This window comes from Arenibacter aquaticus (assembly GCF_003957295.1).
In the GTDB taxonomy this organism is placed as follows: Bacteria; Bacteroidota; Bacteroidia; order Flavobacteriales; family Flavobacteriaceae; genus Arenibacter; species Arenibacter aquaticus.
In genome coordinates this window covers 288,358-403,700 of sequence record NZ_RQPJ01000001.1, presented here as the reverse complement: position 1 = coordinate 403,700, position 115,343 = coordinate 288,358, and the positions used below count along the sequence as shown (strand labels likewise).

Below are 115,343 nucleotides of genomic sequence, written 5' to 3'. Positions count from 1 at the left end.
TTTTACGGAAAAACAAATAAGAAAGCTAAATGTTTAGGGATACATTAATTATTTTAGGGTCTATTGTTTAAAAAATTAAAATTTTATTACTATAATTGCTTAATCGATAAAGCGATTGGGTTGTATAGCGTTTATTCTTAACATTATAGTAATCTAAAGATGCTTAATCGATAAAGCCTGTATAAGGTTAAAGACTTAATATTATAGCGGGAAATTTAGGCCTGTGAAGCTAATCATGTGTAATCCATTACATGGTTATTGCAACAGAAGGAACAACAGCCTACCCGAGTGCTTAAAATTACATGCTACTAAAACTATAAACTGAAAAACATATGAAATAAACCAAATGAACAGCAACACATTATAACAATTGGAAAATGCGCGAACACTTTTCAATTAAGAGTAACTAAATACCCATCAAATAATCAATTCTAAATTATGAAAACCCTTTTTAACGTTAGGAGTAGGCGGTCCTGCCTTCCTATCAACAATTTAAAAATCACACTGACTATCTCGCTGTTATACTGTGCCCTATTAAATGTTAGTGCACACGTTCATGAAGCTGCCGAGCCCACACTTTTTGGTACAGATATTATTAGTAACGAATTGGAAGAATTCGATATTGCTGCACAACAAATTGAAATATCCGGTACTGTAAAAGATGTTGATGGTGAGGTATTACCTGGAGCAAACATCGTTTTAAAAGGAACCTCCAAAGGGGTTGTTTCCGATTTTGACGGAAATTTCACTATTAGTGTTCCTAATGCACAGGCCGTTCTTGTTGTTTCCTACATTGGTATGGAAACCAAGGAAGTGGTTGTAGGCAATCAAACTTCCATAGAGGTGCTATTGGATTATGCCGCTGAAAAAATGGACGAGGTCGTGGTTACGGCCTTGGGTATGAAACGGGAAAAAAAGGCTTTGGGATATGCCGTAGCGGTAGTGGAAGCCGAAGCATTGAATCAACAGCCCAATACCAATGTGTTGAGTGGACTTTCCGGTAAAATGTCGGGCGTGCAAATAAACGAAATGGGGGGTGATATTAATGCTGAAATGAATGTGATTATTAGAGGTCAGACTTCTTTGACCAGTAACAACGAGCCCCTGCTTGTTATTGACGGTTCTCCTGTTGGTAATACGGCCGCGATGCGCGATATAAGCTCATTGGATGTAGCCAGTATTTCGGTTCTAAAAGGAGCAAGTGCTGCTGCCCTTTATGGTTCAAGGGCCGGTAACGGGGTAATTCTTATTACTACTAATTCTGGTGAGGGCGCTAAAAAAGGAATCGGGGTCTCATTCACACAGAGCACAACGCTGAGCGTACCCTATAATTATTTTGATTTACAAAATGATTTCACCACTGGTCAAAAGGGCCAGTTTAACGAATCGTCTTGGCAGTATTGGTATGGCCCAAGAGCAGGTGTTGAGGTAGTACAATGGAATACTGATGGGCAGCCCCAACCTCTAGTGATGTATGATAATAGTTTACAGGATTTCTTTCAAACAGGGCTATCCACCCAGACCGATGCCAGTGTAAGTGGCAATTATGATCGAGGTAGTTTTAACCTGTCCATTAATCACATGAAAAGTGATGGAATTACCCCTGGAATGGAGTTGAAAAGAATTGGGTTTTCGTTGGCTACTAGCTATAAGATAACCGACAAGGTAAAACTCACTGCCAATATTACTATTTCCAAACCTTCATCGGATAATTTGCCCTTAACGAACAACGGAAATGATGATATATATATGGATATTTTCGCCAACCCGCCGCATGTGAATATCAATGATCTTAAGGATTATTGGGAAGTAGAGGGTGCGCAACAAAGAAGAGCTGGGGCTCTTCCTAATAACCCATGGTTCTCTGCCTATGAAAGGGACAGAACCTTGGATCAGATCCGTGGCTTTGGAAATATGCGATTGGATATTGATATTTTACCTGGGTTAACAGCCATGGGTCGTGTAGCTTATAGCGCCAATAACGAGAAGATTGAGTCCATTTACCCTTGGTCTTATGACGGATTTGGTAGTTCTGCCGTAAAACCATTTGGGGCATACGAACAAACCAAGCTGGATGAAAGGGAGGCCAACATAGATTTCTTAATTTCTTATGATAAAAAAGTAGGTGATTTTAGAATCAACCCTTCTGTGGGTGGTAACTATTTAAATAGTAGAAATACAAGTCTTTATGGAGGAGGTGATGTTCTTACATTGCCAGGCCTATATACCCTGTCCAATGTGGCTAGGCCAGGGCTGGGTTATAACTCGGGCGTGTTTGAAAAGGAAATTTACAGTCTGTACGGATTGGCATCCTTAAGTTTCAAGGAAATGGTTTACCTGGATTTAACGGCCCGTAACGATTGGTCCAGTACCCTTCCAAAAGAAAATAGATCTTATTTCTATCCTTCGGCCTCCCTAAGTATGTTGGTTTCGGAAATGACCAAGATGCCCAGTTGGGTTTCCTTGGTAAAATTGCGGACCGGTTGGGCAGAAGTTGGAAAGGATACCGATCCGTATACAATAAATCCAATATTGAATCAAACATTTTGGGGTAATACCATTCAATATTCCGTACCTGGGAGTTTGCCCAACACTGAGCTTAAGCCAGAAATAGCCACTTCTTATGAAGTTGGGGCCGATCTAGGTTTCTTTGGCAATAGGGTTGTATTTGATGGTACTTGGTACAGGACACAAAATAGGAATCAAATTATTGGGGTAACAACATCACCTATGTCCGGTTTTAGTAGCGCAACAATTAATGCGGGCAACGTCCAAAACACTGGGATAGAATTGGCTTTGAATACGGTGCCGGTACGTATGGCTGATTTTGAATGGAATTTAGGGTTCAATTTTACCAAACAGGAAAGTAGATTGGTGGAATTGGTTGATGGTATTGATAGGATTAGTGTAGGTAACGCGGGAAGTTTAAAACAGCAGACCTTTGTTGGTGGTATTATTGGCGACCTATATTCTACCAGTGTGTTAAGGGTGGAAGAAGGTGAATACGAAGGCTGGCCCATATTAAACAATAATGGTGGTCTCACATTTCAAAAAGATGATGCACTTAAGCCAAAGGTGGGTAAGAGCACCAATGACTTCATCATGGGAATGAATACTTCTGTAAAGTATAAGAATTTAACCTTGTCCGCCAATATAGATTGGAGGCAAGGGGGGAATTTCTACTCCGAGACCATGAAGCGAACAGCACGTTCTGGTTGGATTGATAAATGGCAAGGTGATGCCGGTACCTATAGTGGAGTTTTGGGCTCCAATTCTTTTAACGGAGATAGAACTGCACTTGCGAATGAAATAAAGTCCAACCCTGAAATATATCAAGCCGATAACGTTTGGATAGGGGGTAGGGATGCACAAACTGGTGGTTTTGAGTACAACGGATTTAATAATGGATCTTTCTGGCCTGGAGTAATAGATAATGGTGATGGCACCTATACCGAAAACTTTGGTGCTCCTGGAACTGTGTTGTTCGATGCTTATAAAGTTGTGGAACCGGGTGGTGGCCTATGGGATGTGGGCTCTTCCTTTATGTATGACCTCTCTTTTATTAAGTTAAGGAATATTACGCTTACCTATGATTTGCCTAATTCATTTGCCTCTAAGATTTCGGCCCAAAGGGTTTCATTTTCAATTTTCACAAAGAATATCATGTTGTGGAATGCAGCTGATATTGGTATAGATCCTGAACTTGCTTATTATCAGAATAAGGGTTCTTACGATATAGGAAAAGAAAAATGGAACGCCCTCCCATGGGTGGCCCCCGTAGGATTTACAATTAATTTGACATTTTAAATAGAGAAAACAATGAAAAAGATATATAAAACTTTAAAATGGTCCATCCTTTCATTGGGTGTGCTGGCCGTGTGTTCTTGTAGTGATTCGCTGGACGAGACCAATATAAGCTCCAATACCCTTCCGGAGAATAAGATAGATATTAGCTTCGTTCTTACCAATGTCCTAACCTCAACAGCTAAAAATGATGCTAATACCAATTACAAAGGAAGAGAGGTAAGTGCTGGTAGCCAATACCTTCAACGTGATAATGTTGACTTCTATAGTTTTTATTTTGTTTGGGATACCAAAAATTTTAATAGTTTCTTCCCAATCCTAACCAATAGTCAATATATATATGACCGTGCGGAAACGGAGAAGGAAGGTGATGAAAAAAAGTATTATCAGGCGGTATCCCTCATTATGAAGTCGTATACCTATGGGTTTTTGACTTCAACATTTGGTGATATCCCATACTCGGAAGCCATTAATGGTGAGGAGAGGGGTGATGCCTTTGTACCGAAATACGATGCACAGGAAGATGTTTTCTTGGGCATATTATCTGATTTGTCAACGGCCAATGATATGTTAAAGGGTGTAGGTACCATAGGTGCTGCGTCTAGTGCAGACGTGGTTTTTCAAGGAGATGGTCAGAAGTGGCGTAAATTTGCCAATTCACTACGCTTGCGATATTGTATGCGTTTATCACAAAAAACACTTTCGGGCCTGGACCCGGCAGCGGAGATAGCGTCTATAGTCAACAATCCTACTGATAACCCTATTATGACCGCTGTTAGTGATAATGCTGCGGTAAAATGGATAGGTTCCGCTTCGGACAACAGCTTTCCTGGGGGACCGCTTTCGTATACTTTTAGATCAGAATTCTATCGTAGAAAACCTTCTGCTACCATTGTTAAGGATCTAATCGAATTAAAAGATCCAAGATTAACTACTTGGATAAGACCGGTAGATGTTCAGATTTTCCCTAGTTCCACTGACTATGTGGATATTGTTGATGGACGGGTAAGACGTTACACTACAGTGGATATTGCTACTAGAAATGCCGATTCAGATTTGACAAATGATGTTAATACTTCCTTGTTCGTTGGACTTGGGGTCGCCCTAAGCGCACCTAATGATTACAACATGGGAAATACGGTTACCGATGTACGCTCCGATATTTCCGCCTTGGATCCGGATATATATTTAGGGGATTCATCCAACCCTCATATCTCTTATTTGACCAATATATATTCCGAAAATGCCAATGAATTGTCGGCTACTATATTTATGAGTGCCGCCGAAACTCAATTTATTTTGGCGGAGGCAAGTGAACGGGGTTGGATTGGTGGCAATCCAATGGATTACTACCTTAGTGGAATTGAAAAGTCTTTTGACCGATGGCAAATTGCTGATGGTGCCAGCTCCGCCATATACGATGAAGACAGCAATTCTTTGGTTGCTTTTGATAAGGCTGCCTATATGGCCAATGCCGAATCAATTTACACCAATGCAGCAAATAAGATGGAACCTATAATGCATCAAAAATGGATTGCAGGGTGGTTGACAGCTGAAGCCTGGTTCGACTGGAGAAGGACAGGTTTGCCAGAATTGGAAAAGAATGTTATTGAGGGTGCTAATGGTCAAGATATACCTAAAAGACAAATCCTGTCCGACCCCTTTAATGAAGATAACCTAACAGAGGCGACTAGTAGATTGCAGCCTCCCGTGAATGATCAATGGTCGCTAATGTGGCTACTGAAATAATACAAAGTCAAGTCGTTCTAGATATTATTCCAGACTTGTATGCCCTGCGCGTACAGGTCTGGTTTTTTTAATAAATATTCTTGTGGATGGGAAGAACTATTGGTTAATATAGTAATTCTTGGTTCAGATGCATTCTAAGTGTAGGGTGCAATCTTCTTTTTAGACAGTAGGAGAAGTAGAATTGACCTAGGATTAAACCGATTTGACCATAGAGAAGAACATTAGGACCAATTTTTTAATTTTCACCTCTGCTCCTTTTCTAATTGCCTTATAAGCATGTGCAATTTGATATTCTACGGTTTTTATGGATACGTTTAGGTAGGTCGCTATTTCAACATTGGTAAGGCCGTCTCTCTTGCTCAATAAGAATACCTGCTTACATTTTGAAGGTAGATGCTCCACTTCCCTTTTTACCAAGTTAATTTTTTCTTCCAGCAATTGTTTATTGGCTTCATCTACAACGTTGTTCAAGCTGCTCCAATATAGTTCATCCAAAGGATAGGTGGGTTTGTTTTTGCGTACAGTATCTATAAATTCATTGTAAACTGCCCTGTGAAGAAGGCCGGAGAGCGACTGTTTCACCATTAGGTTCCCCCTTCGCTCCCATACCCTCAAGAATACGTTTTGAACAATATCCTGTGCTTGGGGATAATCACTGCAAAGGCTGTAGGCATAAACCAATAGTTTCTTGTAAAATAACCCTACCAACAACTCGTATGCCTCCTCATTTTCGGAGACGAGCTGATTAATTAAAGTATTGTGGTCAGGATTGGTATTGGTCATTTTAAGAAGTACTATTTACTTTATTAAGCGTACCGCAAGGAAATTAAAACCTGGGCTTTCATGGTTACTTCATTGTTAATAAAATGATATTTATAGGTAAAAAATGTAAATATCTTAGTTAAGATACTTACAATTATCGGTTTAGCAAAATATCTCTAAATAACATTTGTTTTCTTTTATGTTTTGCTTTACCGCTTGTTATGTATTTATCGACCCTTCTGGAATTTGCATGTGTGTTGGGAATTACCAGAGCGAAAATTGGGATAAATTCCTAAGTGGGAAACTTTTGGTTTAATTCCTTAAATACAGTGGTAGACAGAGGTAATATAGGTCACCTATTAAATATTTATCCTAGAACGGAAGGAAGGAATTCAAAAACTACTGAAAAGCGGGCAAACCGGTAATATCGGCACCGGTGATCAGCAGGTGTATGTCATGAGTGCCTTCATAGGTGATAACACTTTCCAGGTTCATCATATGGCGCATAATGCTATATTCCCCGCTAATGCCCATGCCGCCCAATACCTGTCTGGCTTCCCTAGCTATTTTAATGGCCATTTCCACGTTGTTGCGTTTGGCCATGGATATTTGGGCAGAGGTGGCCCTACCCTGGTTTTTAAGTTGCCCCAGTCTGAAGGCCAATAATTGTGCCTTGGTAATTTCGGTAATCATTTCGGCCAATTTTTTTTGTTGCAATTGGGTGGCAGCAATAGGTTTTCCAAATTGAATACGTTCCTTGGCATAGCGCAAGGCCGTGTCATAGCAATCCATAGCCGCTCCTATGGCACCCCAGGCTATACCGTAGCGGGCAGAATCCAAACAACCTAAGGGGGCACTAAGTCCATTTTTTCCGGGCAAGAGGTTTTCTTTTGGGACTTTTACGTTGTCAAAGATGAGTTCTCCGGTGGCTGAAGCCCGTAACGACCATTTGTTGTGGGTTTCAGGTGTGGAAAATCCCTCCATGCCCCGTTCCACGATTAGCCCGTGTATGCGCCCCTTTTCATTCTTGGCCCAAACAATAGCCAGGTCGGCAAAAGGGGAATTGGAGATCCACAATTTGGCCCCGTTTAAAAGATAATGGTCGCCCATGTCCTTAAACTTGGTTTCCATCCCACCGGGATTGGACCCGTGGTTGGGCTCCGTTAGTCCAAAGCAACCCATTAATTCTCCCGAGGCCAATTGGGGAAGGTATTTTTTGCGTTGGGATTCGTTCCCATAGGCGAAAATTGGGTACATGACCAGGGAAGACTGTACCGAGGCGGTAGATCGGACACCACTATCGCCACGTTCTATCTCCTGCATGATGAGTCCGTAGCTGATCTGATCTAAACCTGCACCCCCATATTCTACAGGAATATAAGGCCCCAATGCCCCAATTTCGGACAAACCCTTTATAATCTGTTTTGGAAACTCGGCCTTTTGGGCATACTCTTCAATGATGGGCGATATGTCCCGCTTTACCCATTGCCGGGCAGCATCGCGGACCAGTTTATGCTCTTCGGTCAATAAATCGTCTAAGTTGTAATAGTCGGGTGCTTCAAACAAATCTGGTCGCATACAAATAACTTTTGTAACAAAAATAAACAAATAGTCGATTTGTGAAAATTATAACACCAGAAAGTATAGATGTTACATTTTTAAATAATAGTCTTTGGTCAGATCAATATATTCCGGTGTGTAGCGATGTCTTCCCTCCTCAATAATAAGCTGATTTACCGCTGCCTCCGTTTCTCCAAACTGTAGCTCCAAAAGGCTTCGCTTTATATCGGATTGTAGATTTCCTTTTACCCTGGTGATACGTTTTGGAAACAGATTGCTCTGGCGGGCCAATTGTAAAAATGTATCTTCTTCCTTGTAGGGGATAATGGTAGAAAAGCTGCCATTTTCCGCCAATAGTTGGGAAACACCCAATATAAGTTCTTCAAAGGGCAAGGATCTATTCTGTCTTGCCATATCCCTGGAATCGTTGCCACTAGAAACTATTTCGGAATAGAAGGGAGGGTTGGAAACAATAAGGTCATATTGCTCCTCTATATCCTCTGTAAGTTCATCCAATCCCGCGTGGTAACAGAATAATCGATCTCCCCAAGGGGAGTTTTCAAAATTGTCCACACATTGTTCATAAGCAGCCTCGTCTATTTCTATGCCCTCAATGCTGCTGGCTCCACTTCGCTGGGCCAACATTAGGGCAATGACGCCGGTTCCGGCTCCAATGTCCAAAATAGAATCGGGCATGCCCTTTAGTGAGGTCCAGGCCCCCAGCAAGACCCCATCGGTGCCAATTTTCATAGCGCAATGATCTTGGTGTACGGTAAATTGTTTAAAAACGAATGGCTTGCTCATAATGCTTGGCATTTACTATTTATAGGGAATCCCTTGGCTTGCTGTTTATTTAGCAGATACCAATATTGTTTTAATGGTTTAATGTGCGTGGAACTTATGGGTCTTAATCTACCCTTCCCGGCTCTCTGTTGTTGGTGCCTTCCAAATCCAGCAGGGAATCGCCCAGTTCCTGTCGCATATTATTGGCCAGTACCTTGATCTTGTCCACTACTTCTGGGTATTCTTCTGCTACGTTTTTAGTCTCGCTAACATCCGTGCTTACGTCATAGAGTTCTATCTCCTCCATGTCTATCATTTTATATTGGCCGGGGAGTCCGTCCTTCCCGGGTTCTTGTCCTTCCATAGTCCTGTAGCGGTGCGGAAAGTACATTTTCCATTTTCCATAGCGCACACCCATAAGTTCATTTACCCTGTAGTAAAAGAAATAGGCCTCTTGGGGACTCTCATTGCTTTCACCCCTAAAAACAGGCCAGGCACTTTTGCCGTCTATGGTTAAATTGGGCAAGCGGGCACCGGTAACTTCGGCAATGGTAGGCAAAATATCTATTGCCATAACGGGTACGTCTATTGTTCTTCCAGCCTTTATTTCTTTAGGGTAGCGCAATACAAAAGGTTCCCGTTGTGCCCCTTCCCAAGCGGTTCCTTTTCCTTCCCTAAAAGGCAAAGCGCTTCCTGCATGGTTACCATAGGAAAGCCATGGTCCATTGTCCGAAGTAAAAATTACCAAGGTGTTTTCTTCAAGTCCGTTTGTTTTTAGGGCTTTGAGTATTTCTCCCACAGACCAGTCGATTTCCATAATTACGTCGCCGTACAGTCCTCTTTTGGATTTTCCCTTGAATTTGTCGGATACAAAAAGGGGAACATGTGGTTGTGGGTGGGGCACATACAAAAAGAAAGGGTTGTTTTTGTTTCTGTTGATAAAATCAACGCTTCTTTCGGTAATCTGGGTAGTAAGTTGTGTTTGGTCCGTTAGGGTATCCAGTACCTTTTCATTTTCATAAAGGGGCAAAGGGCCAAAGTTAAAAACTGTTCCCTGTTGGGGGTGGTAGGGCCACATATCGTTGGAGTATGGAATTCCGAAGAATTCATCAAATCCATGACGGGTAGGCAAAAACTTGGGGCTGTCGCCTAAATGCCATTTTCCAAAGATGGCAGTTTTATAGCCTGTGTTCTGTAGCATTTCGGCAATGGTCATCTCGGAGGCGTTTATGCCTATTGGGCTACCAGGCCCTAAGGCATTGTGTATGCCAATTCGGTTAGGGTAGCAACCTGTTAATATACCAGCTCTGGATGCAGAGCAAATAGGCTGTGCAGAATAAAAGCTGGTTAGTCTAATTCCTTCCTTTGCCATCTGGTCCAGATTGGGGGTCTCTATATTGGGCGAGCCGTTTGCCCCAATATCCTCATAACCTTGGTCATCCGTAAAAATAAGTATTACATTGGGAGGGGATTTTGCGTCTTTTTTTTCCTTCTTTTCGGCACAGGAAAACAAGGTGAGGGCAAGATAGACTAAGGGTAAAATTCTTAACATGGCATTGGGTATTTATCGTACAGATGTTGCACAGAAATTAAACGACTAAAATAGTATTTTGAAATGTTATCTGCCAAAAATCTTATGGGGACTATTTAAAAGTATAGTAAAGGGATTGGTAAAAGTGCAATTGTTGTACAACTACTTATTTAGATGCTCGGCACAGGGCATGGACGATAAGGGGAATGGAATTCAATGGTATGCTGCAAGCCGCAAAAGTGATACTTTAGGCTAAATAGAGGTCTACTAGACCCTCGGGGGTTTCCACAAAAATAGTTTTGTTGTCACGGTCTACCTTGGTGATAATTTGGTCGTTCACAGGGATGAGCAATTGTTTGTCCCCTTTTTCAACTTCAAAAAGAGCTTGTGAAGTAGTGTCGTTAACACTTTGTATGATGCCAATGTCGCCATGGACCTTGTCCTGTAAGGTAAAGCCAATAATTTCGTGGTAATAAAACTTATTGCCTTTTAATTTGGGTAGAAATGAAAGAGGTAGATATATTTCGGAGCCCATTACCTTATCCGCATCCGATTCATTGGAAACTTCCTCAAATTTTACCCGTAGTAAACTGGATTTGTGCAGTCTACTTTTTTCAATAAAAAATGGAACCAGATTGTTTCCCAGTGAAACAAATACTGATTCCATTTTCTCGTATAATTCGGGTTCATCGGTATCCAATTTTATTAGGACCTCCCCCTTAAAGCTGTGTTTGGAAACGATTTTACCGAGGTAGAAGCATTCTTCCTTTGTCATCGTTTCTAAATCGCTATTCTGTTTCTTTAGTCTCTTCCGTGGCTTCTGCAGCTTCGGTAGTTTCTTCAGCTGCTGCTTCTGGAGCGACTTCCTCTTCGGCAGGTGCCTCAGCTGCTGCTGCGGCTGCCTTACGTTTTTCGTTTATCTCTTTCTCTGCAGCAAGGGCTTTAGCCTTAGCATCGGCATCTGCTTTTGCCAAGCCTTCTACCTTAGAACTAACTAATTTGCCTTTTTCTTCCAACCAAGCGTTGAATTTTTCTTCAACCTGCTCTTCGGTCAAGGCGCCTTTACGTACACCGCCCAACAAGTGATGCTTTAAAAGTACTCCTTTGTAAGATAGGATTCTTTTGGCAGTATCGGTAGGTTGTGCTCCATTCTGTAACCATTTTACAGAACTGTCTAGATCCAATTCAATAGTTGCAGGGTTGGTGTTTGGGTTATAGGTACCTAGCTTTTCTAGAAATTTACCATCTCTTTTAGCGCGAGAATCCGCAGCTACTACCCAATAAAAGGGTTTTCCTTTTTTTCCGTGTCTTTGTAATCTAATTTTTACTGGCATATCACATTAATTTGTAGGGTGCCCGACCCTGGATTATTAATTCAATTTTTCTGCTAGGTTATTCCTAAGCGGGTGCAAATATAATATTTCTTTTTATGTGGTAATCAAATAATTGTACTAAAATTTAATTTTTGCCAAATATTCCTGCTCTCTTATCCATATAGTGATGTAAAACTGTGGTGTCTAGCGCTTATTGCGGGTCTGGATTTAAATACTGGCTACGTTGATAACTCCTGATAAATGCTCTTTTCCTCTAAGCTGTATTTCTTTATTTTTACAACTTTAAACCCCATCACTTAAAGCCGCGCTATGTACCTTATTTTTGATACGGAAACCACAGGATTGCCAAAACGTTGGGATGCCCCCTATACGGATACGGACAACTGGCCACGTTGCATTCAAATCGCCTGGCAGTTGCATGACGATATGGGAAGGGTGATAGAGAGTCAGGACTATTTGGTGCAGCCAGATGGTTTTAATATTCCCTATGATGCCGAACAGATTCACGGGATCTCTACCGAATTGGCACAGCAGGATGGGGTTCCCATAGGGGAGGTGTTGGAGAAATTCAATGCTGCCCTGTCCAAGACAAAATTTGTGGTGGGCCAAAATGTTGGTTTCGACCTTAATATAATGGGGGCGGAATTCCATCGATATGAGGTGGAAAATAGCCTGCAGGAGTTGCCGGTTCTGGATACCTGTACAGAGCATACGGCCCAATTGTGCCAGATTCCCGGAGGCCGGGGAGGTAAGTTTAAGTTGCCAACCTTAACGGAACTGCACCAATACCTGTTTGGGGAACCATTTGGGGAGGCGCACAATGCAACGGCAGATGTGGAGGCAACTACGCGTTGTTTCTTGGAACTGGTACGTAGAAAGGAGTATACTGCAGAACAGTTGGATGTTGGTCCGGATTACTTTAAAAACTTTTCCGAAGCCAATCCCCAGGAGATACAGCTGATCGGTTTAAAACATATCAACCTAAAAAAAGCCTCCAAAAAAATAGCCGATGCCCTTTGGGAGAAGGATACCGGAGGTATTTCCAAGGAAGAGATCAAGGAAAATTTGGCGACCCTGGAAACGGCGAATTTTGCCCACCTGCACAACCATACGCAGTTTTCCATTCTGCAGTCTACCATGAGTATCCCTGCCTTGATTTCGGCTACAGCTAAGGCTAAAATGCCGGCAGTTGCCATGACGGATCACGCCAATATGATGGGGGCCTTTCATTTTGTAAATGGGGTCATTAACCACAATAAAGGCGTGGTGGCCAGAAATGAGGAGAACCTAAAACGCTATGAGGCTACCAAAAATGGAACCCTGGAAGAAGGGCAGGAGCCTTTGGAGGAACTTCCCGAACCGGAGGTGGAGATTACTCCTATTATTGGTTGTGAATTTCAGGTGTGCGAGGATCACACCAATAAGTCCCAAAAAGACAATGGGTATCAAATAGTAATGTTGGCCAAGAACAAAAGAGGGTATCTAAACCTGGCCAAGATGTCCTCTATAGCCTTTGTGGACGGAAAATACTATGTTCCCCGGATCGATAAAAAGGTTATTGAGCAATACAAGGAAGATATTATTGTACTTACCGGCAACCTCTATGGTGAAGTGCCCAGTAAGGTGTTGAACGTTGGGGAAAATCAGGCAGAGGAAGCCCTGATTTGGTGGAAGGAGACTTTTGGCGATGATCTGTACATAGAGATCATGAGGCACGGCCAGGAAGATGAAGACCGCGTAAATCAGGTGTTGCTCAAGTTTGCCGAAAAACACAATGTAAAGTTGGTGGCTACCAACAATACTTATTACCAAGAAAAGGCAGATGCCCATGCACACGATATTTTGCTATGTGTTAAGGATGGGGAAAAACAGGCTACGCCAATTGGTCGTGGTCGTGGATACAGATATGGTTTGCCCAACCAGGAGTATTACTTTAAGTCCTCGGAGGAGATGAAGGAGCTCTTTAAAGATATTCCGGAGGCCATTACCAATATACAGGAGGTAATAGACAAGGTAGAAACCTTTACCTTGGCCCGTGATGTACTGTTGCCGGCCTTTGATATTCCAGAGGAATTCCGGTTTGAGGAGGATAAACTAGATGGCGGTAAACGAGGGGAAAATAAATACCTGCGCCATATTACCTATGAGGGCGCCAAAAAAAGATATGGTGAGATAACCCCGGAAATAGATGAGCGATTGGATTTTGAGCTCAAGGTAATAGAGAAGACAGGTTATCCTGGTTACTTTTTGATTGTGGAAGATTTTATTAGGGCGGCACGTGAAATGGATGTGTCCGTGGGCCCCGGTCGTGGGTCTGCTGCTGGTTCTGCCGTTGCCTATTGTTTATGGATAACCAATCTGGATCCCATTAAGTACGACCTCCTTTTTGAGCGTTTTTTAAATCCGGACCGGGTGTCCATGCCCGATATTGATATTGATTTTGACGATGAGGGTCGTGGGCGTGTGATGGACTATGTAATAGATAAATATGGCGCCAACCAGGTGGCCCAGATCATCACCTATGGAACCATGGCGGCAAAATCCTCTATCCGGGATACCGCAAGGGCATTGGATCTGCCATTGGGCGATGCGGATCGTATGGCAAAGCTGATTCCCAATATGTCCAAGCTTAAAAAAATTATTGGGGTCGATGAAAAAAAACTAAAGGAAAAATTCAATAGCGAGGAGATTGCGAAGATTAACGAGCTGTTGGCTATTTCTGAAGGGGACGATCTGGAATCGGAAACCCTTAACCAGGCCTATGTATTGGAGGGGTCGGTTAGGAATACGGGTATCCATGCCTGTGGGGTAATCATTACCCCCGATGATATTACCAAGTTTGTCCCGGTGGCCTTGGCCAAGGATTCCGATATGTACTGTACCCAGTTTGATAACTCGGTGGTGGAGAGTGCAGGTCTGCTAAAAATGGATTTCTTGGGCTTAAAAACCCTGACCCTTATCAAGGATACGGTAAAAATTGTAAAGGCCAAACACGGGGTGGAATTGGATCCGGAGAATTTTCCATTGGATGATCAAAAGACCTATGAGCTGTTCCAGCGTGGGGAAACGGTTGGGGTGTTCCAATATGAATCTCCGGGGATGCAGAAACATATGAGGTCCCTAAAGCCTACGGTTTTTGCCGATTTGATTGCCATGAACGCCTTGTATAGGCCTGGCCCCATGGAGTACATACCCAGTTTTATTGCCCGTAAACACGGTACGGAAGAGATTGTTTATGACCTGGAAGCCTGTGAAGAGTATTTGGCGGAAACCTACGGTATTACGGTTTACCAGGAGCAGGTGATGCTCCTGTCCCAAAAGCTGGCAGATTTTACAAAGGGTGAGGCCGATGTACTGCGTAAGGCAATGGGTAAAAAACAGAAGCATGTTCTGGATAAGATGAAGCCGAAGTTTATTGAACAGGCTTCCAAAAAAGGACATGCAGTAGATAAGTTAGAGAAGATCTGGAAGGATTGGGAGGCCTTTGCGGCCTACGCATTTAACAAGTCGCACTCTACCTGCTATGCGTGGATTGCCTACCAGACCGCTTATTGTAAGGCCCATTACCCAGCTGAATATATGGCTGCGGTACTGTCCAATAACATGAACGATATAAAACAGGTAACCTTCTTTATGGAGGAGTGTAAGCGGATGGGGTTGGACGTTTTGGGGCCAGATGTTAATGAATCCTATTACAAGTTTGCTGTTAACGATGCCGGTGCGGTACGTTTTGGCATGGGAGCCGTTAAAGGTGTAGGCCGAGGTGCCGTAGAAACCATTGTGGAGAATAGAAAGGAAGGTGGTCCTTTTAAATCTGTTTTTGACCTGGCCAAGCGAATAGACCTGAGGGCGGCCAATAAAAAGGCCTTTGAGAACTTGGCGGTAGCCGGTGGTTTCGATTCTTTTGGGGATACCCATAGGGCGCAATATTTTTATGAGGAAGGCGATGGAATAACATTCTTGGAAAAGGCCATGAAATACGGTGCCAAATTTCAAGAGAACGAAAACTCCTCACAAGTGAGTTTATTTGGGGAAGCCAGTGAAGTGCAGATACCAGAGCCGGTGGTGCCACCCTGTGAGGAATGGGGAACCATGGAGAAGCTACGCCGGGAAAAGGAAGTGGTGGGGATTTATATTTCCGGACATCCATTGGACGATTTTAATGCAGAAATAAAGGCCTTTTGTAATGCCAGTCTTTCCAATTTAAACGATCTGGAGGCAATAGTAAACAGGGAAGTTTCATTTGCTGGGGTAATTACCGATGTGCAGCATAGGGTTTCAAAAAATGGCAAGGGTTGGGCCATGTTCACCATGGAGGATTATACCGATTCTTTTGAGTTTAGAATGTTTGGGGAAGAGTATCTGAAATATCGTCATTTCCTAATGATCAATTCGTTCGCATATGTCAAGGTGTTTGTACGTGAAGGATGGGTAAATCGGGATACCGGTAAAAAGGGAGATCCAAGAATGCAGTTTAATATGATCATGATGCTGCAAGATGTTATGGAAACCTTTGCCAAAAAACTCACGATTAAGTTAGACATTGCCCAGTTAAGGGAAGAGAATATTCTGGAGTTGAAGGACACTTTGGTCTCACATCAAGGCAACCATCCTCTTAGCTTTGTGGTATATGAGATGGAGGAACAGATAAAGGTAAATATGACCAGTAGAAAGCAAAAGATCCATATATCCAGTGAATTGCTCCTAGAGCTGAATAAGCAAGACGTGCTATATAAGTTAAATTGACGGTTATGGGATGTTAAATAATATAAGGGCCATGACCCCGTTATTAAGGTAGAATAGGAATTGTCAATATTACCATAACTAAAACGAATACAACCATAGTAAGGAAAAGGCAAATTATTTGTCTAAATTTGTATAATATTTAAAAAAAATAGAACATGGCATTAGAAATAACAGATGCTACCTTTGATGAGGTAGTTTTAAAAAGTGATAAACCGGTAGTAGTGGATTTTTGGGCAGCTTGGTGTGGTCCTTGTAGAATGGTAGGTCCTATCATTGAAGAGGTGAGCAGCGAGTATGACGGTAAAGCCGTTGTTGGTAAGGTGGATGTAGACGCCAACCAAGAATTTGCCGCTAAATACGGTGTTAGAAATATCCCCACTGTTTTGGTTTTCAAGGATGGGGAAATAGTAAACAGACAGGTGGGTGTATCCCCTAAAAAGGTTTATACCGATGCTATAGATGCCCTGTTGTAGGCGTTTAACCATTGTCCAGTAAAATGGATAACACATAAAAAAATCCCGCGAAACAGGCGGGATTTTTTTATGCTCTGTTTTTAATAGGGGTAATTGCAGTTTGCCAGTGAACGGTTTTATACCTTCTGTTTATAATGCAGGCCATATCTTCGTTATCTTAGCAGTATGAACCTACAGTCAGAATTACATAAGGCAGCCTTGTTTCAAAACTTGGAACTTTTGGCGAATCAGGTGGTAGAGGGTTTTATCAGTGGAATCCACAAGAGTCCCTTTCACGGTTTTTCAGCTGAATTTGCAGAACATAAGATTTATAATAAGGGAGAGAGCACCAAACATATAGATTGGAAATTGTTTGCCAAGACCGATAAATTGTATACCAAGCGCTATGAGGAGGAGACCAATTTGCGCTGCCATATGATTTTGGATAATTCGGCTTCTATGTACTATCCGCAGGTGGGCGAGCTAAGCCTGGATAAGCTAAATAAAATTGGCTTTGGGGTGTTGGCCATTGCAGCGTTAATGAACATTCTTAAAAGGCAGCGGGATGCTGTGGGATTGAGTGTCTACTCGGATCAGTACCATTACTATACTTCCGAAAAAAGCAGTGAAAGGCACCATCAGATGTTATTGGCCAAATTAAATGAGATCAGTCTGGAAAAAAAACCTGCGCAGCAGACGGAGACCTATACCTATTTGCACCAGATTGCGGAGAAGATTAAACGAAGAAGTTTAATTGTCCTGTTTACGGATATGTTCCAGGCTTCTGAAGACGACGGGAAATTGTTTGATGCGCTCCAGCATTTAAAGTATAACAAGCACGAAGTAATCCTCTTTCATGTTATGGACAAGGAAACCGAATTCAACTTTAATTTTGAGAATACCCCAAAACGCTTTTTGGATGTTGAGACCGGTAAACATATAGATCTTTATGCCGATGCTGTTAAAGAAGCCTATGAAAAGGAAGTTGCAGATTACTTTAGTGCACTCAGATTAAAATGTGCCCAGTATAAAATTAAATATGTGGAGGTGGATGTAAAAGAGCGTTTTGCCTTGATAATGAACACCTTTATGGTAGAGCGACAAAAATTTATGTAAAAACTTGAATTTTTTTTGCAAAAAATGTTTGCGCAATTAAATAAGGAGTGTATATTTGCACTCGCTAAACGCCACGGTTCGGTAGTTCAGTTGGTTAGAATACCTGCCTGTCACGCAGGGGGTCGCGGGTTCGAGTCCCGTCCGGACCGCTAAAAGCCTTCAACGCAAGTTGAGGGCTTTTTTTGTGTGTGCCTAGCATGGGCGATATCTATAGGGTGCAAGTCCGGGATCATGACCAATTGTTGTGGGATCAAGTTCATTTTCTGGGTATTTGATTATTATATGACCGTAATGATTTAGGTCATTTGTCTCGTCGTTCTTCATCTTTAGCTTTGTTCTTGGATATTATTATAATTGAACAGCATTTAATAATTAAAAAGAACATTTATGTCTGGAGAAAATACATATTACAGATTGTGGAAATGGTCTAAATATCTGATGCTCTCCTTATGGTTGAGTGTTGCTGTGTCCCTAAGCAGTTGCAATGAGCAGGCACAAGGATTTGGTTTGCCAGAAGGTGATGTTGAAAGGGGAAAGACGACCTATAAGAGTTTGTCCTGCAATGAATGTCATAGCATTGCCGGAATTGAATGGGAAGGTGGTGCCGATACGCTCAAAATAGAACTGGGCGGTGTATCGACCAAGCAGAAATCATACGGGGAATTGGTTACCTCAGTAATTAACCCTACCCACAAGATTGCAAGACGCTATATGCGCAAAAATACCAATGAAACCACCAATTCGGGAATCTCAAAGATGAGGGTGTACAATGAAATTATGACAGTACAAGAGCTTATTGACCTGGTTACTTTTCTTCAATCCCAGTATAAGGTAAAGGCACCGCGCACGGAATACTATCCCTATCTTTACTAATGAATTTTTTTAGCGTGCATAAAGAGTTTAGGGGAGCCTAATATTGATAGGTTTTAGATAATTATTCAATAAGTAGTCTCGAGTCTCAATTTAAGAAATTGAAATATCGTAAATTCATGTCTTTATTCACTTTAATGGATAAAACGGTTTCGCTATTACTCCTTCATCACTAAACAAAGTACATTTATCATCATCTTGAAGTATATTTGAAATGAGGTCGACTTGATTGTTGATCAAGACACTGTCCTGTACCAAACGGATTCCGTGACTGTAATCGGCATACGTATCACTATGACCAGCATAGACTGGTTGGATAGGAGTGCCATTTTGGTAATGCCAGCCGTATATGACAACTGGTTTGGAGGAGTTTTCGTGGATTTTGTTAGAGATGATAACATCTTTTTTGTGTCCGGCCACCAAAGCTCCCAAAGGGGCTTGTTTAAGAGCTTTTTTTCTTTGCTCTTTTAATCTGGTATTATGTTCCCACATAACCGGAACAGTAGTCATTTTTGGACTGGGAGGAATAGGGGAGGGAGCCAGTTTTACCGAGGCGTTGCTCCAAATTTGATCTACCATTTTTTTTGTAGGAAGTGTAAAATGGATGGCGTTCGCAATTTTTTGTGCCATATTAGGGGTCATGGGGATGATAAAATAATCGGAGTCCGAACCAACGGCCAGATAATCGGGAATTACATGGTAGGTCACTGTATAGTTAACATTGTTGATGGAACTGGAAAAGGTAATGGGAACCAAGCCTCGTATAAAGGACGGTATATTGCCGTTGATTATTTGCTGGAATATTTCCTCTTCCCTTTCTTCTAGGCTGAGATTTTCAATCCTGTTCTTAAAAGCACTGCCCGAAATGGCATTTTTTCCTGGCAAAGGTAGCGGGAGCTTTTGGGCGTTTATTGTTCCCGAGGTGGTAAAGACAAAACAAATTAAGGACAAGGCAATTTTGTATATAGCCCCAAAAGGAATTCTATACATTTTTGTTAGATTTTTAAAGAAGGTCATGCACATGGGTAATTACTATCTTGGCCTTTGAGCCATGGTAAATAATGGCTATCGGACACCTATGTACACTTGTCTGCCTATTTATTGGTAAGCTCTGCTCAAAGTGTTGTGTGTCTGCCTATGCTTCTAATTTAGCAAAAAAACGTTTAAAGGGGGCAGTGTCCTATGGTTCATTTTAAGCTATGACGGGTTTTATATCTAAACCAGCCTTAGGGCCTAGTAGGTCTGTAGAAGGCTTTTTTGGGGTATTTTTTGTCATAGCGATGATTTGCTGTCAAATCCAGATTCGGTTTGGATGATGCTATGGATTTGGGCGATGTAAAAAAAAGGGAAAAGTACAAACTATGGGATAGTGTATTCCAATTATGAAATCCGCCTTACAAAATAAGTCCTTGGATCATGGCCTATATGATCATTGGCTTATTAAAGATTCAAAAAAATCTTCAAAATTTTCACTTTCCTTTATTTTTAATTTTTTTCGAAGCCTGTGCCGTGCCACTTTAACCGAACTCAATGAAATGCCAAAGAGCGTGGCAATGTGTTGGGATTTAAAGTTGAGCTTGATTAGAGCGCATAATCTAATTTCCCTATCGCTGAGCTGAGGGCAGTAATCTTTTAGACTCTTTATAAAGGTGGTGTGAATCTGATTAAAAAGGTGATAAAAGTTTTCCCAATCTTCATCCAGCATTAAACTGTCGTCTATAAGTCCGATAATCTTCTTTAAATTGCTTTTATTAGGATTGCTTGCTTTGGTCTCATTGAGCAAATTGTCCTTTATTTGGGTTAAAAGGTTGTTTTTGTGAACAGTTCTCAAGGTGTAATTGGTAAGTTCCTCCGTTTTAAAATTGAGCTCTTCCATCAGCTTCTTTTGGCTTAACTTCTGATGTTTCTTTTCTATCTTCAAAAGGGCAATTTCACTTTGGTAGGCCTTTTCCTCCTGGGCCTTTACTTCCTTGGTTTTTGAAGCTACCAGTAACTGTAATTGTTCCCGTTGTTTTTTTACGGATGATAAGCGCATCCTGATAAAAAGCAATACCAAGAGGAAACCCAATAAAACAACTAGTACCTTTACCCAGAATTTTTGCCAAAAGGATGGAAGTACAGTAATATGGATAGAAGCCAATGATTTGCTAGTTAAGGAAAAATTATCCGCATTGGTAACCTGTAGGGTGTAGTTGCCTGGGTTTAAATTGGAAAAAGTTAGTGCTTGTTGGCTTCCAATGGAATGCCATTCGTTGTTTAATCCCAGCAACTTATAGGCGTAATTGTTTTGTGGGCTCCAGTAATCCGAGCTTGAAAAATAGATAGATAAAAGATTGTCCTCTGGGTTTAAGGTTATGGTTTTATTTTTGTTGGAGGTAATGTTAATTTCTCTGCTTCCTTTTTTGCCTATAACATCTACTGAAGTGAAAAATACCTTATGGGTGTCAGGATTACTTTTTTTAAACCCGGATGGGTTAAAATAGGTGAGCCCTAGTCTTCCTCCCATTATTATGTAGTTGTCCTTGTTGATAATGGCACTCCCTCCACTATAGGCCTGGATTCCATGATGTATTCCAAAGTTATCTATGCTACCATCCTGAGATATCTTGCTAAGTCCTAAGTTGGTGCTGCACCATACGTTTTTGTCCTTATCCAGAAATATCCCACCAATAATACTGGCTTCCAATCCATCTTTCTTGCCAATCCTGGTAAATGCATCCTTGGTTCTGTGATACCTCATCAATCCATGGCCATAAGTACCAATAAGTACAGAGAGATCGTCGTCTTCAGTGATGGCTCTAATTCGGTTACTGCTAAGGGAGTTGGGATCGCTTTTATCGGAAATGTAAGAGAGCACGGTATCTTTCTTGAAAACGTTTAATCCTAAATTGGTGCCTACCCACATATCGCCCTTAATATCTTTGTATAAACTGGTAATGAAGTTAGAATTAAGATTGGGGGTATTATCTAAATTAAAATGGTTGATAATTTTTAAATTGGCATTGTATATTCTAATGCCGGTATTGCTGCCTACCCAGACATTTCCATACACATCTTGCTCCATGGCAAATATGGCCATGTTGTTAAATCGATCCTGGGCCTCTAAAAAGCTTTTCTTGTTGGGGTCATAGATATTTAACCCTCCATTGTTGGTCCCAATCCATATTCTACTGCGGTTATCCTGAAGCAGTGAGACCACGTTATTGCCGTTAAGGTCGTCTTGCAGGGATGGGTCGTCCTTAAAGACAGAGACTTTCCCGCTTTTTGGATTGTATCTTCGCAGTCCATTTCTGCCGGCCGATACCCATAGGTCGCCATTGTCTGCCTCTAAAATTTGAGAGCTTTGTTCATCTATCTGGTCAAATGCTAAATCGGGGCCTGGAATATGACTTACAGAGGCATAGTATTTAAAATAACTGGCCCCACCGTGTACCGTACCCACCCAAATTAGATTATCTATTCCTTGGTGGATGCTCAATATGGAATTGTCCGCAATAGGGTACTTGGTGTAGGGGCTTTGTTTAAAAGTAAAGAAACGGTTGTTCTTGGATTCATATAGGATTAGTCCGCCTCCATCCGTACCTATCCATATATTGTTGTCCCTGTCTACCATTACGTCAATAACATAATTATTTGATATGCGCTTGGCTATATCCCATTCCCGGGTGGAATAATGTTGGGTTGTTTGGGTTTTAGGATGGTAGCTAAATAGGCCATTGCCATTGGTTCCAATCCATAAGAGACCAGATTGGTCCATGGATAGTGAGTTGATGTGGGCATTATTACCTTGAAAATTTGCCTTGATGAATTTGGAATTCTTATAGGCGTATATACCACCATTACTGGTCCCTACCCAAATAATCCCGTTTTTATCCTGTAAAAGATCGGTAGTACTGATAGCAGCTTTGTCAACTGTCGCTTTGGGCATTTTGATTACCTCGTCGGCTTTCTCCTCGTACGGAAATAAGACGATGATTTCACTGTTGGTGGTAGAGCACCAAAGGGCACCGGAGTCCAATGCCAGTGCATTGGGAATGTACCCCTCCAAGATATTGTTAATGTAGGGATCCGAAGAGGTGTAGCGCTTAAATTGATCACATTCTATATTAAAATAAAACAAACCTCCAGTGGTCGTAACCCATATCCTACCTCGTTTGTCTTGAACTAATGAATTTACTTGGTTGTTTTCATTGGGAAGAAAATATGTTTTTACTTCTTGGCCATCATATTTATCAATACCTAACTGTGTGGATAACCACATAAAGCCCGCACTATCCTGTAAAATTGCACCAATCCTATTATCGGAAAGGCCATCCTTAAAAGAAATACTTTGGAAAGGGAGAATTCTTTCTTGGGCATATCCAAAAATTTGTATCCAGAGGAAAAAGAGAAACCCTGTTAACTTTAAATTGTTCATATGTTAACCATATTGAATGTGTGGCAAATAAATGAAATAATAGGCTATTGGCCTAGTAAATGGGATGTAATCATAATATTTCGTACTGTTCTTAGGGAAAATATGTAACCTATTTGTAACTCCTTGTAACCTAAATTTATACCCCTTTAAATTTAAGAAACATTTAACAATAGCTAATTTGGCAAACTGAAACTTGGCTTTTTATACACTTGTTTAAGAAGTTGAATTCATTTAACTAATTAATTAACCTAAACAATTCAAATGAAAAAAATTTTAATGTATTGCTGCTTATTTTTGGTGCAAGCGCACTTATTTGCACAGCAGTCAACGATTACCGTAAAGGGTACGGTAACCGATGCGGAAACAGGGGATCCCATTCCGGGTGCCAGTGTTGTAGAAAAAGGGACTACCAAGGGAGTGGTGAGTGATTTTGATGGGATCTTTGAGATTAAAGTGGATAAAAGTGCTTCTCTTGTGGTTAACTATTTGGGATATGCTACAACAGAGCTTGCCGTTAATGGAAGAACCCAATTAAACGTAAGCCTGGCTTCTCAGGCCGAGGAGCTTGGTGAGGTAGTTTTAGTAGGGTACGGAACCCAGAAAAAGGAGAATTTAACCGGTTCCGTTAGTACGGTTTCTGGGGAAACCTTGGAGAGCCGTCCGGTTAACAACGTAATGCAGGCCTTACAAGGAGCCGCTCCGGGACTTTCCTTGACCGTTGGTAACTCTGGTGGGGAACCAGGTGCTAATATGAATATTAGTATTCGTGGGGTAGGGAATCTTCAAGGTACCGGGGCTCCATTGGTTATAGTAGATGATATTCCGTTGGATAACCCCAATGATCTTAACAATATTAACCCCAATGATATAGAGGATATATCCGTTCTTAAAGATGCTGCCTCGTCTGCCATTTATGGATCTAGGGCCGCTTTTGGAGTTATAATCGTTAAGACTAAAAGTGGAGAAGCATTGGATGGTAATACTTTTACCTATTCCAATAACTTTATTTATTCTTCTCCGCTTAATACACCAGACATGATGAACTCCTTGGAATTTGCCAATTACTTTAATTTGGCTGCTACCAATGGTGGTAGTGGAGCTGTTTTTTCCGATGAAGTAATGGGTCGTATTCAAGACTATTTGGCAGATCCTGAAAACACGCCTGTAACGGTTCCCAACGCGGATGGGACCCGCTGGCAACAATATTCTGGGTCTAATGCCAATACTAATTGGTTTAAGGAGATGTACAAGGGTGTTGTTCACCGTCAGCAGCATAATATTAGTTTCTCAGGAAAGCAAAAAAGTGTTAATTACAACGTATCCGGGTCTATCTTGGATGCCCCTGGTATTATGAATTACGGGGACGATTCTTACCAACGTTATACCTTTAACTCTAAAGTGTCCAGTAAGGTGAACGATTGGTTGAGCTTTGCTGCCAATCTAAGATTGGCACGTGCAGAGACCGATAGGCCAAGTTATGACCGTGGGTTGTACTTGCACAACATAGCCAGAAGATGGCCGGTTAATGGCGTGGTTATGCCTAATGGTGATTATAGTGATGGTTCAGAAATTCCATTTTTATTGGATGGTGGTCGTTATACCGGAATTGATCAAAGTTTGGATGGATCTATTAATTTGATTATTGAGCCTATTAAGGATTTGAAAATAAAACCAAGTTTGCTGTACAGAACCAAGCACTTTAACAATAGCAATCATTCTGCCAGGGTATCTGTGATAGAACCCGATGGTAGAGAGCGTTTTATAAGAAACAATAATAGCTTTTCCAGATACTCTAGTGAAAGGACTTATTTGTCTCCCAACTTGGTGGTATCCTATGAAAAATCCGTGAATGAGGCGCATAATTTCTCGGGATTGGTAGGATATCAGCAAGAAGATACGGAGTTCACTAGTATTTACAGTGCTAAGAACGATCTTATTACAGATGGTGTGCCCTCTATTTCTACAGCAGTGGGTGAAGACCACGTGAATGACTCTGCAGGTTCTTTTGCAACCCAGGGGTACTTTGGTAGATTTGCCTATAACTATAAGGAAAAATATCTTTTTGAGGTTAATGGGCGTTATGATGCTTCCTCTCGTTTTGCTCCAGACAATAGATGGGATTTCTTCCCTTCTGTCTCCGCTGGATATAACATTGCCAAAGAGAACTTCTGGGGTATAGATCAGATTGGAATGTTTAAGTTGCGTTACTCCACTGGTAGTATCGGAAATCAAAACGTATCCAACTACTTGTACATTGGCCGTATGCCAGTAAGAACCAACCTATGGTGGTTGGGTAACAATGGAAGACCTAATTACACCCTGACACCTGGAATTATCAGTCCAGATATTACCTGGGAAACCGTTAGTACGGACAACTATGGGGTAGATATAGCGGCTTTCACAAACCGTTTGCAGTTATCTTTTGAGTATTTCGTAAGAACTACGGAAGATATGTTTGGACCTGCAGAGCGACTTCCTGCTGTATTGGGAACTTCTGCTCCACAGTCTAACAATGCCAACCTGGAAACCAAAGGATTCGACTTTAATGTTTCTTGGAGGGATATGATAGGTGAGGTTAATTATAATGTAGGATTAGTGCTTTCTGATGCGGTAACTACCGTAACCGAATACTCCAACCCAAACAACTTGCTTAATACCTATAGAGTTGGTCAGAAACTCGGAGAAATCTGGGGCTTTGAGACCGTAGGTTTATATCAGAGTCAAGATGAAATTGATAACGGTCCAGATCAAACGCCAATTTATGGAGGTGTTTGGTACCCTGGAGACGTTCAGTATAAGGATCAAAATGGAGACGGAAGTATAGATTACGGGGATTCTACTACCGATAATCCTGGTGACCGTAAGGTAATTGGAAACTCTACTCCTAGATATAGTTTTGGATTTAATGCAGGCTTGGATTATAAAGGATTCGATTTCTCTATGCTTTGGCAAGGGGTTGCCAAAAGGGATCTTTGGACAGGTGGTCCATATACCTTCGGTGCTGTTGGCAACCTATGGCAGTCTGCAGGTATGAAGGAGCATCTTGACTATTGGTCTGAAGATAATCCTGATGGTTTTTTCCCAAGACCTACTTTTAGGTCTACTTGGAGAAACCAGCAGACACAGACCAGGTATATGCAGAATGCAGCATATTTCCGCCTTAAGAATGTTAGCCTTGGGTATAACTTCCAATCCAATGTCCTTGAAAATCTTGGTTTAAAGAAGTTGAGAATTTTCATGACCGGGGAAAACTTGATTACCCTATCCGAAATTTCTGGAATTTTTGATCCTGAGGCTACCGGAGGATACTGGGGCAACGGGAAAATCTATCCTTTGCAGAAATCATACTCCGTGGGTCTGAACATACAATTTTAAATATTACAATACATATGAAAAACATAAGATACATTACATTTTTGCTGCTCGCGGTCTTTGCCGTATCCTGTAGCGATGACTTGTTGGATAAGCTTCCGGAAGACGAGATCTCTCCGGAGCAATATTGGAAAACACCTAATGATTTAGCGTTGTTCCTTAATCAGTTCTATACTACCTTTCCAGTACACAGCGGCTGGAACGGCGGAATCTTCGAATTTGATAACAATAGTGATAACCTAGCCCAAGTTAGTATCAATACCAGATTTGTTGGAAGCAATAATACGGCTCCAACTTCCGATGGTACCTGGAATACCAATTACGGTAGAATTAGAAGTGTAAATTACTATTTGGAAAATAGTGAAACGGCGGAAGGTCCTGAAGACGTTATTGAGGCCTATAATGGGGAGGCATACTTTTTTAGAGCAATGTTCTATTTTGAATTGTTGCAAAAATTTGGAGGGGTTCCCTATATCGATAAGGTGTTAAATACCGACTCACCAGAGTTGAAATCGCCAAGAGTTCCCAGGAACGAACTGGCTACCAAAATTATCGAGGACTTAGATAATGCCATAGCGAAACTGAAGCCTAAATCAGCTACAGAACCTTTTAGAGTGCATAGAGGAATCGCTCTAGCTTTAAAATCCAACGTAGCACTTTACGAGGGTACATGGGAGAAATACCACGAAGGGACTGCCTTTGCGGCTCCTTCCAATGAGAGTGCCAAATTTTTGCAAATGGCTGCGGACGCTGCCGAAACATTGATGGATGAAGGCAACTACTCCCTTTATAACAGCGGTGAGTTAGATACCTACTGGAGTCTTTTCACTAAGGTAGATTATTCCGGGGTTTCCGAAGTAATGTTCTGGAAAAAGTATGACACCTCCGAAGGGGTAGACCACAGGGTTGGTCACTATATTCCACAAAGTGGTGCTGGTACCGGAGTTACAAAGTCCTTGGTAGACTCCTACTTGAGTATCGACGGACAGCCAATAGCTGTTAGTCCACTTTACAGTCCAAGTCAGGAAAGTAGCCTTACTACTATTGTTGAAGATAGGGATCCTAGGTTGGCACAGACCATCGCAACGCCTGGGGACCTCATCACAGAAAGAGCTGGAAATCCAGATATTTTCTTTGAATACCCTACTTTTAGGGATAACAATGAGGTGGTTTCCACCACTGGATACCAAATTTACAAAGGTGGTAGTACCGATGAGGGGCAAAGAACAGAAAGTACAATTGGAGCAATTATTTACCGTTATGCGGAAGTACTTTTAAACTTTGCTGAAGCTAAGGCTGAATTGGGTACTTTAACGCAGGGCGATTTGGATAAATCCATCAATTTGCTGCGCGCTCGTGTTGGTATGCCACCACTAACCCTTGCCCCAGTTGCGGACCCAAATAAAGCATTCCCTGAGCTAAGCGACCTTATTAATGAGATTAGAAGGGAGCGAAGAGTAGAGTTGGCCTTGGAAGGTAAACGTTTTAACGATCTTATGCGTTGGAAAGCAGATCACCTGATCATTGGTAAAAGACTTCAAGGTTTTAAAATTATTGGTAGCGACATGGAAGATGAATTTGCCGATCTAATTGGAAGTTCTATCCTTGTAAATGAGGAAGGATATATTGATCCTTATATCAACGCTATCCCAGATGGATATGGATTTAACCCTAACAGGGATTATTTATCGGCTATACCAACAGAACAAATTGTTTTGACCGATGGAGCCGTTATACAAAACCCTGGCTGGGAATAAGTAATTTTTTTAAATGTCCTAGATAGTTGAAGGCGAACTAGGATATTGTGTCAACATTAGAGTTAGTTGTTAATTGGTATTTCCTGCTCGGCCTATATGGGTTGGGCAGGATTTATTTTTTGGATTTGGGCGATATTATTTTTATCTATTTGGTAGTTTGTTGAATAGTTTATGTTATTAAGGTAGGGCACTTTAATTATTTTTTTAATACCAACCTATTGACCCCTATAGTAATATTGGCATCGTTAAATACTTGGGTTAAACTTAGAAAAGATGATAAAATGAATCATGGATTTGCGAAACCCAGTTATGTGATTCTCTTGTCTTTATCTGGTTATTTCAGTTTTTATTTCTTAATTGAAATGTACTAAACCCCAACTTTAATTTCTAAAGCAAGGCTTGGTGGATGAATACTTTAAAGTAGGGTTTTCATAATATCCAGCTAGGAGCTAAATAATTTAATAGCTTACAATATAACGGTTCTTGATTTAAAGTATGGATAAGGGGCCATATCCCAATATTGAACAGTTGATCGGGGAGCTAGCGTTAGTGTATAGGTGGATATTCCTTTATCAAAGAACCATCCCTAATAAACTAATCACAACAACCTTTACTATGTAAATTCTAATTACAGAATTAATCTAATTAAAGAGTACAGTGGCATCTCTTTCTTCTGGCCTTAAAAGTTCTCCTTAAACATATTATAATAATATGTGGCGGCCGCCAAGTCTTCCAAGGCATGTCCTACCGACTTAAACATCGTAATTTCCGACTCACTTGTCCTGCCCGTTTTCTTTTGGGATGCGAGTTCAAACAAATCGGCATGAATATCAGTCTCCTTTAAAACCCCACTTTTTAAGGGAATAAGAATGTCCCCACTTTCTTTTAGGCCTCCTTGATAGGTGTCAACATACACCGCTGCTTTTTTAACTGTTTCATCATCTGCTTCCCGCATATCTTTTTTGTAGGCCCCAACTAAATCCACATGTTGACCGGGACGTAGATATTTCCCCAAAACAAGCGGCGTTTTGGATAAGGTGGCAGAGGAAATAATATCCACGTCCATAATCTTATCCTCAATCGCTTCAATGGGCTGTACTTGGAAAGGGGCATTCTTTAGTTCTTCACAGAGATTTTTGGCCTTGGTATAATCCCTGCCCCAAATATAAACCGTTTTTAAGGGGCGTACACTGGCATGGGCCATTATTAAATTGGGGGCAAGGGCTCCCGTACCTATCATTAATAGGGAACTGGAATCTTCCCTTGATAAATATTGTGATGCCAAAGCGGAGGCGGCGGCAGTTCTTTTTACCGTTAAACTTTTTGCCTCCAAAAGGCCAAGGATGCCACCCTTTAGTGCATCCAAATAAATATAGGTGCCCTGAATGGCCGGTAGATTAAACTGTCCGTTTTTAGGACTTACCGTTGCAATTTTTACCCCCGCCTGTTTTCCGGGCTTCCATGCCGGCATTAATAACAAGGTGGAATCTTCCTTTACCTCAGGATTGGGAAAATCGTGATGATGTCTCATGGGTACCAAGGTGTCCTGGTCCATAAATGCCTCCCTTAGCGCATTGATAAGGTTGGGGAAGTTGGTATTTTGCTCTATAAAACTAGCCGGGATCTGGGTTATATTTTCCATGCGGCCAAAGTTAAAAAAATAAAGAGATTGGAGGTCCTTTGGCAATGACTATCCCAACAGCTAAAAATTGTTGTCCAACTGTTGGGGGAAATCCAATTGGGCAGCCTACATCCGTTCACCAAACAGCCTTTTAGGTAAAAAACTATGATCTACAGCTTCTTAGGTGGTCGCCTAAATGCCCATAGCAATAAAAAGCTCATTATTTAAGGCCTAGCCTGCCAAATTGGTTGTTCCCCCGAATACCGTTTCAGCAAGCTGGCCAAAAAATCCTTTTATATCAAAGGAAGGCTTTCAATCCCAATTGTTATCTGCTTTTTTCGGCAAACCTAACCCTACAACTAGATTATACCTTACGGTTTTCCGCAATAGATAAATATTTTTTCTGAACGAAGCCTAATTTTTACCTCTTCTGGGCTGGTAGGTGAGGGAAGACCATCAAGAAAATTAGGGACCTCTCTTTATTGTGTCCTATTTATGATTCAAATTTGGTCTATCTAAGGAGGGTGATTTTTTATACGGTTAAAAAGGACTTGGTTCTGAGCACACATTTGTTAGTCTATAAAAGCGAAAAAAGAATACTCTTTTCGTATCTTGTTGGTAGATGAAAGAAATAGCTGGAATGCTTACTGGCAATTGATTTAGGGCAGTTAATATTATGCTTTTTTGTTTTTTCAATGGTTTGGGATTCCAATGAGAGGTAGCCTGATATCTGGCTATGGGCAACAAATGGTAGTTGAGTCAATAAGGTAATTCAATACACGTATAGATGCAGCAGAACTTTGTAAATAAAGAACAGACCTTTGGAACTGCCCCCGTTTTTTTTACGGCCATAGCCACCATTTTGGGGGCTATTATGTTTTTGCGATTTGGATTTGCTGTAGGGCAGGTGGGGTTCATGGGAGCTGTTGCCATTATTCTAATAGGCCATGCCGTTACCATACCCACTGCCATGGCCATAGCCGAAATTGCAACCAACCAAAAGGTGGAAGGTGGAGGGGAGTACTACATTATTTCCCGTTCCTTTGGTCTGGTAATTGGTTCTACCATTGGGATAGCCTTATACCTGTCCCAAGCCATAAGTGTGGCTTTCTACGTTATGGCCTTTTCAGAGGCCTTTACAATTTTCTTTGAAAGCCTCATTGTTTCCATGCCCATGCCCGATTGGTTGGTATGGTTGCTGAGACAGAAACAGACCATAGGCATTCCAGGTCTGCTATTATTAACCTATGTGATGCTCACCAAAGGTGCCGATCTGGGAGTGAAACTGCTTTATTCTGTAGTAACGGTTCTTGCCATTTCCCTATTTGCATTTTTTATTGGGACCACGGAATATAGTAAGACACAGCAATTTGATCCTTTTTTGAGTATAAGCGATGTTCGTGAGAATCCCGATGCTTTTAAAACGGATACATCGCCATTGGAGGACAGCAATGGAGAGGGGGCTACAGTCCAAAATGGGCAAGTCCCGGAAGAGGAACAACAAACTGACAATAAAGATGGGGGTGGGATTCCCGATGCTATAGCTTTCTTTATTGTTTTTTCTATAATATTTCCTGCTTTTACGGGTATGACTGCTGGGGTAGGCCTGTCTGGCGACCTTAAAGACCCCGGGAAATCTATCCCATTGGGAACCTTGGCCGCCACACTCTGTGGAATGCTGATGTATTTTTTAATTGCCTGGAAACTCACCGTATCGGCGCCACCCCATGAATTAGCAGATACTTCCGGTTTAATTATGGCAGACATTGCCTGGCAAGGCTGGTGGATTATTCCGCTTGGTTTGGCAGCGGCAACCATTTCTTCGGCATTGGGCAGCATTATGGTAGCACCACGGACCCTACAAGCCATTGCGAGGGACGGTATTTTTCCTACACCAAGATTCAACCAGTGGCTGTCTAAGGGTAAAGGGAAAAAAGATGAACCTTATAATGCTTCCGTGATCACTATAGTCATAGCGGGATTGTTCATTCTTATGGGTGCCTTGGATAGTGTGGCCCAGATTATTTCCATGTTTTTTATGGTAACCTATGGGTCGCTTTGCCTGATTTCCTTTTTGAACCATTTTGCTGCCGATCCTTCTTACAGGCCCAAATTTAAATCGCGTTGGTACGTCTCCCTATTTGGGGCACTTAGTTGCTTTGCCCTAATGTTTTTTATGAATGCCGTCTATGCCCTATTGGCCATTGTTTTAATATTGATCTTGTTCGTTTGGGTGGTGAGCAACAACCAGGACAAAAGAAACCTAGCGGTTATCTTTCAAGGGGTAATTTTCCAGCTCAGCAGACAGATGCAGGTTTTCCTTCAAAAGTCGGAAAAGGAGCAAACCCAGAGCTGGAGACCTTCCACCATCGCTATTTCGGAGGATAGTTTTACCAGATTTTCGGCATTTCAATTGTTACGGTGGATAGCCTATCGCCATGGGTTTGGGACCTATATCCACTACATAAAGGGCTATTTGTCCAAAGAATCCAACCTTGAAGCCGCCCGCTGTAAAAAGCAATTGATAGCCATGGCCGACGTTAGCCATAGCAATGTGTTTATAGATACCATGGTTTCCCCTTCCTTTACCTCTACCGTGGCACAGAGTATTCAGCTGCCCGGAATTGCCGGTAAGGAAAACAACTTGCTCTTGTTTGAGTTTCACAAAAACCACCCGGATAATTTGTTGGACATAGTAGATAACCTTGGGCTCATAAAATCTGTTGATTTCGACCTTATTATTCTGGCCAGTTCCGAGCGGGGATTTGGATTGAAAAGACAGATCCACCTCTGGATCTCCCCATATGACTTTGAAAATGCCAACCTTATGATTTTGCTTGCCTATATATTATTGGGGCACCCGGATTGGAAGGAGGCAACCATTAACATACATGCTATTTTTCCCGAAGATACCATTGAGGAGGAGCGGGAGCGGCTTTTTCTCCTTATCCAAACGGGACAATTGCCCATTTCACCAAAGAACATCGAATTTATTACCCAAAAATCGGCTATGAGTATTAAGAACATCATTAACCAAAAATCCAAGGATGCCGATTTAACAATAGTTGGTTTCATTGAAAAGACTGTTGAGCATTTGGGGGTACAGGCCTTTGAAGGTTATGGGGACATAGGGAATGTACTCTTTGTAAATGCCGCTGCTTCCAAGGAGATAAAATAGTTTAGTATCTGCTGGACAAAATGTCTGCGGGGTATTAATTCTATACTAAGGGGGTGAATCCTAATATGTTTCTTATCAGGTGTTTAGTGGTTTGTACGATATGGTAGGGTTACACCTGAGAATTAACCTCGTTTTTGGCGTATGTGCCAGACATGGCTTAACTTTAAGAACCAAACCAAGTAGCCACCAAAAATGAAAAATTTATTGCAATTTCTCATTATAGTGCCATTTTTATCATGGGGACAACACTTAGACCATTCGTACGAATCCTTGGATAATAAAAAAATAACCTATTCGGACAGGCCTTTTCATCAGGAATACCATGTGGGTTATCATATTTCGGATTCCAATGAGGATGCCAACAATGTTAGAGCCATATGTCCCACTTTAAGTGGTGAAGTTTGGATTGCCACCAAAAATGGTATCTATCAAAAAAGAGTTGGTTCCAGGGAATGGAAGATTGTAATTAGCGGTGACAATCAAGGTCCGGCTTATGATGTGGCGGTGCATTTGGGCCGGGATATATGGATGGCCACTTGGAACGGGGTGTACAGGAGTAGGTCTGGTGTCATTCAGAAAATGGAAGGCCTTAAGCCGCCCATAGCCAAATTGGTATTGTCTAAGGAGGGTGTTTATGCCATGGGTCCATATGGAATATGGCTTTATAAAGATAGTGCATGGCAGAAAATGAAATATAAAACGGCCAGAAGTATTCGCGCCGCACTCTCTGATAAAAATGGGGGTCTTTGGATAGGTACGGATGTGGGATTGTACCATTGTAATGCTGAAAGAACTACAGTATATCAAGGGAATAACGATTTGATAAGTGCTTATGTGTCCGGCTTGGATTTGGATCAAAGAGGCAATTTATGGATCGGAGGTTTGGGTGGGGTGTCCATTAGGGATCAAACAGGGAAAATAGGAGAGAAAAAACCTAGGGATGGTATACCCAATGCAAATGTAAATGCTGTGGCCAAAGGGCCCGATGGTAGGATGTGGATAGGCACCCAATACGGGTTAACAAGATTTACACCGGGAGAAACATCCTACTCTGTGAGATTGGGAAGGCGATGGTTGGTTTCGGATCAGGTGAGGGATATCGCTTTCGACACACAGGGTAATGCATGGATTGCTACGGCCAATGGCGTAAGCGCTATTAAGGTAAGGGAAATGACACTTGCGGATAAGGCCGATTATTTTTATGATAAATTGATACGAAGACATGTGCGGGAACCTTGGATCATAGCACGATCCAAACTAGTAGTGCCAGGGGACACCACAACAATACAACCGGATGACGATGATAATGATGGAGAGTATACCTCCAATTATTTGGCGATGGAATCTTTTAGATATGCGGCCACCCACGACCAGCAGGCAAAGGAGCGGGCCAAAAAGGCCTTCGAATTTTTACATTTTTTAAGGGAAGTGACCGGGGAGGATGGTTTTTTTGCAAGAACAATAATTCCTGTCTCCTGGGAACATTCCCATGATATGAACCGCACATATTCGGAGCGCGAATTGGCGGAGGAACTTATAGAAAACCCTAGGCATAAACCGGTGGAAAAACGCTGGCATGTTTCCAAGGATGGTAATTGGAAGTGGAAAGGTGATACCAGTAGCGATGAAATTTCTGGGCATCTATTTGGCTACTATTGCTATTATAATTTAGTAGCCGATGCTAAGGAAAAAGGTAGGATAGCAGATCACTTCAGTAAGATTATGGATCATTTGATCAGGAACAACTTTAATCTTGTAGATGTTGATGGCACGCCTACCAAATGGGGCGTTTGGTCTCCGGCCATCCTTAACCATGATCCAGATTGGGCGCCAGAAAAGGCCTTAAACTCTTTAGAGCTACTTGCTTTTCTAAAATTTGCCTATCAGATTACCAAAAAGGAAAAGTACCAAAGTGAATATTTGAAATTGATAAAGGAAGAAGGCTACCTGGAAAATGCAAAAATGTTGCATCATACCAACCCGGCGTGGGAGACTTATTTTGATATTTTCCTGTCCCTTTACATGTACCCGGTACTCATTAGTTATGAGGATGACCCCGTGTTGAAGAGGGAATATCAAGACCATATGGAGCAGTGGTTCAACAAGCATAAAAAAGCCAATAGCCCACTAGTCAATTTTACCTATAACTTTTTAAAAGGTGGATCCGATGAATTGGACAACTCAATTGCCTTTCTAAAGGATGCTCCTTTGGATTTGGTAGATTGGTATATAGATAATGGAAAGCGGGAAGATTTAAAAGTGGTTAGGCAGCCAATATTGGAGGAATTACAAACAACTTTGCGTCCGCCCAGTGAGTACCGAACTACCCGCTGGGATCAGAATCCTTATTTGGCCGTTAGTGGAGATCCTTCCCAGGAAAAAGAGCCTGTTTACTGGCTTTTACCCTATTGGATGGGACGCTATTTAAATTTGATAACGCCCTAATGGTGCCTTATACGATATAATAGGATCCTTTTGGAAAATGTGCAAACACCCTGATTGCCTTACATTAAGGCTTGTGTATACCACTAAAAAATGTTCTTTTTTACCAGATCAAAATACCTGGCACTAACGGGGATAATTTCTTTTTCAATGGTCAAATCTTTCCCCTTTAGGGCATTTACCTTGTTTTTGTTAACGATATAGGACCTGTGTACCCTCATAAAAATTGGGGCCGGCAGCTTTTTCTCTAAAGCCGTTAGGCTCTGATTGCTCATGATCTTTCCGTGTGTGGTGTGGTAGACCACGTATTCACTATCACTTTCAATAAAGAGTATATTGTCGTAGTTGAGTTTATGCAAGTCGTAACCAGACTTGACCACAATGGAATCTTCTACTTCTTCCTTATCGGTTTTTGTTTTTAGCTTGTTTACGGCCTGTAGGAACCGTTCAAAGGTTATAGGCTTTAAAAGGTAATCCAAGACGCTCAGTTCAAAGCCCTCCAAGGCATATTCAGAGTATGCCGTAGTAAAGATCACTTGTGTTTCGGCCGGAATCATTTTAGCAAAATCCGTACCCTTTATTTCGGGCATTTGGATGTCCAGTAGAAGGAGATCTATTTTTTGTTCTTTGAGCACTTTTATGGCGTCCAAGGGGTTTTCAAAATCGGCCACCAATTCCAAATAATTCACTTTGGCAACATAGGTTTTAAGGAGGCTGCGTGCTAGTTCCTCATCGTCCACAATTAAACATTTAATGGTTCCCATTGAGATCTATGTGTAGTTGAACTTTAAAAGTAGTTAAATCTTTATTGATTTTTAAGGTATGCCTTTTTGGATATAAAATTTCCAATCTCTTCTTAACGTTTTCCAGGCCTATTCCTCCTATTTTATCTTTCTCTACAGGCTCTTTGGGAATGCTGTTTTCTATTGCAAAATCGATTTTTTTGTCATCCGAAAAGATAGTTATTTTTAAAAAAGCTTCTGATATCTTTTCTAAATTACCGTGTTTTAGGGCATTTTCAACAAAGGGGATGAATAGCATGGGTGCTACCTGAACAGCCTCGTTTTTTATTTGAAATTCTGAGTGTATAGGATAGGTTTTACTGCTTTTTAAAACATACATGGCCAAATAGTCCTTTATATAATTTACCTCCTTTCCTATAGGTACATAAGCTTGTTCACACTCGTACAAAACATAGCGCAACATATTGGATAGGGTGCTGATACCCTGTTGGGTCTTGTCCGAATTGGTAACCGAAAGCGCATAAATATTGTTTAAGGAATTAAACAAAAAATGTGGGTTGATCTGGGACTTCAGTAGTTTTAGTTCGGTCTGTAAATTTTCATTTTTGTTTCTGATGGTTTCTTCTTCCTTCTTTTGGGCAAACAAAAATGTCTCAACAAAAGTTGCCAGTACATAGGCAATGGACAATATTAAAAAGTGGATCAAAAACTGGGGAGGCACCCTTGGTCTCATTGCGGGAGGTGGACCTCCAAGACGTGGTGGTTGGCCTGTAATTATACCCTTAAAAGGTTCAGAATTAATAGCTGCGAAGGTAACAATCACCACCAGGGAGATCATTATAAAGGAGGTATACTTTTTTTTGAATAAAAGTGCCGGTGCCGTGTAATAGATAAGAACGGCAATGACTACAATTTGTAATAGAAAAGTAGGTATATTTTTCCTTATAAATTGCACATCATCGGTCATTAGTAACCAGGCCATAAGCCAAACGGCTAGCCACAATGCAACGTGAAAAAGATATCGTTTTGTTCTGTCCATGGTACAAATTAAAGCAATTAATTTTCATGGGAATGCAAAAATGGGCCATCCGCACCCTCCTCAATTTGAAGTTCGCAGCTGTTACTGCCAGTTTGGCTTAAAACCTCCATTGGTTCGCTGAAAGTAGGCAATTGGTATTCAACCATACTCCATCTTTGTAGTCCAAATAATGAATTCTAAAAACAATAACAATGAAAAAAATGATCTTAAAATCAGCAGTATTAACAGCAGTTGTCACCGTATTTTTTGGCACTAATGTAAGCGCACAACAGCCTCAGGGCGGACAAGGACAAAAAGAGCCGCCATCCGTTGACGAAATTTTTGAGCAAATGGATAAGGACGAGGACGGTAAACTTTCTAAAAAGGAGATCAAAGGCCCCATAAAAAATGACTTCGACAAAATAGATGCGGATGAAGATGGCTTTATCACCAAGGAGGAATTGGAAAATGCTCCCAAGCCTAAAGGACGTAAAAGGGAATAACAGTTGGGTGTTGCAGATAAGTGCATCCCTTACCGCTTTTCAACAAGAGATACGGACTAATTTTGCCGAAACGCCTTATAAAACCCCTGAGGAGTTCCAACAAATGGTGTTAGAGCATTTAAAGAGCAACCTGCATGTTAGTTTTAATGGAGGGGAGGCTATTTCTTTAGAAAATGGGGCCGTGAAACTAGGTCATGAAACTAGGGTGTTATTCCAGGTCTCGGGCATTACCTCGGACATACACTCGGTCTTGGTTAAAAACAGCACATTTAAAGACATACATAGAAATAAGAGTACCCTTTTTTTGTTGAAGGAAGGGTATAAAAAAGAACACTTTGTTTTAAATAATGAGAATGACCATACCCTTTCACTGGCAGTCAACGGGAAGGAGTTTGTGGAAGTGGGCAAAAATGAGGCAGGTCTTGTTGCTTCCGGTGCGGGTATGGTATTATTGGGTGTTGTGGCTATATTGGTTTTGGGGCTGACTGTATTAGGGATTGGTTATTTAATTAATAAGCCCAATAAGTCTAAAAAAGAGCCTCTTACCATAGTCCGCTGATTTTAATTTTTGGGTATGACCAACGGGGATTTAGGGAATCTATCAATACTCGCCCTCGTCTATGTTTAAAAACAATAAAATGGCAGCCGATAACAGGAGATCCAATGAAAACCACTTAAGGTTTATGGCTGTGGCCTTTTTTTAATGGTTGCTAGATAGCTGCTATTAATACACCGGATTATAAAAAAAAATTAATCGAATTACAATCTAACAAAGAAATATAGCCAATGGAATTATGGAAAAATATATGGGACCAATTCAAGTTAACGGGTAATGAACCCAACCTCTGGTGGGCCTTTATTCTTTCATGTGTTGTAATAGTACTGGCAGTATTGGTTATTTATAAAATGATCAAACCCGTAAAATAGCCTAAAGCCATTGGGCTTAAAATTGGTTTACCGATCAATACCCATTATTGACTTAAAAGAGTGGGCAGTTCATGGATTTGAAGATTTTGTTATTAGTTGATTAACGAGTTTTGTTATGACATAAACACAGAAAAAAAATATAACATAATTACCCTAAATTAATAAAGATGAAAAATGAATTAAAAATCAAAAAAAGTATTGTCGCAATAGGTATGGGAGTGGCCTTGCTTTTGACCACGCTAATAGCCTGTAGTGCAGATAGTGCAAACGATGTTGAAGCCGAAGAAGAGGTTGTAACCGAATTGCATGCTGCTTTTTCGGCATTTAATTCCGATGCCACAACTATTTATCTAGACGGTTCCGAAGTGGTTATTGAAACCACCGGATTACCCAATCATGAAACGGTTTATTGGGGAGAGGGAAATGACCTGTATAAGGAGGAGCCCGATGTAGATCGTACCCCTAGTATAATGTCTAGTAACAACAATGCTACTACTATTAGGGTAGATGCCACGCCCAACTTAACAGGAATTACCGTAGCAACACAGCTAAATACGATAGGTATAGCCGTGAGCGGTTCCTCCATATTTAACGATCAGGAAGGAGGCGGAGCCTTGGACCAAGCAGCGGCAAGTTTGGATTGGACCGGTGCCCATATAGGCCCAGGGGTATACCATTATCACTTGGAACCCAAGGCGTTCACTGATGATGATTCCAATTTAGTAGGTATCTTGTTGGACGGGGTTTTTCTCTACGGAAGAAAGTGTACTTCCACCGGTACCTACCCAACAGATTTGGACGCTTCTGGCGGACACACCACGGCAACCCAATATACCGATGGAGAGGAAGAATATCACTACCACATTATTAACGAACTGTATTCAACCACCGGATCTTATATAGCTTTTGCCGGACCATATCAAGGATACTAAAAAGAAACTATGCGTGCATTACTCCTATTATTGGTGACGGCATTATTGCTGTTAAATTGTAAAGAAGCCACTGCTGTTAAAAGGGAGGTGAAAAAAGCAATTGTAATAGACAGTGTTGAGGTGCCCAAGCAGGATTTGATCCTTAACCAAAATGAAGGCAAATGGTATTACAAGAACCAGCCATACAATGGCTATTCCGTGAAATTCCACTCCAATGGTACCTTGGCTGAACGCTTGGGTTTTTTAAATGGAAAAAGGGAAGGTGTGGCAAGAAGATGGTCCGAAAAAGGGGTGCTTAGGATAGAATCTACCTATCATCAAAATAAATTGGTAGGGGTGTATAGAAGTTGGTGGGAAAATGGTGTGCTAGCGGAAGAATCCCATTACGTAAAGGGATTAAAAGATGGGGAGGAGAAACAATGGTATGCTACCGGACAATTGTCCAAAGTAAGGCAATTGGTAGCAGGGAAAGAGGAAGGATTGCAAAAGGCATGGTTGCCCAACGGAAAGTTATATGTTAATTATGAGGCCAAAAACGGACGCATTTTTGGAATGCTCAGGGCCAATTCATGTTATAAATTAGAAGATGAAGTTGTTATTAGGAGTTAGGAATATTGGATTGGTTTTAGGTGGATTGTTAATGACTCTGGCTAGTTGCAAGCAAAAGCTGAAGAAGGAGGATATTAAAGTGGAAGAGACAAGTAGGGTAGCGTATCTGCCCTACTACAGTGACGAATCCTTTACGCCACATTGGTTGACACCCAATACCAAGGAAGAGGAGGATTTTCATAAAATCACCGATTTTAATCTGGTGAATCAGCTGGGGGATAGCATAACCCAAAAGACTTTTGAGGACAAAATATATATAGCGGATTTCTTCTTTACCACCTGTCCAGGTATATGCTTAAAGATGACGGGGAATATGGTAAAGGTGCAAGAGGCATTTAAGGATGACCCCGAAGTGTTATTACTGTCACATTCCGTAACTCCTTCTATAGATTCTGTTCCCGTGCTTAAAAACTATGCCGTAAAAAACGGGGTAATGGATAATAAATGGCATTTGGTTACAGGGGATAGAACGGAAATTTACGATCTCGGAAGAAATCAATATTTTGTTGAGAATGATTTGGGGGAGCCAAAAGATATAAACGACTTTCTACATACCGAAAACTTCTTGCTTATAGATAAGAACAAACATATTAGAGGAATATATAATGGATTGAACAGGTCGTCTGTAGCCCAACTCATTACAGACATAAAAGCCTTAAAATTGGAGTAGTTGATATGCGCTTATTTGCTAAAATTCGGCGAAGTTTGATAGTTTCCGGTAAATTCAAAAGTTATCTGTTATATGCCTTTGGGGAAATATTCCTCATTGTCATTGGTATCCTGATCGCATGGAAAATCAATGATTTAAATGAAATCAGGAAAAACCGTATAGTAGAGGCGAAAATTTATCACAGCCTCTATGAAGAGTTGAACACAAATTTGAACGTTCTTAATACGGGCATAGATAAGTACGCCAGTAATGTTAAGAGATTGGAAGCTACCTTAAACTATGTAGGCTTGGCCCCGGAACAAATTACGCCTGGGGCCAAGGATACCATAGTACACATTAATTACTCGCCAATGGTATTGCTGGATGGAGCCTTGAACTCTATTATTAGTACCTCGAAGTTTGAAATTATTGAAAGCGATTCACTAAAAAATCTTATCGCCAATTACCCTACAAACATTGAGGAATTTAAGATAACAGACGCAAAGATCAACGAAATAGTGGTTAATCACTTACAACCAGAAGTGGAAAAGCATCTGGCCCTTGTAGATATGCTGCCAAGGGATAATCCTAAATACAATAATCTTAGGGATTTTGGAAAAATGTCCAATTATTACAGCTTACTCAATAGCAAGGAATATCAGAACGCAATAGTAGATAGACTGCTGCAAACGGAAAACCTGTTGACCCAGGCCAAAAAACTAAAGAATAGGACCCAGATCATGGCTTTGCAATTAAAGAAGGAATTAGGGTATACAGTGGATAATTGAAAGGCAAAGTTGTCCAAAACCTATTACTTCTTGGTTTCAGGGCATGAACTTATTTAATTTAAGGTAGTTTTTTCTTCATACTTCAATAGGTTTTTTTAATGATGATCTATTGGGTTTAGCATATTAATGGGGTTGGGGCCTTGGGTGTTTTTATATATTCAAGGCCTCAACCTTTATCGTTAATTAAAGACCTATTTATATAATTTAATGGAGTTAAACTTAATGTTTTTGTCTCCTTTAACCCTGTCCACAGGTACCGGATTAATATACTTTTAAATAATGGTGTCCTTCATGGACCGGTATGGCGATACACCTGTTCATCATCCAGAACGGCTAGATTGAATAACATTATCCATACATACCAACTTTTATTTAAACTACACGTAAATGGCCTTGGTCAATATTTAACATTGCAACAAGATATCCGTCGGCTACTCCCTTGTAGACTCTAGACCAGACATGTGTGTGATTTTCAATTAGGAAAAATTACGCTTTGTAAAATTTGGAATTGAACAATTTTTAACATTTAAATTACCAATATGCCAAGTATGTAGCCTCTGGGGCAGGACAGTACAGGATACTGCTAATTAATGCGTATTGTAGTTTTATGAAAAATTTATGATAAGTAAATGTTAAATTATTTTTAACAGGCTTGTAGAAAACCAAAACTAACATAACTCTATGAAACAAACAGGATTTAAAAAGTTGTTAAGCCTTTTTTCATTTTTTTTGAAAAAAGAAATGCCGGTCAGAGGATCCATATTGGCTCTAATACTATGTTCAATTAGCTTAAATGCAAGGTCGTTGGATACTTTTGAAATTGAAGCTAGGAATTATAAGGGGCTGGTGCAAACCGTAAGCATATCTGGTACGGTTGTAGATGGTCAAAACAATCCCTTGCCTGGGGCAAGTATTGTAGAAAAAGGAACTACCAATGGTACGCAGGCGGATTTTGACGGAAATTTTTCTTTAACGGTAGCCGATCTTAATGCGGTATTGGTTGTTTCTTATATTGGATTTTCCAGCCAAGAAGTAGCTATTAATGGGCAATCTCAATTGCAAATTATACTGCAGGAAGATTCAGCCCAATTAGATGAGGTTGTTGTAGTGGGGTATGGTACGGCAAGAAGAAAGGATATTTCGGGAGCTGTCAGTACCGTTGATCTGGAAGACTCCCCTATTGCGCTGTCGGCTAATACCAATGCCTTGCAGGTGCTAAAGGGAAATGTCTCGGGTGTTAATGTGGGTGTCCAAAACTCCCCAGGGACCACCCCGAATATTTTGGTACGTGGACAAAATTCAATCAATGGATCAAATAGTCCGTTAATTGTTCTGGATGGAATTATATTTCTTGGAAGCATGACGGATATCAACACCGATGATATTTCTACCATAGACGTTCTAAAGGATGCCTCGGCCGCGGCAGTATATGGATCTAGGGCAGCCAATGGGGTAATCGTTATTACAACTAAAAAGGGGAAGTCGGATAAGCCTATTATCACATATAATACTTCTATAGGGGTGAATACTTGGCAAAATAAATTTGACATGATGGATAGGGATCGTTGGACCGAGAAGTATATAGCTCAGACTCCATCCATCAATTCACCTGAGGAAATTGTTTTTGATGCGGCGTATGCTACCACATTGTGGGAGCAAAAGGAGGTAGATACCAATTGGATGGATCTTATTTCACGGGATGGGTTCAATCAAAATCACCAAATAGCGGTATCGGGTAGATCGGATAAGATAAACTACTATTTTTCAGGTGGATACACCAGCAATGAAGGTGCTATAGTAGGTGACGATTTTCAACGGGTCTCAATACGGACAAAGTTGGATGCCGATGTTACCGACTGGTTAAAAGTAGGCATAGACGGAACATACAATAACAACGATTATTCAGGGGTCCGGGCAAGCTTGGGTAATAATGCTTACATGCAGCAACCATGGGCGTATCCATATAGGTATGAGGGCATGCCCGTTAATCCAGGATCCAATACGGGTACCTTATTGGAAAGATACCCTACCGGCCAATCTGTTCCCAATCCTTTATGGGGTACAGATGGAACTATAGATGATATAGATAAAAGGAATTTCTATAGGCTAAGTGCTTATGCATTGGTAGACGTTCCCAAAATAGATGGGTTAACGTATCGCTTTAATTTTTCGATCAATGCTAATCACAACCAACGCGACAGATTTGTTTATGAGGATTATTACATAGGAGAGGCCACTACGGTTCCATATATAGATAGATATTCCGCAGGTGAATTGTCCAAAAGATTGTCACAAGCAAATGGGTATAACAATCGAACAAATAGTTATACCTATGTCATGGATCATATATTGAATTATAAAAAATTATTGGGCGATCATTATTTGGATGCTACATTGGTTGCCACTCGTGATTATTCATACAGCAAGCTGGTCAGTGCCACTGGTAGTGACTATTCGGTAAATGGGAATACATTACTTGGAGTTGATGGAATCCACAAAGCTGCTGTTCAAAAGACAAATCTGAATGTGGTAGAGAAAGCCAATATTGGATATGTTGGCCGATTGGCATATGCCTATAAGGACAAGTACCATTTAACGGGTACCATGCGTAGGGACGGAGCTTCCGTTTTTGGAGAAGATCAGAAATGGGGTGATTTCCGTTCTCTTGGGGTGGCCTGGACTGCCACAGAAGAGGATTTCCTAAGTGGGTTTGAGAGTTTGGACTATCTAAAGATCAAAGCTTCTTACGGTAAAAACGGTAATCAGGGACTTGATCCCTATCAGACGCTGGCCAGAGTGGCAAGTGGAAACGATGGAGGTATTCGTTATGAATTTGGTGATGCGCCATCATCCATATTGTACGGTGTTGAGCAAAGTAATTTGGGAAGCCCTAGTCTTGGTTGGGAAACTACCACGGCATTTAACGGTGGCTTCCAATCTACCTGGTTTGATAATAGGGTGTTCCTAGATCTTGATTTTTATTTCTCCGAAACATCCGATCAGATATTTTCCAGACAGATACCCATCATGACCGGATTTAGTTCTATATTTTCCAGTTTAGGACAGGTAGACAATAAGGGTGTCGAGATTAGTTTACGTACGGTGAACATTTCTAATCAAAATTTAAAATGGTCATCCGGACTAACCTTCTGGCAAAACCGAAACAAAATTGTTAGCTTGTACGGAGATGATAACGATGGGGATGGAAAAGAAGATGACGATATTGCCAACAGTCTCTTTATTGGAAAGTCGTTGGGCGCTATTTACGGTTACGAATATGTAGGTGTTGTCCAAGAAGATGACACGGAATACATTGAAAATGTAGGAGCAGAACCTGGCGACCCTATGTTCAAGGATTTAAGTGGGCCCGATGGGGTGCCTGATGGCATCATCTCTGCAGATTATGATAGAAAAATATTAGGTTACAGAAAAGAAAATTTTAGACTTAGCTTATCCAATACGGTAGAGTACAAGAACTTTAGTTTGTATGTTATGGTTTCCGGTATTTTCGGTGGAGGCAAGGATAATTTTTATATGAGGGAAAACCAGTTGCACAATTCCTTTAAGGATAGATACGCAACCAATGAAATAGACCATGACTGGTGGACACCTGAAAACAAGAGTGAAAAATATCTACGGGCAGATGCCTATAGCAATCGTTATCTAGGACTACAGTCCCGTGGTTTTGTCAAGATACAGGATATTAACTTGTCCTATAAGTTGCCAAAGGAGACCTTAAACGCTATCGGTTTAAATTCGATGGAGCTTTATACCAGCATTAAAAACCAATATACCTTTACCAACTGGTTTGGAGGAGGTGATCCTGAAGCGGGAATAAGACCGGACGATAATACTCAGCCGGTACCTACCATATACACCTTGGGTATGAAATTAAGTTTCTAATAGATAAAAAAAGATCAAATGAAAATCAATAATATAATTGTAAAAGTTTTTACTCTATTGGTGTTGCTTGCAACTACTATAGGGTGTGATGACGAAGCGTTCTTAAATGAAGAACCCAAAACATTCTACACTACCAATAATATTTTTTCATCCGACACACAATTGGACCAGGTAATTATAACTATGTATTCCCGCTTGCGAAATTTTGAATTGACCAATGCTCAAATTCAGGGAGTGGGTACCGATGTTTTGGATGTGCCAGAGTTCAGGATATCCAATACGTTTAGTGACTACAGTAAGATAAACGCTGAAAGCTCTAACTTTAGAAATGTCTATGATTTCTATTATGAATTAATTGCCACGGCCAATACAGCGCTGTCTGCAATTGAAGAGGAAGGAATTTCTTTTGAATCCGAAGATAAGAAAGCTTATTTAATTGCACAGGCCCGGTTTTTTAGAGGGTATGCCCATGGAATGCTTGGGGAGCTTTTTGGAGGTGTTCCAATTGTAACGGAAGTAGCAAAGGAACCTCGGTTTGATTATGTTAGGAGTACCCGTGAGGAGACCTACGGATTTGCCATAGATGAATTGGAGGCTATTGTAGATGATCTACCGGAAACAACTACACAAGGAGGTAGGTTGGTTAAAGGTGTTGCCCAACATTATCTTAGTGAATTTTATCTCGCTCTGGGAATTGAAACATCAAATGAATCGGCTTATGATCAGGCCATAAAATACGCCTCCGATGTAATTGATGGAGGTACCTATTCCTTGATGACAGAACGATTTGGAGCCAGAGTGGATGAGGAAAATACGGTGACAGGTGGTGCAGACGTATGGTGGGATCTGTTTAGAAACGGCAACATAAATTATTCCGATGGAAACAGGGAAAGTATTTGGACCTTTCAAGTAGATTTTGATGCCTATATTCAAGAGGACGGACAGTCGGTGATAAACTATCCCAGATACTTTGCACCCGTATATAGGGCCATTGAAGGGTTTGACGGTGTAGGGGATGATGCCGGTGGTAGAGGTGTGGCTTTTTATGCGCCTTCGCCATTGACCCAGGATATTCTATGGGACGAAAGCGTGTCCGCTGGTGATCAGAGAAATGCAGAACATAATATTAGTCGGAAAATATTTTATAACGATCCCGTTAACTACCCAGAACTTGCAGGTCAACAAGTACCTCAAGATGTAATAGATGAAACCAATGAAGGACGTGGCTGGATTTTCCCTATTTTTTATAAATTGAATACCGATAAGTTTGATGGTTTGGACCAAGGGGAAAATAGAAGTAATATCTTTAGGGATAAATATGCCCTTCGTTTGCCTGAGACTATTTTACTTAGGGCAGAAGCCTATCACCGAAAAGGGGAAAATCAATTGGCAGCAAATGACATAAATTTAATCAGATCCCGTGCCCAGTGTGATATATTGGCAACTGCAGACGATATTGATATAGACTATATCCTGGATGAAAGGGCAAGGGAACTATTTGTTGAGGAAAGCAGATGGAATACCCTTTTGCGAATGGGAGGTACTGTTGCTACAGATCGTATCAAGGAATATGCCCTACATCCACATGTGGCCCTGACCCTAAACTTTGATTATAACTTGTGGCCTATACCACAGAGTGCCATCGATAGAAATAAGGATGTAAAAATGGAGCAAAATCCTGGTTGGAACAGGTAGTTAAAAAATGCAAATAAAATATCTGCTCCTAAAATCGAGGATATCTGGATAATAGGGGTGGATATTTTATTTTTAAGACTAAATTAGAAGCTTTGTCAAAATTTACTATCATCCAAGGGAGATTAGGATAGTCTAATTTTGCCCAATTGGAGTGCCCAGTTCTGTCTAGGGACCGGTAAATTTCAATAAGAGCAATCCTATAGAAGGTTCTAAAAGAACTAACGATCCGAAGAACTGAAACCCAATGCGGTAAATAGTCCAGTTCTTTTTATATTTAATAAAATCCTGTAATAATGAAATTAACTATTTCCTTGTCAATTTTACTGTTATTTACAACAGGACTAATTTCACAAACTAGGCACGGTCCAATAGCTTCAAAAAATTCGGACCATTCAATCAATGAACTGCCATTACCCACAAAAGCAGGGACAATGTTTGCCCCTGTGGTCGATATTATGCCGCAACTCAGAGGTTTTCACGACTATAAAAAGGTGCGGGAAGAAATGGTCTTTTTAAAAAATTTAGGTTTTACTAGGGTCTATTTTGTATTATGTCAACCTGGATACCCAGCCTTCTCCGATCCAACAATTTCAGTAATGCCTACTGATAAAGGTACAGGAAATAGCACCTTGGCATCTATATTGGCCCTGGGAGATCCTAATTACATATATATGTCCGAAGCTAAAAGACTTGGCATGGAAGCTTGGGCCATTATAAAACCTTATGAATCCGGGACTGGGTTCACTATTCCCCACGCTGCCAAGGCCCCCCTTAGTAGGAAACAGATTGAAACTATTGGCGGACAACACATTCATTTTGATAATTTGATATCCGACAACCCAAACCTAAGAGTAAAAAGAAAACCTCAATCAGAGACAATTCTTAACAGGTTGAATGAACCCATCAAATCATTGGAAATAGCTTTTAGCATGGACTCCTTTAAACAAAAGGTTTCCTATGACAAATATTTTGAATTTAACGGATTAAAGGATTCAGAATTTCAGGTTCCAAAAATTACCCTATGGTATAGCAAAACAAATGGAAAGTACATTAAGTACAGTGGAAATATTGAAGTAAAATCAAATATTGAGTTACGCGAGGTAAGGGATGCCAACGGCTTTCTAATAGCAGAGGAGCCCAAGCGTTTTTTAATTTTAACCATTACAAATTTTAGTCTTCCTGAAAATTATAATTATTGGGCAATAAGTCTGGATCACAATAAAAATTTGTTTACCATTCCCTTTTCAATGATAAAGGCGTATACCCGTTCTGGGGAGATACCCATCACCACGGGGATACATTCTAGAAGCCCTATGAGTCCTGAGGAAGCAAGTAAATCTCCTGAAGAAAGAGCATGGGGGCTGGAGAAACGGCCTGTTAAGAACAAGGAAGCTTTAAAACTGTTTATGGATTGGGGCTTTGAATTTCAATTTCAAGGAACAGGTCACTGGGGAGACGGTTGGGTGAGCAGTCCGCTATACGGCATTGCAAAAGGCAAACGAAATTATATGGGGGGCACCCCTTGTGAAGCGTATCCCGAAGTACGGGAATACTGGCTGGAACAAGTAGAACGCGCTGTGGAAATGGGATATGACGGAATCGATTTTCGTCTTCAAAACCACTCTGGGATGGTAAGCGATTACGTTAACTATGGGTATAATGAGCCCATTGTAAAACGTTATAAGGAAAAATATGACATTGATATACTCAAGACTGCGGCCGATCCATTGAAAATAATGAAAATAAGGGGGGAATACTTTTTATCATTCCTTGAAAAAGCGGCAGAGACGCTTCATAGATCCGGTAAAAAGATGCAGATCCATTTGCGCCATGCCCATGAGCAGCCTAGATTGTTGGATGATTTTAATGAATTGGGTTTCTGGGCAATGCCCAAAATAGCTCTGAATTGGAAAAAGGCAGTAGATTTGGTAGATGAGGTAACCATAAAGGATTATTATCATGGCGATTACAGGCCAGGGATGGGAGATAGCATTAAAACCTACGCGTATGATAATGGTAAGCGTGTATGGGTCCATAATTATTTTACGCAGGGGGATGGGGTGGAATATGATTTTTTAAATAGTATAGAGAAAGACGAAAGAGTAGGTGGTGTTCTATTGTATGAAGTGGATGGAGGTATTTTACATACAGGCTTTCCCGATAACAGGAGTATACCAAATAGGGATAATATAAATAAATTACATACTGTGTTACAGCAACTGGGCAAGAATTAGTACTGAGTCCTGACTGGGAGGGGACCTAATTTTAAGCATTGTTACCGAAGAATGTACTTTTTTTACTACTTACCCTTAAGTAGTTGGAGGAAGCCAGGTAAAGCGAATTCTGTGATCAATGGGGCAAAACTATAATTAATGAGATTCATTTAAATATGGGAAAAGTAGAAAGAAGATCCGTTCTTAAAGCCATAGGACTTGCCTCGGTAGGAGCAATGACCCCTGCAGTCTTAAATGCAGAAGTCCTAAAAGAGCCTTATAAGGTTATTGGTAAATCATTAAAAACCGACGTACTCATAGTTGGGGGTGGTACGGCCGGAACTATTGCCGCTATTCAGGCCGGAAGGGCGGGAGCCAGAACAATATTGATAGAGAGCGGTAGTCAACTTGGGGGAACCATGACTACCGGCGGTGTTACTTTTCCCGGGATATTTCATGCCTGGGGCAAACAGATCATTGGTGGAATTGGCTGGGAGTTGGTCACGGATTGCGTAAAGTTGAATGGGGATAAATTACCGGACTTTTCAATTCCCCCAGACCGTCACTGGAAGCATCAAGTGTCCATAAATGGCTTTTTGTATACACTGCTGGCAGAAGAAAAATGCATAGAGGCAGGGGTAGGTATCCGTTATTATGAGGCGCCAACTAGTGTAAAATTCGTAAATGGGGAGTGGGTGGTACACACAATGGGTAAAGGTATTATTACACAAATAACTTGTAATCAAATAATAGATTGTACAGGTAATGCCTCTATTACCTCTATGGCCGGCTTTGATGTGCTTAGGGAAACAGAAACCCAACCTGGTTCCCTGATTTTCCAAATAGGGGGATACGATTATAAGGCATTGGACCTAACAAAAATTCCGAAACAATACCATCATGTCCTTAGACAGAACATGGTTAAAAATCAATTGAGAACCAGTGCTGAAAATACATTTGTGCCATATGGATATGTATATGTTCCAGAAGCTGATTCAAGCAGTTCCGAATCCCATACGATGGCCAACAGGGATGGTAGGTCCACTTTATTGAATTTAATACGAAAATTAAGGACTTTTCCAGGTTGTGAAAATTTGAGGATTCTTGATCTAAAGACAGAGACCGCCGTAAGGGAAACCTATAGAATAGACGGGGAGTACAAAATAAGTCATGAAGACTATTTAAAAGGAAAGGTTTTTGAAGATGCTATTTCCAATTCCTTTTATCCCATTGACCTACATAGGGAAGGAAAAACCATTTATCAGGAATTCTTAGAGCCAGATGTGGTAGCCAGTATTCCGCTGCGGGCCCTCATTCCTAAGAAGAGCAAAAATTTTCTTGTGGCAGGACGATGTGTTAGCAGCGACAGGATGGCCAATTCCGCCCTTCGTGTACAGGCATCCTCTATGGGAATGGGTCAAGCGGCCGCAGCTGCAGCCGTTTTGGCAAATAAACAAGGGGTCTCACCACTGCAAGTCCCTGTTGAAGATGTAAAGAAGTTAATAAGGGAACATGGAGGAATATTACCTATAACGACTTAATCTATATGTTTCGTCAGGTTCAAAAAAAGGCAATGCCCATACTTCATAGACTTTGGAAAAGCTGGCGATATGCGAAAATTACCTTGGCCTTTGTGGTACTCTCTTTTGTAAACATGGAAAAAATTAAATATTTCCAACCACGGACTATTTTGATGGAGCCATATAGTACACTAGAATATTCAGTGGCCGTGGAGGATTCAATTTCAGATACAGCTATATTATATAAGGTGTCATCAAAAGAAGGGTTTCCAATTTATTTTTACAGGGAATTATTTACCCCGGTGTGTTTTGATAACAAATGTAGGCCGCTTACTATTAGGTTGTACTGGAACGTAACAGGGCGATATCTGGGCTTTGAGTTGCCAGAAGGCGAGTTTTTAAGTAAGACCGACCATGATCCTTTTACTACCGAGGAGTATGAAAAATTAAATGGCATATTGGCCAATGAAAGCACACCCTTGGCATCCATTGATTACAATCAGCTCACAGTAGATGCAAACAGCCATGGTTTGGACGATATTGATGGTATTGCTTCTGCAACACCACAGAACTTGGCGCCTTATGTAATTAATGGGGCGGCATATACTACCTATAAACTATGGCATGAGATTAACGGACCAATGAAACGAAAAGTACAAGACCTCACTATTGATGATTTATCACCGGCTTTGGTATTAAAAATACTGAAAAGCCCGGTGCTTGTCGATAAAATTTGGGCATTGGAGCGTATTGATGGCTATGTTGAATTTACAACTGAACTTAAAGAGCAGGTGTTTGAATTAATGAAGGACGATAATTATATAATCGTAGAAAAGGCCTTGAATGCCATTAATGTAAACGAACTGGATTCAGATAATGTTCAACAAAGATTAATGGAGACCTTGGTGCATGAAAATTATAATATACAGATTAGAGTCATCGAAAAAATTGCGGATTGTGATGCTTTAAAGACCTCCGTTACCATGGGACTGGTAGAGAATTTGGGGGATTTAAATGGACAGGTTCTGAAAAAAGCACTACTAGTTTTAGGAAAACAAAAACTCACCTCTGATATTTATTTTAAAATAGCTGAGTTGTTACGATCGGAGAATAGATTTATTTCCAATAGCGTAAAGATGTTTTTGCAAAATGAAAATATAAAAGAGCCACAAATTCTTACTCTTTTAAAGGAAGAGTAACTCAAAACGTTTAATTATTAGTATTAGGTAATATGTGCGAAAGGTCAGAACTATTTTATATGTAAGATGCGTTTAGTTGGTTTTAAAATATTGTATTTTGGAACGATATGGGAGTAAGGTGTATTTTTTTTAAAATTTTATTCATACGGGAAAAACATCACTATTAGGTTAGTGGGTTTCAAACATTTTTGCCTTTTTTATATTCTCGCTTTGGCTCCTGACCTGCAATAGAACACAGTAGGTTGTTGGAATTTGAATGGTTACTTTTTTATTTTAACTAGCAATGATTTATCAAAGTCCTAAAATGGCATAAAATTGGGACTTGTGACTTTCCCCAATAGGGATACGGATATCATTGATTACAATTCTGTTGCGCTGAACGGTCTTTATGAAATTTATGTTCACCACAAAGGATTTGTGAACCCTAATAAATTGGTTTTGAGGAAGCTTGTTCATGAGGTCCTTAAAGCTAAGAAGTGTTAAGATGGTCTTATTTGTACCAGTTATATGTATTTTAAGGTAGTCCTTAAGCCCTTGAATGTATTGGATGTCGTCCAATTCCAGTTTAATGTTTTCGTGTTCAGACTTCACAAAAATAAATTTTTGGGCATCTGTGCCACTGCCGAAGGATGGGAAAATATTAGTCATAACAGGTTTTTCTTTTTGTGATAAAATTTCTTTTGTTCTGGAAACTGCTTTTATAAATCTATGGTATGGGATGGGCTTCACCAGATAGTCTACCGCATTTAGTTCAAAGCCCTCTACCGCATACTGCGTATAGGCCGTGGTGAAAATAAATAGTGGCCGATTTTCCAAGGCACTTATAAATTCCAGTCCACTTATTTGCGGCATTTCTATATCGCAAAAAATGAGGTCCACATTTTTTTCCTTAATGGCAGATATGGCATCCAGGGGATTGGTATAGGTTCCTACGACTTCCGTAAAATCCAATTTTTTGCAGTAGTCCGCCAATACATCTATAGCCAGTGGCTCATCGTCAATGATTATGCAATTCATGGTTTTTTAAGTTTAGGGTTAAATCTACCGTGTAGGTCTTACCGTCATCTATGATATTCAATACATGTGCATCAGGATATAGGTAGTTTAGCCTGTTCTTTACATTCTCAAGACCTACTCCGCTACTATTGGATTTTGCCTTAAAAGAACCAATGATGTTCTTCACATATAGTTGTATAGACTCATTTCTTATGGAAAGGTTTATTTTAACATCGGATTTTCCATTGTAATCCGTGCCGTATTTAAATGCATTTTCAATAAAGGAAATAAACAGCAGGGGAGGGATTACCTTCCCTTTCTCTTCACCAGATATTTTAAGGGTAACATTTTCGCTATTTGCCAATCGCAGTCGCTGTAGGGCAACATAACTTTTTATATATTCCAGTTCCTTGGCTAAGGGGACCAATTTTTTATCGGCTTCGTACAGCATGTAGCGCATAAGCTCTGACAAATTTATAATGGCTTCCGAGGTGTCCGCAGATTTTTTTACAGATAGGGAGTATATAGTATTTAACGAATTAAAAAGGAAGTGTGGATTAATCTGGGTCTTTAAGAAGTTAAGCTCGGACTGTATCTTTTCCTTTTCCACCAATTTTCTAAGGTCTTCGTTTTTTTGCCATTCCGTATAAACCTTTACCATGGTGCCAAATATGTAGGGAACGGCAAAAACAAAAGTGGTGGACATGGTGAGCATGGAATAACGGAAAGCCCAAAAGTCATCTTCCCTTGGGGGTCTCATGCCACCCCCCCTTCTGGGCACCCCACCTGGTGGTAGACTATGTAACGCAATACTGGAAAAAAGACCTGCACCCAAAAGCAGCAATACAGACAGGGCAATATAGGCCCATAGCCGGTCTTTTAGCAATAATTTTGTAACTAGGTAATAATAGTTCAGGTAAAAGATAACTATAGCTAAAAATAACTTTAGCAATAGGTTGTTGGGAATGGTTCTGGCCCCACTTAGGAACGGGAAAAATAATAGACTGGAGATGGTTAGCCATAAAAGGGCATGGACCAGCCACTGTGGAATATTTTTTTTATTTAGGGCCATTCAATATTTTTTAATTGAAATCCGGGATTTGCAATTCCTTTAGTTCTTTTACACTTAGAATTGGACTCTCTTTTTTCATTAGTTTGGATATCACCTTGTCTGCCGTTCGCTGGGCATCCAAAGAAGTCGCAAAGGGCTTTTTGCCTTCGAGTATCGGTATATATTCTTGCCTAATTAGTACTTTGTCCTGCAAGGCTATTTCATATCCAAAGCCGTCACCAATAGGGAATGTTTGGGAATACAGTGAAACTTTAGGATCCTTTTCTGTATTCCATATTTTAGTGATTCCAAAGACCAATGTGCCTGACAAGACTAAAAGGGCCATGTATGCTAAAGTACGTTTCATCATTTTTTATTTAAAAGGGGCTATGCCATCTTCAGCATAGCCCCTTTGCTAATCAAACTAAACTAACACTATCAAATAAATCTAATCTTCGTCGTCGTATTCGTCATAGGGGAAGAATTCTTCCAAATCGTCCAAGTACAGACTTCCTGTACGTCCTAGTCCTATAAAGGCCCTTACATTATTGGAGAACACTACGGCATCCTGTCTAGAGGTCCGTTCAAAGCTTGTTTTGGCCTCCCAAGTATCGTTACTAGGGTCATATTCCCAAACCGATTGCAGGGTTCCTCCCGAGGTTCCAGTGGCTATATAGCCGTAGTCGTTAAGGGTAAATCCAACCGCGTTACTTCTTACAATGGAATAATCGTCTTCCTCGTCCAGATCCAATAGCTGTGTCCAGCTTTCTGTAGCGGAGTCAAATACCCAAAAGTCATCCAAGTATATTCCGTTGGATACGCCAGTTCCCATATATACCTTGTCACCAATGGTAAAGGTGGTGGCCGACCTTCTTTTGTCCCCACCAAAACCTACTAGTTCGGACCAAGAGTCGGTATTGGGGTCGTATTTCCAAAAATCTTTTCGGTCGTTGTCGCCGTCAAATCCGGTTCCAAAATAACCATAACCGTTGATGCCAAATGCCAGTGCACTGCGCCTGGGCGTAGATGGGAATTCGGCTATTGCAGTCCAGGTATTGCTGCTTGGGTCGTAGGAATAAAAATCAGACAGTTCGTCCAGGCCATCATAACCAGAACCAATATACCCTTTGTTATCTATGGCAAAGCCCACGGCCGCATTTCGGGCCGCACCGGGGAAATCGGCTTTTTGTGACCAATAATCGCCGTCCATGTCATAGGCCCAAAATGAGGTGAGGTAATCGTCCCCGTCATAACCTACTCCACTATAGCCAATGTTTCCAATGGTAAAATAGGCACTGCTACTACGCGGACTACCATCAAAGACCGATTTGTCTGTCCAGTTTCCCAATTCGTCATCGTCGTCATCGCTAGAACAACTGGCCATTAGGCATAGTGAGGCACTTGCCATGGTCAACATTTTAAAGCGGTATACCGTTCCCTTCATATTGTTAATATATTTCATCCGTTAATTTTTTTGTCAAAACTAGACAGGGAACACGGTGTTTGAAACTTAAATAGATAAAGCCCCCTATTTAACATATGAAAAAGGGTATTTCATCTATCAATGGGAGAGCGGTATTAGTAGCCAAAATTGGCTTCTTGGTCTTATAAGTTCGGGGATTCGTCTATTGGGGTTTCTGAGGTGGGCAAAGGCCGTTACTTTTGGCCTTAAACAATAAACAGATGAAACAATTCCTTGGACTTTTAGGGCTGCTGGCCCTAGTAGTTTCGTGTAGTACAGATGAGATAAATACATCCGATTTTGTAGCCGGCGAGACCTTTACCAACAGTAATATTCGTGCAGTGATGATAGATACCATGGCGGTGGAAACCTACACCATGAAATTTGATAGTCTTGTAACCTCACAAGCTACGCGATTGCTGATTGGAAAATACAGCGACCCAGTTTTTGGGACGGTAGAAAGTTCCAGTTATTTTGAACTGTCGCCCTCCAGTTATTTTATAGACTCCGAAGCGGAATACGATAGTATAGGCTTTATCCTAAAATATGACAACTATTACTACAATGATACCCTTCAGGGAAATACTATCCACATAAAACAACTGAGCGAGATTTTAGAGCCGGAGGATGGTAGTAACTTTTACAATACAAGTAAGAGCGGTTATTACGAGGAAGACTTGGGGAGTTTAACCTTTACCCCCAGGCCTGTTGGGACAGATTCTATCTATGTTAAACTGAGTGATTCCTTGGGGATGGATCTGTTTGATCAGTTTCAGCAAAAGCAAATTACCTTCCAGGAAGAGTTTAAGACCTATTTTCCTGGCCTAAGCATTCAGCCCGATGTAGATGACAACGGGGCCATAATTGGTTTCTCATATACAAGCAGTGTAATGCGGATGTATTATAGCATCTCCGAACAGAATGAAAGGGTACAGTATACCACGGATTTTACGGTAAACACTATTAGTAGTCCGGTTCCTTTTTTTAATAAGATGTCGGTGGTTGAAACCAATGAGTATCTCCAAACCCTTACTGATAAGAAAACGACGGTGAATAGTTCTATTTCGGACAACCAAAGTTATATACAATCAGGTATAGGGTACGCTACCAAAATAAACTTCCCAAACTTAAAAACACTCTTTGATATTCCAGGACAGGGCACCCTATTGAATGCCTCTCTTAAAATAAGACCTGTAGAAAGGTCCTATACTGACGAACTGGCCCTTAGGGATACATTGTCGCTGTTTATTGTGGACGGGAACAACGACCTGACCCAACAATTGTTGGCCACCGATGCTACAGGGGTGCAAGCGATCTTGAACCGGGACAATGAAGAATTTAACGATATCTATTATGAGGTCCCTTTAAGCACCTATATAGAGGGAATATTGACTACGGATAGGGAATCGGATGAAGCCATTATTCTTTTGCCCGCAAATTACAACAGTACCGTGGATAGGTTTGTACTCTATGGAAATAGTGGAAACAAAGGAACAAAGTTAGAACTTACTTATGCAATATATGATGAAGATGAATAAATTACTTTTTTTCGCCTTAGGCACTATGTTATGGTCCACTTCTACAGTGTTGGCCCAGTCCGAAGGGCTTACCAGTTCACCCTATTCCCTCTATGGTCTAGGGGTTATAAATCAGGCCAGTATAGGGAGGACCAATGGTATGGGTTACTCGGGCATAGGTTTACGATCCGAAACCGAGATCAATAACCTAAACCCGGCCAATTTTGCCTTGACCCCCCCAAATTCCTTCTTTTACGATATTGGGATTATAGGAAAGTACAACAGTTATAGCAACAGTATAAACGAGGAGACAAAATCCACAGTTAATTTTTCCAATTTATCGCTTGCCTTTCGTATCGCCGAAAGATTGGGGGCAGGTATTGCCCTAACACCCTATAGTGATGTGGGGTACTCTTTGGTTGGGGTCAACACCAATATTGAGGGGTCGGAAGAGTCTTTTGAGAGTAATATAAACGGAATTGGCGGCTTAAGTGATTTTAAGCTCAACCTAGGGTATGGCCTTACAGATTACCTAAGATTAGGCGCCAGTTTTTCTGTCTTGTTCGGGAATATTGAGGAAGAAGAATATTTCTACCTGGATAGCAGTGCCTTTTCCGCTGAGGAAGACACCAATTACAGTGGTGGCCGTTTTGGTCTGGGGATGCAATTAGACCTTGGCAAAAAGGTTACCCTTGGGAGTACAGTGCAATTTCCTACCAGTTTAAAAGGTAGTCTTAGACGTTCTGTGGTTAAGAGTATTGATGGTGTGGAAATTACCGTGGAAGATGAGGAAAGTGATTCGGTAGACGATTTTAAACTGCCTTTGGAGTTCGGGTTGGGTCTAAGTGCCAAAATCCTTAAATCCTTTACCCTGAATGCAGACTATAAAAAGAACTTTTGGGACAATACAGAGCAGGAAGAGCATTTGGGAGTATACCAAGATCAGGATATCTATGCCATGGGATTGGAATTTGTTAGAAACCCAACAAGTTATAAGTATGCACAACGGATTAGATATAGGGCCGGTTTTAATTATGATACGGGTTATCTTAATATAAATAACACTAAAATTGAAGGCTATAATATCACTGCCGGAATTGGGGTGCCTATTGGAAGGGGAAACAATTCCATGCTTAATCTATCCTACTCCTACGGAGCCTCTGGACAAATCCAAAATGTATTGGTCAAAGAGAATTATCATACCCTAACGCTGAATTTTAGTTTGGAGGACCTATGGTTTAAAAAGCGGGTTATAAATTAAAGGAAACCTCTGGTTTTTACTCTTGTAAACAAATGACAGTACAACTAAGCAATTAAACCAAAGTGCAGCGGAGGAGTCAAAAGGGAAATAAGTTATTATAATTAAAAACCTTTTACTATGAGAAGAATAGCAATAATCGTTATGGGCTTGTTCTTGACAACAGCTTCTGTAAACGAAGTAAATGCCCAAAGAAGAGTAAAGAAAGTGAAAGTAACCAAGGTTGTAAAAGTTCCAAGGACCAAAGTGGTTTATAAAAAGCCTAAAAGAAAGGTGGTCACCGTTAGGACCCTACCAAGGAACAAGGTGGTGGTTAATAATAGGGGGGTGAGATACCACTATGTAAATAACAAGTTTTATAGGTATTATGGCGGACGATATATTAATGTTGCTCCCAGACCCGGATTGCGTATAAAAGTTCTTCCCACTGGCTTTAGGACTGTTGTCTATGCGGGAAGAAACTACTTTTGGTTTGATGGTATCTTCTACCTAAGGGCAGGGGACCAATATGAAGTAGTGTACCCTGAAGTGGGTACCATAGTCTATGAATTGCCGGACAATGCCGAAAAGGTAGAGATTGATGGGGATTTATTGTACGAATCAAACAACGTGCTTTACGAAAAGATCCAGGTAGACGGGACCAGGGCCTATGAGGTGGTAGGTATTATTGAGGAATAATAGATAGGGATAATTTTGAAAATAGCCCTCAGGTTAGAACACTCTGGGGGCTATTTGTTATTCCAAGCTATTCCTTGAAATATAGTCGAGAAAACCGGGTTTATAGTTCTCTGAAACAGTAATGCGCCGGTCGTTGATGATGATCTGACTGCGTTCTACAGCGTCAATGGCATTTAGCGAAACAATAAAGGAGCGATGTATACGCATAAATTTATCCTTTGGCAGTTCTTCCTCCAAGCTTTTAAGGCTCATTAGCGTTAAGATGGCCTTTGGTTGGCTTTTTAGCCATATTTTTATATAATCTTTTAGGCCTTCAAAATATAGCACCTCATCTAGCTTAATCTTCAATTGTTTGTATTCGGATTTGACGAACAGGAATTTTTTATCTTTGAAATGCATGTTGGGAGTACTCCCCTTAACAAGGGAAAACCACTCTTTGGCCTTGGTGGCGGCTCTTAGGAACTCCTCGTAGTTGAATGGTTTTAGCAAGTAATCCAAGGCCTCTACTTTAAACCCTTCCAAAGCATACTCGCTGAAAGCGGTTGTAAAGACAACCCTGGTACTTTTGGGAATAAGCTTGGATAAGCCAATGCCGGTCAGGTCGGGCATTTGGATATCCAAAAAAATTAAATCTACAGGTTCCTTTTCCAAATAGGCCAATGCTTCAATGGCACTATCGCATTTGGTCTTTAGATCTAGAAAAGGAGTTTTTAAGACGTAGGATTCTATGAGTTGCAACGCCATAGGCTCATCATCCACCACTATACAGCTTATTTTATTGGATTTCATAAATGTTACATTTCAAGTGTTAATACAGCAGTAAAGGTTTCATCTTTGACCTTATAGGTAAAGCTATGTCGGTTGGGATATAATAATTGCAGTCTTTTTCCTAGATTTTCCAAACCTATACCGGAGCCACTCTTGTCACTATTGTTTTTTGGTAAATTGGGGTTTACAGCGGTAAAGACCAAAAAGGTATCCATAACCTCCAGTTTAAAAGACAAAGAAGCCTTCTTGCTTGCGGGGATGCCGTGTTTAAAAGCATTCTCTACCAAGGTAATAAATAGTAGTGGTACCACGCTAATGTTTTCCGATACCTTGGGAAAAGAATAGGATATGGTTATTTTATCGGAAAATCGGAGCTTCATCAGTTCTATATACTGGGTCATAAAATCTATTTCCTTTTGTAAGGGGACTTTTTCGGTCTCGGTATCGTACAGCAGATAACGCATAAGTTTTCCCAAGCTATGTATGGTATTCTTGGCACTTTCCGGATGGATGTCTACCAGCGAATAAATTGTGTTCAGCGCATTGAAAAAAAAGTGGGGCTGTAATTGGTATTTTAAATGTTGGATCTCGGATTGTAGTTTAACATTTTTTGCCTCCTTGCGTTCGGCCTCGGTCTTTACCCATCTTTCTGTTGTTTTCAGTGCTATGGCAAATGCCAGAGGTACTAAGGATGCAAAGAAATCCAGGTACAGGAAAATTTTTCTAGGAGGTCGGTTCGGAAGATTGTCACTTGGGATTAATATGTCTGTTAGATATCTTTTTAGTTCGTGGTTGGCCCAAACAAAAACAGCTATGATTATCGCATTGATGACAAAAAAGAGGACGGTTCTTCTATCAAATAATAGCCTATCAATAAAATAGATGTAGTTGGAATAAAAAATAAAAGCATAGAAAAATAGCGGGACCCAGATATGAATGAGCGTTTTAGGAACCACATATTCCCCTTGGTTTTGGCCTTGTGTCAATAAATAGGGCATACTTATCAAGATTAGCCATGCCAAAACATGTAACAAGGGGTAGATGTTTTTTTTTCTAGTTAAATCCATTGATGTATAATTTATTCATATCTCAAAGCTGTAATAGGATCCAGTGCAGCCGCCTTTCTTGCCGGGTACCATCCAAAGAATATTCCCGTGATGGCACAAACAGCAAATGATATAACAATAGAATAGAGCGCTACACTCGTTGGCCAATGTAAGAATTTCTCAATAAAAACAGTGGAACCAAGCCCTAAGATTACGCCCAGTAGTCCGCCTGTTATGCTAATTAATATGGCTTCGATCAAGAATTGCATCAATATATCGGAACCTTTCCCCCCAACGGCCATACGAAGGCCAATTTCTTTGGTTCGTTCCTTGACGGATACATACATTATATTCATAATACCTATACCTCCAATTAATAGGGAAATACCGGCAACTGCAACCAAAAGAATAGTGAGCATTTCACTGGTAGAGCTAAAGGTGGAGATTAGCTCTTCCATAGAACGCACATAAAAATCATCTTCTTGTTCATCGGCGATTTTGTGTTGAGAGCGTAAAATAGCACTCACCTCGTTAACGGCATCCGGGGCATCCTCTTCACTAATGGCCGATGCCATGATCTGATTGATATGGTCTATGGCCAAAATACGTTTTTGAACCGTGGTGTAGGGGGCAATTACCACATCGTCCTGATCTTGGCCAAAGGTGTTTTCCCCTTTTTCTTCCAAGACCCCGATTACCTTGAAGGGTATACTATTAAAGCGGATCATTTTACCTACAGGGTCTTCCCCATTGGGAAAAATATTGTCAACAACGGTTTGTCCCAATAAGGCAACCTTGGAGGCCGATTGTACTTCGGCATCAGTAAACATACTTCCACTTTGCAGGTCTAAAACTTTTATGTTCAAATAGTCGGGGTTAACCCCATAAATTGTGGAAGGCCAGTTATTGGAACCGTTTATTACCTGTCCCCCACCATTGACCAATGGCGTAATGTAGGAGAGTAGGGAAGCTTGCTGCTCAATTACCTTAAAGTCGCTAAGCGTTAGAGTTTCCATGGCACTGCGATCTTGTCTCACTCCTCCCCGCACATCGGAACCTGGGATAACGGTAATCATATTGGAGCCCATACTGGATATGGTACTGCGAATACTTTCCTTGGAGCCTTCCCCAATGGCAAGCATGGCAATGACAGAGGCTACACCAATGATGATACCCAACATGGTAAGCAAGGTTCTCATTTTATTAAGTACAATAGCCTTAAAGGCAATTTTAAACAGATTCAGTAGTCTCATAATTAATGATTTTCGATGGGTAGTTGCGCTAATTCCGTTGCAGCTGATTGTACCTTGGTATTGGGATAATCCTTAATGATATTCCCGTCCTGTAGAACAATGGTACGGCTGCTAAAGGTCGCAATATCGGGTTCGTGTGTTACAAAGGTGATGGTAATCCCCTGTTCGTTCAACTCTTGGAACAAGGACATAATTTCATAAGAGGTACGGGTATCCAAATTTCCCGTAGCTTCATCCGCCAGGATCATCACCGGATTGTTGACCAAAGAACGTGCAATGGCCACCCGCTGCTGCTGTCCCCCTGAGAGTTGGGATGGGGTATGCTGCAATCTATCTGCCAAACCTACCATCTCCAGCGCCCTAACAGCACGTTCCCTGCGCTCCTCTGTAGACACCTTGCTGTTGTATAAAAGGGGCAGTTCTACATTTTCAATGGCAGATGTCCTGGCAAGAAGGTTGTAGGATTGAAAGATAAATCCAATTTTTTCGTTGCGAATGGTAGCTAGCTCATTCTTAGCTAAATCCTTTACTTTTAGGCCATCAATTTCATAGGTTCCGGAAGTAGGTTGGTCCAAACATCCCAAGATGTTGAGCAATGTACTTTTTCCAGATCCACTAGATCCCATTATAGTTACAAATTCGCCCTCTTCAATGGTGAACGACACACCTTTTAAGGCCTGGACAATTTCATTGCCCATAGTAAACTGCCGCTTTAAATCCTTTATTCTAATGATTTCCTTGTTCATAGCTGATTAGGTTTATTTTTTTCCCGGTCGTTTTGGCATAAACGGACTTTCATCTGCGCCTTCCGGCCCTTGCATTTTTTGGTTGCTTTGTGTTTTTAGGCTGTACACCAATTTGTCGCCTTCCTCAATGCCATCCAGGATCTGAACGTTTACCCCATCACTGGCACCCAAGGTGACCTTTTTAGGGGAAATGCCCCCGTCTGCCTCAAGGACCCAAACGGTTGTTCCTTGATCTTCCTCTGGTCTTGGCCTACCTTTTGGAGGTTCAATGGATAGGTTTTGTTGTTCGTTATATGCCATCATCACAGGGGGAGAGGGTTTAAAATTAATGGCCTTGGCTTCGGCGGTCAACACATCTTTCAGTTCCAAGGTATATATTGAAATGGTAGCCGTTAGTCCAGGTTTTAGCTTTAGATCTGGATTGTCTGCTTTTATGACCACCGTATAGGTAACTACATTTGAGGTCACCGTTGGATCTAGGCGTATTTGGGTAACGGTGCCTTCAAAGGTTTCCCCTAAATAAGCATCCACGGTAAAAGTTACCCTTTGGCCATCCTTCACTCCGCCAATATCGGCTTCATCAACATCTGCTTCCACCTGCATCTCTTTTAAATCCTGTGCAATGGTAAACAGGGTGGGCGTGCTAAAGCTTGCTGCCACGGTTTGGCCTTCGTCTATGGCTCTGGAAAGGACCACCCCATCAATGGGCGAATAGATATTGGCATAACTTAAATTGGTCCTTGCCCTTTCCAAATCGGATAAACGTTGGGTTACCGTACCCTTCGCTGTTTCATAATTATACAGTGCATCATCGTAATCGGATTTACTGATCACTTGATTTTCGTATAGCGTTTTTTGTCGGTCGAAAATGACCTTCATATAGTTTTTTTGGCTTAGGGCATTATCATAAGCTGCCTGTGCCTGACTCAAGGTAGCACGTAGATTGGTCTTATCCAATTCCGCAATGAGCTGGCCTTCGGTGACTACACTGTTGTAGTCTACATATATTTTTTCTACCACACCAGAGACCTGTGTACCCACTTCAACCTGTGTTATAGGTTCTATGGTTCCGGTTGCAGTTACCATAGTGGTGACTTCCCCTTTTTTGGCCGTGATTGATTTGACTTCTACTAGGCCATTATTGTCTTCTTTCATAAAACTGTAGGCTGCAAAAGCAAGTAATATCAGTACAAGGCTGCCCAGTATAATTTTTTTCTTGATTTTCATTTGATTAGATTTTAATGTCGTTTCCTTGATAAAATTGAAGCAATTGGTTGTACAAAAGGCTTAGGTATTTGGCCTGTATATAATTCTGTTCCGTATTGGTATAGGTGTTCTGGCTTACGATCAGGTCGGTGGTGCTCAGAGCCCCCAATTCATATTGTTTTTGTGCCAGCCTAAAGGATTCCTTTGCCGCATTTCTGGCCATATCCGCAGCTTCCATTTCACTCTGGGCCGTAACGGCATTCTGCCAGGCGGTCTCTATTTTTTGATATAGGTCCTTTTCTTCCTGTGCCAGTTCCAATTTGGCGATATCAATATTTATTTTTGCGGCCTGTACCTCAGATTTGGTCTTGTTTCTATTAAAAATGGGTACGTTCAAGGATATTCCCAATCTTTGATTAAAGTTGAGGTCCAATTGATCCGAGAAATTATAATCCTGGGTAGATGTATATCCAGAACCTAAACTTCCTATAAGGGAAAGGGTAGGGAGGTAACCACCTTTGGCAATATCCAAGTCCTTTTCGGACAGGGAAACATTTAACTTGCTAGCGTTTATTTCCGGGAGGTTTTTCAGAGCTTCGGAATACACTTCGTTTAGATCCGGCACTAGGTCAAGGATTATGTCCTCCTGATCCGCAATCTCAAAATGGGTGTTGGGGGGCAGTTCCAATAGCTGTTTTAATGACAAAAGCTGAAGCGCATAATCGTTTTTGGCATTTATGAGTACATATTGGTTTGTTGCGGTTTGCGATTGTGCGTCCGTATACTCTTTAATGGCGATAGAACCGGCATCCAATCTGGCCTTGGCACGCTCTTCCTCCTTTTGTGATACCTCAAGGTTATTTTCGGCAATTAGAATATTCTCTTTTGAATATAGTAATTGAATATAACTTTCGGTAATACTCAAAGTTATGTTGTTCTTGGCCTCTTCCTCATAAAGTGCATATTGATCTAGAAGGAGCTTTCCCTGTTTTATCTGATTGTTGATCTGGTTCCCTTGGAAAAGGGTTAGTTGGGAGGTTAATCCCAGACTGGTAGAATTGATCTGCTGGGAAACAAAATCGCTCGTGATGGGGTCGATGGAGTTCCCGTTGGTGAAATTTTGGGAAGCCGAGCCGGTTAAATTGGGCAACCTCAAGGATTTTGTGGCCAAGTAATTGGCCTCGGTCCTGTTCTTGGACAGTTGGGCTTGTTTTACACTAATGTTGTTCTCTATGGCATAGGCAATACATGCTTCCAAGGTCCAGATCTTTTTGTCCGAATCTATGGACTGCTGGGCCTGAACAAAATGGACTAAAAAAATGCTTGCCAAAATAATATACTTTTTCATAGACTTTTAGCTTTCTAATGGAATTTGGAACCAAATATCCACCCAAAGGCAAACAGTATGAAATGAAATATATTAGATGGGCAATTCAATATACCAATACCCTTTTTTTATCGACGGAATTTTTAAGGATATTGGTATTGTTGGGTTTAAGGATGAAACCTTATTTAAAATTGGAAGTTTAAATTAGACAGGTTTTTTGTTCCCCATTTTTTCTTTTCGCTTTTTAAGTTGCTTTTCCAGATCCCTTACGGTTTCGGCTGCTGCTTTTTCAAAATTGTCCTCGTTAGACCTAGCAAAAATTCTAGGACCCGGTGCACTTAGCTGTATTTCGCAAACTTTATGGTTTGGATTGGAACTATTGCCCAATTTAAAAAATACATCGGCCCTGATCAAAAAAGGATATTTATGTGCCAACTTGTCTAAGTTGTTGGTGACTATTTCACTAAGCGATTCACTTGTTGGCATGTGCAAGTATTGAATATTTACTGTCATATTATGGTGTTTTAATGATTTATTCCAAAAGTAGAGCTATCATTCCTTTCTTGATATGACTTAAATCATTTGGTTTTAAGCTTTGAATTGTAAACTTTGGTAAACATATCACTTAGAAACTATGGCATTAAATTTTAATCAGTACGCAACAGAAGGAAATACCTTTTTAAAGGAATATTCCAGGGAAATGGATATGGCAAACGATCCCAATAAAGCCGGGCGCATTTTTACCGCCACCTTGTATGCCTTAAGGGATATTATTCCAATTGCGGAATCCCTGCAATTCATCGCCCAACTTCCTATGTTCCTAAAAGGGGTCTATGTAAACGGCTGGAGCCTTAAAAAAGAAAAACCTAAGGTAAAACGTATGGCAGATTTCTTGGATTTGGTCCGGGCACACGATTGGCCTGCGGAAGTAAACGACTTTGAGTATAACGACGAAATAGCTGAGCGCTATGTGAACACCACCTTTATCTATCTAAGAAAGTATATTTCCAGAGGTGAAATGCAAGATATACGTGACGGGCTGCCCAAAGATCTTAAAAGTATGATCTTCACCAATCCAAGCTTCTAAAATGATTTTGCAGCCACTTAAAGCTGTAAACTTTGGGTCTAAAATTTGTTCACAGGGCTCCTTGCACCTTGTCTGGAATGTATCAAAACCAGGTATTAGGGAATCATTATCATTAATTGGCCTACTAAATAGTTAAATAAAATGCAACCAATTGGCGGGGCATATGTATAGGGCCAGTATATGCCGCTCAATCACTTCGGAAACAGATTTACGTATTCATGAAAACAAAAACAGCATTGCTCTTGGAGTTATGGACAGAGGCTAGGACCCGATTAACCTATCAACTCACCAATATTTTGGAAAACGATCTTGGGAAGCGACTCCCACCGGCGGTAAACAGCGTAGGTTTTTTGCTTCGGCACATAGGGGATGTAGAATTATTATTTGCCAAAAATATTTTTGGGGCTCCTAACGTACGGGTCATTGCCAAAACGGTCATTGCCAAAACAGATACCGGGGAGTGGAATAATTTAGAGGAGCTTAAGGCTTATGTGGACCATTCCTTTAAGACACTCAAGGATATTGTGGAACAACAGACCGATGCAGATTGGGAATCTTTGGTGACAACAAAGGAATTTGGCACTAAGACCAAGGCTGAAGCTTTTGGAAGAATTGTTTCCCATACCAATCACCATGCTGGGCAGTTGGCCATACTGCTCAAATATGGACAGTGAACTGGAATTATATAGGTTGGCCTAAGGAAAAATGACTCTTGATGATAGGCCCAAAAGGGGAAACAAATTGGAAGCACTATTGTTTTACGAATCTTTACCCTATGTATACTAATTAATTTTCAAGATGATTAAAAAACCTTTCTCACTTTCTATAGCAGATCTAGTGGAGCAACTGGGGGGAGATATTGACCACGGTTTAAGTAAGAAGGAGGCCTTGCTACGACTACAGGAATATGGGGCAAATCAAATTCCGCAACAGGCTCCGAAAAAGTGGTGGCGCATCTTCCTGGATCAATTCCTGGATCCTATAATTTATATCCTAATGGCTGCGGCCGTACTTGCCTTTTTGTTTAGCGATCCCTTGGAGGGTTTTGCTATTGTAATAGTCATATTAATTTCCGTTGCGATTGGTTTTTTTATGGAGTTGCAGGCCGTGCGTTCCCTGGAAGCGCTTCGTAAGATGGGACAGACGATGGTAGTTGTAAAACGTTCTGGAAACCCGATGCGCATAAGGGCTGCCCAGGTGGTGCCGGGAGATCTTATAATTTTGGAAGCAGGGGATATGATAGCTGCTGATGCCCGCTTAATAGCGGTAGAAAGTTTAACCGTAAAAGAATCGGCCTTAACAGGCGAAAGTGTCCCCATAGCAAAACAAATCCAAGCACTGACCGAAAATACCCCAATTGGCGATCGGACCAATATGATTTTTAGGGGCACTATGGTGGTAGCCGGAAGAGGGAAGGCCATAGTTACAAGCACAGGTAAATACACCCAACTGGGGATTATTCAACAAATGGGCGTAGAGGCCCACAAGGAACGTGCGCCATTGGAAAAAAAACTAAATCAACTTAGTATATGGTTAATTTGGCTTACCCTCCTTCTAGCCGGGTTAATTGTGGTAACAGGCTATATTAGGGGCAAGAACCTATTTCTCATGATAGAGACCGGGGTGGCCTTGGCAGTAGCTGCCATTCCGGAAGGTCTGCCTATTGTAGCGACCATCGCCTTGGCCCAGGGGATGATGCGATTGTCCAAAAAACAGGTTATTATTAAAAAACTGGAGGCGGTACAGACCCTAGGGGCAACCAATATTATCTGTACCGATAAGACAGGCACCTTAACGGAGGATAGGATGACGGTACATAGCATGCAATTTGGCAAAATTGGAGAGGAAGACCTATACCACAAAGAGACAGCTTTCTACAATGGTTTAAAGAGTAATCCCATATTTAATAAAATGATTTTGACCGCGGTGTTATGCAATAATGCGAGTACAACGGGGGCAGATAGTGAAGGGGACTCCATAGAACTGGCCTTGATGCATTTTGCAGTTCACATGGGTTATGACACCGCAATGATAAAAAAATCCTATCCGGAAGAACTGGAGCTGCCCTTTGATGCAAAAAATAAGCTTATGGCTACGGCACATAGACACCAAGGCAAATTCTTGGTTTTTGTTAAAGGAGCGTATGTGAGCGTGGCACCATATTGTAATCTTGTTATGGATGGTAAAAGCGAAAAACCCTTTGTAGACAAGGGGGATTGGCGTAACAAGGTAGATAATATGGCAGCCAAAGGCCTCCGTACTTTGGCCTTTGCCTGTAAGGAAGTAAGTACTCTCCCTACAAAGGAGAGCATGGTAAAGGAACTAAGTTTCTTAGGGATAATTGGATTTATAGATCCTGCCCGTGAAGATGTTAAATCAACAATAGCGGTATATAAAAAAGCCGGTATAAAGATGGTGATGATTACCGGGGATCACCCTGGTACGGCCAGTAAAATTGCCGAAGAGGTGGGGTTGTTAGATAAGAATGCAACTCCCCATATGGTCATGCAGGGAAAAGACCTTCAATTGTCGAAGGGGGAGTATGGGAAAATGAACAATAGGTTACTGACGGCATCGGTATTTGCAAGGGTAACCCCAGAACAGAAGTTGGATCTGGTAACCTATTATCAGCGGCACAACCATATAGTAGGTATGATAGGTGACGGTATTAATGACGTTCCCGCTTTGAAGAAGGCCGACATTGGTATTGCCATGGGGATCAGGGGAACCGAAGCCGCCAGAGAGGTGGCAGATGTAATCTTAAAAAACGATAAGTTTACGGCCATTGAAATGGCAATCCGTCAAGGGAGGGTGGTTTTTCAGAATATACGTCAGTTTGTGGTGTATTTGTTGTCTTGCAATTTGGCAGAAATACTATCGGTGGGTATAGCGGCCTTAATGAATTTGCCCTCTCCCTTGTTGCCTCTACAGATCCTATTCCTGAACCTGGTGACAGACGTTTTTCCTGCATTGGCCTTGGGGCTGGGCAAAGGAGAAAAGGATATTATGTTACAATCTCCCAAAAACCCCAAGGCGCCTATATTGGATAAAAGGGGTTGGCACCTCACCATATTGTACGGACTGTGTATTAGCCTTGGTGTTCTGGGGATGGTGGTTTATGCAAACCTTATTTTGCAGCTTTCGTCCAATACAATCAATAATATGGCATTTTATACCTTGGTAATGGCCCAATTATTAAACGTTTTTAATATGCCCAGACTTGGGGAATCTTTCTTTGTAAATGAAGTTACTACCAATATTTGGGTATGGGGAGCCATAATAGTGTCCCTGGGCATTACTTTTGGTGCCTACTTCATAACTCCCATTGCAACGGCACTCACTTTGGGAACACTCACTGTAGTTCAGTTAGAATTAAGTCTTTTATTTGCTTTGGCCTCCTTGGTATTGGCACAAATGCTACGGATTGTATTTTATGGCAAATGGTTTTAATTACTGCTTTTGGCCATTCCAAATGTTATGTTTCGTTTTTCGGCTTTATTAATATTTTCAATGCCCTGTAAGAGGGAATCGGGATTAAAGGAAATACTGTCTATTCCTTCATCTACCAAAAACTGGGCAAATTCTGGGAAGTCGCTAGGCGCCTGACCGCAAAGACCAATTTTTGTTTTGGTACGGTTGGCAGAGTGTATAGCCATGGATACGATGCGTTTAACAGCCTTGTCATTTTCATCAAACAAATGGCCCATTATCTCAGAATCCCTATCTATTCCCAGGCTCAATTGTGTAAGATCGTTGGAGCCTATGGAAAAACCATCAAATATTTCGGCAAATTCCTCGGCCAGGATCACATTACTGGGAATCTCTACCATGGTATATACCTCAAGTCCGTTATCACCTCTTTTTAGACCATTTTCTTCCATTATGTCAATGACCTTTTGTCCTTCTTCCAGCGTTCTGCAAAAGGGCACCATTACCTTTAGGTTGGTTAGTCCCATGGTTTCGCGTACCCTTTTTATGGCCGCGCACTCCAAAGCAAAGCCTTCTTTGTAGCGTTCGTTATAGTATCTGGAAGCCCCTCTAAATCCCAACATCGGATTTTCTTCCTTGGGCTCAAAATCCTTTCCCCCTAAAAGGTTGGCATATTCATTTGTCTTAAAATCACTAAGGCGAACTATAACCTCTTTGGGATAGAAGGCCGCAGCAATGGTTGCTATGCCCTGGGATAACTGATCTACAAAATAGGAGGGTTTATCCGAGTAGTTTTTGGTTAGTGCCTCAATTTCCTTTTTGCTGTCAACATCTTTTATCTCCTTGAATTTCACCAAGGCCATTGGATGTATTTTCACCCTGTGTGTAATAATAAATTCCATTCTTAGCAATCCTACTCCGTTGTTGGGATAAAATGATAGTTGAAAGGCGTTTTCAGGGTCGGCCAAGATTAATTTGGCCTCGGTCTTGGGCAGATGAATGCTGGAGAAGTCTATTTCCTGTTCTATGTATGCCAGCCTCCCGCTATATACAAAGCCTGTTTTTCCTTCCGCACAGGAAAGGGTGATTTGCTCACCATGGGCCACCATCTGGGTGGCATTGCCACAACCTACAATGGCAGGCACGCCTAGTTCCCGGGCTACAATGGCAGCATGACTTGTTCTTCCTCCTTTGTTGGTGATAAACCCGCCAACCTGTTTTAGTAGTGGATCCCAATCCGGGGTAATACAATCGGTTAGAATGATAGTATCTAAGGTTAGGCCTTTGGCATCTTTTGGAGAATTTAATAGAACCGCTTGTCCTACCTTAATTTTGTGCCCAACGGCATTTCCCGAAACCAGTACTTCCCCTTTATCCTGAAGTTGGTATGCTATATGGATATTTTTGTTTTTAGTATGGTGCACCGTCTCTGGTCGCGCCTGTGTAATAAAGAGTTCATTGCTCAATCCGTCTTTGGCCCATTCTATATCCATAGGTTTTTGGTAATGCTCCTCTATTAACAATGCCCAATTGCCAAGGGTATTGATTTCCTCATCGGACAATACGTACTGTTCCTGTTTGCTAAAGGGAGTGTCCGTATTAATCGTGCTAGCCTCTTCTTCCGCCAAGGCGTAGACCATGGTTTGCTGCTTATCACCCAGTCTTTTCTGGATTATAGGATGGCTGTTATTTCGGAGGCTAGGCTTAAAGACATAAAATTCATCGGGGTTTACCGTTCCCTGAACAATATTTTCGCCCAGTCCCCAAACACCTGAGAGTAATATAACATTCTCAAAGCCGGATTCGGGTTCTATGGTAAATCCTACCCCGCTACACCCCTTGTCGGAGCGAACCATTAACTGCACACCAACAGACAGGGCAACATCTTCATGTAGAAACCCTTTGTCTTCCCTGTATTTAATGGCGCGGTCCGTATAGAGGGAAGCAAAACATTTTTTAATGGCATCAAGAACATTGTCCCCACCCAAAATGTTTAAAAAGGTATCATGCTGTCCGGCAAAACTGGCATCCGGAAGGTCTTCGGCAGTGGCACTGCTTCTAACGGCTACCGCCCTATCTTCTTTTCCGCACAAGCTTTTATAGGCCTTGCGAACCGATTTGGCAAAGGAAGGGGAAAGTGCGCTCTCTAATATACAGTTACGGGCCCGTTCTCCAATAAGGTCCAAATTGGAATACGTTTTCCTATCTAGGCCGGCAAGAATGTTCTTTAGGGTTTCCCGTATTTTATTTTGATCTAAAAATTGCCAAAACGCCTTTGATGTGGTAGCGAAACCATTTGGGATCCTGACCCCCTTTTGGGTGAGCTGGTTGTACATTTCTCCCAAGGAGGCATTTTTCCCGCCCACCGCAGGAATATCTTGGATACCAATACTGTCAAATCTCTTAATGTGATCTTTCATCTCCTAAGCATTTCAGATTACAGTTATCTAATGTAGTGGGCTTAAGACAGATAGCAAATGACCTTTGTCATAAGGATGCAGCAGTAGGAGTTCTTATAAAATATGCCCAACAAGGCAAAATAATAATACCAAATTGGGTAAATCCATTTTAAATTCTTTGTTTGCCGGTCATCCCGGATATATTAATACGGTATACTACGGGACTGCCTATGGCGCTGAGCTTACTGGAGAATTCTCCAATAAATTTGGGGCTGGCATTCTCCTTTTTTGAAATATTCTTTTTTACCCCCTCGGAAAACTTGTGGAGCAGTCGTTTTGCGTCCGAACCGCTCAGCTCTTCAAATGTACCGTAGAGTAAAACCGATTTCCATTGGTTTACCGACTCAATTTCATCTACTTGAAAAGAAACCGATTCGTTTTTACGCATGGCATCAATCTTAAAACCTTCCCCAGAATAGGAGATAATGCTATGTTGATCGGCATCGTAATAGTAGGTAATGGGAATAATATCCGCGTTATTCTTACTGATATAACCTATACGGCCAATATAATTAGCGTCCAACAAATGCTTACAAGCCTCTGTATTTAAATCTTTGAACATAGATATTTATTTTTTTGTTGGTTTAGTGATGTTGTTGACGACATGGCGCCAAATTGGATCCCAATATATTTCAAAGCTATGTAGTTGGGGAAAACAAAAAAATGACATCGGTCAGTGTCCTTTTTTTTCTATTAGTCTCTAGACATATAATTATACGGCTGATACAGATCATTGTCTGGGCTTCATGATCCCAATAACTTAGCGGGAGTAAAATTTTACAAATGATTTTGAGCACTAATTATTAACTAAAATTAATTGTCATGAAGAAAATAATATTAGGATTATTGTTTCTTGGGCTTGTAATACCAGTTTACGCCCAGGATATAAAAACAGAGGAATTATCTGAAGTCACGGTGGTTGCTACCAACTACAAATACCTCAACGATGTAAATTCAGAAGAAGTGGCCTCTATTCCCGTACAAATGCTAGAGCGCAAGGTGGCGGAATATGACCCCACGAGTTCCGAGTATTACTCGGATGATTTTGCCCAGTACAACATTACGTTTTACATTCCAGAAGGTAAGATACTTGCGGCATATGACAGCGATGGCAATCTGATCCGAACCATAGAACGGTTCAAGGACATCAACATTCCAAAGTCGGTTAAGCTTGCTGTGGCCAATAGATTCCCGGGGTGGGTCATCAGTAAAGACATCTATAAGGTAAGCTATAATGATAAAACGGGTTCTAATAAGATGTATAAATTAACTTTGGAAAACGGGGACAAGACCATAAGGGTGAAAACCGATGAAATGGGCAATTTTGATGATTAAATTGTTTTAATATCCATAACAAACAATTGCGCATGGGAAAAGGGTACTGCGAAAACAGATTTTTAAATAATTTGTGGTCAGTGTCCTTTTTTTTATGCTTATGCATGTCCAAAAATCAATAGCACATTGAGGAAAGGTAGGTAGATAATTCTGGGATCCAGGATGATAAAGGCATGGGTATATTTACTGTTTTTCTTTGGCTGTTTGCTGCATTGTCTTAATAGCTTTTGCATCACTCACCTGTGGGAAGTGTTGGTAATACTGTCCTACAGCACGGAAATCGTAAGGTACTTCTAAGCAGACAACTTCATCCACATTGGGATGGTGCTTTAATTTTCTAATGGCAGAACTGGGAGCTACAGGAATGGCCACAATAATAGCCTTGGGTTGTTGATGACCTACCAGTTCTACCGTGGCCAGTATGGTGTTGCCCGTAGCAATGCCATCATCTACAATAATAACCGTTCTTCCCTCAAGGGAACTGGGCTCACGGTTGGTGTAAAACATATTATGGTGCTTCTCCAGTTTTTTTCTAATTCGGATGGTTTCCTCTTCAATATAACTGTTTTCAACATCGATGTTATCACTAAGAACCCTGCTTTTTAAACTTACGGCCCCAATTGCATATTCCTTATTAAAGGGATGGCCAATTTTCTTGGAAAGTGCTACTTCCAAAGGAGCTTCCAATGTTTTGGCAATGATCTCGCCCAAGGGAAGCCCCCCTCTGGGTATGGCCATAACTACAACATCCTGACCTTTATACCCAAGCAGTTTATCTGCCAATTGATCTCCTGCTTCTTTTCTATCCGTAAACATATATATCGATTTTTAGATTTATTTTATTTGGTCGTGGTCCAATTTTATATCACCTACTTGGTTCAAATAGGGAAAGAAGAGGCAAACTCCCGTTACCCAACAAGGGTCAAGATCCAAATGCCTGTGAGAAAAGGAGATTGAACCTTCTTTCAATTAAAGCAGGGGCTCTTTAAAAGACAAGGGAGAAGAAAGTATCACTTTGCTGTTTGGCCCCATTCCATCTTCTGTTTTATTAATGGAAACGATTTAATCGTTCTTTAAAGAAATTATAATAAAAGATATCGTGAAATGATTTTCATCAGTCCGTTTAAACTTTCTCCTTATTATCTTATCAATTATGATTTTTCTCATTTTCTTATAGTGGGAATTCCCTTTATTTTGGAGATTGCTAATAGACTGATTATGCGATATTTTTTATTATTTGCCTTGGGTTTTACATTAATCTACTGTAGTGAACAAGGGCAGAGAACCTTCCCTCTAAAGACCAAGCTTACCGAATCGGTTTATGCATCTGCTACCATTCAGCCAGATAGTTTGTACAAGGCCTATGCGGTTGTGGCCGGGATCCTTGATAAAAACTTGGTAGCGGAGGGCGATAAGGTTCATAAAGGAGAGGCCCTAGTGCATATAAACAATAATGCGCCCAAGCTTAATACTGCAAACGCCAGACTTGCTTTAGAGTTGGCCCAAGAAAACTATAGCGGCAGTGCCGCCGTCCTTAGAAGTTTGAAAGACGAAATACACGCAGCCGATCTTACATTTTACAATGACTCTGTTAACTATTATAGGCAGAAAAGGCTGTGGGAACAAAAAATAGGCTCCAAGGTAGAGTATGATAATCGTTTATTGGCTTATGAACTGGCCAAAAACAAGTTAAACCTATTAAAAGCAAACTATAGTCGCACCAAGAAAGAGCTTGAAACGCAACTAAGGCAGGCAAAAAATAATTACAATGCCTCACAGATCAATTCCGAGGATTTTACCGTAACCAGTAAAATCAATGGTACGGTATATGCGCTATTTAAGGAGCCTGGGGAAATTGTTACCACTTTGGAACCCCTGGCATCTGTTGGTAGTAGTACGGTTTTTGTCATTGAGCTTTTGGTAGATGAGGTAGACATCGTAAAACTGGAGTTGGGACAAAAGGCCCTTATTACTATGGATGCCTATCCACAGGAAGTATTTGTGGCAAAAATCAGCAAGATCTACCCCCGTAAGGACGAGCGCTCCCAGACATTTATGGTGGAGGCTGTATTTGAACAGGCACCCAAAACGCTATATCCCGGTCTTTCCGGAGAAGGAAATATAATTATCTCGGAAAAGGAGGCTGCACTGACCATTCCTAAAGAATTTTTGTTCAATGGCAATCAGGTGTTGACCCAGGATGGCGCAGTTGATGTAATGGTGGGATTGCAAAACTTGGACCGGGTAGAAATTCTAAAGGGTATAGATGAAAGTACCCAACTTCTAAAACCCGAGGAATGATTAATTGGAAGGTGATATTGAATATAGCAAGGACCCATCTGCTGACCAAGATGAAATCTACGGTCACGGCCTCTCTTGGGGTAACCTTTGGTATAGGGGCCTATATTACCTTGGTCAGTTTTATGACCGGTCTCAATGAAATGCTAGACAGTCTTATCCTTAATCAAACCCCGCATATTCACCTTTATAACGAAATTGAGCCCAGCCAAGAACAACCAGTAGCCCTATATAAAGATTTTGAGGATGCCATTAATGTGGTACGTTCCGTAAAACCAAAGCAGAGTCAGACAAAAATACACAACGCCCTACCTATTTTAAATTACCTAAAATCTGATGAAAAAGTAAAGGGGGCAACACCACAGCTGCGGGCACAGATTTTCTATTTGTCGGGTTCCATAGAACTTGGAGGCAACCTCGTTGGGGTAGATGTTATGGAAGAAGCGCGACTATACAATTTGCGTGATTATATTGTAAAGGGGACTGCAGAGGATCTGAAAAACACGGAAAACGGAATTCTACTGGGGTCGGGTTTGGCAGGAAAAATGTCGCTTGCCCCTGGAGATCGGGTGCAGGTGAGTACGGTGAAAGGAGATGTTTTTCCTTTGAAAATAGTGGGTATTTACCAAAGTGGAATTGCTGATATAGACAATATTCAAAGTTTTGCGAACCTTAAAACTGTTCAACGTATTTTAGGGGAAGCCAATAATTACATTACCGATATAAATGTAAAACTGCTCACTATAGAGGACGCTCCTACCATGGCCAATGTCCTGGAGAAACAATTTAATATAACGGCTACGGATATAAATGAGGCCAATGCCCAGTTCGAGACAGGTTCCAATATCCGGAACCTGATCACCTATGCAGTATCCATAACCCTATTGATAGTTGCAGGCTTTGGTATCTATAATATACTGAACATGCTTATTTATGAAAAGATGAAGGATATTGCTATTCTGAAAGCAACCGGATTTTCAGGAAGGGATGTACAATTGATATTTATGAGTCAAGCTATGATAATAGGAGCAGTTGGAGGTATTTTGGGCTTAATTGTAGGCTATGTGCTTTCTAGGATGATAGATAATGTTGCCTTTGAGACCGAGGCGCTGCCCACTATAACAACCTATCCTATAAATTACAATATTTGGTATTATGTTATTGGGATTAGTTTTGCCCTTCTTTCCACATTTGTAGCGGGTTGGTTACCGGCGAGCAAAGCCAGACGTATAGATCCTGTACGTATTATTCGCGGTACTTAATAAATGCTTATGGAATTAGTTTTAGAGACCAAAAACATTAACAAATACTTTCAAAAGCCTGTGAAGTTCCATGTACTCAAGGACATTTCTTTAGGGGTTAAGAAAGGGGAGTTTGCTTCCATTATGGGGAAATCCGGATCGGGGAAGTCTACCTTGCTGTACATTCTTTCTACCATGGATACGGATTATAGTGGTGAACTATACCTGAACAATGAATTGGTTACCGGACAAAAATCACAGGACCTTTCTAGAATACGGAACAAGCATATTGGTTTTGTATTTCAGTTCCACTATTTGTTGTCCGAGTTCAGCGTATTGGAAAATGTGATGTTGCCCGCTAAAAAACTGGCTATAAAATCCCACGCGGAAATTGAACATGATGCCATGGAAAAGCTAAAAATGTTGAATATTGAGACTTTGGCCCACCAGCGAGCCTCAAGAATTTCTGGCGGCGAAAAGCAGCGTGTGGCCATTGCCAGGGCATTAATAAATAACCCCAGTATATTAATGGGTGATGAGCCTACGGGAAATCTGGATAGCTATAACTCGGAAAATGTTTTTGGTATTTTCAAACGCCTAAAGGAAGAAAAGGGACTGTCCCTTCTTGTGGTAACACACGATGAGGATTTTGCCAAGCGTACGGACCGAATTATACAGATGGAGGACGGAATGATCATAAATTAAATGTAGACGGGTTATAAAACCTAAATTAGAAAAAGTGATTGGGACCAAAAACTTTATGCGCCACTCCAGAAAGCACCTTTGTCCACGGTTCTCGCCTTGGGTTTGGTATGGTTTAAACTGATATAGATCATTTTATAAAAGGGGAATAACTTATAGCTTTAAGCTACCTAGGTGAGAGGTGTTTTTTATGAACCTAATCCTTATGGAATGTGCCGTACAAAGTTATTACTTTTCCTTTTCTGTGTGGTTATTTTTACTTCTTGTCAACCGCCAGTTTCATTTACCGAACCACAGCCCGTTGATGGCAGAACGTTGGCTATTATGCCCATGGAATACAAAGGTATATTTTGGTGTCAGTTAGATAGTGCCCTAGTATATATAAACGACCGCGCTCTAATAAAAAGGAAAGAGTTCTTGATAAAAACTACCATGGATGAAATTAGGTCTTGTCCCAATTTTCATTTAGAAAATGGCAGTCTTATGGTCAAGGATAGGTCATATCATTTTCCGGTTAGAATGCACAAGGATACCATCCTATGTAGGGTGGTACTAACGGATACTTTGTTTGTAATTGATGAACCCCAAAATCTGCTTAGGACCTATAAAGGTCACCTACTTTTAAATACAAAACTAAAGGCGGATTCTTGGGAGGTAGGTGTCTTAAGCATCAAAAGAAATGGTTTGCTTAACATAACCAAGGCAGAAAAGGCCAAGGCGCTATTAAAATTGGATTCCATTGATCTAATAAGACCGCAATGGGAAAATGACCGCATACTTAGTCGGACCCATGTGTCACCTACCTTAAGCCAATTTGAAAATCTACTACAACAAGGCTTACAGATTAATTGCAACTGTAAAAAATTTGAGCGGATAATAACTATGCAAGAAGGAATTTACAGGTATTACAGCTTAGGAAACCTATAGGAAGTTGTACAGGCATTTTTAGGAGGGGTCTCTTTGTTCTACTTTTCCGAACTCTTGTCCAGTAGTGCCAGCCCTCTTTTGCCCAGTATACTTTCCAGATCTTCCAAGTCTACCACCTCTTTTTGTAATAGTAGTTGGGCAAGGTTTTCCAATTGGTCCTTGTGATCCAGTAAAATGTTTTTGGTTTTCTCATAGGCAACGGTCACCAAGGCCTGTACTTCCTTATCAATTTTCCTTGCCATATCTTCACTATAGGGTTTTCCTATTAGTCGGTCATTTTGCCCTGTAGAGTCATAAAAACTAATGGGTCCTATTTCATTGTCCAGCCCGTAATAGGCCACCATGGTATAGGCTTGTTTTGTTACCTTTTCCAAATCGTCCAAGGCTCCTGATGAGGCCTCGTTGAATATAATTTCCTCGGCCGCGCGCCCTCCAAGGGAGGCACATATTTGGTCCATAAATTGGGATTTGGTCACTATTTGTCTTTCCTCTGGCAGGTACCAGGCAGATCCTAAAGATTTGCCCCTGGGAATGATTGAGACCTTTACCAATGAATCTACATTTTCAAGGTGCCAACTTACAACCGCATGTCCGGCTTCGTGGTATGCTACAATATTCTTTTCTTTTGGGGAGATGATCTTACTTTTTCTTTCTATCCCTCCAATAACCCGATCCCTGGCCTGCATAAAATCTACATGTCCCACCTGTGTCTTTTTCTTGCGCGCGGCTATTAGTGCCGCCTCGTTACAAAGGTTGGCAATGTCCGCACCGGAGAAACCTGGGCTCATTTTGGCCAGGTTTTCAACATTCACGGTTTTGGCCAATTTTAAGGGCCGCATATGTACCTTAAATATGGCAATGCGCTCTTCTTGGGTAGGTAGTTCCAGATAAATATGGCGGTCAAAGCGGCCAGGGCGTAATAAGGCCTTGTCCAATACATCGGGCCTATTGGTGGCGGCCAAAACTATTACACCGGTATTGGGGCCAAAGCCGTCCAATTCTGTCAGCAATTGGTTAAGGGTACTTTCCCTTTCGTCATTGGCTTGAAAGGCATTTACTTTTCCGCGAGACCGGCCCACGGCATCTATTTCATCAATAAAAATAATGCTTGGTGCTTTTTCTTTGGCCCGTTTAAAAAGATCACGTACCCGTGAGGCACCTACGCCTACAAACATCTCTACAAATTCTGATCCGGACATGGAGAAAAAAGGTACTTGAGCCTCCCCGGCCACGGCTCTGGCCATAAGGGTTTTTCCGGTTCCCGGTGGCCCTGCCAACATAACCCCCTTTGGAATTTTGGCACCCAGAGCTGTGTATCTTTCAGGGTTTTTTAGGAAGTCCACAACTTCCATGACCTCGGTCTTTGCCTCTTTTAATCCAGCAATATCCTTAAAGGTGACAGAAATTGTAGTGCCTTTCTCCATAAGCTTGGCAGTAGATTTCCCAAAATTGAACAAGGAACCGCCACTAGAACTTCCCCCTCCCATTCTTCGGAGCATAAATATCCAGAATAGGATAATTAATCCAAAAGGTAAGAGCCAACCTAAGACATTGATCCAGCTGGTACGGTTTTGGTACTGTATATCAACCATCTCCTCTGTAAGGAAATCTTGCTGGGCCTGCTGTAGCTTGTTCTCAAAACTATCCACAGACCCAATAGTCATTCTAAAATGGGGGCCGGTGCCGCTAAGGGTGCTACTTGGACCTTCCCTGTACTTAGGGTCACTGAGTCGATTTTGTTTAATATAGATTTCAGCTATCTCTTTGTTAACGACAACAATTTTTTCAACATCCTGCTGGGATAGCATGTTTTCCTCAAATTCTGACCAACTTATTTCCCTAATATAAATGGAGGCATTGTTCATGAGGTAGAACACGCCCATAAAAGTAAACAGCATAATATAGAACCAACTTATACCATAACCACCAAACGGGGGCTTGGGGTTTCCATCCTGCTTGGGGTCATTAGTAGCGTCTTTATCCGATTGATCCTTCATTTCTACATCTATAAAAATATATAGCATGCTGCATGCACACCATATTATAAAGTTATTCCAATATCCCCACAGTAAGAATGACCTATATCATTTTAGGTTTCGGACTATTGCTTTAATCTTCAGTAGTAAACATCGTAACCAATGGAAACCAGAAAATTACTTTGGGCCTTTATGCTCTTTCTTACATACATCATTGTATTGATACTTGCCAGTTGAGATTAGGTAATTATCCCGGAATGGTCACAATACTTTTAACAAAAGTTATGGCCATGATGTAAAATGAACTACGCAGTTTTTTAGGACTGCTGTTATGCAGCCGACTATTGCCATCAAATGGTAGCGGCGTCATGAATGTGCCTTGTTAGCTGAGTCAGCAGCAAATAGAAAATGAGCTCGCTATGACCGGGTGCCACTATTTGTTGGGAGGCTTTTAAAGGGTATGGTTAAATGCCCAATGGACATAATAGATCAGTTCTCAGTAAACCGTCCCAGGCGCATTAAAATGACTGGGCGTAATGGTTTATTTTCCAGAATAAATAGAAAAATAAATACCATGAAAACGCTTCTTTATGCTACAGACTGTTCTCCCAACGCTATTCCGGCATTGCTGTATGCCTATCATATAAGCAAGACAATGAAAGCTCGTTTGGTAGTAACCTATGTGTTCCAACACCCAGAGCTGTTGGGTTTGCAAGGAGGCAATGAACTTGCTCCCATGTCAGAGGAAAAGGCTCTTGAACATTATTACGAGCGCTTGGAAAATTTCTGTTCGGAGCATTTGGGGCCCCAATGGAGATCACGGAATATTCTTATAGAGCCAATCAGCGGTAAATCGGTTGTAAAAGGGATAATTTCCAAGGCAATGGATTGGCGGGCCTATTTTATTGTGGTAGGAATAACTGGAGATAACCCCCTAAGGGATTTTATAGTGGGAAGCACTACAAAACTACTTATAAATAAGGCTCCTTGTCCCGTATTGGCAATCCCTTCTGAAATAGGGTATGAAACGCTTCAAACTATTGTCTATGCCAGTGATTTTGAAGACGGGGATGTCTATGCAATTCGGAGACTGGCAGAAATGGCAGAGCCGTTCGGCGCCAAAATAATAGTAGTGCATGTATCTAGGGATGTAGCGCATGTAGGGGACAATCGAATGAATCTGCTTAAAGAACGCATACAAAAGAAAGTATCCTATCCTAACATATCTTATAAACTTATCTTTTCGGACAAGGTCTTTGAGACGCTTCAACATACTCTTGGGGACTTAAAGGCAAACCTTGTAGTTATGTTGGAACGGGATAAAGGAGGCTGGGCAGAGCAATGGTTACACCGGGATCTGGTAAAAAGAATGGAGACCAAAACAGAGATTCCGTTATTGAGTTTTAGGGAGGGAAACCATCAATTATCCTATGTAAAGGCCACTTTATAAAAACTAAAAGGATGGGGCAAACCAAATCTTTCCGTTAATACTGACACATGTCATATGTATTTCCATAATTTCATTTTAGCTTTATTGGCAGTGGATTTTAAAAGGGGTATGAACGGGTTGTTTTAACCTTTAAACAGGAAACAGATGACGGCCAAATCACTACAGAAGCATAAGGAGGAAAATAATTTTGGAGCGTTTTACAAAAGGCTTTCGGACTTTATTCCCGAGGTGAAACAATTTTTGATAGGAAGTCTTAAGGCCGCTGAATGTCAGGCCCTGCTTGATAGGGGGTTTTATGATCCTGAAGAATTGTTGGATGAGATATTCTTGGAAACCTTTGAAGCTTATTCCGAAGAAGAGGAGGAAAGTAAACTTAGAAGGGCGCTTTTTAAAAAAGCGATTGGGAAAATTCTCGAAAAAAGAAGAATGGAAGTTCCGGATGACGTAAATACCCATTCTCTTTTAAAAGAAGAATTAAGGGCCTTGGACGAAGAGTTGACTACTGATGCGGAAGGGGATTTGATTTTGAAAGAGGAGCTGGATGATATATCATACAGTCAGAAAAGAGGCTGGACTACGCCTATATTATTGGATAAGGCTCTGGAGCAAAAATTGATAGGACAGCTAGATCTTCACGAAGACGTTCTAATTTCTGAGGAAAAAAGACGGTTGTTGGGGCAATTGTACTATAGCGTACCCCCAAAAAGTAAAACCGTTATAGAGTTGATGGTCTTTGGCGATCAGGACACCACCGAGATTTCTGAAATAATGGAGGTCCCAGAGGCAATAATCCAGAAAGTACTGTTTAAGGTAAAGGAGAGATTTAGACTATTATAAATTAATAATACCAAAACCACCTATGGTCAAGTATACGATCAACCTAGCAAATGTTTTTTATTTTGTTTTCACTTTTACTGCGCTAATATGGATACTTATTTTAGCCAAGGTGATTATAATTCCACTGGTATTCAGTTTTTTTTTGCCCTGATGTTAAAGCCTATTGCCGCCTTTTTTGAACGGATAGTAGGCAATAGGATATTGGCCATATTTACGGCCTATATTTTGGCCGTAACCCCCTTGTTTTTATTACTTTTTTTCTTTTTTAACCAAACTAGGATATTGTTTAGTGGCCTGCCATCTTTTAGGGAAAGGTTAAATAAGGTAGTGGAGTCTATAACGGATTGGACCGATCAAAAATTTAATTTGGATGCAGAGGCCACTTCCACTTGGGTTTCTGAGCGGGTGCTGGCAGCATCTGATATATCTATGGATCTGGTGGGCGATAGCCTGCAATCTACCACTAACGTATTGGTCAATATGGTATTAATAGCCTTAATTACCTATTTCTTATTGTTGTACCGAAGTTCAATAAAGAATTTTATATTGGTTCAGGTTCAGGAGCAAAATAGGGAAGCCTTAGAGCAGCTGTTGGGTAAATTACAAAACTTGACCAAGCGGTATATGATTGGACAGGGCTTGGTAATTATAGTCCTTGGCTTGCTAATTGGTTCCGGATTGTGGCTAATTGGGGTTCCCTATCCATTTTTTTGGGGGTTTTTAGCCGGATTTTTTGAGATCGTCCCCTATGTGGGGACCTCTATAGGCGGACTATTGCCATTCTTTTATATGCTAATGGTGTCCGAGACCTTGTGGCAGCCTTTTGCCGTGGTTGGACTCTATATCCTAGTGCAACAGATTGAGGGTAATTTAATTTCCCCAAATATCATGGGTCAGAGTATCAGAATTAATCCGTTGTTCATTATACTGGGACTTTTTATTGGAGGTATAATGTGGGGTATTGCGGGTATGATACTGGTGTTGCCCATTTTGGCTATTTCCAAAGAGGTGTTCAGGAGTTTTGAGATTACGGAACCCTTCAGTTATCTTATGGAGGATGGACTTGCTCGGAATAAAGACGTTTTTTTGCAAAAGTTTGATCAGGAGAAGTATCGGATCTTTAATTTTTTCTTTCAAGAAAGAAAGCCCTAACGGTATGGGCATAAGAATACCCATGAAGCGCTTTGTGTACACAGCTACAAGAATATTATTGGTATCAATGGGAATTACTGCCAGCAAGCCCATGGTGTTAATGGTGAAAAGTTGTACGGCTATACCAGGCGTGGTAACCATCTTCCATTTGGCCCTGTTGTAGTTGTTGGGTAAATCCTATATAAATGAAAACAGGAGACCGATTAGGTCTCCTGTTTCCTTGGAAGATTCCAAAACATTTTTAATCCGATCTATCCTTGAGTCATTTAATGTCTAAAATGATATAGGGGACGATATGGGACAAAACAACTGGAACCTTGCGGCCGTTAACATTTTGTGGGGTTTGCAGCCAATTACCAAATATTATAAAAAGGACTGGGGCACTTGGATGCTCCAGTCCTTTGAGTTAGGTATTATGAGAATCTATGGTCTGTCATAAACCAACTAGAAAAATTTACCATGGTATATTCTTCATAGGCTTTAACAGTGTATAGAGCATCCCCATTTACCTATATATGGCTTCTAAGGCATTACTGCTTAGAAACGTATTCATGTCAAGTTTTAAAAAAGAAACCGGGACACCGAAATGTCCTGGTTTCCTAGAAGTTGTTATTTTGACCCAATTGCCACTTACACTGACCCTTTCCAGAACTTATTGCTAAATCCTTTCAGAATTCAAATGGTATAAAAGGGTATCCGTAACCACTTCTTACTTTTAAAGATCCTTGTTTTTATTAAAACCTGATCTATTTTGCTAAATTCAAAGAACTATGTTGTTGTTAATACCGCTAATATACGGGCTTACTTTGGCGTTCGAAATGACCTAGATCAGTTTGCATGTTTTTTTTACATTTTAGGCACCATAGCCTATATACTTATCATAATTCCCGCATTTGGAAGGGTCAATTGAATTTCGAGTTCAAGGGGGGGCTATTGGGGTAGGCCGAAATGATGTTCATTGGAAAAATCTTCTTATGTTTTGAAATGCCTGGTGAACCAATTGGAAGATAAACGTGCCACCTCTTCCAATTTTCCCGGTTCCTCAAATAAATGGGTGGACTTCGCCACAATTTCCAGTTTTTTTGTACAGTTTAAATGTTGATAGGCTTCTTCGTTCATTTCCACAACCGCATGGTCCCTACCGCCAACAATGAGTAGGGTTGGGGAAATTACCTTATGCAGTTCACTTAGGATAAGATCTGGCCGTCCCCCTCTTGATACTACCGCCTTAATATCTTGACCATAAAAGGCAGCAGCTCGCAAGGCAGAGGCCGCTCCAGTGCTAGCGCCAAAATATCCCAAGGGTAAACCTGCTAGTTCCTTCTGTTGCTGTACCCAATGGGTTACGTCTATAAGGCGTAGGGTGATCATATCTATGTTAAAGCGATTTTGGTAGCTCATATCTTCCTCTTCGGTCAATAGATCGAACAGGAGGGTTGATAGTTTTTTTTCCTGAAGAATCCCAGCTACAAAGTTGTTTCTTGGACTTAAGCGGCTACTCCCGCTTCCATGGGAAAAAATGACCATACCAATTGCATTTTCCGTCAACGCTAAATTACCTTTAAGGTTAAGTCCGTTAAGGTTAATCTCTATAGGGGTGTAGTTGGATCTGCTCATTGTAATAGTATTAGGATTAATGCTATGTCATTATACAAATGGAACAATGGCTTATCCAAGTTGGCCATAGTACTGCAATTAACTATCTAGGGTGGTTTGCTTTGTTTTATCTTCTGTCAATTTTTGGTTATACAAATAATTTTAAAACTAATAATGTCCTAAATAGCTGTGTTGTAGAAATAGAAACACCTTCCCCAATGCACTTACAGTGCGGGATTTTACGCTAATCCGTATTTGTCCGGGACAGCAGGGAGAGGCGTTGTTTTAACCCTTTTAGGGTTGTTAATAAATATAAGTCATGTCTTGGTTTTTGAAAATGACAAGGGTCAGTTTTCTTCCTATTTGGGTATGACTTTTGTCATTTCCGGGTTAAAGCTGATGTATTATATTTAGGTGGGTCGCTTTTTGCATTAATGCTAAGTGACCCCAACTACCATGTTTGCGTTTAAGAGCTATAACATCGCCGATTGGTTCTCGTTCTACCGGATACTGGCAGTACCGCTATTACTGTTGTTCCTATGGTTAGGGGAACAGCAGTGGTTTGCTTGGTTTTTACTCCTAAGTTATAGTACAGACGCTATTGACGGCTTCCTTGCCAGAAAACTAAAAATTACCAGTGCCAGAGGGTCACAGTTGGATTCGTTTGGAGACCAACTAACCTTTGCCCTAGGCCTTATTGGGCTGTGGGTGTTTACCAATGATTTTATAAGGGAAAACCTGTTCTTAATACTTATTGCCTTTGCCCCGTACATTGTGCAAATGTTGATAGCCCTAAAAAAATATGGCAAGGCAACAGCATTCCATACCTATATGGCAAAGTCTTCCGCTGTTATACAGGCAATGTTTATTTTATGGTCCTTGTTCTTTGATCCAGTAAATTGGTTGTTTATTGCAATGGTTATTATAGGCGTTCTGGAAACGGTAGAGGAAATTACACTGATCTTTATGTATGATGTCTGGGTAGAGGATGTAAAGGGTATTTACTGGGCTCTCAAGGATGAGCGGAGGGTGAAAAACAACAATACTGAAACCATAGAAGAAAATGGCTGACCATACAGCTTTGGAAGAAATTCTAAAATACTTAAAAGGAGGTGATTTAAGATCTGTGGGTTCCGTAGCAGATCTAATACCGCAGATAAGATGCCAAGCGGATTTTGATCTACTCTTTTCGCTCTTGCATTGGGACAACCGCTTAATTGTAATGAGAGCCGTTGATGCCATAGAGAAAATTACTATTGGCCACCCAGAATATTTGTATGGGCATGCCAACGAATTGATGCAATTTTTAATATCTGCCAAGAATAAGGAGTTTAAATGGCATCTGGCCACCTTGATCAGCAGATTATCGCTTGCCGGGAAAGAACTTGAAAGGGTTTGGGGCATATTAAAGTCATGGGTTATGAATCCACAGGACAGTAAAGTTGTAAGGGTAAATGCATTGCAGGCTTTGTATGACATTTCCAGACTGCATAAATACCTTAAAAAAGAACTTGATGATCTTATACCCCTACTGCAAAAAGAGGGAATACCGTCTATTAATTCCAAGATTAGTAAATTGTATAAATAGGGTCTAATGGGTTAGTATATGACTATTTGGGTCTTAACCTCCCATGTACTATCAGAATCAGGTTGCTTACCATGGATAAATTAAGGAGGGAAATAAAGTGGTAAGCTTAAACCATATTCAATTAAAAAAATGGACTACGTTGGAATTATACAATGGTTGTTAAAAGGAGATGTATCTATTCAATATCAGGTGTATAGGGATTTACTGGGAATAGAAAACAAAGGGCTACAACAACGCATAGTCCATGAAGGTTGGGGGGCGCAATTTTTGGCAAAACGCAATGCGGACGGTCACTGGGGACAAGGTTTTTACAGGCCCAAGTGGACGTCTACACATTATACCCTGTTAGACCTTCGCAATCTGGGCATCGCAACAAACACCAAGTCAATACAGGAAACCATAGCCAAAGTCTTAAGGGAGTGCAAGGCGGCAGACGGGGGTATTTACCCCATTTCCAAAAAAAGCGATGTTTGTGTGAACGGGATGTTTTTAAATTATGCCAGTTATTTTAAGGCAAATGGCTCCAAATTGGATTCGGTAATAGATGCACTTTTGAATGAATGGATGGGCGATGGCGGTTTTAACTGCAGGTCCAATCGGTCCGGGGCCGTGCACAGTTCCCTGCACAGTACCTTGTCAGTCTTGGAAGGCATGACGGAATATGTCAGGAATGGCTACACCTATCGGTTGGATGAGGTAAAAAAATCCATAGCCTCAGCAAAGGAATTTGTACTAACGCATCAGTTGTTCATTTCCGATAGATCAGGGGAGATCATTGATTTAAATTTCTGTAGATTTTCATACCCAAGAAGATGGCACTATGATGTATTGAGTGCCTTGGATTTTTTCCAATATTCCAGGTCAGAATGGGATCCTAGAATGCAGCCGGCTATAAAACTGCTGTTGCAAAAGCGGAAAAAGGATGGTAGGTGGAATCTGCAGGCCAAGCATCCTGGCCAGACCCATTTTGAAATGGAAAGGGCAAGAGAGCCCAGTAGATGGAATACGTTAAGGGCGCTACGCATACTAAAGTATTATAAATTGGATAATAAGGCCAATATAGTAATGGTTATGGGCCTGCCCGGTTCTGGTAAAAGCTACTTTGCTGAAAGGTTGGCAAAATCCCTAGGGGCCGATTATTGCAGTAGTGATCAACTTCGTAAGCTAATGTTTGCAAAGCGAACCTATTCCACCTTCGAAAAAGAGAGGGTATATAAGGCTATGCGGACCAGAATGCAAGAATCCATTACCCAGAGAAAGGACCTGGTGTTGGACGCCACCTTCCATAAAAAAGAAACTAGGGATGAATTCAGAAACTTGGCAGCAGGGGCAAAACTTTTTTTTATTCAAGTGTGGGCAGATGAAATGGTAACAAGGGAAAGGTTAAAGAAAACAAGGCCTTTTAGTGAGGCAGATATTAGAGTATATCTACTAATTAAGGAACAGTGGGAAGATGTCCTTCATCCGTGTTTGCTCTTACAATCTACCAACCATAACATAGACTCCATGCTAGAAGGCGCTATAAATTATATTAAGGATGACAAAGGAACAGATTTCTAAACTTATTGTGCAAGGAGGTTTTCCAGACGATAGCTTGGAGCGGAAACTGCTTGAAACCCATATTTCATGGGTCATATTGGGAGACCAATTTGTATATAAGATAAAGAAACCTATTAAATATTCATTTTTGGATTTTTCTACCCTTTCCAAGCGAAAGCATTTTTGTCTGCGGGAGATTGAATTGAACAAGCGCTTCTCTAACGGGATATATTTGGGGGTGCTGCCTATTAGGGAGTATAAGGGTACTTATGCATTGGGAAGCAGTGAGGGGAAGGTAATAGACTATGCGGTAAAAATGATAAAGATGGACCCGCAAAAACAAATGGATATTCTGGTTTTGGGAAATAAGGTGAGAGTAGCCGATATGCAGAAGCTTGCAGGTATCATAGTAGACTTCCATAAGGGAGCTGTTATTATAAAGGACAAAAATGTATTGGATGTTGCCAATAAATTCAACGACTTGGAAGCGGAAAAGGAATTTCTTTCCCAAAATATCGATGATAAAATGGGAGAGGTAATTGATTGGGCCATAAAACTGTCCAATGCTTTTTTAAAAAGTTATAAGCCCCTAATGGAAGCAAGGTTGCAATCAGGGTTTTATAGAGATTGCCACGGGGACCTGCACTGTCGTAATATATTTCTACTCCCTGAGCCGCAACCTTTTGATTGTATTGAATTTAATGATGACTACAGACATATTGATCTACTGAACGAGGTGGCATTTTTGTGTATGGATCTGGACGCCCTGGATAGAAGTGATCTTTCCAAGAGCTTCATAACGCAGTATAACAGCCTGTTTCCAATTATACGAAACGAAAGGGAAAAAATGCTATTTGACTATTTTAAGGGCTACAGGGCAAATGTACGGGCAAAGGTCAATAGTCTTAGGGCTAGAAGTGCTGTTGGGAAGGAGGACAAAACAAAAGCTCTGGAGGAGGTAGTGAAGTATGTAGAGCTAATGGAATTTTATTTAAACGGATTGGGAATGGATGTATAAGAAAACTGTCTTTAGTAAGGAATAGACGGCTTGTAACTTATATGGATTTAGGGTATGGAAAATGCAAAAATTGGTTACAAATTTACCTTTGCTCCAATTAATATTATAAATTGTTAGGGATAACCACTAAATAAAAGCCATGGAAAAACTTGTAAGTTGTTTGGGTGTTATACTCTTGCTTTCTTGCGGAGATGAGGAAGTGTTCTACGAAAAAGGGGATTACGATAAGGTTCCCAAAATTGATACACATATTCATGTGTCCACCAATAGGGATGCCTTTGTACAACAGGCGCAAAATGATAATTTTAAATTGTTGAATATTGTGGTGGACCTTTCCAAGGGGAAGGAATTTTTGGAAGAGGAGTATAGGTACCGACTGGAACAAAAAACAAGGCATCCAGACGATTATGAATTTGCTACAACATTTTCCATTGAGGAGTGGGACCACCCCAATTGGTTAAACAACACCTTGTCTTGGTTGGATAAGAATATTAACGAGGGAGCTATAGCAGTTAAAATTTGGAAAAATGTGGGGATGGTCTTTAGAGATTCTACCGGACAATTGGTAATGGTTGATGACCCAAAACTGGATACTATCTTTAAATTCTTGACCAAAAGGAAGATTCCCGTAGTAGGACATCTTGGGGAACCAAAAAATTGTTGGCTGCCTTTGGAGGAAATGTCGGTAAATAATGACAGGGTTTATTTTGAGGAGCATCCCCAATATCACATGTACAAACACCCGGAATTGCCATCCTATGAGGATCAGATCGCGGCAAGGGATAGAATGCTGGAAAGGAACCCGAATTTAATATTTATAGGAGCCCATATGGGTAGTTTGGAGTGGAGTGTGGACGAATTGGCAAAACGATTGGATAAATTTCCAAATATGGCGGTAGATCTTGCAGCGCGTATAGGACAGGTATTTTCACAGACCATAGAGGACAGGGATAAGGTTAGGGATTTCTTTATAAAATACCAAGACCGTATTCTCTATGCTACAGACCTATCGGACAATGGGAAAGCTGAGACTACACATTTAAAGAAGGATATGCACGATACCTGGTTATTGGACTGGCAATTTTTTGTGACCGATGACCTCATGAACAGCGATAGGGTAAACCAGGAGTTCCGGGGACTAAAATTACCCAAATCAGTGGTAGACAAGATTTATTATGGAAATGCCAAAAAATGGTTGAATATGTTCTCCAATTAAAATGTTAAGTTCCTTTGGTGTTTCCGATACTATAATTAGGGTGTTATACAGTTTTTCGGACATGTGATCAGGATTGGCAGGGATATTAGGATCTTTATTCGGAAGTGCCTTTATAAGTTGAATTGAGTTGGTTAATTTTGGACCGAACAATATTTGATTTCCATGAATTTAAATTTAAGGTGTACCATTGTAATAGTTTTTCTATTTTTTTCTTTGGGCTTGAGCCATTTAAAGGCACAGGCTTCAACAAAGGATACACTGAGTACATGGCAGATGCTGGGCTATGACGGATTAAGTGCATTTGGAGGGTTAAAACATGCTTACTCCAGGCCTTTTCACTGGAAAAAAAAGGACCTTGTAACAGCAGCGGGCATAGTTTTAGGCACCGCTGCCCTTTATAGTTTTGATGAAGAAAGCTCTAATTGGTTTCAGGGCCAGGAAGAGCACATTCCGGGAGTGCTTAAAGAAACGGGCTATTACCTGGGGAAACCGCTTTATAACTACTCCATCAACGGGGGGGTGTATTTGGTGGGGCTACTTACCAAGAATGAAAAATGGCGAAAAACGGGGGTGCTCCTTATTTCTGCCGCTTCAACTGTTGGGATGTTACAAACGGTGAGCAAAACATTTGTAGGTCGCGCCAGGCCTATCGCCAATGTAGGAAAAGCAAAATTTAAACCTTTTAGTAGTGAGGCTGCGTATCACAGTTTTCCATCGGGACATACTATTTTGGCCTTTACAACCTTCTATGCCATAGGCAAGCAGTTTAAAAATCCCTGGGCCAAAGGCGGATTTTATGCTTTGGGACTCGTTTCTCCCGTAAGCAGGTTATGGTCGGGGGCACACTGGCTAACCGATGTGGCCCTGAGTGTGGCTGTAAGTATGGTAGTGGTAGATTCTATTGATAAATACCTGGATAAGGAAAGGTATCCAAGCAATTCTAAAGACCAAATTAGTTGGAAACTGCAAATGGGGGTGGGAACCATAGGGCTAAAAGGTACCTTTTAGTAGATTTCATTATAACGCTACTACGAATACTTTGTTTAAAACTTATGAATTAAAGGCTAATAGCTTAATTCTTCACCCTAGCGGAGAATTACACTGAACCTTTTATTTAAAGGATTTTTTTCTAACTATTTCATAGGTGATCAGACCCAATGCTATTAAAAGACATAATGTGATGGATATAAAAGGATTACGCTCTATAAGTTGCAAAATTGAGGATAATAGGTCCATAAATTGTATTTATTTAAAGTTTTAAGTATTAATTACGTTCGTACATCATAGATATGGTAAGGGCTAAAGGTTGCTTTTTTTCTTTCTTAAATATTATTGAAAACCATCATAAAAATTGTTAAAACCCCGCAATGATTGAATCCATGATGTGTCCACAAAGTATCTTCTCCCGAATTAATTGCGGGGCTAAAACCTAAACCGCTTAATGGGGAAGAAGAACAGAGGTGTGGGCAGGGGTTAGGATATGCTGCCGGGACCAATAATTCGAGGTCTGGGTTAACAGTATGAAGACTTATGTTATGCTTTTCCTCCCTTAACTACTTTGTAGGTAATTAGTACCAAGGCAATAAGCAGACAAAATACGATAGATATATAAGGGTTGTTATCTATGAGCTTTTCAATTTGGGTTATAATTTCCATAGTATTAATTTATTTCAACTTGTCTAAGGATCAGAAAGATCTTTAGTGGTTATTTTACACACAAAGCCTGTTCCAAAAACTCTTAATTAAATTACAATTCAGACCCAAACTTTGTTAATTTTTAGTTTGTCCATTTTGAATACTGTGTTAGAGGTAATTGGGAAGCTAGGATAAGGGCATATGTAAGGGAGTGGGAACAATGTAAGGAACAGTTCTAAAAGAAGGGAAAAGATTAGGGGCAGGTATTATGAAATATACTTTTGAGGCCCAAAAAGGTGGCTGCAACCCCTGTTATAAAAAAGAAAGGAATGCAATTGGGGTAAAGGGGGTACTGGGATGTGGCCATACTTATTTCTGTACCTTGGAAATAGCTAAAGACTGGATGTGGCAGCTTAATGAAGTAAGTATTTATTTTTATCCTTTTTCATCACCATGGAAACCAGTTTAAAAAGTTTGGCTTTTACCGTTCTATACCCGGTTAGGTAATCGTTTATTTCTGACTGTATTTTCCAATGGGATGCTATATAAGCTTTCTCCTGTTGCAGTTGGTCCACATTGTCCAACATAACCTGCAGTTTATTTTCATGGGCCTGTACCTTTTTAAGTAACAGAACTACCTCTTTTTCAGCGCTCAGGATAGCTCCTATAATATCTTGGCTCTCACCAAAAATTTCCGAGTCCGTAAGGGGTAGGGTGTACTCTTTTACTAGGTCGTTCAAGAATAACTGTTCGTCACGGGTAAATTTTAATTCGGACATCCACTGTACGCTGGCCCTGTGCATTTGTCCAGGGTCTAGCCATTTCATATAGTGGCTTTTTTTGTTTTGGGTGTTCATGATGTTTTATTTTTAAATTCTATATGATATTTAGGTCATTTTAATCTGTAGCTGGACATATCCTCTAAAAAGCTTCCGTATTATGTTTAAACCAGTGCAGGGAGGCTACTGCAAGGTAAGCGGGTGGGTCAGGATATCAATGACAATAAAATTACATAAACGGAACAGCATTGTAAATGATGTGGGTCACTTTGGGCCGTAATTTATTTGTCTTTTCCTAATAATGAAAATTTATTGGGGAGTCAGGTTGTTATAGATGTTGTAGATATGTAATTCATTGTAAATGATTAACTTAGATGTCTGTTAAGGTGTTTGCAAATTCTTGCTACTGCAAACTTTCTACTGATGTGTAAGTATTTATAATTTTGAGGTACAAATAGTACTAAATCATATTAAAATGAAAATAATAAAATTAATTACCATAGTTTTTGCATTATTGGTTACGGATGTAGCCACTTCGCAGACCAAAAAGGACAAAAAGATTGTGAATGATGCAACAGAGGCAAAGAAAACTTTGATAATGGCCCATTCCGGTCTACAGAAGTTGTTTGATGAGTCGGCGGGTTATGTCATTTTTCCCAATGTGGGCAAGGGAGGATTTGTAGTAGGAGGAGCCTCGGGGAACGGTGCCGTATATGAAGATGGCACGCTTATAGGGGTTGCGGGACTTAAAAAATTGAATATAGGCTTACAGGCCGGGGGTCAGGCAATAATTGAAGTGATATTTTTTGAGGATGATAAGGCACTGAACGAATTTAAAGAGGGCAATTTTAGCTTTGCGGCAGAGGTGTCTGCCGTAGCCCTCAAATCCGGGATCGCCCTTAATGCAAAATACAAGGATGGCGTGGCCGTTTTTGTTTTGCCCAAGGCGGGTCTTATGGCAGATGCATCAGTGGGAGGCCAGAAATTTAGTTTTAGGGCTTTTTAATGGAGAGACCATAATGTGTTTGTGCGCGGGGTCTTTATTTAAGGAACTTATGTGGATATATAATGAAGTATCTATCTAGAGTTAAATTTATACCATTTTACTTGGTTTCCGTACTTCCAATGTGGTTGTTGTATTGGATGTCGGATGTTTTGTACGTACTGTTGTATTATGTAATAGGGTATCGTAGAAAAGTAGTATACACCAACCTACGTAACGCTTTTCCTGTAAAGAGCGAATCTGAAATAGAGCAAATTGCCAAGGATTTTTACAGACATTTGTGCGATATAGTGCTAGAATCCTTTAAGCGATTAACGATACGGGAGAAGACTATAAAAAAGCGATTACGGATTAAGAATCCTGAGTTGATCCAGAAATATGTTGAAGAACAACGTAGTATTCTTCTGTACACCGCCCATCAAGGTAATTGGGAATGGTTGGTGTTTTTACCTTTGATGTTTCCCTATAGCTCCAATACATTTTATAAACCTATCAAAAATAATTACTTTGATGGGTTGTTCAGAATAATGAGGGAACGTTTTGGTGTGAATTGTGTGGAGTCGGACAAAGGGTATAGGACTATAATTGAAAATCATCGAAATAAGGTACTTACTCTGAATTGCATGATCGGAGATCAGAGTCCGACCAAAATCAGCAGCAAGTATTGGTGCCATTTTCTCAATCAGGATACTGCCTTTTTTATTGGAGCCGATAAGATTGCCAAGAAAACAGATCAGGTGGTGTTGTTCCCTTTTTTTAGAAAGTTGCGAAGAGGTTATTACGAATTGGAGTTTTACATAATAGACGACCATATAAATAGCAGGAACAATTATGGGATTTTGGAAAAATATGCCAAACTCTTGGAGCAGGCCATTCATTATGCACCGGAATTGTGGTTATGGAGCCACAGACGGTGGAAATTAAAAAAGGAGGATTTCAGCAGAACGAGTGAACTACAACTGCTTTCCAAATAAAACCACGGGCAGTGACCACAAGATCTAAGCAGAATAGGGTATTTAAATATAAAAGTCGGTTTTAGTTCTTTGTGGCTATTGGTCGTTGTGACCCAAACACAAAGCTAAATAAATACCCTAAAAGGTAGCAGGATACCAATCCAAAAAAGGCATACATTAAAAAGTTTATCTCCGTGTAGTTACTGATGTAATAGATTAAAAAACCACTTGCAACAAAACCGGTCAAAGTACCCGCCGCATTAGCTCTTTTGGTAAGCATTCCCAAAAGGAACATGCCGCCCAAACCTCCGGTGAACAAGCCTAAATATCTATAAAATTCATCCCAAAGGGATTTAATATTGGAGTTCGCCATCCATAGTGCAAACAAAACACCCACGATTCCCGTGACTATCGTGGCCAGCCTTGCAATACGGAGTAGCCTTAAATCTGATATACCAGGACTAAAATGTTTGTAAAAATCACTACAGAATGCCGTTGAAACAGAATTTAAACTACTACTAATACTGGACATGGCAGCAGAAAATATACCTGCTATCAAAAGGCCGGATATACCTGTAGGAAGTTCTTTTACTATGTACCAAGGAAAGATGGAATCGTTATTGCTTATAGCGGGGGATAGTCTACCTGGCATCTCGGTATAAAACATAAAAAGAAGTGTGCCAATTCCGAAAAATATTATGGTTGCCGGCAGGGTTAAAAAGGCATTGGTGAAAACTGTTTTCTGGGAATCCTTTACATTTCTACTGGTTAAATAACGCTGTACAATGGTCTGATCTGTACCTTGGGTCACTAAAGCAGATGCCAAACCACCAATAAAGACCACCCAAAAGGTAGAATCGGTAAAATTGAAATCCGTATTCATGATGTTAAACTTATTCATGTCCGAAGCGTGAGTTATCATTTCGCCAAAGGATGATTCCGTGTGGAAGAGAATCCAAAACACGGCCAATATACTGCCTCCCATTAGTACTACAACCTGCAATACATCGGTCCAAACCACTGCCTCAATTCCGCCAAATGCGGTGTAAATAATGCATAATACGCCCATTATAAGAATACAGGCTTCCACGGGGATTGCCGTAACTATGGAAATAGCCAGCGATGGCAATAACAATACTATCCCTATCCTTCCCAATTGGAAAAGTATAAAGGATAAACTGCCCAGTGCCCTTGCCGCGTAATTAAACCTGTTCTCCAGAAATTCATAGGCTGTAGTGATGTTTAGCCTGGCAAAATAGGGGATAAACAAATAGGCGATAACCGGGGTTATTAGTATGGCGGTCATGTTTAACATAAAATAAGACCAGTCTGTAATAAAGGCCTTGGCTGGAATGGCCATAAATGTAATGGCACTTAAGAGTGTTCCAAATACACTTAAACCAGAAGCCCACCAAGGGATGCGTCCCCCCCCTGTAAAGTAATCCTCTGTGGAACGTTGTTTCCTTGAAAAGTATAGGCCAATAAGCACAGAAACGGCTAAGTAGGCTGCCAATACACCATAATTTATTAAGCCAAAGGGATGGGCGGCCTCCACATTGCGAAATTTAAGGATGCCAGGTGTGCGGATGCCCGGAGAAACCTCTCCAGAAACAATTATAAAATCCTCTTCATCATGAAGAGAAAGGGCGGTAACGGGGATAGGCTGATCAAGGGCTTGGTGTGTAAACCATTGCTTAGTGATGGTATTGTAGGCAATAATATTCTTGCTAAAACCGGGATGTTCGTCCAAAAGTTTATTACGCTCCAAGATCAACTTCTTTTTTATGGAGTCGTTCTTTTCCTTTTCTATGCTAAGACCATATTCCTCAAGTTGTGTAAATGGTTTTTCATTGGAGCCACCGTAGACCAAGATATGCATGGACCCTTTTGCCTGAGCAGATGCGCCCATTAGTACTATGGTGTCCTGACCTATGCGAATGTCATCTTCCAATGTCCAGCTGTTGGTTTTTAGATTATACGACAGGTAATTGGTAGGGGTTTCAGAAACTTTTCCCGGCTTTTCATTTCTGCCGCCAATAACAAATATTTTTTTGGCCTCCGAAGCTTCTTGGATAACAGCCGTATGCAAGGCCCTTGGGGAGCCGGGAAAGTCAGGGAGGCGTTCCCAGGCAGATTTTGTTTTGAGGTCCAATCTAAAAAAATAATTGGTGCTATTTCCTTGGGATATTCCACCTACAACGTATATATGGTCTTCATGTAGAACGGCAGTGGTATGGGATAAGGGGTGGGGGAGGGCTGGGTAATCTACAATGCGAATATTAGTTGTGACAGGGTCGAAATCCAACAAGAATACATCCTTGCTGCTACGCTGGGCGTTGTTTCCTCCAATGCATACTATGCCATCAGGAGTTGTTACCGATGCGCCATAAGCCAAGGGCCGAGGTAAGGTTGTAGAGGATATATGCCACAGATTATCCCTAAGATAATATATTTGATCGCTCCAAGTTTTTTGTCCTCCTTTCCAAGGTAGGGCCTCTGGAAAATTGGCGCCACCGGCAGCAATGAGCGCCCCGTCTTCCATGCCTCCAAACATTCCGGCAAAACCAATGGATTTTGTATTAGCTGTTGGTGCGGGAAGATCCGGTAGCTGTGAGGTAGTGAGGTTTAAACTGTCTTTGGCCAGAGCCGGTAAACTGGAAAGTAAGGTTAAGACTAAGATTATAATGCTCTTGGATGCACTCATTGGATGGAAATTAATTATCGTATCGCAAGATACTTAATTTTATGTATTATGTAATACATATTGATTGATGTCTTACTTTTTTAACATAGTTGTTTGCTGATATACAAGGTGTACATGTCGTTATTCGTACATGTCTTCTATGTTTACAGCGTGCATTTCCATCATAAATTCGGCAATGGCATCTGTGGCCGATATAAAAAAGTCTTTCCCATTTTTGGCTGTGGCCTTTTTAGGATTTCCAACCCCTGTATCCTGTGTTACGGCCGTCCATTTGCGCTGGGCGGTAACCCACCCCTCCCGTAAACCTTTAATTTTATAATTTAGGGCATTGCCATCGCCGGCCAGTTCCAAAGGCAATACTAAAGTGGGTGTTAAGTACATTGTAACGGCAGTTTCCAATTCACCTGCATGGTCTCCGGGTTCCTCAAAGAAATCCTTAGGTCTAGATGCTTGCCACCAGTTTAAGGCACACGCAAAAACCTTGGGATATATGATACTAAGTTCCCGGATAATGGGTTTAAAATTATTGCCACCGTGTCCGTTTACAATAACCAATTTGTGGATATTATGGGTGTCCAGTACCTGAACTATATCTTTTAATAGGGCCAGTTGTGTACTGGGATTCATGTTTATGCATAGTTCAACATCCATCTGCCCTGTATTTACGCCAAAGGGAATATTGGGCAGTACAATAACCTTGGCTCCTTTGTTCCATGCCTTTTCTGCAGATGCAATGGCAGCATTTTCTGCCAATATGTTATCGGTACCGTAGGGTAGGTGATAGTTATGGGCCTCTGTTGCTCCCCAGGGCAAGATGGCCACAGTGTACGTTTGTTCCCGTACCGTCTTCCAGTTGGTTTCGCCCAAAACATATGGCCTTGGACCTAATGTAGTTTGTTTGCTCATTTTGTGGTGTTTTTAAAAGGGTTGATCATTTACGACCCGAAATGCTAGTCCCAGTGAAAAAAATAGTTAGTGTTGACCATAATTGGTATTTAAACTGTTGGTGCATCAGGCTAGCTGTTCAGATCGGCAATATATGTAACACATAAAACAAGTTTAGGTGTTAAACATAAATTAATTGTAATATTGTCTTAAATTACACAAAATTGAGTAGCCTAAGAAAAGAATAGTGTTGGTTGGCACAGTAACTATAACCTTAATGACACATGAGTAAATTGAATAAGTTGGAACCATTGGAAAACTTATCATTGGTTGATAAGGCCGAAATACGAATCCTAAAGTTTTTAAAAGAAAATAATTTACAACCTGGTGATGCCATTCCCAAAGAATTGGAATTTTCCGAAGCATTTGGTGTGAGTAGAACGGTGGTTAGGGAAGCCATGTTACGGTTGCGGACTTTGGGGATTGTGGATTCCAAGAAACACAGGGGTATGATTTTGACCCAACCGGATATAATAAAGAATTTTGAACGTATTCTGGACCCCACACTTTTGGGAGATGATATTATAAGGAATTTATTTGAACTCCGACTCATTTTGGAAATGGGGATTGCCGATTTTCTTTTTGAACATAAAACACAAAAGGATTTGGATGAATTGGAGGAAATTGTAAGCTTGGAAGAAGAAAACAGTTATGAAAAGAATCGCTTTTCCCTGGATAGGGAAATTGCATTTCATGGAAAATTGTATCAGATGTCCAATAACCCCACCGTTCAGCGATTTCAGCGACTATTGTTGCCTGTTTTTGAGTATGAATACCTGCAGGAAGCTAGGAGGAACAATACCGAATATCAATATTCCTCTGGGCAGTTTGTGACCCATAGAATGCTTATGGATAATTTAAAGGTAGGTACTCCAGAGACCTATAGGAATGCTATGCGCCGTCATTTGGAACCACATTTTGACCATGTTTTTAACAGTCCCAAGAAATAGGGTTAATCAACCTATTTATATAGTAGAGGGAAGAATTTTCCTTGCATTTTTTCGCCTTTTGGGATTTTAGGGACACCGGCCAGTAGCTCCTCGTCCGTATTGCTGATGGTGCCATCTGCAAATACGTTGAGAACAAAGGCCCTTCTGCTTTTATTGGATTTATTTTCATAAGAACCATGAACCATTAAGGGGTGGTGAAAGGTGGCATATCCTTTTTTTAAGTCAATGGGGACGGGCTTAAACCCCTTCTTTTGTTCTGTGTTGAGATATGGCATAAGGCCCTCCATATTCCCGGCCAATGAGGGAGCATCCAACAGGCCCCACTTATGACTTTTGGGGATATAGTGTAGGCATCCATTTTCGGTTGTTGCCTCGTCCAAGGCTGTCCAACAAGTAAGGTGTTGCATGGCAATGGTCCGGGTCCAATAGGAGTAATCCTGATGCCAGGCTACCACTCCACCATGAAGGGCAGGTTTGCAGAACAATTGGTCGTGCCAGAATCTTACGGGTTGGTTTTCCAACAATTGATAGGCGGCCATGGTAAATGCCGGATTCCACAAAATATCATGGAAGCCCGGACTTATGCGCCAATGTCCTAAGGAGTGGAACAAGACCGAATTGGGGTCTTGGGATTCATTACTGTGGAATTCATAGAACAATTGATGAGCAGGATGTTTGGGATCCATTATTTCCTCCAATTCCCGATTTAATAAGTCTACCTGCCATTCCTCCAACATCTTTATTCCCGATACATATCCAAACTCGCGATAATGGGCCAATTGATCTTCCGTTAGTCTGTATTGCTCCCATTCATCTCGGGTTGCGGGTACGGGGAACATTTTGGAAACCGGATGGTCATAATTGGCCAAATCTTTTATGGTGGACATAAGATGCTGGTTTTTGGGCTACGCCTATTCTTGGGCGCTAGCTATTTTTCTTCCCATAAATGTATCTATTTTTTTTAAATCTAATTGGGCGATTTGTCCAAAGGCTAAAAACCGGGGAAGAATTTCCCTCTGTTGGTATACCCTTATTTTTTCTTTTTTCCAGGTTTTTTGTATTTGTCCTTGCCATCGGTCAGCCATTTTAAGGAAAAGCTTACAAATGGGTTTTTTTGGTAATCATCCTGTTCAAAAAACAGTCCGATATCCCCGTTTTCCATGATGGTCATGGAAGAATAGGCCGATTCTCCTTTGTAGATGGTTTTGCCTTCGGACCAGGTTTTGCCTTCATCATAACTAATTCTAACCGTCATGTTAACACGTCCTTTTTCACTTTTGGCATTGGAGAACAGCAATCTGTTTTTCTTATAACCATCCTCAATAGAGGTGTATCGGATAATGCTGGCGTTGCATCCCGGATCTATTAAATTGGGTGCGGCATTTGTTTCCCAGGTCTTTCCCTCATCCTTGGATAGGTGTATATATCGCATTCCTGTTTTGTTGGCCCTGGCATTGATCATCCAATCCCCATTGGCCAGTTCTACTATTTTGGATTCGTCGGCGGGACTTACAGGCGTATCTATAAAGAACCAAGTTTTTCCATGGTCCTTACTGCCAAATACATGTAAGCCGTTATTCAGATTTACCATGCAGTGTAGTAGAGTGCCATTTTGTGTCTGAATGCCACGGCCAGAGGTTATAAACTTAAAATCCTTGTGCCATTCCTCCTTGGTTATTTGCGGGGTGATGTCCACTGGCTCGCTCCAGGTTTTACCATTGTCAGCACTTTTTGTCATATGTAAATAGTAAACATCTTTTTCCTTGTCTAGATCCATATAGTTATAGAAAAGGAAAATTTCATTGCTTAACTTGTCTACGATCATAGAGGGGTCAGAAGCGGATTGCCCTAATGGGAAGTCTACAATTTTTTCTATTTCGGACCAGGTTTTACCGTTATTGCTGCTACGTCTTATAACTATGTTGATGTCCTTGCTCCATTTTAAATCGCCGCAGGAAGGAACCCGTTCGTCAATGGCGGCAATTAGATCGCCATTGGGAGCGGTAGCCAAAGCAGGGATACGATAACAGGACACATCCGGATTCATTGAAGTATTGAACAGGTCCTGATGGGCAATAACCCCATCCGCAAACTTAAATTTTTCATGTTGTGCTGTGCAGCTTAAGGCCGCAAATAACAGTGTTATAAAAATATGTTTCATCTTTAGCATTATTAGGTATCTGTAAAATTAAGTATTTATGATATTGTTGTTTTCCATTTTTTCAAAGGCTCTCCAGCATTGTAACATGGCCCTAGGAACGTGGAAGCACCCCTTCCATTTTCCTCCTTTTAGGTCCAGTAGCACCTCGCCTCTTCTATTTAAATACCCGTACCACTCACCGTTTTCCGGGTCGGCGAAATGTCTCCAACTATAATCGTGGACCTTGGTGTACCACTGGGCAATTTCTGGGTCCTGTATCTGTTCGTAGGCCTTTGCCAAGGCCACCAATGTTTCCAAATGTACCCACCACAGCTTCTGGTCCCATTCCAGCTGTTGGGGCGGCTGTCCCTTGGAATCCATAAAATAGAGGATACCTCCAAATTCATGGTCCCAGCTGTAATCCAGAATATTGATAATGGTCTTCACAGCTTTATGTATCAACTCCTTGTCTTTTCTTCTTAGCGCGATATCGATCATAAACCACATAGCCTCTATACCATGGCCAGGGTTTAACAAGCGGCCATTAAAACTGTCCTCTAAACTGCCATCTGGTTTAACAAACTCATATATTATCCCTGATTTTTTGTCCAAAAACACCTCCATCACCTCTTTTATCGAAAAATCGATGGTTTGTTCCACTTCTTCAGGCTTTAAAATGTCTTCCAGCTCCAATACCAAATTGGAAAGAATCATAGGAAGGGCAAAACTTTTTAAGGGTCTTTGGGAGGTGGTTTTTTCATACAAGCCTTTCGGGTTGTCCCTTCTCTTTAAGATATTGAGGTATGTTTTCTTGGCTAAGTCTTTGTATTTTATATCATTGGCTGCCAAGGCGTATTGTCCAAATGCCATAGCGGCAAAGCAATCAGAGAAAATATTATAGGGCTGTACCAATGGTTTACCGTCTGCTGTTAAGGAGAAATATACATTGCCATGGGCATCCATCCCTTTGTCCCTTATAAAGTCTACCCCGCTTTTTGCAATTTGCAACCATTTTTCCTTCTGCTCCACTTGGTTGTACAGGCTGGCAAACATCCAAGCCTGCCTTCCTTGTAGCCACATAAACTTATCTGTGTCATAAACCTTTCCTTTGCTGTCCAAACAGGTGAAATAACCGCCGTTTTCTATATCTAGGGAGTGTTTTTCCCAAAAGGGAATCACATTGTTCAATAAGGAGTCTTTGTACAACGCACTTTGGGGTTTCATTTAGAGTAGTTTTTATTTTTGTTCAATTTAACTAATGGATTTGCGAGATGGGTATTATTATTTTGTGATGTGGCTTGCAGGGAGCTTACTTGCGAAGCCCATGATACCAAGTGTGGTCAATTCCTTTTTGGCCTCTTCCAATTCAATGTTGTTAAGGCTTGTGTGGGGAAACCTACTTGGTCCGCAATCTATGCCCAATATTTGCATAAAGGATTTTGCAGCACCGTTAAAGCCTCCTTTGGCATTGAGAATGTCAACAAACTTCATGGATTTTTCCTGAAGTTGGGCGGCCAATACATGGTCATTGTTGTTAAAGGCTTCCAAAATACCGTGATATAAGGGAGCTAAATGGTTGTAAGTGCTTCCTACCCATCCATTTGCACCGAAAGGAAGGCTGGAGAGAAAAATTTCATCAAATCCGAACAGGATATTTTGTGAGCCATTATCAAAGTCTTTACAGTATTTGTAATCAATTAGATCATTATTGGTGAATTTGATGCCCGCCAAATTTGGAATTTGGGGAGTTGCCAATTCTAGGAACTGCTGCATGGAAAAATTTGCCCCTGTAAGAACGGGAATATGATAGTAGTAAAAGGGGGTATTGGGTGCGCAGGCGGCTATTTCCTTGCAGTATTCCACTAATTTATTTATGTTGCCCAGTCTAAAATAGTAAGGGGCCAGGGCTGCAATGGCATCTGCCTTGTCACTGGAGTTTTTGGCCAGTTCCATGGCTATTTTTAAACTGGAATGGCCTACGTGGTCTACCAGGAAAAAATTCTTGGGTTTGTTTTGTGACCAGGCGGTTATGAGTTCTTTTCTTTCTTGCAGTGTCAAGGAGGCAAAGTCACCGGTAGAACCGTTTACAAAGGCCCCGTTTACTTTATTGTTTTTTAAAAAGCGGCCGTAATTGGGAATCACATCCAAATTTAAGGAGGTATCCTTGTGCATAGGGGCATAGGTGGCGGCAATAAGTCCGTTCATATAGTTGATTTTTATTATGTATTACAAAATACAAATTTGTATTGATAGAGCGGGTTAATTGCTCTCTATTGTTGTCAAATCCTATTTTAAGGATGTTTTGGTGTTAATTTAGCGTTAGGTCCTTAGTTTTGTGTAGTTTTAAAAAGGGTTCCGGTGTAACTGGAACCCTTTTTTTAATCAAACACAATTTAAACTAACTCTAATCAATATTTTAGTTGTACCCGGGTGTTTGTTCCAAGGAAGGGTTGCGCCCAATCATATCTGTGGTAATGGGCAGTAACAGTTTGTATTCATCGCCTGGGCTCAGAAAGCTTACATTGTTGAAAACAAAGCTAGCTCCGGCCCTTCTAAGGTCCCACCATCGTTTTCCTTCTCCAATAAATTCTTTGTAACGCTCTGTTAGGATGGCATTGGTGTTTTCTGTTTGTGAGTCATTGACATATCCATGGACTAACGGATCGTAGTTTTCTCCATAGGCCCTTTCGCGAATTTGGTTTATTTCCTCAGAGGGATCCTCGTTCAATAGGTTTTTGGCTTCGGCCAATAATAGGATAACATCTGCGTATCTATAAACAGGTACATCATTTTCAAAAATTCGCTCAGAACCAACTACTTGTCCCAGGAACTTATTGAGAACGGCACCAAAATAAGCAGATTCAGTATAGGAGGGGTAACCCAGTCCACCATTGTCATCCTCATAAAGATGGATGTAGGTGGCATCCTTACGACTGTCGGCATTATCGTCCAACAATAGGAGTGTTTTTTCGGATGGTCCGTAGCGGTTGGCACCAGCAATGATGAAATTGCTCATGGAATTGCCGTCGTCATTATAAGTGGGGTTTATTTCCGTGCTTCTTCCGGTATGACTGTTGTAAAAATTGGATGCCTCATCTTGTTTGTACTGCATGGCGAAAATGAATTCACTATTCCCTTCATTTTCTACACCCCATAGATTGGAGATACTGGGTTCTAGGTTTACTCCTAGGGAAGCTATTTGCTGCAATGCGGATTTGGCAGCTTCAAAATCAGCAGGACCTCCGCCCATAACATTGCCAGACCAGATGTAAACATCGCCTTTTAGGGCTAAGGTGGCTGCCTTTGACCAGAAATTTCTATTGTCTTCCCAATAGCTGTTGTCCGAGCCAAAAGTGCTTAGGGAGGCTTCAATATCCGCTTTTATTTGTGCCATTACCTCTGCTTCTGTAGCTCGTGGTTTACTTAGGCTGGCCGGGTCTACTTCTTCTATTGGTTCCAAGATAATTGGTACTCCGCCCCAGGTTTTTAGTAATGTATAGTAGTAGAACGCCCTTAAGCCATAGGCCTGTGCCAGAATATGGTTTTTATCCGCATCCTTAACAAAACTTACATTGGGGGTGTTCACCAGAAAGTCGTTTATACGGTGAATTCTGGTGTATAGTCCGGCCCAACCACCAAAAGGGGCAGAGGCAACGGTGATGTCCGATCGTATCAAAGATTCATTGGAAGGCGATTCAAATGTGCGACCTCCCCAAATATCACTTCTTATCTCACCCAGAAGCCATAGAGTGGAAGCAGATGAGCGTAGGTTGGCGTATAGCCCGGTGTGGGCCGTTCTGGCACCCTCTTCCGTGTCCCAAAAACCAGCTGTGGTCAATTCGCTAGGACTCGTTAAATCCAACTCGCTCTCACAGGCTGCCAAGGCAAATGTCAATATTAATATATAGATGTAATTCTTCATGTTCCTTTAATTTTAAAAAGTTAGGTTTAGTCCAATGGTGATTGTTTTTGGTAGGGGGAAAGCTCCGTATTGTACCCCGCCAACTTCAGGTGTTTCACCGGTATAGCCCTTAAAGTAATGCAGGTTGCTAGCTGTCACAAAAAGATTCAGTCGTTGAATCTTATTGTTGAAGTATGCGGTAGGGATATCATAACCAAAGGTTACTTCCCTAAGGGCCAAATAATCTCCTTTTTCCCAGAATTGGCTGTTTCCCGCATTTAAAAGGCTATTGCTGTCGCCTGAGCTGGCACCCTCATTACCTCTCCATACATTCTTGGTTCCATTTACAAATACAAAACGTGGCCAATCGGTGTCGGTATTGTTGGGGGTCCAGGAATCCAATACCTCTGTAGGTTGGTTTAAGTTACCCTGTGTCTGTGCATATCCTTTGTTTCTAATATGGTTCCATACCAAATGCCCGGTGGCAAAGTCTGTTTTTACAAAAAGGTTAAAGTTTTTGTATCGCAAGCTTGTGGTTATACCTCCTAAGAAATCTGGGGTGGTGCGTCCAATAACCTTTCTGTCGAGGCTGTTGATTACCCCATCGTTATTTTGGTCTTTCCATTTCACATCACCGGCGAAATGTACATTCTTGTCACCTGGTAAAAAGTCATCCTGGATATTGCTATCGGCATCGGCCTCTGCTTGATTGGCGTAGATACCTTCTTGCTCATAGGCAATGACCAGATCGTTGCCTACTCGCTGTCCCTCTTGCAGGCCACCTACCCATTCTTCTTCCCCTGTTTTGGAATTCCAGATCAATTGTCCGTCTTGCCTGTTAAGATCATTGGCATTTTCTGGAAGCTTCTGCACATAATTTCTGTTTGTGCTGACGGTTGCGCCCAAGTTCCAAGTGAGGTCCTCGTTTCTTATAATGTCGCCATTAAGCTGTAGTTCAAAACCTTTGTTCCTGATAGTACCGTTGTTGGTCAAGATGCTGCTAAATCCTGTGTAGAAGGGCAGGGTAAGGTTGGCCAACTTGTCTTTTATATCCCTGGAATACAGGTCGGTAATAACTGAAAGACGGTCGTTAAAGAAGGAGATGTCCAAGCCAGCGTTGAAGGTGGTCGACTTTTCCCATTGTAGGTCCAAGGTAGGTAGGCCAGAATTGGCATAACCCGTTTGACCATTATATACCCCTTGGCTGCCATAGGCCCCAAATACACCATAGTTGCTCAGCACCTCTTGGTTTCCGTTTACCCCGTAACTAAGCCTGGGTTTTATTCTGGTAATTGTTTTACCTAAATTGGAGTTTGTAAAGAAGCTTTCGTTGTGAAGGTTCCAGCCAAAGGACACCCCAGGGAAGAAATCAAATTTATTATTGCCCAATCTGGATGAACCATCATTTCTAAACGTAAATCCAAAAAGATAGGTGTTGTTATAGTCGTACAATAGCCTTCCAAATGCTGAGGTGATTACATATTCGGTTTCAAAACTGGACGGTATGCCATCGGCTTCTGCACCAGCATTCAATGTCTGGATCAAGTCGGTGGGCGAATTTCTCGTTCCTGCAGCAGTGGTGTAGTAGTTATCTTTATAGTATTCGGCACCCACCAAGGCATTTATATTATGGGAACCAAAATTATTGATGTAGTTCAAAGTTCCTGTTAATTGGTTTCTTAGGGTTCTTTCCAAGCCAATAGAGGCTTCACGGGCGGTTCGCAAGGGTCCACTGGTGCTGCCTGTCCTGTAGGCCTTGTTAAAGCTTTCGTCATGATTGTTTATGGCAAAGTGACTGCCATCCACGGAAAGCTTAAGATGGTCTATAAGGTTCCAGTCAAAGCCAACCGAGGCCGATAATCTTTGTTCTAAATTTTTTCTGACAAATTTATCCTGGTAGTATAAGGGGTTGCCAAACCCTTGGTTTTGTCCCACGGCATATTGGTCCGAAAAAGTGCCATCAGGGTTGTTGTCATATGTTCTGGAGGTAGGGGCCTGACTTTGGAATCTCCTGAATACGGTGTTGTCGCTCCCTAACGGACTCAAACTAAGGTTGGAGTGGGAATAGAGAATGTTACTGTTCACTTTTATCCTGTCCGATATTTTATAGGATCCCGAAAATTTGCCGGAATACCTTTTAAACCCGGACCCCAAGATTAGGCCGTCATTGTCCAATAGGCCTAAACCTAAATAGTAGGTCCCTTTTTCGTTGCCGCCGTCAAAGGATAGGTAATGATCCTTTGAAGCGCTGTCCTGATAAATCCTATCGCCTACAGTGGTGTTGTTGTAGAACAAAATTTCCTGACTTGGATTTAATATGTCCGGAATGCTGTTCCAGCCCGGTTGGTTTAATAAATATTGATTGTCAGTAGTTAATAACTGGGTCGTAAATGGAGAATCCGTAGTATTTCCGCCTGTCCCCATACTATTGGCCCCGTCCAAAAAGGCCCCAAAAGAGCCTGGATTGTTAATGGCTTCCCTAAACCAAGCAATGGATTGCCTGTTGTAGTTTATGAAATCGGCCGCACCAATGTACTTCTGATCGTTTCGTTCTTCGTTTATACTGTACTTGTATCTGTAATTAATAGAGGATTTGCCTACTTTCCCTGATTTGGTGGTTACTAATATAACCCCATTGGCAGATCTAGCACCGTAAATAGCGGTGGCTGCGGCATCCTTGAGCACTTCAATGGACTCTATGTCGTCCGAGTTAAGGGCGTAAAAGGAGCTGGGAATACCGTCTACCAAAATAAGGGGTGATCCGCTGCCGTCAAAATTTGTTCCCCCGCGCAATACAATTTGTGGTGTGGCGCCTGGCTGCCCGGTAGTATTGGTTACCCGTAGACCTGCAATGGAGCCCTGTAGGGCTGTAGCTGCGTTAGATCTGGTGGAGCTCTCCAGAACCTGGGTGTCCAATTTGGATACCGATGTGGTAAGGGTAGCCCTGGTTTGCGAGCCGTAACCGGTAACAACCACCTCATCCAATAGGGCGGCGTCTTCCAAAAGGGTCACGTTTATAGTGCTTTCAGTTCCAAGGGTGACATTCTGTGATGTGAAGCCGAGGTAGCTAAAAATTAGGACATCTCCTGTTTGTGCCTTAATGGTGTAATTTCCGTCAAAATCGCTCTGCGTACCATTGGTAGTTCCTTTAACCAGTACGTTTGCGCCCGGGAGGGGTTGCCCAGACCTGTCTGTAATAGTTCCTTTGATATCCATTTGCTGCGCAAATAGGGGTGCGCTTCCTAGGAGCAGGAATAGATTGAGGATCAAATAGATTGATCTGCTAGTTGTTTTCATGTGTTTGGATTTATGGGTAGCCCCACTTCCAAAACGCTGCTTAAATTGTTTCATAAATAATTGAGTGTTTGGGTTATCATTGGTTAGATGTTGGGCAAGATATATAATATTTGTTATTATGTTATACATAATGCATATTAAAAAATGAATTTTAACATTGTAATGTATTTTTTTATCTATATACTATTTTTTGTGGTATTTGAGGTTAAAAAAGTATCTTATGGTGTTTATGTATTGGTTGGGTTTTGGTGCTCTAGAAAACAAAATGGATCTATATGATCTATTTGTTTGTCTTTTGTATGGAACAGGAATCTTTTTTTAAAAGAAGTAGTGCATGCTCTAAAATGATCTTTCTACAACCCTTTTGGCCTCTTTTACAACAAAAATGTGGTCTGTTTTCTGGAAAATGATAGTTTTAGGCCTGCCAATTAATAACCAACATTCATGAAAACCAAAATTGTCACCATCGTATTTATCTTGCTAGGAATGGGCCTGTTCGCCCAAAAAGGTATGAAACTCGGAATTCACGGCGGATTGCCTCTGGAGGAATTTAGCGAGGAATTAAGTATAGTTGCCGGATTGGACCTGGGCTATAGATGGGGGGTAAGTGAGGTGGTTGATCTTGGGATCATGACAGGTTTTGTCAACGGTTTTCCCGAAAAGTACGATAGGGAACTTTTTTCTGCCGATTTGCCCAACATACAGTTTGTGCCCGTTGCGGGATCTATAAGGGTATGGACCTCTAACTCGTTTTCTTTCGGTGCCGATGTAGGTCAGGCAATAGGTATCAATGATCAAAATGATGGTGGATTGTACTACAGGCCTGCCATTGGATACTTAATGGGCGCCCAGACCGAAGTAAATTTTTCATATACCGGAATAGACCTGGATGATAGAACTTGGTCTACCCTTACTCTGGGAGTTCTTTATACGTTCGACTTCTAAAAAAAAAATCGCCTTTTCATCTATGTAGTTAGCTACAGAATGATGCGGTAGTTTGCCGTTATTTATAAATCTACCATAATATACTACTTCGCTAGGAGCTAGTTGGCAGCCTTTTGTTGTGTACAACTACTTCTAATATACTATTTATTGCTAAGTTTATTTTATCCCAGTATTTAGGAAATGTTATGGGGCCCAATATAAGCTGCCAACACGCCTTGCCATTTAAAATGGTTTGCCGCATGATCCTAAATGCGAATTACAATAATCTAAAATTTTGGCAATAAGTTATTTAGTAGCAAACATCTTTTTAGAAGGCTGACTTTTGCATAATAGTTGTGGGGCTTTTTAATTTAGAAATCTCATTATTAAATAGTTAAGTAAATGTAAAATCGTAAGATCAGTCAGACTTTGAAGGTTCTATTTATCTAGTTTTGGTCCCTAATAACCTTAACCTTTAGAAAGTGGGGTCGGTTAATTATTGTGTAATAATCGTGCGTAGGTGTCGTGACTTAATTCCAAGTTTTGGTGTTGGAGTCCAAAAGAATACTTAGTTGGCGTTGGCTTGGCATTTTGGTCGGGATTTGGTTTCTTCCCTAGGGAAGGTTTATTGCTCCTTCAAAGTGGATGTAGTTCATAATCTGGTTCTTGGCTGTCTTGTACGCCATTCTTCTATGCAAACCTTTGCATTCAATAAAAAGACACAATAATTCCGATATTCTTAATAAAGTGTTAATTTAGTTATGACAAAACTAATTAAAACAACTAAATATGAAGAAAAATCAAATTTTGATACTGGTCTTTATGATAGGCCTATCAATGACATCATGGGCACAGACAACGGTTACCGGTACGGTGTCCGATGAACAGAATATACCCTTGCCCGGAGCAACAGTTCTTGAAAAAGGAACAAACAATGGAACTACGACAGATTTTGAAGGTAATTTCACCCTGCAAGTGTCTGATGTAAATGCAATTCTAGCCGTATCCTTTTTAGGGTATGCCTCCAAAGACATTCCTCTCAACGGTCAAAGCAATGTAAGCATATCGTTAGAGGAAGACTCCTCATTGTTGGATGAGGTGGTCGTTGTGGGTTATGGAACGCAAAAGAAATCTGATGTAACCGGTGCAATCGGTTCATTAAAGAGCGAAAGCTTTAATCAAGGTGTGGTTACCAACCCTGGACAGTTATTACAAGGTAAGGTGTCGGGCGTTAATGTTACCTCTGTTAGTGGGGAACCTGGGGCAGCACAGAATATCATTATTCGTGGGGTAGGAAGTCTTAGATCCGGTACCACGCCACTTTTTGTAGTGGATGGGTTTGTTATAGACAACAGTCCAACCGGGGTGGCCTCAAACCCTCTGAACTTTATCAACCCCCAAGACATTGCCTCGATAGATGTCCTAAAGGATGCATCCGCCGCGGCAATCTACGGGGCACGGGCTGCCAATGGGGTAATTGCAATTACCACCAAAAGAGGGAAAACAGGAAAAACGGAAATGAATTTATCGGTATCTACGGCCATGTCATCCTTGGCGAACGGAATGGATGTTTTCTCTGCCAATGAATTTAGACAACAAGTGCCTGCAGTTGGGGGTACTTTAATTGACGGGGGAGCCAATACCAATTGGGAAGATGAATTGACCAGGACGGGTATTTCAAAAAGGGTGAATCTCTCTATGAGTGGTAGTACCGCAGGTAAGTTCTCTTATTATGTGTCCGGTGGTGTAGATGACCAAGAAGGTATCTATAACAATAGTTATTTAAAAAGATACTCGGGCAGGGTGAATTTAACCCAAAAGGCCATGGATGGACGTTTGAATGTGGAATTCAATCTTACCGCCGCAAAGACCACGAATGAAAGACCCAATATATCGGCCATAGTGACCGATATGCTGCAGTTGAACCCCACTATTCCAGTATTCACTAATGGTGAGCCAACCTTATTGGAGCAGCGGTTAAATCCTATTCAGCGCAATCGGCTGTACACAGATGAAGCCAATAACCATAGGATTCTTGCAAACATTGCGCCCTCTTTTGAAATTATTGACGGTCTTACTTATAAAGTAAACTTAGGGGTAGATTATTCTGCTACCGATCGAGATATACAGAGCGAGCCTTTTGCCTTGCTGGAAGGTGAAGAATTTGGTGAGTTGGATACCAGAACCATTACCAATAGCAATACTTTGGTGGAAAATACTTTAACCTATACATTTAGCACTGGTGACCACAATGTGACACTACTGGCAGGTCACTCCTATCAAGAGACAATTTATAAACAGAAGCAGTTTCAATTGGAAGGATTTGCCCTTAACGGCATTGAACCGCGATATCAGGATCAGATAAGTACCGAGGTGCGTCCCACGACATTGAATTCTGTAGCATATAAAAATGAGCAACAATCATTTTTTGGTAGGATGAATTATGGGTTTCAGGACAAGTATCTGTTAACGGCAACGTTACGGGCCGATGGTTCTTCTAGATTTGGTGAAAACAACAAATATGGGTATTTCCCGTCAGTGGCATTGGGCTGGAATATTAGCAAGGAAGACTTTATGGCCGATAGTGAAGTGTTCAGCAATCTAAAATTAAGGGCAAGCTGGGGGCAAACAGGTAACCAAGATGGTATTCCAAGCAAGGTGAGTTTAGCTAGTTATGTGGACTCAAAGACCGAAAATGATACCTACCCCATTGGAGGAAACGAAGCGACCTTAGATGATTATCCCTTTGGGACGGTACCCGTGCGTACGGCATATCCAGACCTTAAATGGGAGGTTTCAACACAAACCAATATTGGCTTGGATTTTGGATTGTTCAAAAATCAATTGACAGGTTCTTTGGATTATTTTAATAAAGTTGCCAGTGATGTGGTACTATTTGCCAACAGGATAGACCCTATACAACCCACCGAAAAAATATGGACCAATATTCCGGACATGGAAATTAAGAATACCGGGGTTGAATTTACGTTGGATTATAATGGAAGTTTCAGTGAGGATTTTACATATAATATTGGTGGAAACTTTGCATACACTGATAATAAAGTAGTCGACTCCCAATTTGAGGTGATAACCACGGGTGCGGCCTCGGGAGCAGGCCAGACAGGTGCTACCATCAATGGCTACATTAATAATGAACCCATTGGTGCTTTCTTCATGAAAGACTTTATTGGAATAGGTGCAGACGGATTAAACGAATTTAGGGATGTTGTTCCGGATGGTGAATCCTTGGACAATGACCGGTTTGTGGTCGGCAGTGCATTGCCCGATTTGATTTATGCCTTTTACATGAATTTAAATTACAAGAACTTTGATCTAGGATTAAATTTTAATGGCGTGTCCGGGAATAAGATATACAACCACACCGCCATGTCATTGTTCACAAGGGGGCAGCTCAGTAGAAATCTGAACACTACACCCTTTGCAGCAGAATTTCCCAACGAGAGCAATAGCAATTCCAATGAAGTCTCTACAAGATACTTGGAAGATGGGAGTTATTTACGCTTGAACAATGCCACTTTGGGATATTCCTTGAATCCGCAAGATTTGGGATTGGGAGATTTGGTAAACGGCATCCGTTTTAACATAACCGGTCAAAACCTATTTGTGATAACCGACTATTCGGGCTTTGATCCAGAAGTAAATACCAATGCAGACATTGATGGTATTCAAACGTTCGGAATAGACCGTTTTACCTATCCTAGCCCAAGAACAATCCTCTTTGGCTTAAACGTATCCTTTTAATCAAAAAATTGTGTCAAAAATGAAAAATAGATTTTTAATTATAGCACTTGTGGTCTGTGCGCTGTTTAACTTTAACTGTACGGACCTGGAAGAAGAAAGACTGGATGAAGCCGAATTTGGAGGCCAGTCAGAAGCCGTTAGCGGAGCCATTGCACCAGCTTATGGATTTGTTTCCTGGGTTTGGAGGCATACTAATTATTATGGATTGCAACTTATCGCCTCCGATGAGGCAATTCTTCCTTTTCGAGGGGGAACCGACTGGTTTGACGGTGGTAAGTTCATGGCCACGCACCAGCATAATATCACCCCAACAAACGATTTGGTAGGTGCTGGCTGGAACCAGCTAACAACCAATATCTCCAGAACCTTGGCAGCCATTGAGGTGTTGACTCCATTAGCAGATGAGGGGAACGCCGAAGCTGCCGAGGCGTTATATGAAATGAAGGCCCTAAGGGCATATTTAAATATGTTAATGTTGGATAGTTGGGGGCTTGTCCTTAAGAAGGAATCATCGGACCAGCTTTCTGAAGTGCTCCGGCGCCAAGATGCCATTGATTACATTGAAAGTGAGCTGCTATCTGTTGTGGATGTCATTAATAGCAGCAGAGGCCCCGGTAGGATAACACAGGCTGCAGTATGGGGCTTTCTGGCAAGGTTGTACCTAAATGCCGCTGTTTATCGTGACCCCTATGGTACACCAAACTTTACTCAGGAAGACATGGGCTTGGTTATACAGTATACGGACAACATCATTAATTCCGGTGCGTTCTCTTTGTCTCCAGAATATTTTGATCTGTTCAACGACGACAACAATAGCAACCCAGAGCTTATTTTTGCTTTGGACCAACGTGGTGTGCTAAACAGGGAGCATAGCCGATGGGCCTATTGGTCTATCTCAGGATCCTTGTTCCCAAGACCTGAATATCCTAGTGCAGATGGTACCGACGGACCCGCAGTTACATCAGACTTTTATCAAACATGGGTAGATGCCTACGGGGA

84 protein-coding genes and 1 tRNA gene (1 of these 85 running past the window's edge) are annotated in these 115,343 nt (G+C 41.1%); 49 read left to right on the top strand and 36 right to left on the bottom strand.

The window, feature by feature from the left end; genetic code table 11:
* Window positions 1–438: 438 nt before the first annotated feature.
* Together EHW67_RS01530 and EHW67_RS01525 are read left to right on the top strand one after the other, a co-directional pair.
* Complete coding sequence (locus EHW67_RS01530) at window positions 439–3,807, top strand: SusC/RagA family TonB-linked outer membrane protein (RefSeq protein ID WP_126160577.1); 3,369 nt, start codon at window positions 439–441, stop codon at window positions 3,805–3,807.
* A 12-nt stretch (window positions 3,808–3,819) separates the two neighbouring features.
* A complete protein-coding gene (locus tag EHW67_RS01525; protein ID WP_126160576.1) occupies window positions 3,820–5,553 on the top strand; it encodes a SusD/RagB family nutrient-binding outer membrane lipoprotein in 1,734 nt (577 codons plus the stop codon).
* A gap of 192 nt (window positions 5,554–5,745) precedes the next feature.
* On the opposite strand, the gene EHW67_RS01520 is transcribed toward EHW67_RS01525, so the two are convergent.
* From EHW67_RS01520 to EHW67_RS01495, 6 genes are all read right to left on the bottom strand, one after another.
* The gene (locus EHW67_RS01520) at window positions 5,746–6,336 is read right to left on the bottom strand and encodes an RNA polymerase sigma factor (protein WP_126160575.1); all 591 of its coding nucleotides are present in this window, start codon (window positions 6,334–6,336) and stop codon (window positions 5,746–5,748) included.
* A 378-nt stretch (window positions 6,337–6,714) separates the two neighbouring features.
* The gene (locus tag EHW67_RS01515) at window positions 6,715–7,893 is read right to left on the bottom strand and encodes an acyl-CoA dehydrogenase family protein (RefSeq protein WP_126160574.1); all 1,179 of its coding nucleotides are present in this window, start codon (window positions 7,891–7,893) and stop codon (window positions 6,715–6,717) included.
* A gap of 72 nt (window positions 7,894–7,965) precedes the next feature.
* The gene (locus EHW67_RS01510; protein ID WP_126160573.1) at window positions 7,966–8,679 is read right to left on the bottom strand and encodes a tRNA1(Val) (adenine(37)-N6)-methyltransferase; all 714 of its coding nucleotides are present in this window, start codon (window positions 8,677–8,679) and stop codon (window positions 7,966–7,968) included.
* 103 nt (window positions 8,680–8,782) lie between these two features.
* Window positions 8,783–10,210: a sulfatase family protein gene (locus EHW67_RS01505; RefSeq protein ID WP_126160572.1), complete on the bottom strand. Its 1,428-nt coding sequence runs from the start codon at window positions 10,208–10,210 to the stop codon at window positions 8,783–8,785.
* 226 nt (window positions 10,211–10,436) lie between these two features.
* Complete coding sequence (gene rimM / locus EHW67_RS01500) at window positions 10,437–10,964, bottom strand: ribosome maturation factor RimM (RefSeq protein WP_126160571.1); 528 nt, start codon at window positions 10,962–10,964, stop codon at window positions 10,437–10,439.
* A 13-nt stretch (window positions 10,965–10,977) separates the two neighbouring features.
* Complete coding sequence (locus EHW67_RS01495) at window positions 10,978–11,523, bottom strand: 30S ribosomal protein S16 (RefSeq protein WP_126160570.1); 546 nt, start codon at window positions 11,521–11,523, stop codon at window positions 10,978–10,980.
* 309 nt (window positions 11,524–11,832) lie between these two features.
* Between EHW67_RS01495 and dnaE the strand changes: the two genes are divergently transcribed.
* The 5 genes from dnaE to EHW67_RS01470 all read left to right on the top strand — a co-directional run bounded on the left by dnaE (window position 11,833) and on the right by EHW67_RS01470 (window position 18,710).
* Window positions 11,833–16,269, top strand: coding sequence for a DNA polymerase III subunit alpha (gene dnaE / locus EHW67_RS01490; RefSeq protein ID WP_126160569.1), 4,437 nt, complete (start codon window positions 11,833–11,835; stop codon window positions 16,267–16,269).
* Window positions 16,270–16,424: 155 nt separating this feature from the next.
* On the top strand, window positions 16,425–16,742 hold the full coding sequence (trxA, locus tag EHW67_RS01485; RefSeq protein WP_126160568.1) for a thioredoxin: 318 nt from the start codon (window positions 16,425–16,427) through the stop codon (window positions 16,740–16,742).
* Window positions 16,743–16,907: 165 nt separating this feature from the next.
* Entirely contained in the window at window positions 16,908–17,837 is a 930-nt protein-coding gene (locus EHW67_RS01480) for a DUF58 domain-containing protein (RefSeq protein WP_126160567.1), read from the top strand.
* A gap of 75 nt (window positions 17,838–17,912) precedes the next feature.
* Window positions 17,913–17,986, top strand: a tRNA-Asp gene (locus EHW67_RS01475).
* 238 nt (window positions 17,987–18,224) lie between these two features.
* Window positions 18,225–18,710, top strand: a complete 486-nt coding sequence (locus EHW67_RS01470) for a c-type cytochrome (RefSeq protein WP_126160566.1) — start codon at window positions 18,225–18,227, stop codon at window positions 18,708–18,710.
* A 126-nt stretch (window positions 18,711–18,836) separates the two neighbouring features.
* Here EHW67_RS01470 and EHW67_RS01465 read toward each other — a convergent pair whose 3' ends face one another.
* Both EHW67_RS01465 and EHW67_RS01460 read right to left on the bottom strand, forming a co-directional pair.
* Window positions 18,837–19,697, bottom strand: coding sequence for a hypothetical protein (locus EHW67_RS01465; RefSeq protein WP_126160565.1), 861 nt, complete (start codon window positions 19,695–19,697; stop codon window positions 18,837–18,839).
* A 439-nt stretch (window positions 19,698–20,136) separates the two neighbouring features.
* Entirely contained in the window at window positions 20,137–23,124 is a 2,988-nt protein-coding gene (locus EHW67_RS01460) for a ligand-binding sensor domain-containing protein (RefSeq protein ID WP_126160564.1), read from the bottom strand.
* 261 nt (window positions 23,125–23,385) lie between these two features.
* Between EHW67_RS01460 and EHW67_RS01455 the strand changes: the two genes are divergently transcribed.
* Together EHW67_RS01455 and EHW67_RS01450 are read left to right on the top strand one after the other, a co-directional pair.
* Window positions 23,386–26,499 (top strand): SusC/RagA family TonB-linked outer membrane protein, encoded by a 3,114-nt coding sequence (locus EHW67_RS01455; protein WP_126160563.1) that lies wholly within the window; start codon window positions 23,386–23,388, stop codon window positions 26,497–26,499.
* A gap of 14 nt (window positions 26,500–26,513) precedes the next feature.
* Window positions 26,514–28,253 carry a RagB/SusD family nutrient uptake outer membrane protein gene (locus EHW67_RS01450; protein WP_126160562.1) on the top strand — a complete coding sequence of 580 codons (1,740 nt, stop codon included), beginning with the start codon at window positions 26,514–26,516 and terminating at the stop codon, window positions 28,251–28,253.
* 679 nt (window positions 28,254–28,932) lie between these two features.
* Here EHW67_RS01450 and EHW67_RS01445 read toward each other — a convergent pair.
* Entirely contained in the window at window positions 28,933–29,895 is a 963-nt protein-coding gene (locus EHW67_RS01445; RefSeq protein ID WP_126160561.1) for an ornithine cyclodeaminase family protein, read from the bottom strand.
* Window positions 29,896–30,661: 766 nt separating this feature from the next.
* Between EHW67_RS01445 and EHW67_RS01440 the strand changes: the two genes are divergently transcribed.
* Window positions 30,662–33,052, top strand: coding sequence for an amino acid permease (locus EHW67_RS01440; RefSeq protein WP_126160560.1), 2,391 nt, complete (start codon window positions 30,662–30,664; stop codon window positions 33,050–33,052).
* Between the two features lie 192 nt (window positions 33,053–33,244).
* Window positions 33,245–35,497 (top strand): ligand-binding sensor domain-containing protein, encoded by a 2,253-nt coding sequence (locus tag EHW67_RS01435; protein ID WP_126160559.1) that lies wholly within the window; start codon window positions 33,245–33,247, stop codon window positions 35,495–35,497.
* An 83-nt stretch (window positions 35,498–35,580) separates the two neighbouring features.
* Here EHW67_RS01435 and EHW67_RS01430 read toward each other — a convergent pair whose 3' ends face one another.
* Entirely contained in the window at window positions 35,581–36,258 is a 678-nt protein-coding gene (locus tag EHW67_RS01430; RefSeq protein WP_126160558.1) for a LytR/AlgR family response regulator transcription factor, read from the bottom strand.
* Window positions 36,245–37,276: a sensor histidine kinase gene (locus EHW67_RS01425; protein WP_126160557.1), complete on the bottom strand. Its 1,032-nt coding sequence runs from the start codon at window positions 37,274–37,276 to the stop codon at window positions 36,245–36,247. Before EHW67_RS01425 ends, EHW67_RS01430 begins: the two co-directional genes overlap by 14 nt.
* A gap of 191 nt (window positions 37,277–37,467) precedes the next feature.
* Here EHW67_RS01425 and EHW67_RS01420 point away from each other — a divergent pair, with 191 nt between their 5' ends.
* From EHW67_RS01420 to EHW67_RS01370, 11 genes are all read left to right on the top strand, one after another.
* The gene (locus tag EHW67_RS01420; protein WP_126160556.1) at window positions 37,468–37,758 is read left to right on the top strand and encodes an EF-hand domain-containing protein; all 291 of its coding nucleotides are present in this window, start codon (window positions 37,468–37,470) and stop codon (window positions 37,756–37,758) included.
* Window positions 37,688–38,317, top strand: a complete 630-nt coding sequence (locus EHW67_RS01415; RefSeq protein WP_158285050.1) for a hypothetical protein — start codon at window positions 37,688–37,690, stop codon at window positions 38,315–38,317. Before EHW67_RS01420 ends, EHW67_RS01415 begins: the two co-directional genes overlap by 71 nt.
* 535 nt (window positions 38,318–38,852) lie before the next feature.
* Window positions 38,853–39,617 carry a YHYH protein gene (locus EHW67_RS01410; RefSeq protein ID WP_126160554.1) on the top strand — a complete coding sequence of 255 codons (765 nt, stop codon included), beginning with the start codon at window positions 38,853–38,855 and terminating at the stop codon, window positions 39,615–39,617.
* Between the two features lie 9 nt (window positions 39,618–39,626).
* Window positions 39,627–40,226, top strand: a complete 600-nt coding sequence (locus EHW67_RS01405) for a toxin-antitoxin system YwqK family antitoxin (protein WP_126160553.1) — start codon at window positions 39,627–39,629, stop codon at window positions 40,224–40,226.
* Window positions 40,204–40,896, top strand: coding sequence for an SCO family protein (locus EHW67_RS01400; RefSeq protein WP_126160552.1), 693 nt, complete (start codon window positions 40,204–40,206; stop codon window positions 40,894–40,896). The genes EHW67_RS01405 and EHW67_RS01400 overlap by 23 nt, the downstream gene beginning before the upstream one ends.
* A gap of 35 nt (window positions 40,897–40,931) precedes the next feature.
* Window positions 40,932–41,663, top strand: a complete 732-nt coding sequence (locus tag EHW67_RS01395; RefSeq protein WP_238389816.1) for a hypothetical protein — start codon at window positions 40,932–40,934, stop codon at window positions 41,661–41,663.
* 681 nt (window positions 41,664–42,344) lie between these two features.
* Window positions 42,345–45,566, top strand: coding sequence for a SusC/RagA family TonB-linked outer membrane protein (locus tag EHW67_RS01390; RefSeq protein WP_126160550.1), 3,222 nt, complete (start codon window positions 42,345–42,347; stop codon window positions 45,564–45,566).
* An 18-nt stretch (window positions 45,567–45,584) separates the two neighbouring features.
* Window positions 45,585–47,261 carry a RagB/SusD family nutrient uptake outer membrane protein gene (locus tag EHW67_RS01385; RefSeq protein WP_126160549.1) on the top strand — a complete coding sequence of 559 codons (1,677 nt, stop codon included), beginning with the start codon at window positions 45,585–45,587 and terminating at the stop codon, window positions 47,259–47,261.
* Between the two features lie 293 nt (window positions 47,262–47,554).
* The gene (locus EHW67_RS01380; protein ID WP_126160548.1) at window positions 47,555–49,495 is read left to right on the top strand and encodes a hypothetical protein; all 1,941 of its coding nucleotides are present in this window, start codon (window positions 47,555–47,557) and stop codon (window positions 49,493–49,495) included.
* A gap of 155 nt (window positions 49,496–49,650) precedes the next feature.
* Window positions 49,651–51,015, top strand: coding sequence for an FAD-dependent oxidoreductase (locus EHW67_RS01375; protein ID WP_126160547.1), 1,365 nt, complete (start codon window positions 49,651–49,653; stop codon window positions 51,013–51,015).
* A 32-nt stretch (window positions 51,016–51,047) separates the two neighbouring features.
* The gene (locus EHW67_RS01370) at window positions 51,048–52,193 is read left to right on the top strand and encodes a hypothetical protein (RefSeq protein WP_126160546.1); all 1,146 of its coding nucleotides are present in this window, start codon (window positions 51,048–51,050) and stop codon (window positions 52,191–52,193) included.
* Between the two features lie 291 nt (window positions 52,194–52,484).
* On the opposite strand, the gene EHW67_RS01365 is transcribed toward EHW67_RS01370, so the two are convergent.
* The 4 genes from EHW67_RS01365 to EHW67_RS01350 form a co-directional block, all read right to left on the bottom strand.
* Window positions 52,485–53,210, bottom strand: a complete 726-nt coding sequence (locus tag EHW67_RS01365) for a LytR/AlgR family response regulator transcription factor (protein ID WP_126160545.1) — start codon at window positions 53,208–53,210, stop codon at window positions 52,485–52,487.
* A complete protein-coding gene (locus tag EHW67_RS01360) occupies window positions 53,191–54,261 on the bottom strand; it encodes a sensor histidine kinase (protein WP_126160544.1) in 1,071 nt (356 codons plus the stop codon). Before EHW67_RS01360 ends, EHW67_RS01365 begins: the two co-directional genes overlap by 20 nt.
* A 10-nt stretch (window positions 54,262–54,271) precedes the next feature.
* Window positions 54,272–54,607, bottom strand: coding sequence for a DUF4907 domain-containing protein (locus tag EHW67_RS01355; RefSeq protein ID WP_158285049.1), 336 nt, complete (start codon window positions 54,605–54,607; stop codon window positions 54,272–54,274).
* Window positions 54,608–54,688: 81 nt separating this feature from the next.
* Complete coding sequence (locus EHW67_RS01350; protein WP_238389815.1) at window positions 54,689–55,702, bottom strand: Kelch repeat-containing protein; 1,014 nt, start codon at window positions 55,700–55,702, stop codon at window positions 54,689–54,691.
* Between the two features lie 221 nt (window positions 55,703–55,923).
* Here EHW67_RS01350 and EHW67_RS01345 point away from each other — a divergent pair, with 221 nt between their 5' ends.
* The 3 genes from EHW67_RS01345 to EHW67_RS01335 all read left to right on the top strand — a co-directional run bounded on the left by EHW67_RS01345 (window position 55,924) and on the right by EHW67_RS01335 (window position 59,155).
* On the top strand, window positions 55,924–57,240 hold the full coding sequence (locus tag EHW67_RS01345) for a DUF4270 family protein (protein WP_126160542.1): 1,317 nt from the start codon (window positions 55,924–55,926) through the stop codon (window positions 57,238–57,240).
* The gene (locus EHW67_RS01340; protein WP_238389813.1) at window positions 57,233–58,480 is read left to right on the top strand and encodes an OmpP1/FadL family transporter; all 1,248 of its coding nucleotides are present in this window, start codon (window positions 57,233–57,235) and stop codon (window positions 58,478–58,480) included. Before EHW67_RS01345 ends, EHW67_RS01340 begins: the two co-directional genes overlap by 8 nt.
* Window positions 58,481–58,597: 117 nt before the next feature.
* Window positions 58,598–59,155: a DUF6515 family protein gene (locus EHW67_RS01335; protein WP_126160540.1), complete on the top strand. Its 558-nt coding sequence runs from the start codon at window positions 58,598–58,600 to the stop codon at window positions 59,153–59,155.
* A gap of 57 nt (window positions 59,156–59,212) precedes the next feature.
* Here the strand turns inward: EHW67_RS01335 and EHW67_RS01330 are convergent, their stop codons facing one another.
* From EHW67_RS01330 to EHW67_RS01300, 7 genes are all read right to left on the bottom strand, one after another.
* Window positions 59,213–59,944, bottom strand: coding sequence for a LytR/AlgR family response regulator transcription factor (locus tag EHW67_RS01330; protein ID WP_126160539.1), 732 nt, complete (start codon window positions 59,942–59,944; stop codon window positions 59,213–59,215).
* A 5-nt stretch (window positions 59,945–59,949) separates the two neighbouring features.
* The gene (locus EHW67_RS01325) at window positions 59,950–60,990 is read right to left on the bottom strand and encodes a sensor histidine kinase (protein WP_126160538.1); all 1,041 of its coding nucleotides are present in this window, start codon (window positions 60,988–60,990) and stop codon (window positions 59,950–59,952) included.
* Between the two features lie 11 nt (window positions 60,991–61,001).
* Entirely contained in the window at window positions 61,002–62,222 is a 1,221-nt protein-coding gene (locus EHW67_RS01320) for an ABC transporter permease (protein ID WP_126160537.1), read from the bottom strand.
* Between the two features lie 2 nt (window positions 62,223–62,224).
* The gene (locus EHW67_RS01315; RefSeq protein ID WP_126160536.1) at window positions 62,225–62,968 is read right to left on the bottom strand and encodes an ABC transporter ATP-binding protein; all 744 of its coding nucleotides are present in this window, start codon (window positions 62,966–62,968) and stop codon (window positions 62,225–62,227) included.
* 12 nt (window positions 62,969–62,980) lie between these two features.
* The gene (locus EHW67_RS01310) at window positions 62,981–64,195 is read right to left on the bottom strand and encodes an efflux RND transporter periplasmic adaptor subunit (protein ID WP_126160535.1); all 1,215 of its coding nucleotides are present in this window, start codon (window positions 64,193–64,195) and stop codon (window positions 62,981–62,983) included.
* Between the two features lie 4 nt (window positions 64,196–64,199).
* On the bottom strand, window positions 64,200–65,522 hold the full coding sequence (locus tag EHW67_RS01305; RefSeq protein ID WP_126160534.1) for a TolC family protein: 1,323 nt from the start codon (window positions 65,520–65,522) through the stop codon (window positions 64,200–64,202).
* Between the two features lie 183 nt (window positions 65,523–65,705).
* Window positions 65,706–66,014, bottom strand: a complete 309-nt coding sequence (locus EHW67_RS01300; protein WP_126160533.1) for an HPF/RaiA family ribosome-associated protein — start codon at window positions 66,012–66,014, stop codon at window positions 65,706–65,708.
* 121 nt (window positions 66,015–66,135) lie between these two features.
* Here EHW67_RS01300 and EHW67_RS01295 point away from each other — a divergent pair, with 121 nt between their 5' ends.
* The 3 genes from EHW67_RS01295 to EHW67_RS20850 all read left to right on the top strand — a co-directional run bounded on the left by EHW67_RS01295 (window position 66,136) and on the right by EHW67_RS20850 (window position 70,038).
* Window positions 66,136–66,588 carry a DUF2267 domain-containing protein gene (locus tag EHW67_RS01295; protein ID WP_126160532.1) on the top strand — a complete coding sequence of 151 codons (453 nt, stop codon included), beginning with the start codon at window positions 66,136–66,138 and terminating at the stop codon, window positions 66,586–66,588.
* A 218-nt stretch (window positions 66,589–66,806) separates the two neighbouring features.
* Window positions 66,807–67,262 (top strand): DinB family protein, encoded by a 456-nt coding sequence (locus EHW67_RS01290; protein ID WP_126160531.1) that lies wholly within the window; start codon window positions 66,807–66,809, stop codon window positions 67,260–67,262.
* 124 nt (window positions 67,263–67,386) lie between these two features.
* Complete coding sequence (locus EHW67_RS20850) at window positions 67,387–70,038, top strand: cation-translocating P-type ATPase (protein ID WP_126160530.1); 2,652 nt, start codon at window positions 67,387–67,389, stop codon at window positions 70,036–70,038.
* Here the strand turns inward: EHW67_RS20850 and ppsA are convergent.
* Both ppsA and EHW67_RS01275 read right to left on the bottom strand, forming a co-directional pair.
* Window positions 70,035–72,437, bottom strand: coding sequence for a phosphoenolpyruvate synthase (gene ppsA / locus EHW67_RS01280; protein ID WP_126160529.1), 2,403 nt, complete (start codon window positions 72,435–72,437; stop codon window positions 70,035–70,037). The genes EHW67_RS20850 and ppsA overlap by 4 nt on opposite strands.
* Before the next feature lie 148 nt (window positions 72,438–72,585).
* Window positions 72,586–73,038, bottom strand: a complete 453-nt coding sequence (locus EHW67_RS01275; RefSeq protein WP_126160528.1) for a pyridoxamine 5'-phosphate oxidase family protein — start codon at window positions 73,036–73,038, stop codon at window positions 72,586–72,588.
* Between the two features lie 260 nt (window positions 73,039–73,298).
* Here EHW67_RS01275 and EHW67_RS01270 point away from each other — a divergent pair, with 260 nt between their 5' ends.
* Window positions 73,299–73,811, top strand: coding sequence for a nicotinate-nucleotide adenylyltransferase (locus EHW67_RS01270; protein WP_126160527.1), 513 nt, complete (start codon window positions 73,299–73,301; stop codon window positions 73,809–73,811).
* A 183-nt stretch (window positions 73,812–73,994) separates the two neighbouring features.
* On the opposite strand, the gene EHW67_RS01265 is transcribed toward EHW67_RS01270, so the two are convergent.
* Window positions 73,995–74,627, bottom strand: a complete 633-nt coding sequence (locus tag EHW67_RS01265; RefSeq protein WP_126160526.1) for a phosphoribosyltransferase — start codon at window positions 74,625–74,627, stop codon at window positions 73,995–73,997.
* Window positions 74,628–75,029: 402 nt separating this feature from the next.
* Between EHW67_RS01265 and EHW67_RS01260 the strand changes: the two genes are divergently transcribed.
* The 4 genes from EHW67_RS01260 (at window position 75,030) to EHW67_RS01245 (ending at window position 78,979) form a co-directional block, all read left to right on the top strand.
* Entirely contained in the window at window positions 75,030–76,112 is a 1,083-nt protein-coding gene (locus EHW67_RS01260; RefSeq protein WP_126160525.1) for an efflux RND transporter periplasmic adaptor subunit, read from the top strand.
* Window positions 76,109–77,371, top strand: coding sequence for an ABC transporter permease (locus EHW67_RS01255; RefSeq protein ID WP_126160524.1), 1,263 nt, complete (start codon window positions 76,109–76,111; stop codon window positions 77,369–77,371). The genes EHW67_RS01260 and EHW67_RS01255 overlap by 4 nt, the downstream gene beginning before the upstream one ends.
* Window positions 77,372–77,380: 9 nt before the next feature.
* Window positions 77,381–78,055: an ABC transporter ATP-binding protein gene (locus EHW67_RS01250; RefSeq protein WP_126160523.1), complete on the top strand. Its 675-nt coding sequence runs from the start codon at window positions 77,381–77,383 to the stop codon at window positions 78,053–78,055.
* Window positions 78,056–78,262: 207 nt separating this feature from the next.
* Entirely contained in the window at window positions 78,263–78,979 is a 717-nt protein-coding gene (locus EHW67_RS01245) for a hypothetical protein (protein ID WP_126160522.1), read from the top strand.
* Window positions 78,980–79,017: 38 nt separating this feature from the next.
* On the opposite strand, the gene ftsH is transcribed toward EHW67_RS01245, so the two are convergent.
* Entirely contained in the window at window positions 79,018–81,003 is a 1,986-nt protein-coding gene (gene ftsH / locus EHW67_RS01240; protein ID WP_238389812.1) for an ATP-dependent zinc metalloprotease FtsH, read from the bottom strand.
* 526 nt (window positions 81,004–81,529) lie between these two features.
* Between ftsH and EHW67_RS01235 the strand changes: the two genes are divergently transcribed.
* From EHW67_RS01235 to EHW67_RS20285, 4 genes are all read left to right on the top strand, one after another.
* Window positions 81,530–82,405 (top strand): universal stress protein, encoded by an 876-nt coding sequence (locus EHW67_RS01235; protein ID WP_158285048.1) that lies wholly within the window; start codon window positions 81,530–81,532, stop codon window positions 82,403–82,405.
* A gap of 144 nt (window positions 82,406–82,549) precedes the next feature.
* Window positions 82,550–83,242, top strand: a complete 693-nt coding sequence (locus EHW67_RS01230; RefSeq protein WP_126160520.1) for an RNA polymerase sigma factor — start codon at window positions 82,550–82,552, stop codon at window positions 83,240–83,242.
* A gap of 87 nt (window positions 83,243–83,329) precedes the next feature.
* Entirely contained in the window at window positions 83,330–84,394 is a 1,065-nt protein-coding gene (locus EHW67_RS01225; protein WP_126160519.1) for an AI-2E family transporter, read from the top strand.
* 4 nt (window positions 84,395–84,398) lie between these two features.
* Window positions 84,399–84,557, top strand: a complete 159-nt coding sequence (locus tag EHW67_RS20285) for a hypothetical protein (RefSeq protein WP_158285047.1) — start codon at window positions 84,399–84,401, stop codon at window positions 84,555–84,557.
* An 809-nt stretch (window positions 84,558–85,366) separates the two neighbouring features.
* Here the strand turns inward: EHW67_RS20285 and EHW67_RS01220 are convergent.
* Complete coding sequence (locus tag EHW67_RS01220) at window positions 85,367–86,011, bottom strand: dienelactone hydrolase family protein (RefSeq protein WP_126160518.1); 645 nt, start codon at window positions 86,009–86,011, stop codon at window positions 85,367–85,369.
* A 435-nt stretch (window positions 86,012–86,446) separates the two neighbouring features.
* On the opposite strand from EHW67_RS01220, the gene EHW67_RS01215 reads away from it, so the two are divergent.
* The 6 genes from EHW67_RS01215 (at window position 86,447) to EHW67_RS01190 (ending at window position 92,359) form a co-directional block, all read left to right on the top strand.
* Entirely contained in the window at window positions 86,447–87,061 is a 615-nt protein-coding gene (locus EHW67_RS01215; RefSeq protein ID WP_126160517.1) for a CDP-alcohol phosphatidyltransferase family protein, read from the top strand.
* Window positions 87,054–87,578: a hypothetical protein gene (locus EHW67_RS01210; protein ID WP_126160516.1), complete on the top strand. Its 525-nt coding sequence runs from the start codon at window positions 87,054–87,056 to the stop codon at window positions 87,576–87,578. The genes EHW67_RS01215 and EHW67_RS01210 overlap by 8 nt, the downstream gene beginning before the upstream one ends.
* A 129-nt stretch (window positions 87,579–87,707) precedes the next feature.
* Window positions 87,708–89,138 carry an AAA family ATPase gene (locus EHW67_RS20435; protein ID WP_202911889.1) on the top strand — a complete coding sequence of 477 codons (1,431 nt, stop codon included), beginning with the start codon at window positions 87,708–87,710 and terminating at the stop codon, window positions 89,136–89,138.
* Window positions 89,116–90,135: a hypothetical protein gene (locus EHW67_RS01200; RefSeq protein ID WP_126160515.1), complete on the top strand. Its 1,020-nt coding sequence runs from the start codon at window positions 89,116–89,118 to the stop codon at window positions 90,133–90,135. Before EHW67_RS20435 ends, EHW67_RS01200 begins: the two co-directional genes overlap by 23 nt.
* A 139-nt stretch (window positions 90,136–90,274) precedes the next feature.
* Window positions 90,275–91,351 (top strand): amidohydrolase family protein, encoded by a 1,077-nt coding sequence (locus EHW67_RS01195; RefSeq protein ID WP_126160514.1) that lies wholly within the window; start codon window positions 90,275–90,277, stop codon window positions 91,349–91,351.
* 162 nt (window positions 91,352–91,513) lie between these two features.
* Complete coding sequence (locus EHW67_RS01190) at window positions 91,514–92,359, top strand: phosphatase PAP2 family protein (RefSeq protein WP_126160513.1); 846 nt, start codon at window positions 91,514–91,516, stop codon at window positions 92,357–92,359.
* Between the two features lie 1,040 nt (window positions 92,360–93,399).
* Here the strand turns inward: EHW67_RS01190 and EHW67_RS01185 are convergent.
* Entirely contained in the window at window positions 93,400–93,843 is a 444-nt protein-coding gene (locus tag EHW67_RS01185; protein ID WP_126160512.1) for a hypothetical protein, read from the bottom strand.
* A 397-nt stretch (window positions 93,844–94,240) separates the two neighbouring features.
* Between EHW67_RS01185 and EHW67_RS01180 the strand changes: the two genes are divergently transcribed.
* Window positions 94,241–94,771 (top strand): lipid-binding SYLF domain-containing protein, encoded by a 531-nt coding sequence (locus EHW67_RS01180; protein WP_126160511.1) that lies wholly within the window; start codon window positions 94,241–94,243, stop codon window positions 94,769–94,771.
* A gap of 62 nt (window positions 94,772–94,833) precedes the next feature.
* Window positions 94,834–95,742, top strand: a complete 909-nt coding sequence (locus EHW67_RS01175) for a lysophospholipid acyltransferase family protein (RefSeq protein ID WP_126160510.1) — start codon at window positions 94,834–94,836, stop codon at window positions 95,740–95,742.
* 61 nt (window positions 95,743–95,803) lie between these two features.
* On the opposite strand, the gene EHW67_RS01170 is transcribed toward EHW67_RS01175, so the two are convergent.
* Entirely contained in the window at window positions 95,804–98,425 is a 2,622-nt protein-coding gene (locus tag EHW67_RS01170) for a sodium:solute symporter family transporter (RefSeq protein WP_126160509.1), read from the bottom strand.
* 120 nt (window positions 98,426–98,545) lie between these two features.
* On the bottom strand, window positions 98,546–99,331 hold the full coding sequence (locus EHW67_RS01165; RefSeq protein WP_126160508.1) for a creatininase family protein: 786 nt from the start codon (window positions 99,329–99,331) through the stop codon (window positions 98,546–98,548).
* Between the two features lie 263 nt (window positions 99,332–99,594).
* On the opposite strand from EHW67_RS01165, the gene EHW67_RS01160 reads away from it, so the two are divergent.
* Window positions 99,595–100,320 carry a FadR/GntR family transcriptional regulator gene (locus EHW67_RS01160; RefSeq protein ID WP_126160507.1) on the top strand — a complete coding sequence of 242 codons (726 nt, stop codon included), beginning with the start codon at window positions 99,595–99,597 and terminating at the stop codon, window positions 100,318–100,320.
* A gap of 11 nt (window positions 100,321–100,331) precedes the next feature.
* On the opposite strand, the gene EHW67_RS01155 is transcribed toward EHW67_RS01160, so the two are convergent.
* The 6 genes from EHW67_RS01155 to EHW67_RS01130 all read right to left on the bottom strand — a co-directional run bounded on the left by EHW67_RS01155 (window position 100,332) and on the right by EHW67_RS01130 (window position 109,712).
* Window positions 100,332–101,207 carry a phytanoyl-CoA dioxygenase family protein gene (locus EHW67_RS01155; protein ID WP_126160506.1) on the bottom strand — a complete coding sequence of 292 codons (876 nt, stop codon included), beginning with the start codon at window positions 101,205–101,207 and terminating at the stop codon, window positions 100,332–100,334.
* A 143-nt stretch (window positions 101,208–101,350) separates the two neighbouring features.
* On the bottom strand, window positions 101,351–102,481 hold the full coding sequence (locus tag EHW67_RS01150) for a sialidase family protein (protein WP_126160505.1): 1,131 nt from the start codon (window positions 102,479–102,481) through the stop codon (window positions 101,351–101,353).
* 27 nt (window positions 102,482–102,508) lie between these two features.
* A complete protein-coding gene (locus EHW67_RS01145) occupies window positions 102,509–103,684 on the bottom strand; it encodes an AGE family epimerase/isomerase (RefSeq protein WP_126160504.1) in 1,176 nt (391 codons plus the stop codon).
* A 57-nt stretch (window positions 103,685–103,741) separates the two neighbouring features.
* Window positions 103,742–104,665 (bottom strand): dihydrodipicolinate synthase family protein, encoded by a 924-nt coding sequence (locus tag EHW67_RS01140; protein ID WP_126160503.1) that lies wholly within the window; start codon window positions 104,663–104,665, stop codon window positions 103,742–103,744.
* A gap of 211 nt (window positions 104,666–104,876) precedes the next feature.
* Window positions 104,877–106,382, bottom strand: a complete 1,506-nt coding sequence (locus tag EHW67_RS01135) for a RagB/SusD family nutrient uptake outer membrane protein (RefSeq protein WP_126160502.1) — start codon at window positions 106,380–106,382, stop codon at window positions 104,877–104,879.
* Window positions 106,383–106,394: 12 nt separating this feature from the next.
* A complete protein-coding gene (locus tag EHW67_RS01130) occupies window positions 106,395–109,712 on the bottom strand; it encodes a SusC/RagA family TonB-linked outer membrane protein (RefSeq protein ID WP_238389811.1) in 3,318 nt (1,105 codons plus the stop codon).
* Window positions 109,713–110,102: 390 nt separating this feature from the next.
* On the opposite strand from EHW67_RS01130, the gene EHW67_RS01125 reads away from it, so the two are divergent.
* From EHW67_RS01125 to EHW67_RS01115, 3 genes are all read left to right on the top strand, one after another.
* Entirely contained in the window at window positions 110,103–110,603 is a 501-nt protein-coding gene (locus tag EHW67_RS01125) for a hypothetical protein (RefSeq protein ID WP_126160501.1), read from the top strand.
* 768 nt (window positions 110,604–111,371) lie between these two features.
* Complete coding sequence (locus EHW67_RS01120) at window positions 111,372–114,344, top strand: SusC/RagA family TonB-linked outer membrane protein (RefSeq protein WP_126160500.1); 2,973 nt, start codon at window positions 111,372–111,374, stop codon at window positions 114,342–114,344.
* A 19-nt stretch (window positions 114,345–114,363) separates the two neighbouring features.
* A protein-coding gene (locus EHW67_RS01115; protein ID WP_126160499.1) for a RagB/SusD family nutrient uptake outer membrane protein crosses the window boundary here: on the top strand, window positions 114,364–115,343 show its 5' portion. It continues 763 nt past the right edge of the window; 980 of the gene's 1,743 nt are visible here — the first part of the coding sequence; its start codon is at window positions 114,364–114,366; the stop codon falls past the right edge of the window.

What these genes read in the sequence shown, in the direction of transcription:
- rimM (WP_126160571.1), bottom strand. Translation starts at nt 10,964, where the DNA reads ATGACAAAGGAAGAATGCTTCTACCTCGGTAAAATCGTTTCCAAACAC.
- EHW67_RS01420 (WP_126160556.1), top strand. Translation starts at nt 37,468, where the DNA reads ATGAAAAAAATGATCTTAAAATCAGCAGTATTAACAGCAGTTGTCACC.
- EHW67_RS01390 (WP_126160550.1), top strand. Translation starts at nt 42,345, where the DNA reads ATGAAACAAACAGGATTTAAAAAGTTGTTAAGCCTTTTTTCATTTTTT.
- EHW67_RS01175 (WP_126160510.1), top strand. Translation starts at nt 94,834, where the DNA reads ATGAAGTATCTATCTAGAGTTAAATTTATACCATTTTACTTGGTTTCC.
- EHW67_RS01480 (WP_126160567.1), top strand. Translation starts at nt 16,908, where the DNA reads ATGAACCTACAGTCAGAATTACATAAGGCAGCCTTGTTTCAAAACTTG.
- EHW67_RS01305 (WP_126160534.1), bottom strand. Translation starts at nt 65,522, where the DNA reads ATGAAAAAGTATATTATTTTGGCAAGCATTTTTTTAGTCCATTTTGTT.
- EHW67_RS01300 (WP_126160533.1), bottom strand. Translation starts at nt 66,014, where the DNA reads ATGACAGTAAATATTCAATACTTGCACATGCCAACAAGTGAATCGCTT.
- EHW67_RS20285 (WP_158285047.1), top strand. Translation starts at nt 84,399, where the DNA reads ATGGGCATAAGAATACCCATGAAGCGCTTTGTGTACACAGCTACAAGA.
- EHW67_RS01180 (WP_126160511.1), top strand. Translation starts at nt 94,241, where the DNA reads ATGAAAATAATAAAATTAATTACCATAGTTTTTGCATTATTGGTTACG.
- EHW67_RS01270 (WP_126160527.1), top strand. Translation starts at nt 73,299, where the DNA reads ATGAAGAAAATAATATTAGGATTATTGTTTCTTGGGCTTGTAATACCA.
- EHW67_RS01120 (WP_126160500.1), top strand. Translation starts at nt 111,372, where the DNA reads ATGAAGAAAAATCAAATTTTGATACTGGTCTTTATGATAGGCCTATCA.
- EHW67_RS01530 (WP_126160577.1), top strand. Translation starts at nt 439, where the DNA reads ATGAAAACCCTTTTTAACGTTAGGAGTAGGCGGTCCTGCCTTCCTATC.
- EHW67_RS01455 (WP_126160563.1), top strand. Translation starts at nt 23,386, where the DNA reads ATGAAAAAAATTTTAATGTATTGCTGCTTATTTTTGGTGCAAGCGCAC.
- EHW67_RS01330 (WP_126160539.1), bottom strand. Translation starts at nt 59,944, where the DNA reads ATGAAATCCAATAAAATAAGCTGTATAGTGGTGGATGATGAGCCTATG.
- EHW67_RS01295 (WP_126160532.1), top strand. Translation starts at nt 66,136, where the DNA reads ATGGCATTAAATTTTAATCAGTACGCAACAGAAGGAAATACCTTTTTA.
- EHW67_RS01160 (WP_126160507.1), top strand. Translation starts at nt 99,595, where the DNA reads ATGAGTAAATTGAATAAGTTGGAACCATTGGAAAACTTATCATTGGTT.
- ppsA (WP_126160529.1), bottom strand. Translation starts at nt 72,437, where the DNA reads ATGAAAGATCACATTAAGAGATTTGACAGTATTGGTATCCAAGATATT.
- EHW67_RS01315 (WP_126160536.1), bottom strand. Translation starts at nt 62,968, where the DNA reads ATGAACAAGGAAATCATTAGAATAAAGGATTTAAAGCGGCAGTTTACT.
- EHW67_RS01340 (WP_238389813.1), top strand. Translation starts at nt 57,233, where the DNA reads ATGAATAAATTACTTTTTTTCGCCTTAGGCACTATGTTATGGTCCACT.
- EHW67_RS01370 (WP_126160546.1), top strand. Translation starts at nt 51,048, where the DNA reads ATGCCCATACTTCATAGACTTTGGAAAAGCTGGCGATATGCGAAAATT.
- EHW67_RS01125 (WP_126160501.1), top strand. Translation starts at nt 110,103, where the DNA reads ATGAAAACCAAAATTGTCACCATCGTATTTATCTTGCTAGGAATGGGC.
- EHW67_RS01445 (WP_126160561.1), bottom strand. Translation starts at nt 29,895, where the DNA reads ATGGAAAATATAACCCAGATCCCGGCTAGTTTTATAGAGCAAAATACC.
- EHW67_RS01195 (WP_126160514.1), top strand. Translation starts at nt 90,275, where the DNA reads ATGGAAAAACTTGTAAGTTGTTTGGGTGTTATACTCTTGCTTTCTTGC.
- EHW67_RS01220 (WP_126160518.1), bottom strand. Translation starts at nt 86,011, where the DNA reads ATGAGCAGATCCAACTACACCCCTATAGAGATTAACCTTAACGGACTT.
- EHW67_RS01440 (WP_126160560.1), top strand. Translation starts at nt 30,662, where the DNA reads ATGCAGCAGAACTTTGTAAATAAAGAACAGACCTTTGGAACTGCCCCC.
- EHW67_RS01435 (WP_126160559.1), top strand. Translation starts at nt 33,245, where the DNA reads ATGAAAAATTTATTGCAATTTCTCATTATAGTGCCATTTTTATCATGG.
- EHW67_RS01415 (WP_158285050.1), top strand. Translation starts at nt 37,688, where the DNA reads ATGAAGATGGCTTTATCACCAAGGAGGAATTGGAAAATGCTCCCAAGC.
- EHW67_RS01515 (WP_126160574.1), bottom strand. Translation starts at nt 7,893, where the DNA reads ATGCGACCAGATTTGTTTGAAGCACCCGACTATTACAACTTAGACGAT.
- EHW67_RS01235 (WP_158285048.1), top strand. Translation starts at nt 81,530, where the DNA reads ATGAAAACGCTTCTTTATGCTACAGACTGTTCTCCCAACGCTATTCCG.
- dnaE (WP_126160569.1), top strand. Translation starts at nt 11,833, where the DNA reads ATGTACCTTATTTTTGATACGGAAACCACAGGATTGCCAAAACGTTGG.
- EHW67_RS01250 (WP_126160523.1), top strand. Translation starts at nt 77,381, where the DNA reads ATGGAATTAGTTTTAGAGACCAAAAACATTAACAAATACTTTCAAAAG.
- trxA (WP_126160568.1), top strand. Translation starts at nt 16,425, where the DNA reads ATGGCATTAGAAATAACAGATGCTACCTTTGATGAGGTAGTTTTAAAA.
- EHW67_RS01290 (WP_126160531.1), top strand. Translation starts at nt 66,807, where the DNA reads ATGAAAACAAAAACAGCATTGCTCTTGGAGTTATGGACAGAGGCTAGG.
- EHW67_RS01510 (WP_126160573.1), bottom strand. Translation starts at nt 8,679, where the DNA reads ATGAGCAAGCCATTCGTTTTTAAACAATTTACCGTACACCAAGATCAT.
- EHW67_RS01255 (WP_126160524.1), top strand. Translation starts at nt 76,109, where the DNA reads ATGATTAATTGGAAGGTGATATTGAATATAGCAAGGACCCATCTGCTG.
- EHW67_RS01465 (WP_126160565.1), bottom strand. Translation starts at nt 19,697, where the DNA reads ATGTATAGAATTCCTTTTGGGGCTATATACAAAATTGCCTTGTCCTTA.
- EHW67_RS01155 (WP_126160506.1), bottom strand. Translation starts at nt 101,207, where the DNA reads ATGTCCACCATAAAAGATTTGGCCAATTATGACCATCCGGTTTCCAAA.
- EHW67_RS01400 (WP_126160552.1), top strand. Translation starts at nt 40,204, where the DNA reads ATGAAGTTGTTATTAGGAGTTAGGAATATTGGATTGGTTTTAGGTGGA.
- EHW67_RS01275 (WP_126160528.1), bottom strand. Translation starts at nt 73,038, where the DNA reads ATGTTCAAAGATTTAAATACAGAGGCTTGTAAGCATTTGTTGGACGCT.
- EHW67_RS01360 (WP_126160544.1), bottom strand. Translation starts at nt 54,261, where the DNA reads ATGGCCCTAAATAAAAAAAATATTCCACAGTGGCTGGTCCATGCCCTT.
- EHW67_RS01365 (WP_126160545.1), bottom strand. Translation starts at nt 53,210, where the DNA reads ATGAATTGCATAATCATTGACGATGAGCCACTGGCTATAGATGTATTG.
- EHW67_RS01345 (WP_126160542.1), top strand. Translation starts at nt 55,924, where the DNA reads ATGAAACAATTCCTTGGACTTTTAGGGCTGCTGGCCCTAGTAGTTTCG.
- EHW67_RS20435 (WP_202911889.1), top strand. Translation starts at nt 87,708, where the DNA reads ATGGACTACGTTGGAATTATACAATGGTTGTTAAAAGGAGATGTATCT.
- ftsH (WP_238389812.1), bottom strand. Translation starts at nt 81,003, where the DNA reads ATGCTATATATTTTTATAGATGTAGAAATGAAGGATCAATCGGATAAA.
- EHW67_RS01450 (WP_126160562.1), top strand. Translation starts at nt 26,514, where the DNA reads ATGAAAAACATAAGATACATTACATTTTTGCTGCTCGCGGTCTTTGCC.
- EHW67_RS01135 (WP_126160502.1), bottom strand. Translation starts at nt 106,382, where the DNA reads ATGAAGAATTACATCTATATATTAATATTGACATTTGCCTTGGCAGCC.
- EHW67_RS01260 (WP_126160525.1), top strand. Translation starts at nt 75,030, where the DNA reads ATGCGATATTTTTTATTATTTGCCTTGGGTTTTACATTAATCTACTGT.
- EHW67_RS01150 (WP_126160505.1), bottom strand. Translation starts at nt 102,481, where the DNA reads ATGAAACATATTTTTATAACACTGTTATTTGCGGCCTTAAGCTGCACA.
- EHW67_RS01185 (WP_126160512.1), bottom strand. Translation starts at nt 93,843, where the DNA reads ATGAACACCCAAAACAAAAAAAGCCACTATATGAAATGGCTAGACCCT.
- EHW67_RS01470 (WP_126160566.1), top strand. Translation starts at nt 18,225, where the DNA reads ATGTCTGGAGAAAATACATATTACAGATTGTGGAAATGGTCTAAATAT.
- EHW67_RS01425 (WP_126160557.1), bottom strand. Translation starts at nt 37,276, where the DNA reads ATGGACAGAACAAAACGATATCTTTTTCACGTTGCATTGTGGCTAGCC.
- EHW67_RS01405 (WP_126160553.1), top strand. Translation starts at nt 39,627, where the DNA reads ATGCGTGCATTACTCCTATTATTGGTGACGGCATTATTGCTGTTAAAT.
- EHW67_RS01190 (WP_126160513.1), top strand. Translation starts at nt 91,514, where the DNA reads ATGAATTTAAATTTAAGGTGTACCATTGTAATAGTTTTTCTATTTTTT.
- EHW67_RS01525 (WP_126160576.1), top strand. Translation starts at nt 3,820, where the DNA reads ATGAAAAAGATATATAAAACTTTAAAATGGTCCATCCTTTCATTGGGT.
- EHW67_RS01265 (WP_126160526.1), bottom strand. Translation starts at nt 74,627, where the DNA reads ATGTTTACGGATAGAAAAGAAGCAGGAGATCAATTGGCAGATAAACTG.
- EHW67_RS01505 (WP_126160572.1), bottom strand. Translation starts at nt 10,210, where the DNA reads ATGTTAAGAATTTTACCCTTAGTCTATCTTGCCCTCACCTTGTTTTCC.
- EHW67_RS01410 (WP_126160554.1), top strand. Translation starts at nt 38,853, where the DNA reads ATGAAAAATGAATTAAAAATCAAAAAAAGTATTGTCGCAATAGGTATG.
- EHW67_RS01170 (WP_126160509.1), bottom strand. Translation starts at nt 98,425, where the DNA reads ATGAGTGCATCCAAGAGCATTATAATCTTAGTCTTAACCTTACTTTCC.
- EHW67_RS01380 (WP_126160548.1), top strand. Translation starts at nt 47,555, where the DNA reads ATGAAATTAACTATTTCCTTGTCAATTTTACTGTTATTTACAACAGGA.
- EHW67_RS20850 (WP_126160530.1), top strand. Translation starts at nt 67,387, where the DNA reads ATGATTAAAAAACCTTTCTCACTTTCTATAGCAGATCTAGTGGAGCAA.
- EHW67_RS01215 (WP_126160517.1), top strand. Translation starts at nt 86,447, where the DNA reads ATGTTTGCGTTTAAGAGCTATAACATCGCCGATTGGTTCTCGTTCTAC.
- EHW67_RS01245 (WP_126160522.1), top strand. Translation starts at nt 78,263, where the DNA reads ATGTGCCGTACAAAGTTATTACTTTTCCTTTTCTGTGTGGTTATTTTT.
- EHW67_RS01460 (WP_126160564.1), bottom strand. Translation starts at nt 23,124, where the DNA reads ATGAACAATTTAAAGTTAACAGGGTTTCTCTTTTTCCTCTGGATACAA.
- EHW67_RS01325 (WP_126160538.1), bottom strand. Translation starts at nt 60,990, where the DNA reads ATGGATTTAACTAGAAAAAAAAACATCTACCCCTTGTTACATGTTTTG.
- EHW67_RS01200 (WP_126160515.1), top strand. Translation starts at nt 89,116, where the DNA reads ATGACAAAGGAACAGATTTCTAAACTTATTGTGCAAGGAGGTTTTCCA.
- EHW67_RS01355 (WP_158285049.1), bottom strand. Translation starts at nt 54,607, where the DNA reads ATGAAACGTACTTTAGCATACATGGCCCTTTTAGTCTTGTCAGGCACA.
- EHW67_RS01130 (WP_238389811.1), bottom strand. Translation starts at nt 109,712, where the DNA reads ATGAAACAATTTAAGCAGCGTTTTGGAAGTGGGGCTACCCATAAATCC.
- EHW67_RS01165 (WP_126160508.1), bottom strand. Translation starts at nt 99,331, where the DNA reads ATGAGCAAACAAACTACATTAGGTCCAAGGCCATATGTTTTGGGCGAA.
- EHW67_RS01385 (WP_126160549.1), top strand. Translation starts at nt 45,585, where the DNA reads ATGAAAATCAATAATATAATTGTAAAAGTTTTTACTCTATTGGTGTTG.
- EHW67_RS01495 (WP_126160570.1), bottom strand. Translation starts at nt 11,523, where the DNA reads ATGCCAGTAAAAATTAGATTACAAAGACACGGAAAAAAAGGAAAACCC.
- EHW67_RS01230 (WP_126160520.1), top strand. Translation starts at nt 82,550, where the DNA reads ATGACGGCCAAATCACTACAGAAGCATAAGGAGGAAAATAATTTTGGA.
- EHW67_RS01145 (WP_126160504.1), bottom strand. Translation starts at nt 103,684, where the DNA reads ATGAAACCCCAAAGTGCGTTGTACAAAGACTCCTTATTGAACAATGTG.
- EHW67_RS01310 (WP_126160535.1), bottom strand. Translation starts at nt 64,195, where the DNA reads ATGAAAATCAAGAAAAAAATTATACTGGGCAGCCTTGTACTGATATTA.
- EHW67_RS01225 (WP_126160519.1), top strand. Translation starts at nt 83,330, where the DNA reads ATGGATACTTATTTTAGCCAAGGTGATTATAATTCCACTGGTATTCAG.
- EHW67_RS01375 (WP_126160547.1), top strand. Translation starts at nt 49,651, where the DNA reads ATGGGAAAAGTAGAAAGAAGATCCGTTCTTAAAGCCATAGGACTTGCC.
- EHW67_RS01210 (WP_126160516.1), top strand. Translation starts at nt 87,054, where the DNA reads ATGGCTGACCATACAGCTTTGGAAGAAATTCTAAAATACTTAAAAGGA.
- EHW67_RS01140 (WP_126160503.1), bottom strand. Translation starts at nt 104,665, where the DNA reads ATGAACGGACTTATTGCCGCCACCTATGCCCCTATGCACAAGGATACC.
- EHW67_RS01320 (WP_126160537.1), bottom strand. Translation starts at nt 62,222, where the DNA reads ATGAGACTACTGAATCTGTTTAAAATTGCCTTTAAGGCTATTGTACTT.
- EHW67_RS01430 (WP_126160558.1), bottom strand. Translation starts at nt 36,258, where the DNA reads ATGGGAACCATTAAATGTTTAATTGTGGACGATGAGGAACTAGCACGC.
- EHW67_RS01335 (WP_126160540.1), top strand. Translation starts at nt 58,598, where the DNA reads ATGAGAAGAATAGCAATAATCGTTATGGGCTTGTTCTTGACAACAGCT.
- EHW67_RS01350 (WP_238389815.1), bottom strand. Translation starts at nt 55,702, where the DNA reads ATGAAATATATTAACAATATGAAGGGAACGGTATACCGCTTTAAAATG.
- EHW67_RS01520 (WP_126160575.1), bottom strand. Translation starts at nt 6,336, where the DNA reads ATGACCAATACCAATCCTGACCACAATACTTTAATTAATCAGCTCGTC.